At 44.6% G+C, this 115,343-nt stretch carries 109 protein-coding genes (2 of these 109 cut by a window edge); 21 read left to right on the forward strand and 88 right to left on the reverse strand.

Annotated elements, in window-relative coordinates; genetic code table 11:
* The 13 genes from HT574_RS06355 to HT574_RS06415 form a co-directional block, all read right to left on the reverse strand.
* On the reverse strand, positions 1–361 hold the 5' end (the start) of the coding sequence (locus tag HT574_RS06355; protein ID WP_175243920.1) for a gluconeogenesis factor YvcK family protein. The gene continues 611 nt to the left of window position 1, outside the view; the window shows 361 of its 972 coding nt (coding positions 1–361); its start codon is at positions 359–361; its stop codon lies beyond the left edge, outside the window.
* Positions 358–1,254, reverse strand: a complete 897-nt coding sequence (rapZ, locus tag HT574_RS06360; protein ID WP_017435704.1) for an RNase adapter RapZ — start codon at positions 1,252–1,254, stop codon at positions 358–360. The genes HT574_RS06355 and rapZ overlap by 4 nt, the downstream gene beginning before the upstream one ends.
* Positions 1,255–1,274: 20 nt before the next feature.
* Positions 1,275–1,733 (reverse strand): NUDIX hydrolase, encoded by a 459-nt coding sequence (locus tag HT574_RS06365; protein WP_175243921.1) that lies wholly within the window; start codon positions 1,731–1,733, stop codon positions 1,275–1,277.
* A gap of 365 nt (positions 1,734–2,098) precedes the next feature.
* Positions 2,099–3,046: a thioredoxin-disulfide reductase gene (gene trxB / locus HT574_RS06370; protein WP_061580142.1), complete on the reverse strand. Its 948-nt coding sequence runs from the start codon at positions 3,044–3,046 to the stop codon at positions 2,099–2,101.
* Between the two features lie 77 nt (positions 3,047–3,123).
* A complete protein-coding gene (locus HT574_RS06375) occupies positions 3,124–4,602 on the reverse strand; it encodes a tetratricopeptide repeat protein (protein WP_175243922.1) in 1,479 nt (492 codons plus the stop codon).
* Positions 4,603–4,751: 149 nt separating this feature from the next.
* The gene (gene hisIE, locus HT574_RS06380) at positions 4,752–5,384 is read right to left on the reverse strand and encodes a bifunctional phosphoribosyl-AMP cyclohydrolase/phosphoribosyl-ATP diphosphatase HisIE (protein ID WP_061580144.1); all 633 of its coding nucleotides are present in this window, start codon (positions 5,382–5,384) and stop codon (positions 4,752–4,754) included.
* On the reverse strand, positions 5,381–6,139 hold the full coding sequence (gene hisF / locus HT574_RS06385; RefSeq protein WP_017435698.1) for an imidazole glycerol phosphate synthase subunit HisF: 759 nt from the start codon (positions 6,137–6,139) through the stop codon (positions 5,381–5,383). The genes hisIE and hisF overlap by 4 nt, the downstream gene beginning before the upstream one ends.
* Positions 6,136–6,873, reverse strand: a complete 738-nt coding sequence (gene hisA / locus HT574_RS06390; RefSeq protein ID WP_042410572.1) for a 1-(5-phosphoribosyl)-5-[(5-phosphoribosylamino)methylideneamino]imidazole-4-carboxamide isomerase — start codon at positions 6,871–6,873, stop codon at positions 6,136–6,138. The genes hisF and hisA overlap by 4 nt, the downstream gene beginning before the upstream one ends.
* Positions 6,873–7,514, reverse strand: a complete 642-nt coding sequence (hisH, locus tag HT574_RS06395; RefSeq protein WP_175243923.1) for an imidazole glycerol phosphate synthase subunit HisH — start codon at positions 7,512–7,514, stop codon at positions 6,873–6,875. The genes hisA and hisH overlap by 1 nt, the downstream gene beginning before the upstream one ends.
* Positions 7,511–8,098, reverse strand: a complete 588-nt coding sequence (gene hisB / locus HT574_RS06400; protein WP_042410576.1) for an imidazoleglycerol-phosphate dehydratase HisB — start codon at positions 8,096–8,098, stop codon at positions 7,511–7,513. Before hisB ends, hisH begins: the two co-directional genes overlap by 4 nt.
* 13 nt (positions 8,099–8,111) lie before the next feature.
* Positions 8,112–9,380, reverse strand: a complete 1,269-nt coding sequence (gene hisD, locus HT574_RS06405; RefSeq protein ID WP_081160809.1) for a histidinol dehydrogenase — start codon at positions 9,378–9,380, stop codon at positions 8,112–8,114.
* A gap of 14 nt (positions 9,381–9,394) precedes the next feature.
* On the reverse strand, positions 9,395–10,015 hold the full coding sequence (hisG, locus tag HT574_RS06410) for an ATP phosphoribosyltransferase (RefSeq protein WP_175244193.1): 621 nt from the start codon (positions 10,013–10,015) through the stop codon (positions 9,395–9,397).
* A 263-nt stretch (positions 10,016–10,278) separates the two neighbouring features.
* A complete protein-coding gene (locus HT574_RS06415) occupies positions 10,279–11,457 on the reverse strand; it encodes an ATP phosphoribosyltransferase regulatory subunit (protein ID WP_175243924.1) in 1,179 nt (392 codons plus the stop codon).
* Positions 11,458–11,965: 508 nt separating this feature from the next.
* On the opposite strand from HT574_RS06415, the gene HT574_RS06420 reads away from it, so the two are divergent.
* Positions 11,966–12,421 carry a MarR family winged helix-turn-helix transcriptional regulator gene (locus HT574_RS06420; RefSeq protein ID WP_175243925.1) on the forward strand — a complete coding sequence of 152 codons (456 nt, stop codon included), beginning with the start codon at positions 11,966–11,968 and terminating at the stop codon, positions 12,419–12,421.
* A gap of 237 nt (positions 12,422–12,658) precedes the next feature.
* Here the strand turns inward: HT574_RS06420 and HT574_RS06425 are convergent, their stop codons facing one another.
* From HT574_RS06425 to HT574_RS06480, 12 genes are all read right to left on the reverse strand, one after another.
* Positions 12,659–13,177: an acyltransferase gene (locus tag HT574_RS06425; protein ID WP_175243926.1), complete on the reverse strand. Its 519-nt coding sequence runs from the start codon at positions 13,175–13,177 to the stop codon at positions 12,659–12,661.
* A gap of 3 nt (positions 13,178–13,180) precedes the next feature.
* Complete coding sequence (ppaX, locus tag HT574_RS06430) at positions 13,181–13,822, reverse strand: pyrophosphatase PpaX (protein WP_042411012.1); 642 nt, start codon at positions 13,820–13,822, stop codon at positions 13,181–13,183.
* Positions 13,822–14,757: a nucleoside recognition domain-containing protein gene (locus tag HT574_RS06435; RefSeq protein ID WP_175243927.1), complete on the reverse strand. Its 936-nt coding sequence runs from the start codon at positions 14,755–14,757 to the stop codon at positions 13,822–13,824. The genes ppaX and HT574_RS06435 overlap by 1 nt, the downstream gene beginning before the upstream one ends.
* 17 nt (positions 14,758–14,774) lie before the next feature.
* On the reverse strand, positions 14,775–15,584 hold the full coding sequence (gene lgt / locus HT574_RS06440; RefSeq protein ID WP_175243928.1) for a prolipoprotein diacylglyceryl transferase: 810 nt from the start codon (positions 15,582–15,584) through the stop codon (positions 14,775–14,777).
* 18 nt (positions 15,585–15,602) lie between these two features.
* Entirely contained in the window at positions 15,603–16,538 is a 936-nt protein-coding gene (gene hprK / locus HT574_RS06445; protein WP_175243929.1) for an HPr(Ser) kinase/phosphatase, read from the reverse strand.
* 123 nt (positions 16,539–16,661) lie between these two features.
* A complete protein-coding gene (locus tag HT574_RS06450) occupies positions 16,662–17,021 on the reverse strand; it encodes a phage holin family protein (RefSeq protein WP_175243930.1) in 360 nt (119 codons plus the stop codon).
* Between the two features lie 31 nt (positions 17,022–17,052).
* Complete coding sequence (locus tag HT574_RS06455) at positions 17,053–18,132, reverse strand: DUF4097 family beta strand repeat-containing protein (RefSeq protein WP_175243931.1); 1,080 nt, start codon at positions 18,130–18,132, stop codon at positions 17,053–17,055.
* A 21-nt stretch (positions 18,133–18,153) separates the two neighbouring features.
* Positions 18,154–18,480, reverse strand: a complete 327-nt coding sequence (locus HT574_RS06460; RefSeq protein WP_175243932.1) for a magnetosome magnetite crystal formation protein family — start codon at positions 18,478–18,480, stop codon at positions 18,154–18,156.
* Positions 18,481–18,571: 91 nt separating this feature from the next.
* Entirely contained in the window at positions 18,572–21,436 is a 2,865-nt protein-coding gene (uvrA, locus tag HT574_RS06465) for an excinuclease ABC subunit UvrA (protein ID WP_175243933.1), read from the reverse strand.
* 10 nt (positions 21,437–21,446) lie between these two features.
* Entirely contained in the window at positions 21,447–23,426 is a 1,980-nt protein-coding gene (gene uvrB, locus HT574_RS06470) for an excinuclease ABC subunit UvrB (RefSeq protein WP_017435681.1), read from the reverse strand.
* A 156-nt stretch (positions 23,427–23,582) separates the two neighbouring features.
* Positions 23,583–23,804 (reverse strand): CsbA family protein, encoded by a 222-nt coding sequence (locus HT574_RS06475; RefSeq protein WP_175243934.1) that lies wholly within the window; start codon positions 23,802–23,804, stop codon positions 23,583–23,585.
* 15 nt (positions 23,805–23,819) lie between these two features.
* Entirely contained in the window at positions 23,820–24,995 is a 1,176-nt protein-coding gene (locus HT574_RS06480) for a PDZ domain-containing protein (protein ID WP_175243935.1), read from the reverse strand.
* A 233-nt stretch (positions 24,996–25,228) separates the two neighbouring features.
* Between HT574_RS06480 and HT574_RS06485 the strand changes: the two genes are divergently transcribed.
* The 3 genes from HT574_RS06485 (at position 25,229) to HT574_RS06495 (ending at position 28,585) form a co-directional block, all read left to right on the forward strand.
* Positions 25,229–25,747: a MerR family transcriptional regulator gene (locus HT574_RS06485; protein ID WP_175244194.1), complete on the forward strand. Its 519-nt coding sequence runs from the start codon at positions 25,229–25,231 to the stop codon at positions 25,745–25,747.
* A gap of 159 nt (positions 25,748–25,906) precedes the next feature.
* Positions 25,907–27,577 carry a DUF6044 family protein gene (locus tag HT574_RS06490; protein WP_017435677.1) on the forward strand — a complete coding sequence of 557 codons (1,671 nt, stop codon included), beginning with the start codon at positions 25,907–25,909 and terminating at the stop codon, positions 27,575–27,577.
* 15 nt (positions 27,578–27,592) lie between these two features.
* Entirely contained in the window at positions 27,593–28,585 is a 993-nt protein-coding gene (locus HT574_RS06495) for a glycosyltransferase family 2 protein (RefSeq protein WP_175243936.1), read from the forward strand.
* A gap of 96 nt (positions 28,586–28,681) precedes the next feature.
* Here HT574_RS06495 and HT574_RS06500 read toward each other — a convergent pair whose 3' ends face one another.
* From HT574_RS06500 to hpf, 11 genes are all read right to left on the reverse strand, one after another.
* Positions 28,682–30,124, reverse strand: a complete 1,443-nt coding sequence (locus tag HT574_RS06500; RefSeq protein WP_175243937.1) for a S41 family peptidase — start codon at positions 30,122–30,124, stop codon at positions 28,682–28,684.
* 212 nt (positions 30,125–30,336) lie between these two features.
* Positions 30,337–31,041 carry a pirin family protein gene (locus tag HT574_RS06505; RefSeq protein WP_061578807.1) on the reverse strand — a complete coding sequence of 235 codons (705 nt, stop codon included), beginning with the start codon at positions 31,039–31,041 and terminating at the stop codon, positions 30,337–30,339.
* 23 nt (positions 31,042–31,064) lie between these two features.
* A complete protein-coding gene (locus HT574_RS06510) occupies positions 31,065–31,469 on the reverse strand; it encodes a DoxX family protein (protein ID WP_175244195.1) in 405 nt (134 codons plus the stop codon).
* A gap of 128 nt (positions 31,470–31,597) precedes the next feature.
* Positions 31,598–32,932, reverse strand: coding sequence for a murein hydrolase activator EnvC family protein (locus tag HT574_RS06515; protein WP_175243938.1), 1,335 nt, complete (start codon positions 32,930–32,932; stop codon positions 31,598–31,600).
* A 36-nt stretch (positions 32,933–32,968) separates the two neighbouring features.
* A complete protein-coding gene (gene ftsX, locus HT574_RS06520; RefSeq protein ID WP_175243939.1) occupies positions 32,969–33,862 on the reverse strand; it encodes a permease-like cell division protein FtsX in 894 nt (297 codons plus the stop codon).
* Positions 33,852–34,538: a cell division ATP-binding protein FtsE gene (gene ftsE, locus HT574_RS06525; RefSeq protein WP_175243940.1), complete on the reverse strand. Its 687-nt coding sequence runs from the start codon at positions 34,536–34,538 to the stop codon at positions 33,852–33,854. Before ftsE ends, ftsX begins: the two co-directional genes overlap by 11 nt.
* A gap of 192 nt (positions 34,539–34,730) precedes the next feature.
* Positions 34,731–35,063, reverse strand: a complete 333-nt coding sequence (gene cccB, locus HT574_RS06530) for a cytochrome c551 (protein WP_042411037.1) — start codon at positions 35,061–35,063, stop codon at positions 34,731–34,733.
* A gap of 60 nt (positions 35,064–35,123) precedes the next feature.
* A complete protein-coding gene (locus HT574_RS06535) occupies positions 35,124–35,984 on the reverse strand; it encodes a YitT family protein (RefSeq protein ID WP_061578811.1) in 861 nt (286 codons plus the stop codon).
* Positions 35,985–36,125: 141 nt separating this feature from the next.
* Positions 36,126–37,227 (reverse strand): peptide chain release factor 2 gene (gene prfB / locus HT574_RS06540; protein WP_155835584.1). Its coding sequence is split into 2 segments (ribosomal slippage): positions 36,126–37,154 and positions 37,156–37,227, totalling 1,101 coding nucleotides; the frame shifts between segments, so codons are not numbered across the junction.
* A gap of 119 nt (positions 37,228–37,346) precedes the next feature.
* The gene (secA, locus tag HT574_RS06545; protein ID WP_175243941.1) at positions 37,347–39,860 is read right to left on the reverse strand and encodes a preprotein translocase subunit SecA; all 2,514 of its coding nucleotides are present in this window, start codon (positions 39,858–39,860) and stop codon (positions 37,347–37,349) included.
* A 175-nt stretch (positions 39,861–40,035) separates the two neighbouring features.
* Positions 40,036–40,581 carry a ribosome hibernation-promoting factor, HPF/YfiA family gene (hpf, locus tag HT574_RS06550; protein WP_175243942.1) on the reverse strand — a complete coding sequence of 182 codons (546 nt, stop codon included), beginning with the start codon at positions 40,579–40,581 and terminating at the stop codon, positions 40,036–40,038.
* Between the two features lie 213 nt (positions 40,582–40,794).
* On the opposite strand from hpf, the gene HT574_RS06555 reads away from it, so the two are divergent.
* A complete protein-coding gene (locus HT574_RS06555) occupies positions 40,795–41,028 on the forward strand; it encodes a hypothetical protein (RefSeq protein WP_175243943.1) in 234 nt (77 codons plus the stop codon).
* A gap of 310 nt (positions 41,029–41,338) precedes the next feature.
* On the opposite strand, the gene HT574_RS06560 is transcribed toward HT574_RS06555, so the two are convergent.
* From HT574_RS06560 to HT574_RS06685, 26 genes are all read right to left on the reverse strand, one after another.
* On the reverse strand, positions 41,339–41,725 hold the full coding sequence (locus HT574_RS06560) for a DUF8042 domain-containing protein (protein ID WP_175243944.1): 387 nt from the start codon (positions 41,723–41,725) through the stop codon (positions 41,339–41,341).
* Positions 41,726–41,737: 12 nt separating this feature from the next.
* Positions 41,738–42,091, reverse strand: coding sequence for a flagellar protein FliT (fliT, locus tag HT574_RS06565; protein WP_175243945.1), 354 nt, complete (start codon positions 42,089–42,091; stop codon positions 41,738–41,740).
* Entirely contained in the window at positions 42,091–42,492 is a 402-nt protein-coding gene (gene fliS / locus HT574_RS06570; RefSeq protein ID WP_042411066.1) for a flagellar export chaperone FliS, read from the reverse strand. The genes fliT and fliS overlap by 1 nt, the downstream gene beginning before the upstream one ends.
* 88 nt (positions 42,493–42,580) lie before the next feature.
* Complete coding sequence (locus HT574_RS06575) at positions 42,581–44,149, reverse strand: flagellar hook-associated protein 2 (RefSeq protein WP_175243946.1); 1,569 nt, start codon at positions 44,147–44,149, stop codon at positions 42,581–42,583.
* A 15-nt stretch (positions 44,150–44,164) separates the two neighbouring features.
* Complete coding sequence (gene flaG, locus HT574_RS06580) at positions 44,165–44,524, reverse strand: flagellar protein FlaG (RefSeq protein WP_175243947.1); 360 nt, start codon at positions 44,522–44,524, stop codon at positions 44,165–44,167.
* A 219-nt stretch (positions 44,525–44,743) separates the two neighbouring features.
* A complete protein-coding gene (locus HT574_RS19830) occupies positions 44,744–44,902 on the reverse strand; it encodes a hypothetical protein (protein ID WP_254698607.1) in 159 nt (52 codons plus the stop codon).
* A 114-nt stretch (positions 44,903–45,016) separates the two neighbouring features.
* Positions 45,017–46,624, reverse strand: coding sequence for a DUF4046 domain-containing protein (locus HT574_RS06590; RefSeq protein ID WP_175243948.1), 1,608 nt, complete (start codon positions 46,622–46,624; stop codon positions 45,017–45,019).
* Positions 46,625–47,141: 517 nt separating this feature from the next.
* The gene (locus tag HT574_RS06595; protein ID WP_014196766.1) at positions 47,142–47,255 is read right to left on the reverse strand and encodes a flagellin; all 114 of its coding nucleotides are present in this window, start codon (positions 47,253–47,255) and stop codon (positions 47,142–47,144) included.
* Positions 47,256–47,603: 348 nt separating this feature from the next.
* Positions 47,604–48,773 carry a flagellin N-terminal helical domain-containing protein gene (locus HT574_RS06600; protein ID WP_175243949.1) on the reverse strand — a complete coding sequence of 390 codons (1,170 nt, stop codon included), beginning with the start codon at positions 48,771–48,773 and terminating at the stop codon, positions 47,604–47,606.
* Positions 48,763–48,954 (reverse strand): hypothetical protein, encoded by a 192-nt coding sequence (locus tag HT574_RS06605; RefSeq protein ID WP_175243950.1) that lies wholly within the window; start codon positions 48,952–48,954, stop codon positions 48,763–48,765. The genes HT574_RS06600 and HT574_RS06605 overlap by 11 nt, the downstream gene beginning before the upstream one ends.
* 24 nt (positions 48,955–48,978) lie before the next feature.
* Positions 48,979–49,212: a carbon storage regulator CsrA gene (gene csrA / locus HT574_RS06610; RefSeq protein ID WP_175243951.1), complete on the reverse strand. Its 234-nt coding sequence runs from the start codon at positions 49,210–49,212 to the stop codon at positions 48,979–48,981.
* Positions 49,213–49,232: 20 nt separating this feature from the next.
* A complete protein-coding gene (gene fliW, locus HT574_RS06615; protein WP_175243952.1) occupies positions 49,233–49,667 on the reverse strand; it encodes a flagellar assembly protein FliW in 435 nt (144 codons plus the stop codon).
* A gap of 17 nt (positions 49,668–49,684) precedes the next feature.
* Positions 49,685–50,275, reverse strand: a complete 591-nt coding sequence (locus tag HT574_RS06620) for a DUF6470 family protein (RefSeq protein ID WP_175243953.1) — start codon at positions 50,273–50,275, stop codon at positions 49,685–49,687.
* 48 nt (positions 50,276–50,323) lie between these two features.
* Positions 50,324–51,238 (reverse strand): flagellar hook-associated protein FlgL, encoded by a 915-nt coding sequence (gene flgL / locus HT574_RS06625; protein ID WP_175244197.1) that lies wholly within the window; start codon positions 51,236–51,238, stop codon positions 50,324–50,326.
* Between the two features lie 10 nt (positions 51,239–51,248).
* Positions 51,249–52,838, reverse strand: a complete 1,590-nt coding sequence (gene flgK, locus HT574_RS06630) for a flagellar hook-associated protein FlgK (protein ID WP_175243954.1) — start codon at positions 52,836–52,838, stop codon at positions 51,249–51,251.
* Between the two features lie 23 nt (positions 52,839–52,861).
* Positions 52,862–53,356, reverse strand: coding sequence for a flagellar protein FlgN (locus HT574_RS06635; RefSeq protein WP_175243955.1), 495 nt, complete (start codon positions 53,354–53,356; stop codon positions 52,862–52,864).
* A gap of 57 nt (positions 53,357–53,413) precedes the next feature.
* On the reverse strand, positions 53,414–53,683 hold the full coding sequence (flgM, locus tag HT574_RS06640; protein WP_175243956.1) for a flagellar biosynthesis anti-sigma factor FlgM: 270 nt from the start codon (positions 53,681–53,683) through the stop codon (positions 53,414–53,416).
* Positions 53,684–53,773: 90 nt separating this feature from the next.
* Positions 53,774–54,184, reverse strand: coding sequence for a TIGR03826 family flagellar region protein (locus HT574_RS06645; protein ID WP_175243957.1), 411 nt, complete (start codon positions 54,182–54,184; stop codon positions 53,774–53,776).
* A 50-nt stretch (positions 54,185–54,234) separates the two neighbouring features.
* Positions 54,235–54,672: a YaaR family protein gene (locus HT574_RS06650; RefSeq protein ID WP_175243958.1), complete on the reverse strand. Its 438-nt coding sequence runs from the start codon at positions 54,670–54,672 to the stop codon at positions 54,235–54,237.
* Positions 54,673–54,683: 11 nt separating this feature from the next.
* Positions 54,684–54,932 carry a flagellar biosynthesis protein FlhB gene (locus HT574_RS06655; protein ID WP_175243959.1) on the reverse strand — a complete coding sequence of 83 codons (249 nt, stop codon included), beginning with the start codon at positions 54,930–54,932 and terminating at the stop codon, positions 54,684–54,686.
* Complete coding sequence (locus tag HT574_RS06660) at positions 54,929–56,785, reverse strand: hypothetical protein (RefSeq protein WP_175243960.1); 1,857 nt, start codon at positions 56,783–56,785, stop codon at positions 54,929–54,931. The genes HT574_RS06655 and HT574_RS06660 overlap by 4 nt, the downstream gene beginning before the upstream one ends.
* Positions 56,786–56,844: 59 nt before the next feature.
* Entirely contained in the window at positions 56,845–57,552 is a 708-nt protein-coding gene (locus HT574_RS06665; RefSeq protein WP_175243961.1) for a ComF family protein, read from the reverse strand.
* Positions 57,549–59,048: an ATP-dependent helicase ComFA gene (locus HT574_RS06670; RefSeq protein WP_305798066.1), complete on the reverse strand. Its 1,500-nt coding sequence runs from the start codon at positions 59,046–59,048 to the stop codon at positions 57,549–57,551. Before HT574_RS06670 ends, HT574_RS06665 begins: the two co-directional genes overlap by 4 nt.
* Positions 59,049–59,116: 68 nt before the next feature.
* Positions 59,117–59,962, reverse strand: coding sequence for a DegV family protein (locus HT574_RS06675; protein WP_175243962.1), 846 nt, complete (start codon positions 59,960–59,962; stop codon positions 59,117–59,119).
* A gap of 153 nt (positions 59,963–60,115) precedes the next feature.
* Positions 60,116–60,793, reverse strand: coding sequence for a response regulator (locus tag HT574_RS06680; protein ID WP_017436409.1), 678 nt, complete (start codon positions 60,791–60,793; stop codon positions 60,116–60,118).
* The gene (locus HT574_RS06685) at positions 60,768–61,970 is read right to left on the reverse strand and encodes a sensor histidine kinase (protein ID WP_175243963.1); all 1,203 of its coding nucleotides are present in this window, start codon (positions 61,968–61,970) and stop codon (positions 60,768–60,770) included. The genes HT574_RS06680 and HT574_RS06685 overlap by 26 nt, the downstream gene beginning before the upstream one ends.
* Positions 61,971–62,188: 218 nt before the next feature.
* Between HT574_RS06685 and HT574_RS06690 the strand changes: the two genes are divergently transcribed.
* Together HT574_RS06690 and HT574_RS06695 are read left to right on the forward strand one after the other, a co-directional pair.
* Positions 62,189–62,824, forward strand: a complete 636-nt coding sequence (locus HT574_RS06690) for a YigZ family protein (protein WP_175243964.1) — start codon at positions 62,189–62,191, stop codon at positions 62,822–62,824.
* Between the two features lie 40 nt (positions 62,825–62,864).
* On the forward strand, positions 62,865–63,836 hold the full coding sequence (locus HT574_RS06695) for an LCP family protein (protein WP_175244199.1): 972 nt from the start codon (positions 62,865–62,867) through the stop codon (positions 63,834–63,836).
* A gap of 46 nt (positions 63,837–63,882) precedes the next feature.
* On the opposite strand, the gene HT574_RS06700 is transcribed toward HT574_RS06695, so the two are convergent.
* The 3 genes from HT574_RS06700 to secA2 all read right to left on the reverse strand — a co-directional run bounded on the left by HT574_RS06700 (position 63,883) and on the right by secA2 (position 68,880).
* On the reverse strand, positions 63,883–64,947 hold the full coding sequence (locus tag HT574_RS06700) for a glycosyltransferase family 4 protein (RefSeq protein WP_017436413.1): 1,065 nt from the start codon (positions 64,945–64,947) through the stop codon (positions 63,883–63,885).
* Between the two features lie 683 nt (positions 64,948–65,630).
* On the reverse strand, positions 65,631–66,503 hold the full coding sequence (locus tag HT574_RS06705; RefSeq protein WP_175243965.1) for an accessory Sec system S-layer assembly protein: 873 nt from the start codon (positions 66,501–66,503) through the stop codon (positions 65,631–65,633).
* A 13-nt stretch (positions 66,504–66,516) separates the two neighbouring features.
* Complete coding sequence (gene secA2 / locus HT574_RS06710; protein WP_175243966.1) at positions 66,517–68,880, reverse strand: accessory Sec system translocase SecA2; 2,364 nt, start codon at positions 68,878–68,880, stop codon at positions 66,517–66,519.
* Between the two features lie 506 nt (positions 68,881–69,386).
* Here secA2 and HT574_RS06715 point away from each other — a divergent pair.
* From HT574_RS06715 to HT574_RS06740, 6 genes are all read left to right on the forward strand, one after another.
* Positions 69,387–70,070 (forward strand): glycosyltransferase family 2 protein, encoded by a 684-nt coding sequence (locus HT574_RS06715; RefSeq protein WP_042408164.1) that lies wholly within the window; start codon positions 69,387–69,389, stop codon positions 70,068–70,070.
* A gap of 20 nt (positions 70,071–70,090) precedes the next feature.
* Positions 70,091–70,459, forward strand: coding sequence for a DUF2304 domain-containing protein (locus HT574_RS06720; protein WP_175243967.1), 369 nt, complete (start codon positions 70,091–70,093; stop codon positions 70,457–70,459).
* Positions 70,446–70,814: an EamA family transporter gene (locus HT574_RS06725; RefSeq protein WP_175243968.1), complete on the forward strand. Its 369-nt coding sequence runs from the start codon at positions 70,446–70,448 to the stop codon at positions 70,812–70,814. Before HT574_RS06720 ends, HT574_RS06725 begins: the two co-directional genes overlap by 14 nt.
* An 18-nt stretch (positions 70,815–70,832) precedes the next feature.
* Complete coding sequence (locus HT574_RS06730; RefSeq protein ID WP_175243969.1) at positions 70,833–72,092, forward strand: ArnT family glycosyltransferase; 1,260 nt, start codon at positions 70,833–70,835, stop codon at positions 72,090–72,092.
* 544 nt (positions 72,093–72,636) lie between these two features.
* The gene (locus HT574_RS06735) at positions 72,637–73,947 is read left to right on the forward strand and encodes a processed acidic surface protein (RefSeq protein ID WP_217499440.1); all 1,311 of its coding nucleotides are present in this window, start codon (positions 72,637–72,639) and stop codon (positions 73,945–73,947) included.
* A 1-nt stretch (position 73,948) separates the two neighbouring features.
* Positions 73,949–74,542 (forward strand): class D sortase, encoded by a 594-nt coding sequence (locus tag HT574_RS06740; RefSeq protein ID WP_175243970.1) that lies wholly within the window; start codon positions 73,949–73,951, stop codon positions 74,540–74,542.
* 68 nt (positions 74,543–74,610) lie between these two features.
* On the opposite strand, the gene HT574_RS06745 is transcribed toward HT574_RS06740, so the two are convergent.
* Both HT574_RS06745 and HT574_RS06750 read right to left on the reverse strand, forming a co-directional pair.
* Positions 74,611–74,844 carry a hypothetical protein gene (locus HT574_RS06745; protein WP_175243971.1) on the reverse strand — a complete coding sequence of 78 codons (234 nt, stop codon included), beginning with the start codon at positions 74,842–74,844 and terminating at the stop codon, positions 74,611–74,613.
* 90 nt (positions 74,845–74,934) lie between these two features.
* Positions 74,935–76,143, reverse strand: coding sequence for a polysaccharide deacetylase family protein (locus HT574_RS06750; RefSeq protein WP_175243972.1), 1,209 nt, complete (start codon positions 76,141–76,143; stop codon positions 74,935–74,937).
* A gap of 232 nt (positions 76,144–76,375) precedes the next feature.
* Between HT574_RS06750 and HT574_RS06755 the strand changes: the two genes are divergently transcribed.
* Both HT574_RS06755 and HT574_RS06760 read left to right on the forward strand, forming a co-directional pair.
* Positions 76,376–77,035: a hypothetical protein gene (locus tag HT574_RS06755; RefSeq protein WP_175243973.1), complete on the forward strand. Its 660-nt coding sequence runs from the start codon at positions 76,376–76,378 to the stop codon at positions 77,033–77,035.
* Positions 77,036–77,053: 18 nt separating this feature from the next.
* Positions 77,054–78,238, forward strand: a complete 1,185-nt coding sequence (locus tag HT574_RS06760) for an efflux RND transporter periplasmic adaptor subunit (protein ID WP_175243974.1) — start codon at positions 77,054–77,056, stop codon at positions 78,236–78,238.
* Between the two features lie 138 nt (positions 78,239–78,376).
* Here the strand turns inward: HT574_RS06760 and HT574_RS06765 are convergent, their stop codons facing one another.
* The 8 genes from HT574_RS06765 to HT574_RS06800 form a co-directional block, all read right to left on the reverse strand.
* Positions 78,377–78,628: an S-layer homology domain-containing protein gene (locus HT574_RS06765; protein WP_175243975.1), complete on the reverse strand. Its 252-nt coding sequence runs from the start codon at positions 78,626–78,628 to the stop codon at positions 78,377–78,379.
* A gap of 68 nt (positions 78,629–78,696) precedes the next feature.
* Complete coding sequence (locus tag HT574_RS06770; RefSeq protein WP_175243976.1) at positions 78,697–80,037, reverse strand: trypsin-like peptidase domain-containing protein; 1,341 nt, start codon at positions 80,035–80,037, stop codon at positions 78,697–78,699.
* 1,326 nt (positions 80,038–81,363) lie between these two features.
* Complete coding sequence (locus tag HT574_RS06775; protein WP_175243977.1) at positions 81,364–81,618, reverse strand: hypothetical protein; 255 nt, start codon at positions 81,616–81,618, stop codon at positions 81,364–81,366.
* Positions 81,619–82,498: 880 nt separating this feature from the next.
* Positions 82,499–85,804, reverse strand: a complete 3,306-nt coding sequence (locus HT574_RS06780; protein WP_175243978.1) for an S-layer homology domain-containing protein — start codon at positions 85,802–85,804, stop codon at positions 82,499–82,501.
* Positions 85,805–86,231: 427 nt separating this feature from the next.
* Complete coding sequence (locus HT574_RS06785; RefSeq protein WP_175243979.1) at positions 86,232–87,647, reverse strand: O-antigen ligase family protein; 1,416 nt, start codon at positions 87,645–87,647, stop codon at positions 86,232–86,234.
* 38 nt (positions 87,648–87,685) lie between these two features.
* Complete coding sequence (locus HT574_RS06790; RefSeq protein ID WP_175243980.1) at positions 87,686–88,795, reverse strand: glycosyltransferase family 4 protein; 1,110 nt, start codon at positions 88,793–88,795, stop codon at positions 87,686–87,688.
* A gap of 56 nt (positions 88,796–88,851) precedes the next feature.
* Entirely contained in the window at positions 88,852–89,577 is a 726-nt protein-coding gene (locus tag HT574_RS06795) for a WecB/TagA/CpsF family glycosyltransferase (protein WP_175244201.1), read from the reverse strand.
* 24 nt (positions 89,578–89,601) lie between these two features.
* Positions 89,602–90,876, reverse strand: coding sequence for a nucleotide sugar dehydrogenase (locus HT574_RS06800; RefSeq protein WP_175243981.1), 1,275 nt, complete (start codon positions 90,874–90,876; stop codon positions 89,602–89,604).
* A 224-nt stretch (positions 90,877–91,100) separates the two neighbouring features.
* On the opposite strand from HT574_RS06800, the gene csaB reads away from it, so the two are divergent.
* From csaB to murJ, 3 genes are all read left to right on the forward strand, one after another.
* Positions 91,101–92,213: a polysaccharide pyruvyl transferase CsaB gene (gene csaB / locus HT574_RS06805; RefSeq protein ID WP_175244202.1), complete on the forward strand. Its 1,113-nt coding sequence runs from the start codon at positions 91,101–91,103 to the stop codon at positions 92,211–92,213.
* Positions 92,214–92,236: 23 nt separating this feature from the next.
* The gene (locus tag HT574_RS06810; RefSeq protein WP_175243982.1) at positions 92,237–93,409 is read left to right on the forward strand and encodes a glycosyltransferase family 4 protein; all 1,173 of its coding nucleotides are present in this window, start codon (positions 92,237–92,239) and stop codon (positions 93,407–93,409) included.
* Positions 93,410–93,477: 68 nt separating this feature from the next.
* Complete coding sequence (murJ, locus tag HT574_RS06815) at positions 93,478–95,001, forward strand: murein biosynthesis integral membrane protein MurJ (protein ID WP_175243983.1); 1,524 nt, start codon at positions 93,478–93,480, stop codon at positions 94,999–95,001.
* A 34-nt stretch (positions 95,002–95,035) separates the two neighbouring features.
* Here murJ and HT574_RS06820 read toward each other — a convergent pair whose 3' ends face one another.
* The gene (locus tag HT574_RS06820; RefSeq protein ID WP_175243984.1) at positions 95,036–96,922 is read right to left on the reverse strand and encodes an S-layer homology domain-containing protein; all 1,887 of its coding nucleotides are present in this window, start codon (positions 96,920–96,922) and stop codon (positions 95,036–95,038) included.
* 291 nt (positions 96,923–97,213) lie between these two features.
* The gene (locus HT574_RS06825; RefSeq protein WP_175244203.1) at positions 97,214–98,218 is read right to left on the reverse strand and encodes a C40 family peptidase; all 1,005 of its coding nucleotides are present in this window, start codon (positions 98,216–98,218) and stop codon (positions 97,214–97,216) included.
* A gap of 208 nt (positions 98,219–98,426) precedes the next feature.
* Here HT574_RS06825 and HT574_RS06830 point away from each other — a divergent pair, with 208 nt between their 5' ends.
* Positions 98,427–102,092: a S8 family peptidase gene (locus HT574_RS06830; protein WP_175243985.1), complete on the forward strand. Its 3,666-nt coding sequence runs from the start codon at positions 98,427–98,429 to the stop codon at positions 102,090–102,092.
* A 40-nt stretch (positions 102,093–102,132) separates the two neighbouring features.
* Here the strand turns inward: HT574_RS06830 and HT574_RS06835 are convergent, their stop codons facing one another.
* The 7 genes from HT574_RS06835 to HT574_RS06865 form a co-directional block, all read right to left on the reverse strand.
* On the reverse strand, positions 102,133–104,052 hold the full coding sequence (locus HT574_RS06835; RefSeq protein WP_175243986.1) for a S8 family peptidase: 1,920 nt from the start codon (positions 104,050–104,052) through the stop codon (positions 102,133–102,135).
* A 131-nt stretch (positions 104,053–104,183) separates the two neighbouring features.
* Complete coding sequence (locus HT574_RS06840) at positions 104,184–105,590, reverse strand: N-acetylmuramoyl-L-alanine amidase (RefSeq protein WP_175243987.1); 1,407 nt, start codon at positions 105,588–105,590, stop codon at positions 104,184–104,186.
* Positions 105,591–105,910: 320 nt separating this feature from the next.
* Positions 105,911–106,060 carry a hypothetical protein gene (locus tag HT574_RS06845; protein ID WP_175243988.1) on the reverse strand — a complete coding sequence of 50 codons (150 nt, stop codon included), beginning with the start codon at positions 106,058–106,060 and terminating at the stop codon, positions 105,911–105,913.
* Between the two features lie 355 nt (positions 106,061–106,415).
* On the reverse strand, positions 106,416–106,739 hold the full coding sequence (locus HT574_RS06850) for a hypothetical protein (protein ID WP_254698608.1): 324 nt from the start codon (positions 106,737–106,739) through the stop codon (positions 106,416–106,418).
* A gap of 160 nt (positions 106,740–106,899) precedes the next feature.
* Complete coding sequence (gene wecB, locus HT574_RS06855; RefSeq protein WP_175243990.1) at positions 106,900–108,045, reverse strand: non-hydrolyzing UDP-N-acetylglucosamine 2-epimerase; 1,146 nt, start codon at positions 108,043–108,045, stop codon at positions 106,900–106,902.
* A gap of 422 nt (positions 108,046–108,467) precedes the next feature.
* A complete protein-coding gene (locus HT574_RS06860; protein WP_217499459.1) occupies positions 108,468–109,781 on the reverse strand; it encodes a C40 family peptidase in 1,314 nt (437 codons plus the stop codon).
* 499 nt (positions 109,782–110,280) lie between these two features.
* A complete protein-coding gene (locus HT574_RS06865) occupies positions 110,281–110,781 on the reverse strand; it encodes a hypothetical protein (RefSeq protein WP_175243992.1) in 501 nt (166 codons plus the stop codon).
* A gap of 210 nt (positions 110,782–110,991) precedes the next feature.
* Here HT574_RS06865 and HT574_RS06870 point away from each other — a divergent pair, with 210 nt between their 5' ends.
* Positions 110,992–111,402 carry a helix-turn-helix domain-containing protein gene (locus HT574_RS06870; RefSeq protein WP_175243993.1) on the forward strand — a complete coding sequence of 137 codons (411 nt, stop codon included), beginning with the start codon at positions 110,992–110,994 and terminating at the stop codon, positions 111,400–111,402.
* A 173-nt stretch (positions 111,403–111,575) separates the two neighbouring features.
* Here HT574_RS06870 and ssb read toward each other — a convergent pair whose 3' ends face one another.
* On the reverse strand, positions 111,576–111,923 hold the full coding sequence (gene ssb / locus HT574_RS06875; RefSeq protein ID WP_017436452.1) for a single-stranded DNA-binding protein: 348 nt from the start codon (positions 111,921–111,923) through the stop codon (positions 111,576–111,578).
* Positions 111,924–112,265: 342 nt separating this feature from the next.
* Here ssb and HT574_RS06880 point away from each other — a divergent pair, with 342 nt between their 5' ends.
* Positions 112,266–112,718, forward strand: a complete 453-nt coding sequence (locus tag HT574_RS06880) for a YwpF-like family protein (RefSeq protein ID WP_017436454.1) — start codon at positions 112,266–112,268, stop codon at positions 112,716–112,718.
* Positions 112,719–112,741: 23 nt separating this feature from the next.
* On the opposite strand, the gene HT574_RS06885 is transcribed toward HT574_RS06880, so the two are convergent.
* From HT574_RS06885 to HT574_RS06895, 3 genes are all read right to left on the reverse strand, one after another.
* Positions 112,742–113,272, reverse strand: coding sequence for a class D sortase (locus HT574_RS06885; RefSeq protein ID WP_254698620.1), 531 nt, complete (start codon positions 113,270–113,272; stop codon positions 112,742–112,744).
* A 63-nt stretch (positions 113,273–113,335) separates the two neighbouring features.
* The gene (locus tag HT574_RS06890) at positions 113,336–114,301 is read right to left on the reverse strand and encodes a processed acidic surface protein (protein WP_375154089.1); all 966 of its coding nucleotides are present in this window, start codon (positions 114,299–114,301) and stop codon (positions 113,336–113,338) included.
* Between the two features lie 133 nt (positions 114,302–114,434).
* Positions 114,435–115,343, reverse strand: the 3' portion of a protein-coding gene (locus HT574_RS06895) for an aspartate kinase (protein ID WP_175243996.1). It continues 471 nt past the right edge of the window; only the last 909 of its 1,380 coding nucleotides appear in the window; the start codon falls outside the window, past its right edge — the gene reads right to left on this strand; its stop codon occupies positions 114,435–114,437.

The raw sequence follows: 115,343 nt of genomic DNA on the forward strand, positions 1-115,343 counted from the left end.
CGTTCAACACCTTGCTCATCTCACGGATCGCCTTGACGAAATCTCCCGTAATCGACGTCAGCGCTGCCAAGATTAAATTTCCCAATGAATGACCTGACAATCCATTGCCGTTTTGAAAACGATGCTGGAACAATTCAACGATAAGCGGTTCGACATCTGACAGCGCCGCCAACACGTTGCGCACATCCCCTGGCGGCGGAATTCGCAATTCATCGCGCAATCTCCCTGAACTGCCCCCATCATCGGCGACAGTGACAATCGCCGTAATATCAATATCATGATACTTTAGCCCGCGCAATAATACAGGGAGCCCTGTGCCGCCGCCAATGATGACCATTTTTGGTTGCATTTTCTCTTTCATTTATGCTTTTCCTTTCTCCTCTCCATGTCACGGTGGGACACAATCGTTTTATAATCAGCGGAAAAATGACGAGCGATATATTCAGCGATCGCCACCGAACGGTGCTGTCCTCCCGTGCAACCGATGGCGATGACAAGCTGACTTTTACCCTCCCGTTTGTAATGCGGAAGCATAAAGGTCAATAAATCGATCAATTTTTCAAGAAATTTTTGCGTTTCTCCCCACTTTAGCACATACGAAGCCACTTCTTCATCCAATCCCGTTTTCGGCCGCATATGATCAATATAGTGCGGATTCGGCAAAAAGCGCACGTCAAACACTAAATCGGCGTCAATCGGAATGCCGTATTTAAAACCAAACGACATGACATTGACCGTAAATGTTTGTTGAGCGTGGGAAGAAAATTGCTGTAAAATTTTTTCGCGCAGCTCCCGCGGCTTTAAATCAGATGTATCATAAATAATTTGCGCACGCCCCTTCAGTTCCTCGAGCAATTCCCGCTCCAAGCGAATCCCTTCCAGCGGCAGGCCGTTTGGCGCGAGCGGATGCGTCCGTCTCGTTTCTTTATAGCGCGCCACCAGCGTCGAGTCTTTGGCGTCTAAAAATAAAATTTGCGGCGTCACCCATGATTGCTCGGCCAGCTCGTCTAGCGCCGTAAACAGGCTGTCGAAAAAGTCGCGGCTCCGCAAATCCATCACTAATGCTACTTTATTCATTTTATTCCCTGACTCTTTCATTAGCTCCAAAAATTTTGGAAGCAGCGTCGGCGGCAAATTATCGACACAAAAAAAACCTAAATCTTCAAAGCTTTGAATCGCAACCGTTTTCCCCGCTCCGGACATTCCGGTAATAATCACCATTTGAATTTGGTTATTTGCCGAACCTTGTTCCATCCTTTCCCCCCTCCTTTCTGTCAACTGGGATCTAACCGGTAGGAAAGCAGCTCGAAGTCTTCCGTATATATAAACGTCCCGTACATCACGCCCGATCCCTTTAAAGCATATTCTAAAATATGATAATCCCCCGGTGCCATCGGCAGTTCATGGATGGCTTCCACCGGGTGCCACTCTAGCTTGCCTTCTTCGCAATACGGAACGTTTTCCCCATCGAATTGTTCAGCAAAAAACGTAAACATCATCCATTCGGAGACGATTTGTTCCCCAGATTTCATCACAATCGTAAAAACCCCTTTAAGCTTTGGGTTTTTTAAGTAAATCCCCGTTTCTTCACGATATTCGCGAATACACGCTTCACGGACTGATTCTCCTTGTTCCATCTTTCCGCCCGGGGCTACCCACCATCCCCGCTTTGGCTTTTGCAATAACAGTACTTTTCCGTCTTTTAGCAAAACGCAGTTCGTTACGCGCTGCAACACGCTCACCTCAACATTGCTTCATGCAAAAGTTGTTGCAATTCCATCTATATTTATTATACTATTTCTCCCAATTCGCTACAATGAAGAAAAGCAGCGGGAGGGCACGCAGCCGAACGGTCCTTTTTGAGCTGCAGAAACTGCCTCTTTCCCATCCAAAGTTCTTTTGCCCCAAAAATTCATATATTTCCCAAACAAAGAGACGATCGTCCCATCTTCACGTATTACAAAAAAAAGAGCACGGGAAAGGGTACCCGTGCTAATGAAAAAAGATCTATATAAAAGGGGGTCAATTACTTACTTTTAGCATACAAAAAAAATGTTTCATATGTGTTACAGGCGGATTAAACATCCGTTACATTTGATTACTTTATGTTTAATCTTTCTTTTAGCTCTTCCACATAATGTTGTGCGCTTTGTGCGGCAATGCTTCCATCGCCGGTTGCCGTTACGATTTGCCGCAGCGATTTTTCACGGACATCGCCGGCGGCAAAAATGCCTGGTACTTTTGTTTCCATCCGTTCGTTGGTCTCAATATACCCGTTTTCGTTCGTAATACCAAGGTTTGCAAACGGCTTCGATAACGGAAGCATGCCGATGTAAATAAATACGCCGTCGCACGGAAACTCGCGCTCTTCTCCCGTCTGCGTATGAACGAGCGTCACACTGCCGACTTTCCCGTCTTTCTCATTAATACGCTTCACCGTATGATTCCAGATAAAGTCGATTTTTTCGTTCGCAAACGCGCGGTCTTGCAATATTTTTTGCGCACGCAGCTGATCGCGGCGGTGAACGATCGTCACTTTATTGGCAAAGCGGGTTAAATATACTCCTTCTTCAACCGCAGAATCGCCGCCGCCAACGACAACAAGATCTTTTCCTTTAAAGAACGCCCCATCACAGACAGCACAATAAGAAACACCGCGGCCGCCAAGCTCCGCTTCACCAGGTACGCCAAGCTTCTTATATTCCGCTCCGGTCGCAATGATGACCGCACGCGCTTTATATTGCTTATCGCCAACGACGACCGTTTTATATTCTTCGCCATCGATAATTTCTTTCACATCACCATACGCATATTCGGCGCCAAATTTTTTGGCGTGTTCAAACATTTTTGTCGCCAGTTCCGGACCTAAAATATTTTCAAATCCTGGATAGTTCTCGACATCTTCTGTATTGACCATTTGCCCGCCCGGAACACCGCGTTCAATCATCAGCGTTGACAAATTAGCGCGAGATGTATAGACAGCGGCAGTCATTCCTGCTGGTCCGGCCCCCGCGATAATGACGTCATAAATTTTTTCTTCTGACACGTTGTTTCCACTCCTTCATCGATTAATCTTTCCACCATTATCGTATAGAAGTTCTAAATTAGCGTCTATTGATTTGCTCAAGACAATAAGCTTCTCACTCTTTTTACATATTTTTGCACAGTTGACAGCGAAACATGATATTTTGCAGCTACCGATTTTTGCGTGACGCTCATTCCTTGCTGCTTGCGCCATACATATTCCATGGCTGCCGCCCAAGCCGGATGGTTCGTAAACGGCTCATTGTCTCTAATGGCGTTAATGGCTACAGAAAACCATGAAATATATAATGTTTCCTCCATTTCCTCATTGTTCGCCATGAGCGTCTTTACAATCCGGTCGATATTGGCGACATAAGGAGGCAACATTTCTTCCATACGAAATAGAAAATAATCAATAAATGGGCGAAGGAGCGGATGGGCAGGCAAATAGCGGCGAAGCACTAACGAAACCGCAATATCGCTTTTATACGGCGATTGACTAAACAAATACAGCCCATATAATATTTCAGCCGTGTTTTTGCGATAAAACCAGCGGATAATGCGTTGAAGTTCTTCATCAAGCGGCGGAGCGGAGAAAACCCACGGTTCCTCCCCTTGTTTATCCGGATTTAAAGTGACGACTTTTTCCCAAATGTGTTTTGCGAACGGCTCATGCCCAGTATAATAAGCGGCATGCGCAAGCCAATAATAAAAAGCTTCATCGCCGTCGTAACCGATTTTATATAAATGGTATAGCCAGCGAAACGCAAGATCAAAACGACCGACAAGGGCAAATGTCGCTCCAAGCTTATAGCGGTGTTCGATAAAAAATGGATATACGCGCGACAACGTTTCACAAAGCTCATTGACCTGGCGTCCATCACGCAAATAATAGTGGAAAGCCAGCTGATTGCAAAGTGCATGCAGATTGCCTGGATTGCGCTCCAGTACTTGTGTGACGATCTCCTGGGCTTTTTGTACATTTCCATTGTAAAAATAGGCGAGCGCTAAGTTGTTATAAGCGGACCAAAATTCAGGGTAGCTGTCGACCATCGTTTCTAATAAAACGATCGCTTCGTCAAATTTTTCTTTTTCCAATAAATAGCGAGCCCGTTCCTGCATGGCAATTAAATTTTCGTGTTCATCCGCCTCTTCTTCGCGGTCCATTTTTAACAATTCCAATAAATCGGCTAGATCTTCAGCAAAATCGCCGTTTGGTTCATGCTTTAAATATAGCTCTGCATATTTTATGGCTTCGCGGAATAAACCGAGATAGGCAAAGTTATTCGCTAAAAAATAAAAACATTCATACATCGTTTCGTCCAATTCATGGATAATTTTAAACAGCCATTGATTGGAGAACTGATACTCCCCAAGCTCCGCCAGCACCAAGGCAAGCTGCAGGGCAAAGGAAGCATCTTTTTCATCGTATTGGACGGCGCGTTCGAAATATTTTTTCGCTTTATATAAATCGCCGAGCTGATACGCCTTCATTCCTTTTTTAAAAAAGTATTCTCCGCTTTGGATAAATGGCACAATCGTTGCTTTTTGCCGCGTTGGCTTTAGTTGTTTTTTCATTGAACCCTCCATCTTTTGTTGAATTCACGAAAACATCTGCCGGAAGCCCACGGCTTTAGCCGTTGGGTAGTTGACCGAAAAAAGTATACCATATTCTTCGGGAAAACGGACAAAAAATAAGCGGGCGGCGCAAAAAAGCCAGCCCGTAATCATGATTTCGCGTCATGCCGCTCCGTCAGCACTTCCAGCACCGCATCAAGCGGCAGCTTTTGCTCGCGAAGCAGCACCAGCAAATGATACAATAAATCGGCCACTTCCCATTTCAACTCATCATGGCTGCGGTTTTTTGCGGCGATAATAACCTCCGCCGCTTCTTCTCCGACTTTCTTTAAAATTTTATCGATGCCTTTTTCGAACAAATACGTCGTATATGCACCCTCCGGACGTTCCGCATCCCTCTTGGCGATGATTTCCTCTAACTTATTAATAATCGCAAACCGATTTGGCGAAGCTTCATGTTTTTCTCCGTTCATACGGTTTGAAAAACACGAATAGCTTCCTGTATGGCAAGCGGGCCCGGCGGGCTCGACAAGCACCAAAAGCGCATCGCTGTCACAGTCATAGCGCATATCGACGATGCGCTGCGTATGGCCGGAAGTAGCGCCTTTATGCCAAAGCTCCTGGCGCGAGCGGCTGTAAAACCAGGTTTCCCCCGTTTCTAGCGATTTTTGTAGCGACTCTCTATTCATATAGGCCAGCATCAATACTTCTTTGCTTTGCGCATCTTGGACAATCGCGGGAACGAGCCCTTTTTCATCAAAACGGATATTTGCGAGGTTCATCGTACATTTACCCCTCTTTCTTTTAAATACGCTTTTACTTCTTTCACCGATGTTTCTTTATAGTGGAAAATCGAAGCGGCAAGCGCGGCGTCTGCTTTCCCTTTTTCAAATACTTCAAGGAAATGCTCCGCCTTCCCGGCCCCGCCGGAAGCAATGACCGGAACCGACACCGCTTCGCTTACTTTCCTCGTCAATTCGATATCAAATCCATTTTTTTCGCCATCGCAATCCATGCTGGTCAACAAAATTTCTCCCGCGCCGCGGCGGACCGCTTCTTTTGCCCATTCGACAACTTCAAAATCAGTTGCGTTGCGCCCGCCATGCGTATAAACGCGCCACGAACCGATCGCTTCGTCGTATTTCGCATCAATCGCCACGACGATGCATTGCGAACCAAAAAAGTCCGCGCCTTCCGTAATCAGCTGCGGATTGCGGACGGCGGCCGTATTCAGCGACACTTTATCGGCACCAGCGCGCAAGATCGTTTTCATATCCTCCAACGAATGAATGCCGCCGCCGACCGTAAACGGAATCGCCAATTGTGCAGCAACTTTCTCGACAACTTCGACCATCGTTTTCCGTCCCTCGTGCGAAGCGGAAATATCTAAAAAGACAAGCTCATCCGCTCCTTGTTCATCATAAAACTTCGCCAGTTCGACTGGATCGCCGGCGTCGCGAAGCTGAACGAACTGCACGCCTTTCACAACGCGCCCGTCTTTGACATCCAAGCAGGGAATAATCCGTTTCGTAATCATTCGTCTTTCACCGCCTCAAGCGCCTCAGCGACGGTAAATTGCTTCGTATAGAGCGCTTTGCCGACAATCGCACCGGCCACGCCTTCCTTGGCGTATTTTCGCAGCGCTAAAAGATCGGCGAGCGAGCTGACGCCACCGGAAGCAATGACTTGTTTTCCGGTTGCCCGCGCCATTTCAACGACTGCCGCGACATTTGGGCCTGACAGCGTTCCGTCGGTGGCGATATCGGTAAAAATAAACGTTTGCGCCCCGGCTGCAGCGAGCTCTTTTCCAAGGTCTTCCGCTTTGACATTGGAAGTGTGAAGCCATCCTTCCGTCGCGACAAACCCGTCTCTCGCATCAATGCCGATGGCAATACGCTCGCCGTATTTTTTCAACATTTCTTTGACAAACGGCGGATCAGCAATGGCAGCGCTCCCTAAAATGACGCGCGCCACACCGTTTTCTAAATAATACACAATATCCTCTTCCGTCCGGATGCCGCCGCCAATTTGCACTTTCACCGGCAGCTGTTTTGCCACTTCGACGACGAAACGATCATTGACACGCTTTCCTTCTTTTGCGCCGTCAAGATCGACCATATGAATCCATTCGGCGCCTTGCGCGGCGAACAACGCCGCCATTTCAACCGGCGAATCACCGTATACCGTCTCTTTTCCATAATCGCCTTGCAGCAGGCGGACGCATTTGCCGCCGCGCATATCAACCGCTGGATAAACCGTAAACCCCGCCATCATCCGTTCCCCTTTCCTTCTACGATCGCCAAATAGTTTTGCAATATTTTCATGCCCACCTCGCCGCTTTTTTCCGGATGAAACTGGGTGCCGAATACGTTTTCTTTGCCGACCACGGCCGGTACTTCGACATTATACGAACTGCTTGCCAGCACCGTCTTTGCATCGTCTGTCACGACATAGTAGGAATGAACAAAATAAACATGCCCTTCTTCTATATTGTCAAGCAGCGGCGAAGGATGATGAAACTTTAGCCGGTTCCAGCCCATATGCGGCACTTTATAGCGTTCGCCGCTTGCCGCCTCCTCAGGGATGCGGACGACGCGGCCAGACAACAGTCCCAATCCTTTTGTTAATCCGTTTTCTTCGCTCTCTTCAAACAGCAGCTGCATGCCAAGGCAAATGCCAAGCAGCGGGGTGCCGTTCTCCGCAGCAGTGCGGATGAAGCCGGCCAAACCGGTTTCCTGCAAAATATGCATCGCGTCTTTAAACGAACCGACACCTGGCAAAATGAGCCCCCGCGCCTGTTTTAATTCATTCGGATGACCAGAAATCATATACGGATAATCAAGACGCTCCAGCGCTTTGCTGACGCTGTATAAGTTTCCCATTCCATAGTCAATAATGCCAATCATCGTCACAACATCCCTTTCGTTGATGGAACGCCTTTGACGCGCGGGTCGATCATCGTTGCTTCATCGAGCGCGCGCCCTAACGCTTTAAATACCGCTTCAATCATATGATGCGTGTTGCGCCCGTAATGGACGATAACATGCAAATTCATGCGCGCTTCAAGCGCCAATTTCCATAAAAATTCATGCACGAGTTCGACATCAAACGTTCCGACTTTTTGGCTTGGAAACTGTCCGCGGAACTCAAAATGCGGACGGTTGCTTAAATCGACAACGACTTGGGCAAGCGCCTCGTCCATCGGGACAAACGCGTTTCCGTAACGTTTAATCCCTTTTTTATCGCCAAGGGCCTCGCGCAGCGCTTGCCCGAGGCAAATCCCAATATCTTCGGTCGTATGATGGTCATCCACTTCCGTGTCGCCTTTCGCCTTGACCGTTAAATTAAAATGTCCGTGCTTCGTAAATAAATCAAGCATATGGGTCAAAAACGGCACGCCCGTATCCAATTCCGCCTTTCCTTCCCCGTCAATGACAAACTCCAGCTGAATATCCGTCTCCTTTGTCGTTCGCAAAATCGATGCATGTCTTGCCATGACCAGATCCTCCTTATTTTTTGAAACGCGCCTCTACCGCGCGCGCATGCGCTTCGAGCCCTTCGAGGCGGGCAAACGCAGCAATTTTTTCAGCATTTTGTTTCAACGCCGTTTCGCTGTAAACAATGATGCTCGATTTTTTCACAAACTCGTCGACGCTTAGCCCGCTCGAAAACCGCGCCGTGCCATTGGTCGGCAGCACGTGGTTTGGGCCGGCGAAATAATCGCCGACCGGCTCCGAGCTAAACCGGCCTAAAAAAATCGCTCCTGCGTGACGGATTTGGCCAAGGAGTTGCAGCGGCTCAGCCGTCATCACTTCCAAATGTTCCGGCGCCAATTCATTGACGACTCTCACTGCTTCGTCCAGCGTTTCCGTCACGTAAATCGCTCCATAGTTTTCCAGAGACGAAGCGGCAATCGCTTTGCGCGGCAGCGTTTCAAGCTGTTTTTCGACTTCGCTGGCAACGGCAAGCGCCAATTTCATCGATGGCGTGACGAGAATCGCGGAAGCGCGCTCATCGTGCTCGGCTTGTGACAACAAATCAGCGGCAATTTCATCCGCATTGGCTGTTTCATCGGCCAGCACAACGATTTCGCTCGGCCCGGCAATCATGTCAATCGCCACTTGTCCAAACACTTCGCGTTTAGCAAGCGCTACATAAATATTGCCTGGCCCGAAAATTTTATCGACGGGCCGAATCGTCTCCGTTCCGTACGCCAGCGCGGCAATCGCCTGTGCGCCGCCGACTTTATAGATTTCGCTTACCCCTAATTCGTTCGCCGCCACTAACACGCCTGCCGGAAGCGTCCCGTCTTGATTTGGTGGAGATACGATCACAATTCGCTTCACCCCTGCGACTTGAGCAGGAATGACGTTCATCAATACGGAGGATGGGTAGGCGGCTGTCCCTCCAGGAACATAAAGCCCGACCGCATCGAGCGGCGTTATTTTTTGACCGAGGATCGTACCATCCTCTTTGGCGGTAATCCACGATTCCCGCTTTTGCCGTTCATGATAATCGCGAATGTTTGCCGCCGCTTCGCGGATAATCGCCAGCATCTCTGCGCTGACTTGTTGATACGCCTGTTCCATTTCCTTTTCTGTTATACGCAGCGACGCAAGGCGCACCTGATCAAATTTTTCCGTATACTCTTTCAGCGCTTCGTCACCGCGTGTGCGCACATCGGCGATGATTTCTAGCACCGCCCGGCGCTGCTCTTCCGTTCCCGATTCAATCGTGCGGCGCAGCGACAAGTGTTTTGTCACTCGTTCGATTTTCACATCGGCTCTCCCCTTTATTGTGGAATGACTGCGGATAATCGCTCGACAAGGCGATCAATCGCTTCATCTTTCATGCGGTAGCTGACCGGGTTGACGATTAAACGCGACGTTACATCCGCAATTTTCTCGAATTCCACCAATCCGTTTTCTTTCAGCGTCCGTCCGGTCGAAACAATATCGACAATACGGTCCGCAAGCCCGATTAACGGCGCCAGCTCGATGGAGCCGTTAAGCCGGATGATCTCGACTTGCTCGCCTTGTTCGCGAAAATAGCTCGAGGCAATATTCGGGTATTTCGTCGCCACGCGCGGGGCGATTTGGTTCATGCGCACACCCGGCAGCCCTGCCACCGCTAAATGGCATTTGCTGATCTTTAAATCTAGCAGCTCGTACACATCGCGCTCTTCTTCCATCATCACGTCTTTGCCGGCAATGCCTAAATCCGCCACCCCGTGCTCGACGTAGGTGACGACATCCATCGGCTTGGCGAGAATAAAACGCATCTGCTCTTCCGGCACCTCAATCACGAGCTTTCTTGACTCGGCAAATTCCGGCGGGAGCGTGTAGTCCGCTTTACGTAGCAACTCGACCGCTTCTTCAAAAATACGCCCTTTCGGCATCGCAACAGTGAGCATCATTTGTCACTCCTCATGAGTGTTGATTGAAAGTGTAACAATAAAATCTCTGTAGCCAACAAAAACAAAGAATGAACCCGGCTTTTCTGCCGGAGTCGGCAAGCCAATGCTTGCCGACTGGGCATGCGTGGCATGCCCGTCCCCAACGACGAACGCTTTGCGGACAAATCAAATTTGTCCGCCAGCATTCCCGTTTGGGGATTACGGCAGAAAAGCCATGTATAAACAAATAGTAATTTTTTTTCGTAAATCATCGCGCTTGATCAATCTTTTTCCTTGCTGCCAAGCAAATACGTCATCGATGGATACCGTTTGCTGTAGGCATCAATATCCCGAATCCCGGAAATGTGCTGCAAAACGACGCGTTTTCCCTCACGGCGCTTGGCGTCAGCCAATTCAATCGCCTCAGCAAACCGCTCCTGGCTAAATACAATGCACTCGATGTTCGGCTCCGCTTCTGATTCCCCAAGTGCTTCGATTAGTCGATCGACGCGAATGCCGAATCCAGTCGCCGGAGCTTTGCGGGCAAACTTCTCCAACAGGTCGTCATAGCGGCCGCCATTTCCGATCGGAAAGCCGACCTGTTCGGCGTACACTTCAAATAAAATACCCGTGTAATAGCTCATATGGCTGACGAGCGTCAAATCGAATTTCACCACATCGGCGACTCTGTACATGTCCAGCGCGCGAAGCAGCGCAGCGAGCTCTTCGGCGGCACGCTTCCCTTCTTCGCAATGGATCACTTCTTTCGCCTCTTCCAGCATCATGCCGCTGCCACGCAGCGAAAGAAGCTGAAGCAGGCGTTTTTGATCAATCGAGGAAAGCGGCAGTGATTGGACGTGTTCGCGATAGCCAACATAATTTTTTTCATATAAAAAGCGTCGTAATACGCTAGCCCGCTCTTCATTTCCTAAAATCTCTAAAAATAAAGCGTTGACATAGCCAATATGGCCGATCGTAACCGTAAAGTGCTGTAGCCCAGCCCGCTTCAGCATGGCAATCATTAAGCTAATCACTTCCGCATCGGCCGCGATCGTCCCGTCCCCGATACATTCGATGCCGATTTGTTCAAACTCCGCCGGACGCCCTCCCTCGTGCTGCTGGGCGCGGAACACGTTGGCGTTATACGCAAGGCGGAGTGGATTGCCATCTTTGTAAAGCCGGGAAGCGGCCAGCCTTGCGATCGGCGCCGTCATATCCGGGCGAAGCACAAGCGTATGCCCTTGCTGATCGAGCAGTTTAAACAGCCGATGGTCCGCGATCGCCGAAGCCGAACCGACCGTTTCATAATACTCCAGCGTCGGCGTTTCAATAAACTCATAGCCCCATTTTTCCATTTCATCCGCCATCACTTGACGGACGCGTTTTTTTATTTCATATAAAAACGGCAACGTATCACGCATGCCTAACGGTTTTTCGAACATAAACAGCTTTTTGGTCATGTCCACACGTCCTTTATGATAAATACTTTAGTTTGCTAATATGGTAGAGAAGTGAAGTTACTAGTAGTTTACTCCTCATTTGTCCGTGCGTCAACTATTAAATACATTTTAAATGAAAGCGACGTACAAAATGCCGCAAATAAATACGTTTTCGTACGGAACGAAAAGAATTTAGAAAACAATAAAACGAGCAGGATGGCGCATCATCCTGCTCGTTTTAAACCAGACGAAATCATGACTTCCTTATTTTTGAGCAATCATGCGACCGGCATGATGTTGTCTGCTTGCCTTGGCAACGAATGAAATTGCATTATGATTGGCATCAAGATAAACTAACTTTAGTAAACAAATATGTTCTATAAACCAAAAAATATTTAATAAGTATTTACTTTTATCTCCGGAAAATTAATAAAAAAAGTCAAAAATAAACCACCTAAAACTCAAATGAATGACAAATAATTATTTACTAAATACCAATACGTTTTTAAAAAAGAAAGGATGCATGCCAATGACGCGGATTCAAAAAATCGCTGAAAGCTTTGCTCAACTTCTTCCTCTGTTTGATAACAAAGTTTTCAAACCGATCATCCAGGCTACCCCGATTCCGAAAAAAAAATCGGATTTAACTCATTTGCAATTTCACATTTTGGAAGCTTTGTTCCATGCAAAGACAGGAATCTCGATGACGGAGTTGGCCCAACACTTGAGAATTTCCAAACAGCAGTTGACCCCTCTAATTCGGAAATTGGAGGAAAAAGATTATGTGGTAAAAATGCAAGATTCTACTGATCGGCGAGTTGTTATACTCATGCTGACGGAAAAAGGGAAAGACATCGTAAAAAAACGTTGGGAAGAAATTTATCATCTATTTTGTGACAAGTTAGGGAAACTCAGCGAGGATGACTTGATAGACTTGGACTATGCGATCACCAAAATGATTCGAATTATGGGCAAGCTGGAATAAGTCTCATTTCCGAACAGCGTATGTACAGAAACAGCGGAAGCCAAAACGTACAAATCTATCTCAAAAAAGAGATTAGAGTTCCTTTGCAAATTGGACGAAAGTGAGAAAGGAATGGATGTGAAGAAGGAATCTGAATGCTAAAAATCTGCCAAATGAACCTTGGGAACTGCCAAGCTCGCTGGATGAAGGAGAAACCGATCTCCCACCTCGACATGAATGGAAGTGGGAGAATCCATTCTATTCATGGGAATGATCTTTTCTTCGCTCCATCTCTTCTTTCGTGTAAATAATTTGCATCGGATTGCCGGCGACAAACGCTCCGGCCGGCACATCTTTATGGACGACCGTGCCGGCGGCGACGACGGCGCGGTCGCCAATGACCACTCCGGGAAGAACCGTCGAGTTGGCGCCAATCATCACTTCATCTCCGATCATCACATCGCCAAGGCGGTATTCATCAATTAAGTATTCATGCGCCAAAATCGTCGTATTGTAGCCAATGATGCAATTGCGGCCGATTTGAATTTTTTCCGGAAACATAATATCCGGCATGACCATAAAGGCAAGCGCCGTTTTTTCGCCGATTTTCATTCGCAAAAACGTGCGGTACAGCCAGTTTTTCACCGCTAAAAACGGCGTGTAGCGGCCGATTTGAATGACGATCACGTTTTTGAGCACTTTCCAAAACGACACGGTTTTATAAATTTGCCATAGAGAATTTGCTCCTGATACCGGATATTTCGTCGTCCGTCTCACCTATTATTCCACTCCTACAATCGCCAATAAGTCGCTCATTTTTTCCAGCATAAAATCCGGTTCATATTGTTCCAAATACTCCCGACCTTTAATCGTCCACGCTACTCCCGCTGTTTTTGTGCCAGCGTTTTTTCCTGCCAAAATATCGTGATAATTATCACCGACCATTAACGCTTCATCCGGCGTTGATTGCAGCAAGTCCAGCGCTTTATAAATCGGCTCCGGATCCGGTTTCGGGCGCTTGACATCATCGAGGCCGATGACGCAATCAAAAAACGGCGCAAGCCGCGTTTTTTGCAGTCCCATCACTGCCGTCTGATGAATTTTTGTCGTCACGACGCCGAGACGGAACCCGTGCTGGTGCAACGTTTCGATCGTTTCATACACCGTTTCAAATTCGCGGATGAGCGCGTCATGATGCGCAAGATTGAATGAGCGATACGTATCAACCATTTCTTGCGTGCGCAACGGATCCAATGCGCTGAACGTTTCATGCAGCGATGGGCCGATAAATGGCAATACATCCTCACGTTTGTATTTGCCGGGATAGTAGATTTCCAACGTATGCAAAAAGGATTGAATAATAAGTTCATTCGTATCAATTAAGGTTCCATCGAGATCAAATAAAATGGTGCGAATCGTCATTATGCGGCTTCCTTTCTTTTTGTTTCTCCAACACGATTCCAAATAAAACTGATAAGCATGGTTAATAAAATAGCGGTGGCCAGCCGGATGACAAGCAGCGGCCATACCGGAATTCCAAGTGGAACAAATACGAGCGTATCTTCCACAACGGCGTGACATGACACAAGGAAAATAAAGGCCAATGTTAAATCACGTTTCGATACGCCGTCTTCTTTTACCGCCTGAATCATCACCCCCGCGCCGTACGCTAAACCGAACACGAGCCCAGCTGCCAATGTCAAAGAGGTGTTTTCTTTCATGCCAAGCACTTTTATCACCGGCGCCATCCAACGCGAAAAAATATGGATCCATTTTAACTCTTTTAATATTTGAATTCCAAGCATAAGTGGAATCACGATCACCGCCAACTGCACGATCCCAAGGCACGCTTTTTTCACCCCGTCAAACAAAATCGCGCCCCAGCTTGTCAACTGCTCTGGAGAATTCGAAACAAAACCGTATTGTGCTGTTTCGCTCCCCCCATGCCAAAGATAATGAATCAATAGAGCGGAAACAAGCGCGAGCCCGATGCGAACAATAATCATTAGCGCAATGCTCATGCCGGTGCGCGACGCGACGGTCGACTCGATGAGCAAGTTATGAGAAAACGAAAGCATGATCGCCAAAATTAATACTTCTTTTACCGTTAAGTCCAATGTTAAAATCGCGCCAATTCCGGCGTACAAGTTTAATAAGTTGCCAAGCACAAGCGGTATCGCCGCGTCCCCCGGCAAGCCAATCCATTTCATGAACGGAGTGACAAGCTGAATAACCCATTGCAATACCGGTGTATGCTGCAAAATCGATACGATTAACGTAATCGGAAAAATCACTTTTCCAAGCGTCCACGTCGTTTGCAAACCGACGAAAAACCCGCGCCGCAATATGCCAGCCATCTCTCTTCTCTCCTTTGCTAATCTCGATAACGTTCCTTGGCTAACCCTTTCATTCTGCGGTATACCCATAAACATACCGAAAGTATAATGAGCGCAACGGAAACGACTTGCGCGATGCGAAGATGACTTGTCAGCATCAAACTATCGGTGCGCATCCCTTCAATGTAAAACCGGCCGATCGAATACCAAATCAAATAGCTGAGAAACAGTTCCCCACGCCGCAGATTGACGCGCCGCAACCACAGCAGCAGCAAAAAGCCCACAAAATCCCACAGCGACTCATATAAAAACGTCGGATGGTAATATTGGCCGTTAATATACATTTGGTTGATAATAAAATCCGGCAAGTGCAAGCTTTCGAGAAACTCCCGCGTCACTGGGCCACCATGCGCTTCTTGGTTCATAAAATTGCCCCAGCGTCCGATCGCCTGCCCTAAAATAATGCTTGGCGCCGCGATATCGGCCAGCTTCCAAAACGAAAGCCCCCGCGCCTTCGCAAAGACGATCCCTGTCGCGACTGCGCCGATCAATCCTCCGTGAATGGCAAGGCCGCCTTCCCAAATTTTCGGGATTTCCGATATATGTTTCGAATAATAATTCCACTCAAAAATCACGTAATAGGCGCGCGCGCACAAAATCGCAATGGGCACGGCGAACAAAACAAGATCGACAAACGTTTCTTTCGGCAGTCCTCGCCGTACTCCTTCTCTTGTCGCAAGCCATAGCCCGATTAATACTCCCGTTCCGATAATCACCCCGTACCAGTAAATGGTGATCGGACCAAGATGCAAAAAGACACGGTCTAGCGGCTGAATCGTCGACTCCATCCATTCTCCTCCTAACTATTATTCGTAATCGCGCTCCCCGTCTTCAATTGCATCGGTCAAACGCGCGGAAAACTCCTCTGCGGCGTTGACTCCCATCCTCTTCAAACGAAAATTCATCGCAGCGACCTCGACAATGACGGCAAGGTTTCTTCCCGGACGAACCGGTATTGTCAATTTCGGCAATTCCGTATCCAAAATTTTTACTTTTTCTTCTTCGAGGCCAAGACGATCATATTGTTTATTCGGATCCCAAAGTTCCAAATCAATCACTAGTGAAATGCGTTTATGCGTCCGCACCGCACCGGCGCCAAATAATGTCATCATATTAATAATGCCTAACCCGCGAATCTCCAGCAAATGCTCAATTAACTCCGGCGCGCTGCCAACCAACATATCTTCATCTTCCTGGCGGATTTCGACACAGTCGTCCGCGACAAGGCGATGACCGCGCTTGACTAGTTCCAGAGCCGTTTCACTTTTGCCGACCCCGCTTTTCCCAGTAATTAATACCCCGACACCGTAAACGTCGACCAACACGCCGTGCACCGCCGTTGTCGGGGCGAGTTTGCTCTCCAAATAATTCGTCAACCGGCTCGAAAGACGGGTCGTTTTCATTGTCGAACGCATCACCGGCACCGACTGCCGCTCGGAAGCTTCGATCAGTTCCGGCGGCACTTCCAATCCGCGGGAAATAATAATTCCAGGAGTAATATCGGTGCAAAGTCTCTCCATTCTCGTTCTTTTCTCTTCCGGACTTAACGTTTCATAAAATGACAGTTCTGTTTTGCCCAATAACTGAATGCGCTCAGCCGGATAATAAGCAAAATAGCCTGCCATTTCAATGCCAGGACGGGATAGGTCACTTGTCGTAATCGGGCGGTAAATGCCTTCCGCACCGCTGACTAACTCTAACTGGAATTTTTCGATAATGTCTTTTGTACGCACTTTCGGCATGTCGGCACTTCTCCCCTTTCTTTGTCTTTTTCCATTTTAGCACTTTTCTTAATTTCATTGAATGAAAAACATCGCTGCAAACAAAAAGAGGCGGAAACCTCTCTTTGTTCCGCCCCTAATCGCCTATTTTTGCCGCAGCGGCTCAATAATCGCTTTTTGAATAAGCAAATGGAAAAAGGAAAGAACGATCGAAGCCAACAGCGCGGTACCAAACCCGTTGATTTCAAACGCATCTCCCATCAGCGCCGCGGTCATCTTCAATGTAATCGCATTAATCACGAACAAAAATAATCCGAGCGTTAAAATCGTCACCGGCAGCGTAAGCAAAATTAAAATAGGACGCACGATCACATTTAGAATGGCTAAAATCATGCTGGCGATAAAAGCGGCGCCAATGCCGCTGAATCGAATGGAATCAAAATATCCATCAATCGCCACCAATAATACCGTATTCACAAATACGCCAATTAACCAGTTGAGCATCTTATCACCATCTTTTTATGATCACTTTCGGCTACTTGTCACCGTCTTCAGCCACATGTAGGGAAACGGAGCCCGCTTTGGAATCCACATAAATATGAAACGGCGGCTTTGCGCTATTTTGACATTGAAAACGAATTGCTTTTTGCGCGGTTTCTTGCTTTTCTTCCACTAAAAATGCATTCGGATGACGGTACACTAATCCACCTAGGTTCGTTCTCATTTCCCCTTCCAAGCATATATCGCGCGGCAAAAGCAACGTAATGTTTCCCGTCACCGTTTTTCCCGTCACGACTCCATCTTCTCTTTCCGTCGCGTACGTAATTCCGCCGCTAAACGTCCGCAGCCGCGCATAACGATAATGGCCATCGAGCTTGATTTCTCCATGAATCGTTTCCGCTTCGACTTCCTCGAATGTGCTGTGTTCAAGCACGATCGACCCATTGGCCGTTTCCAACTCCGCCTCTTTACCGACAAGACGGTGCAGCATCATACTCCCATTCACGTTTTTAATGTGCAGCTTATCCATGTGGACGTCTTCTATATTTATATTGCCATTAAGCAAGCGAAATTTTGCGTCTTGAAGCGATGTTTTCGGAATATAAATAACGGCATCGGTTTTCATAAACGGCTTGGAAACGGAAAAGTGCAAACAACCATCCCGCGCGGAAAATACCGCCTCTTCGGTAAAGGCGCGGCGCGCTGCATCCGCCGATTCCGAACGGTACACTTTTGCTTCGCATTCAATGCGGACATCCGCTTGGTCCCATGGTATCATCTTTATATTTCCATTGGCAATATATACATCCATTTCTTGCAGCTTTGCATCGCTTTGATGGAAAACATGTTTTATTTCAAATGCGTTGGCAAATTGGAAATCAAATTCTTTTACCTTTTTGACAGCCATATCGAAAAAGTCCACCAGTTTTTCTTTGAGAGAGGCCATTTTGACCGAATGCTGCTTGGCGTCCGCATACGGTCCGGACGCATAAGACGATGATGAAAAACCGTTATCGCTCTTTTTTTGGTCTAACTGTTCCAGTAGCATCAACGCTTCTTCCACCGTCAGTTTTCCTTCTTTGACCATGTTAAGTATGCGCTTTTTTTCCTCCATGGGGCGCTCTCCTTTCATTATTTATTTTAACACTTGAATCCCCCTAATAATATTCCAAATGACCACAACCAAATTGACGATCCCTGCCGCAATAAAACCAATCCATACTAGGCCGCCGCCAACCCAAAATGACACGTCGCTGCCTCTCCCTGTCCATCCAGCAAAAATAGCGCTGACGATAAACAACAAAATGGTCAGAGCTGGAATCAAATGGGAAAGCAACGCTTTTTTTGCATGGCGTTTTACTTCCGGATGATCGGTGACAAAGTAAACGACAATCGGAAAGATGAATCCAGCAAAGAAAATGCTGAAGTAACATAAGGATGCAAGCACTTTATTGGAATTCACCAACAAATTCCTCCTTTTGTTCTATATAATTTATATACGGCAGCCATGCAGAAAAGTTTCGCCGGGCATACGGTAAAAAAACGGCAAAGGCTTATGCCCTTGCCGTTTCATACAGCGCCCGCATACGCTCGCGGTCGCGTTCCAATATCGGTTTTAAATAGCGGCCGGTGTAGGAGCTTTCTGCTTCTGCCACCTCTTCCGGCGTTCCCGTTGCAACAATCTGCCCGCCATGCTCGCCGCCTTCCGGGCCAAGGTCGATAATGTAGTCCGCTGTTTTAATGACATCGAGATTGTGTTCAATGACAAGAACGGTATCTCCGTTATCAACCAAACGCTGCAATACTTTCAATAAACGGGCAATGTCATCGACGTGAAGGCCGGTCGTCGGCTCGTCCAAAATATAAAGCGTGCGCCCGTTCGAGCGGCGATGCAGCTCCGCCGCCAATTTGACGCGCTGCGCTTCCCCGCCGGATAATGTCGTCGCCGGCTGTCCAAGTTTCATATATCCGAGCCCGACATCATAGAGCGTCTGCAGTTTCCGTTTAATTCTCGGGATATTGGCGAAAAACTCGAGCGCATCTTCCACCGTCATCTCCAGCACTTCGGCAATATTTTTGCCTTTGTACGTTACTTCAAGCGTTTCGCGATTGTACCGCTTGCCATGGCATACTTCGCACGGGACGTACACATCCGGCAGAAAGTGCATTTCAATTTTAATAATGCCGTCGCCATGGCACGCTTCACATCGCCCGCCTTTCACGTTAAAGCTGAAGCGGCCTTTTTTGTAGCCGCGCACTTTTGCTTCGTTCGTGGCGGCAAATACTTCGCGGATATCGTCAAACACGCCGGTATAGGTCGCCGGGTTCGAGCGCGGCGTCCGTCCGATCGGCGACTGGTCGATGTCGATCACTTTTTCTAAATGCTCCAGTCCTTTGATCGCTTTATGTTCACCCGGTTTTGCTTTGGCGCGCTGCAGTTTTTGCGCCAGCGCCTTGTACAAAATTTCGTTGACGAGCGTGCTTTTTCCCGAACCGGACACGCCGGTGACCGCGACAAACGTGCCAAGCGGAATTTTCACCGACACGTTTTTTAAATTATTTTCTTTCGCGCCGACAATCTCTAACCATCGTCCATCCGGCTTGCGCCGTTCGGTCGGAACCGGAATAAACTTTTTCCCTGACAAATATTGTCCGGTCAGCGAATTTGGATTATTCATCACCTCTTGCGGCGTCCCGGCGGCGACGACTTTGCCGCCGTGAATGCCCGCGCCCGGCCCGATATCGATTAAATAATCGGCAGCCAGCATCGTATCTTCGTCATGCTCGACGACAATCAGCGTATTGCCAAGATCGCGCATGCTTTTGAGCGTCGCGATCAGGCGGTCGTTGTCGCGCTGATGCAGGCCGATTGACGGTTCGTCCAACACATACAGCACCCCTGTTAGCCGCGAGCCGATCTGCGTCGCCAAGCGAATGCGCTGCGCCTCTCCACCGGAAAGCGTCCCGGCGGAACGATTCAGCGTCAAGTAATCGAGGCCGACGTTTTTTAAAAAGCCGAGCCGCTCGGTAATTTCGCGCAAAATGAGATGGGCGATTTTTTGTTCTTTTTCGCTCAGCTTCAAATTAGCGAAAAACTCGAGCGCCTCCGTAACCGACAACGCCGTCACTTCGCCGATATGTTTGCCGCCAACGAGCACGGCGAGGCTTTCTTTTTTCAAGCGGTTGCCTTTGCACGTCGGGCATGGCTGCTGTGCCATATATTTTTCCATTTGCTCGCGGATGTAATCGGAGCTTGTTTCGCGGTAACGGCGCTCAATGTTCGGAATAACGCCTTCAAAAACGATATATTGCTCACGGATTTGCCCGAAATCGGTCTGGTAGCGGAAGTAGATCGTCTCGCCGTCGCTTCCGTATAAAATTTTATCAAGCTGCTCTTTCGGCAAATCTTTTACCGGCACATCCATGTCAATGCCGTAATGGCGGCACACCGCCTCTAACAGCTGCGGATAATATTGCGAGCTTTGCGGCTCCCACGGGGCAATCGCATGTTCACGCAGCGTCAATTCGTCATTAGGGATGACCAAATCCGGGTCAACTTCAAGTTTGGCACCGAGACCGTCACAGTCTGGACAGGCGCCATACGGACTGTTAAACGAAAACAGGCGCGGCTCGAGTTCGCCAATCGAAAAACCGCAGTATGGGCAGGCGTGTTTTTCGCTAAATAGCAGTTCCTCCTGCCCAATGACATCGATCAGCACCTTTCCATCAGCCAGCTTTAGCGCAGTCTCCAACGAATCGGCCAGCCGCGAAGCAATGCCTTCTTTCATCACGATGCGGTCCACTACCACTTCAATCGAATGCTTTTTGTTTTTTTCCAACTCAATGTTTTCGGTCAGCTCCCGCATTTCTCCGTCGACGCGCACGCGTACATATCCTTGTTTGCGGATATCTTCCAGCGTTTTAGCGTGCGTCCCTTTGCGTCCGGAAACAATCGGAGCGAGAATTTGCATTTTTGTCCGCTCCGGATAGGCAAGAAGGCGGTCGACCATCTGTTCGATCGTTTGTGACGTAATTTCAATGCCGTGCTCCGGACAAACCGGGCGGCCGATGCGGGCAAACAAAAGCCGCAAATAATCGTAAATTTCCGTCACTGTTCCGACAGTCGAACGCGGATTGCGGCTTGTCGTTTTCTGGTCGATCGAAATCGCCGGCGACAGCCCTTCAATCGCGTCAACATCCGGCTTATCCATTTGCCCTAAAAATTGCCGGGCATACGCCGACAGCGATTCGACATAGCGCCGCTGGCCTTCCGCGTAAATCGTATCAAAGGCAAGCGACGATTTCCCCGAACCGGAAAGCCCCGTCAAAACGACGAGCTTGTCACGGGGAATTTCGACGTCAATATTTTTTAAATTATGAGCTCTTGCTCCTTTGACGATGATTTTATCGGTTGCCATAGACAGATAATCATCCTTCCGCTTTTAACTCGAAAATAATGTCGCGAAGTTGGGCAGCCCGTTCGAAATCCAACGCTTTGGCCGCCTCTTTCATTTCTTTCTCCAAATCGGCAATCAGTTTTTCCCGCTCTTTCTTCGTCATCTTGCTGTAAGACGGTTTCGCGTCGTATGTTTCTTTTTCTTCCGCAGCGTATGTCGCGCGGATGACATCGCGAATTTCTTTCTTCACCGTCTGCGGTACGATGCCGTGCTCACGGTTATACGCCTCTTGAATCGCACGGCGCCGTTTGGTTTCATTAATCGCAATTTCCATCGATTTCGTAATCGTATCGGCGTACATAATAACATGGCCATTCGCGTTTCTTGCCGCGCGGCCAATCGTTTGGATCAGCGAACGTTCGGAGCGCAAAAAGCCTTCTTTGTCCGCATCCAAAATGGCGACAAGCGATACTTCCGGAATATCCAGCCCTTCTCTTAACAAGTTAATTCCAACAAGCACATCATATTTGCCGAGCCGCAAATCACGAATGATTTCAATGCGCTCGAGCGTTTTAATTTCCGAATGCAAATACGCCACCTTAATGCCGACTTCTTTCAAGTAATCTGTTAAATCTTCGGCCATTTTTTTCGTCAGCGTCGTCACAAGCGTCCGTTCATTTCGCTTCACGCGCTCCTGAATTTCACCGATTAAATCGTCGATTTGCCCTTTGATCGGGCGGACGTCAATTGTCGGATCCAAAAGCCCGGTCGGGCGAATAATTTGCTCGACGACTTCCGGGCTATGTTCGAGCTCATACGGACCAGGAGTGGCGGAAACATAAATAATTTGATTGATTTTTTGTTCAAACTCCTCAAACGTTAACGGGCGGTTATCGAGCGCAGACGGCAGACGAAAGCCGTGGTCGACAAGCACTTGCTTGCGCGCCCGGTCCCCGTTATACATGCCGCGGAGTTGCGGCAAGGTCACATGGGACTCATCCACAATAATCAAAAAATCGTCAGGAAAGTAATCAAGCAGCGTATACGGCGTCGAACCTGGCGGACGGAGCGCCAAATGGCGGGAGTAGTTTTCAATTCCTGAGCAAAAGCCCATTTCCCGCATCATTTCCAAATCATAGCGCGTCCGCTGCTCGAGCCGCTGCGCTTCCAGCAATTTCCCCTGCTCTCTCAATTCGCGCAGCCGTTCTTCTAACTCTTTTTCAATATTTTCAATGGCAATACGCATTTTTTCTTCCCGTGTGACGAAGTGGGATGCCGGAAAAATCGCGACATGCTCCCTCTCGGCGATCACTTCGCCTGTTAGGGCGTCCACCTCGCGAATGCGGTCAATTTCATCGCCAAAAAACTCGACACGGATGCAATGCTCGTCCCGTGAAGCTGGAAAAATTTCGACGACATCGCCGCGGACGCGGAACGTTCCGCGTTGAAAATCAATGTCGTTTCGCTCATATTGGATGTCGACTAAGCGGCGCAGCAAAGCATTTCGCTCGATTTCCATGCCGACGCGCAGCGATACGACAAGCTCGCGGTATTCTTCCGGCGAACCTAGGCCGTAAATGCATGACACGCTGGCGACAATAATAACGTCGCGCCGCTCAAACAGCGCCGATGTGGCCGAGTGCCGCAATTTATCAATTTCATCATTAATCTTCGCGTCTTTTTCAATATACGTATCCGTCTGCGGCACATACGCTTCCGGCTGATAATAATCATAATAGCTGACAAAATATTCAACGGCGTTGTTCGGGAAAAACTCCTTCAACTCGCTGTACAATTGCCCTGCCAGCGTTTTATTATGGGCAATGACAAGCGTCGGTTTGTTTACCTCTTTAATCACGTTCGAAATCGTAAACGTCTTTCCCGTTCCCGTTGCCCCTAACAGCGTTTGGTGCTTTACTCCTTTGCGAATGCCTTCGACCAGTTTGGCAATCGCCTGCGGCTGATCTCCTTGCGGCTGATATGCTGATACCAACTCAAAACGGTCTCCCACCGACTAGACCTCCTGTTTCTTTCATCTTATTCCATTGTAGCATATTGCCAACAAAGATGCATAAAAAATACGAACCTATATTCGTTCCAAAAAAACAAACCATTTCCAACAGAAAATGGCGAACAGCACTAATGCCATTCGCCATCTCTCTTATGCCTATTTTTTTAACCGTTTCGCCATTTTCTCCGCGTATAAAAAACCAACCGTCGTTGAAACAATATCGGCTAAAATTTCATGCAGCTCATCGGTATACCCTTTAAAATAGGAGGCAACAAGCAGGGCGACGGTCAATAACGTTCCAATATAATGGTTGTACGTCACGCGGGTGAATAATAAGACAAGTAAACATGGTACGATTAACGCGACAATAAACCACATATGAAGAACCCCTTATTAGACGGCTTTCGATGCCCGATTTTCTCGTTCTTTCACAAACAGCAAGCCAAGTTCATGATGTTCATCCTCATAGAGCGCTCCTTGGACGAAGCGGACTTCTCCCTCTTCATCGGCTACTTCTAATTTACAAAACGCGCGGTTTCGTTGCACCGCTTCGTAAAACTCGTTTTCTGTTTTTACCGGTATTCCATTTGCTTTCACAATCACTTCACCGATTTGCAGCCCCATTTTTTCGGCCTTCGATTGCGGAAGAATACCTAAAATGACAAGCCCTTGTTCCCGTTTCGCAAAATATGGAGGCTGCGAACGGTCTTGGCGGTGCTGGAGAAACGCCAGCCATTCTCTTCCCAGCAACGCAAGCGCAGCCGCTATCCAAGAAAACGGTGCATACCAGCAGCTAATGATGGCCAATACACCAACCACAGCAGCCAAAAGCAGCACCCTCTGCCCGGCCAGGCGCACCGACACATGCGGCAGCAGCCCTTGCATGCGCTGGGAAAATCCTAGCAAAAACGGAACAAGCATGAACGAATAAGCATCATCTCCTGCTGGAAACAACGGCCACCAGGAAAGCGGAGACGGAAGCTCCCCCGTCACCGGCAGCAGCACCGGAACGAACCAAAGCCGCTGAGCCCAATGTTCTCCAACCACTAACCCGCGTTTGCTTGTCGCCAGCTGAGGCGACGTTTTCGCAGCACCGTTGCGTAAAATAAGCCATCCCTCTACCAACAGCAATAACGCAAGCAAAATCACAAGCGCCGCCATATTTGTCCGGCCTAGCTCCGGAAAAAACCGCTGTAAAGTGGAATGATGGCCAAACAGGCTGATGATGAAAAAGGAAATCCCGATCGTATACGCCGGGGAAAGCAGCCGCATTTGCATCGTCAAGCCAATGACGATCGTCACAAGCGCAACGAGCAAAATCGTGTCGCGCGGAACCGCCATGCCGGCTATCACTGCTGCCAGCGACAACACCGCTCCGGCGGCGGGACCGTTTCGCCAAAAAAATTTGCTTTCCTGAAACATGTCATAGACGCGAATATAAAAATGGCTTCTTTCCCGTTTTACTCGACGCCATCCGACAACAAGCGCCAGCGCGATCCCGTAGTAAAACAACGGCTGCATCAATAGACTCCCAATGCCGCGGAGCGCCTCCCATGCCCATACTGACATGCCGCCATCACCTCGCTATGCTCGCAATTCTTTTATCTACTATTCTACCAAATCGCCTGGATAAATCCTATGCTGACATGCATATTTTTTTCAATATCTTTTGCCGACCACTGGCGGATTCTTCCGTATAACCACTTTCTTTGCCGAATCGACACTAGTTTTGTCAAGGAGAAAGGAATTTGTTTTGCGATGGAAAAAATATATAACAAGACAAAAAAGGAGGAATCGTGAAAATGGAATTAAAAACAAGTAGCGTCGCCGCACGTCTTGGCGTATCTCCGAAAACGATTCAGCGCTGGGTCCGTAAATATAATGTTCCATACCGCAAAAATGAATCAGGCCATTACGTCTTCGATGCTGAAGCCATCGCCTTGCTCGAACAGATTAAATTTGAACAAAGTGCAACACTAGAAGCGGGTGCTCGACGTGAACAAAACGAAAAGCCGCAAAATAATGAGTTCTCCGCCGACGCGTTGTTTCAAGCATATGTCGAACCGCATCTTGACCAGTTCGCCTCCCGCCTCCAAAAAATCGAGAACAAACTCGACCAAAAAGCCGACGATATCGTTTCCGTGCAGCTTTTGCATCATCGCCGAGAAATTGAAGAACTAGTCACCCATCTTCGCTCACTCGAACAACGCATTGCCCGCTTAGAGGAAAGAGCGAATAAGGAACAAGCGAGTAAAACGGAAAATGCAACGCAAAAAAAGAAACGCCGTGGTCTCAGCCGCATTATGAGCCTATTTGCATGATCCCCCTCCTTCTCTCTTTTCCCTTTTCCAAGTAAAAAGAGAGAAGGAGCTTTTTTTTGAAAAAACTTCCTTAACATCTTCTTCACTTGTTTTTTATTATTTTTTAATGATAGTGATTTATAATGAACGATGCTTTATATCAAAAAGGAGCGGAAGAACATGGAGAGGAACGAGCGAGTTGCTATAGGAATTGCTATGCTTCTTTTAGCTATTTACCTTTCCCCGCTTTATGTGCTAGGAGAAAATGCGCATATCCGAGTTCATGACAACATGGATTCGAACATCGCCTGGTATAAAGTACTGACGCGAAGCGGAGAGCTGTTCGGCCCGATTAACGCAACCATTCCTCAAGTGATTAACGGCCTTCCGCGCAACGCGTTTGGCACCGAATTCAGCGGCATCGTTTGGCTTCATGCGCTGTTTCCTTCGATGGTAGCGTATGCGCTTAGCCAGACGATTACCCGCGTTTTTGCTTTCATTGGCATGTATTTATTGTTAAAGAGGCATTTCCTGCCTGCGAAAGAGTCCTATCTTATTCGCGTCGGTGCATCATTGACATTCGCGCTCACTCCGTTTTGGCCGTCCGGAATGTTAAGCACTCTTGGCATGCCGCTGGCGCTATGGGCATTTTTAACGATCCGCAAAGGCGAAGCGACATGGAAAGAATGGCTTGTCCTTGTGCTCTTGCCGTTTTACGCGAGTTTCGTGCTTGGCTTTTTCTTTTTCCTTACCGCCATGGCGCTGCTGTGGTTGCGTGACGTTCTCGTCCGCAAACAATGGAACTGGCCGTTTTTTGGCGCGATCGCATTGATGACAAGCATCTTCTTGGCGATTGAATACCGGCTCGTTTACTCGCTTGTATTTGGCGAAGAACCAACAAGCCGAAACGAATTTCTTTCTTCGAGGCTGAGTTTCTTCCATTGCGTGCGGCTGACGTTCAAAAACTACTTGCTTGGCCATACGCATGTGATGACCGTTCATACCTTTGTCATTCTGCCTATCTTATGGATCGCTTTCTTTTTTGCTTTGGCTAAACGAAACGAAACGCTGGAAAAACGATTTCTTTTCCTATTCGTGCTCAATTTTGTCTTGTCGACATGGTATGCGTTTTGGTTTTACAAAGGATGGCAGCCGCTAAAAGAGCGCTTTTCTCTATTAAATACGTTTAATTTCGCCCGGTTTCACTTTTTGCGGCCAATGGTGATCTATTTAGATTTTGCGTTAGCGCTGCAAATTCTTTGGCAGCGGGGAATAAAGTGGCGGCGCGTTGTCCCCGTCGCCCTGGCGCTGCAGTTATTGATTCTTGGCGGTTTTAACGAAGAGATTCGCTACCGCCTCATTGGGACACCGTCGTTTAAAGAATTTTACGCGGAACATTTGTTTCAACAAATCAAAGACTATATCGGGAAACCGCCGTCGTCCTACCGTGTCGCCAGTGTCGGACTTCATCCGGCGATCGCGCAATATAACGGGTTTTACACGCTCGATACGTATAACAATTTTTATCCGTTATCTTACAAATATCAATTTCGTAAAATCATCGCCAAAGAGCTCGATAAAAGTCCTGTCCTAAAAGATTACTTTGACCATTGGGGCAACCGCGTCTATCTGTTTTCTGCGGAACTTGGGAAACATTATATGTTCCGCAAAACGTCTCATAAAAAAATTCATCATTTCGATATCAATACGAAAGTGTTTAAGCAGATGGGAGGACGCTATATTTTCTCTTCCGTCCCGATCATGAACGCGAAACAAATTCATCTTCGTTTATTAAAAACGTTTAGCGACAAACAATCCGCTTGGAAAATTTATTTATACGAAGTGGAATGAAAGGAGGAAGAGACGATGAACAAGCCGATTTTGACGATTGTCGTTCCTTGTTATAACGAAGAAGAGGTCTTGCCGGAAACGGCAAAAGAGTTGACAAACGTGCTGGAAAATTTATTGGAAGACGAGTTAATCGCACTCGGAAGCAAAATCATGTTTGTCGATGATGGCAGCAGTGACCGTACGTGGGAGTTGATTGAACAAGAAAGCAAACGGAACCCGTTTGTCACCGGCATTAAGCTGTCGCGCAACTTTGGCCATCAAAAAGCGCTGCTCGCCGGACTGGAAACAGCAAAACAAGACTCCGACTGCGTCATTTCCATCGACGCCGATCTGCAAGATGATATTTCCGTCATTCGCGAATTTGTTATAAAATACCAAGAAGGATATGACATCGTTTACGGTGTGCGGCGCAGCCGAGATACCGATACATGGTTTAAACGGGCAACCGCACAATGGTTTTATCGCTTCATGCAAAAGTTAGGCGTCCAGCTAGTATACAACCATGCGGATTTCCGCTTAATGAGCAAGCGGGCGCTCGAAGAATTAAGCCGCTATACGGAAGTTAATATTTTCTTGCGCGGAATGGTGCCGATGCTTGGTTTTCGGTCGACGCAAGTATTTTATAACCGTAAAAAACGTTTTGCGGGAAAATCGAAATATCCATTAAAGAAAATGCTGGCGTTTGCTTTTGATGGCATTACGTCATTTAGCATTGCGCCGATTCGCTGGATCACGTTCATCGGTTTTCTCTCCTTCCTTCTCAGCAGCGCCGCCGGCATATACGCGCTCATCGTGAAGTTGCTCGGCCATGCTGAATTGGGCTGGACGTCGCTGATGATTTCCGTTTGGTTTATCGGAGGCTTGCTGCTGATCGGAATCGGTCTCATCGGGGAGTATATCGGCAAAATTTATCAAGAAGTAAAGCGGCGGCCGCGGTTTACGATTGAAAAAGTGTTGCGCTCCCCGTCAGTTTCGACGCTACCGAAAAAAGAAAAGGTGCAGTTATAAACCGACTTTTCCTTATCGGTTGCCTAGTACGGAATTTTATATGGTGTTTCATGAAAAAGCAAAGCGGGCAGCGCCCTTGGCGTTGCCCGCTTTGTTTTATTGAAATAACACTTTCATCGCCGTTTTTAATTGTACATCATGATCTTTGTTGCGGATGGCATCCATTATTTTGGCTTGCAGCACTTCGGCGGTGTTTTTATCGATTTTTCCGGTTTGTGGAAGTTTATTCGCTTTTTGGAACGCTTTGACTGCCGCCTCTGTTTTTTTGCTGAAATACCCGTCCGTGCGGCCTGGATCAAAGCCAAGCCCTTTTAACATTTGCTGGGCATTTTTGATTTGTTCATTGTTCATATCAAACGCCAGCGTTTTTTCAATATGAAGCGGACTGACATGGAAATAATCTGGCTGCTTGACTTCAACATCCGGCTTAATTCCTTTTTTATGAATCCAGTGGCCATCTGGCGTCAGCCATTTATACAGCGTTAATTTAATGTTGCTGCCATCGCCCATTGGAATCGCCTGCTGCACCGTTCCTTTCCCGAATGATGTTTCGCCGACGAGCTTATATCCTCCCGCTTCTTTCATGGCGCCGGCTAAAATTTCCGAGGCGGAGGCGCTGCCTTTATCAATTAACACAGTGATAGGATACGGTTTTTTCTTGGTTAAATCGGAATAAAAACGCTGCTTATCGCCGTTGCGTTCTTCAATTTGCACATATGGTTTATCTTTCGGGATGAATTGTTTTAAAATTTCCTCCACGCTTTGCAAATAGCCGCCCGGATTGCCGCGCACATCAATAATTAATCCATCAATATGCTCCGCTTCTAATTTCGACAATTTCTTTTTAAAATCTTGCGCCGTATTTTCGGAGAACGACGTTACTTCCAAATAGCCGACTTTTTTGCCGTTATACGTTTCAACAGAATCATACACCGTTTCAATCGGAATTTCGTCGCGGACCACTTTCACTTTAATCACTTCTTTTACGCCGGGACGAAGAATATCCAATTGTACGGTCGTTCCTTTTTTGCCGCGGATTTTCAGCACGGCTTCATATAAATCAAGCCCCTCTAAACTTTCTCCATTTACTTTTAAAATTTGATCATTTGGCTTTAATCCTGCCTTTTCCGCTGGCGAGTTTTTAATCGGTGCGACAATCGTCACTTTCCCATCAATCATGCTGACTTCGGCGCCGATTCCTTCAAACGAAGAGTCAAGCGACTGCGTAAATTGCTGGCTTGTTTCTTCGTCCATATAGACGGAATACGGGTCGTTTAGGGTGCTAATCATTCCTTGAATCGCGCCTTCAATTAATTTATCGTCATCGACTTTTTCAACGTAGCGGCTTTTAATGAGCTCATACGCTTGCTGCACTTTTTTCATCTCTTCGTCGCTTGCAGACGCTGTGTCTTTATTAGGAATCACGAGAGAAACATCGCTTTTTGCATCCGGCTGGGCAAGCTGCATCCCCGCGTATGTTCCGCCAGCACCAACCAGCATTGATAAAACCATCAATATTGCCGTTGTTTGTTTCTTCACATTGTCTCCTCCTCACCCTATGCCATACAGGAAAGGCACCACACAGTAGGCCGTGCGATGCCTTTTATTTTCATCATATGACAGGCTTGTACCTAGTATGATTATATTTGCGTTCTCTGCTACTAGTTTACACGCTCACCGCCATTTTCTCAACTCATATGGGTGCAGAAAAACAGGCACCACCCGCCAAATGGCAGGTGATGCCTGTTGAATCACGGCAAATCAATCAGCATAAAACGCGTTCCTTGCTTGGACGCGATGCCAAGGGTAGGAGTTTCGGTAATGCGCGCGGAATCGCGCCGATGCAATGTTGTTTCCCCGTTCAATGTCAGCTCGCCTTCAATGACAAATAGAAAAATTCTTCTCCCTTCCGGCTGTGTAAATGTAATCTCTTTTCCTGCTTCCAAGTCAGAAAGGTAAATCGTTAAATCTTGATGGATATGGGCAATTTCCCGTGAAGAAGGGCGGTTTGCCACAATCGGAAGCAGCGCGTTTTTCATTTTCGCCACATCAAATGTCGTCCGCTCATAAGAAGGGGTTAACCCGTTTACCTCCGGCAAAAACCAAAGCTGCAAAAAGTTCACCTCTTCTGTTGCCGACGGATTCACTTCCGAATGAATAATGCCCGTGCCCGCCGACATCCGCTGCACGCCGCCAAACGTTGTCGTCGCAGTATGTCCTGCGCTGTCTTCATGTTTCAAATGTCCTTTCAGTACAATCGAAACAATTTCCATTTCCTGATGAGGGTGCGCACCAAATCCGCGCAGCGGCGCTACAAAGTCGTCATTTAAGACACGCAATGGCCCAAACTGAATATTGTTTGGATCGTAATATTCACCAAAAGAAAAGCTATGATACGTTTTTAGCCACCCGTAATCGGCATGATAACGGGATTCGGCAGGATAAACCTTGATCATTCAGCCATCTCTCCTTTCATGGATCATTTACCGAAAAGGATGGCATCTAGCGCATATTGTCCTGGACCGATCAGCGCAACGCCAATAGCCACCGCAATAATGGCAAGATTATACTCATAGCCATTTTGGGCCATCCAATATCCGTTTGGACCATGCACTTTGGCAATAGCCACCATCATCGGCACAACCATGAATAAAGCAGCAAGCGGAGTCCATAAACCAAGGGCAAATAAAATACCGCCGACTAATTCGCTTGCCCCTGCCGCAAATGCCATTGCCTTTCCTGGTTTTAATCCGATGGATTCCATCCATCCTGCCGTTCCTTGCAGCCCATGTCCGCCAAACCAGCCAAACAGCTTCTGTGCTCCGTGTCCGGCAAACGTCAAGCCAAATACTAAACGGATTAATAATAATCCGATACTTGCCATCATAACAAATACTCCTTTCCTATTTATCCTTATTTAATAATTCTCGAATTCGAGATAATTATAAAATAGAGTTGTGTATATTGTCAACAAAAAAACCGAGCAGTGTTTCACTGCTCGGCGTATAACCATTAATTAATATAATTAAGCGGATTAACCGCATTGGATTTTGCCGGATTCCATTGTCCACGATGCAGTTCGAAGTGAAGGTGCGGTCCTGTCGACTCACCAGTATTGCCCATATAGCCGATGACTTGTCCTTTATGAACACGCTGCCCTTCACCGACGAGGCGCGCGTCGAGGTGCGCATATACCGTTGTGTATACTTGGCCGTTGATGACATGCGTAATGAAAATCACATTTCCGTAGCTGCTAGAGAGATAGGAACGGAACACATATCCGTCTGCCGCCGCCACCACAGGGACGACAGAGCCGCGCTTGCCGATGTCGATTCCCGGATGGAACTCGTTATCAAAACTACGATAACCGAATCCGGATGTAATCGGACCGTTTGCCGGTCTCATAAACGCACCACTTGTAACTGCCGGGACGTTCGAACTAGCGGAATCACCGCCATCATCATGCGCACTTTCGACAGATGCAGGGGCAGAATATGTATGTTGTGGCTGAGATGTACGTTTTGACTGAACGGCTGCTCTTCGTCTCGCTTCTTCTTCAGCACGTTTTTGCTCCTCCAGCTGCTGGAGCTGCATTTTTACGGCCGCTTCCTGCTTTTTCAACAATTCCTGTTCTTCTTTGAGCGCCATTTTGTGACTATGATGTTCTTCTTCTTTTTGCTTCAAATTAGCCATTAAGCGGTTTTTTTCATCCATCTGTTTATTTAATTGTTGTTGCAGCTGTTTTAATTCTTCTAAATTTTTTTGCAGACGATTCCGTTTTTCCGTAAGTTCGTTCTCTTTTTTCTCTTTTAACGCTTTATCCGCCTGTTGTTCGCGAATAATTTGCTTATCGGCTTCGAAAAGCGTCGTCACCGCGCTCATGCGGTCAATAAAATCGCTGAAGCTTTGCGATCCAAGCAACACTTCTAAATAGCTGATCACTCCGCCGCTTTCCTGCAAAGAGCGGACGCGTTCTTTTAAAATCTCATTTCGTTTTTCAATACGCGCCTCTACTTCGGCAATCTCCTTTTTCAACTGCTTGATATCTTGTTCCGTTTGGTCAATATCCGCTGTTACATTGCGGATTTTCCCGCTCGTTTCTTCGACCGCTAAATCCAGCTTTTTAATTTCTTCGGAAAGCTCTTTTTGTTGGGATTGCAGTTTTTTAATTGCTTGATCGGCATGATTGATTTTTTCTTGAACGGTAGACTGCTTTGCACGAATGTCGTAGATCTCATTCCGTTTTTCTTGAATAGCGCGGTCGCTTACGGCGCCTGCAAAATGCGGAAAAGCACTGAAACTCAGCGCCGTTGCCGCAACAAGCGCCAGCACTTTCTTGTTTTTCATTAATTCATTCCCCTCTCCCTTAAATCCTTTTTTCTATTAGATTTTCAAAAACTTGCGGACCGACATCATGCTTCCCCAAACGCCGATGCATGCCCCAATAAGCAATAAAAGCAAACTAATCTGCCACATAAACGGGTTAAACGGAAGAAGCTCGAAAAATGGAATCGTAATTTTCGGCTCAAAAAATTTGTAAATATTATAATAAACGACAGAAACGGCAGCGATCGGAAAAATCGCACCGATGACCCCAAGCCATAGCCCTTCCAAAAAGAATGGCCAGCGGATAAATCCGTTCGTCGCTCCTACTAATCTCATAATCTCAATCTCGCGCCGCCGCGCAAAAATCGTGATTTTAATGGTATTGGAAATGAGAAACATCGCGGTAAACAACAGTCCGATGATCAGCACAAGCCCAATATTGCGCGCTATCTTCAACGTACTGAATAATTTTTCCACTTGGCCTTGGCCGTAATTCACTTTATGGACAAACGGAAGTTTTTCAATTTTCTTCGCTACTTTGATCGTATCGACCGGATTTGCCGTTTTCACTACATATACGTCGCTTAACGGATTGTCCTGCTCAAACAAACGGAATGAGGATCCTTCCTCACCGAAGCTTTTAATTAATCGTTTCAGTTCTTCGTCCTTCGAGGAATAACGGATTTCCTTCACTTGAGGAATCTTCTCGATCTGCGCGCGAAGCGCTTGTTTATCTTGATTGTTCGCCGTGACATCAATATGAACGCGGATTTCGACATCGTTTTCGATTTTTTTCGCAAAATGATTCATGTTAAACATGACTACTAAAAACACACCGACTAGCAATAGTGTGACCGTTACCGCACTGATGGAAGCAAACGTCATCCAGCCATTGCGGCCAAGGCTTTTCACACTCTCGCGCATATGACGCTGCAGGGTACTAAGCCTCATAGCCGTATTCCCCTTTCGCCTCGTCACGGACAATTTTTCCATTTTCCATCGCGATAACACGTCGGCGAATCGTATTCACAATTTCGCGATTGTGCGTCGCCATAACGATCGTCGTGCCGCGACTGTTAATTTTCTCGAATAGTTCCATAATCCCCCATGATGTTTCTGGGTCTAAATTCCCAGTTGGCTCATCGGCAATGACAATTTTCGGCGAGTTGACAATCGAGCGAGCGATAGAAACGCGCTGCTGCTCCCCGCCGGAAAGCTCGCTTGGATAGGAGCGGACTTTATGCTTTAAGCCGACTAATTCCAGTACTTCCATCACTTTTTGGCGGATCACTTTCGGCGGCTCCTCAATTACTTCCAAAGCGAACGCTACATTTTCATATACCGTTAGCTTAGGAAGCAATTTGAAGTCCTGGAAAACAACGCCAATGTTCCGGCGCAATAATGGAACTTTGCTGTCTTTTAATCTTTCCAGATTAACCCCATGGACCATAATCGTGCCGCTTGTCGGTTTTTCTTCGCGGTACATCATTTTGATAAACGTTGATTTCCCAGCGCCGCTAGGTCCAACGACATAGACAAATTCCCCCTGTTTTATGCGGACACTAACGTCATTTAGGGCTACTACCCCATTCGGATATGTTTTACATACATTCTGCATTTCGATCATTTTTAATCACCTAGTCTCATTGTCTTTGTTGCCATGCCTCGAGGTGTTTCGTGCCAATTCGAACATATTATACAAAATTCTGCAAGGTTTATTATAACATTATTTCGAAAGCTGTAATTTTACATTTATATTTCAAATACATTACACAAACTAAAGCCCGGCCCCGACAGGGAACCGGACTTTGGTCATTAATTATTTTTTGGACGCAAGCCATTCTGCGACTTTGTCTGCATCTTCGCCTTTAATCACGCCAGCTGGCATGCCACCGCGTCCGTTTTCAATAATCTTTTTAATCTCATCTTTCGAATATTTGCTTCCGACTTTTTGCAAGTTTGGGCCGACGCCGCCTGATAAATCTTTTCCGTGACAAGAAGAGCAGTTTTGTTGGAAAATTTGCTCTGCTGCTGCGGCAGTATCCCCTCCACCATTATTGCCATTGTTGTTATCCGTTGCATTGTTGTTGCCGCCACAGGCCGCAAGCGCTAACGAAGCGCCAAGAAATACAGTAGCGAGTTTCCATTTCATTGATGAACTCCCCCCTATTGAAAAATAATGCATGTTTATTATAACCGATTTGACCAAAAATTATGTACGCCTAAATCCCTCGCCAAGTACTTCCGATGCATTCGTCACCACGACAAACGCTGATGGATCAATGCTTTTGACCAATTGTTTCAATTTTGTGAACTCCGATTGCTGCACGACGCACATCAGCATCGGGCGCTCGTGATCCGTATAGCCTCCATAGGCCGGCAGCTTTGTCACCCCGCGGTCAATTTCATGTAAAATCGCCTGGCGCACCTTTTCTTCCTCGTTCGTAATAATCAGCGCCATTTTTGAATAGCCGAGGCCGACTTGGACCAAATCGATCGTTTTGCTTGTCACATAAAGACCGATGAGTGCATAAAGCGCCCGTTCAATATCAAACACAAACGCCGCCGTTAAAACGATCAGCCCATCAATCAAAATGACGCACATTCCAAGCGACAGCCCTGTATATTTATGGATAATTTGCGCCGCTAAATCCGTTCCGCCTGTCGATGCCCGGCCGCGAAAGACAATGCCAAGACCAAGGCCAACGCCAATGCCGCCAAACAGCGCGCCCAATAACGGGTTATGAGTGGCTGGTTCAATTCCTTTCGTTACATACACGACAAATGGCAAAAACACCGTTCCGACAAGCGTTTTGATGCCAAACTGCCGACCCAGCAGCACGACGCCGGCAATAAATAACGGAATGTTGAGCGCCCACTGGACATACGCCGGCTGCCAGCCAAACAGTGCATACATGATCGTGCTAATGCCGCTTACCCCGCCAGAAGCGACGCGGTTTGGCAATAAAAAGACGTTGAACGCTACCGCGACGATGGCAGAGCCAATTAATATGTACACATATTCCATGACAAGTTCTATTTTTGGATGTCTAGACCGATTTCTTCTCCCCATTCGCCAAACCTCCCATGAGAGTATAGCACGACCATTCCTGCAAGTAAATGACAGCGAAATAAAGCAGTAACGCAGTAAAGTTAGTTTGCACAAAAAAAAGGCATCTACTATCGAACGAGCGATAATAGATGCCTTTTTATCTTATTTTAGTTTCGAACGCAAATACGCATCAATAAAGATATCGATCTCTCCATCCATCACCGCTTGCACGTTTCCGACCTCGACGTTGGTGCGATGGTCTTTGACCAGCGAGTAAGGATGGAACACATACGAACGAATTTGGTTCCCCCAGCCGATTTCTTTTTGTTCGCCGCGAATTTCGGCAAGCTCGGCTTGCTGTTCTTCGAGTTTCTTCTGATAAAGCTTCGCTTTTAGCATGTTCATCGCTTTTTCGCGGTTTTTAATTTGTGAGCGCTCCGATTGACATGTCACGACAATGCCGGTCGGAAGGTGGGTGATGCGCACCGCCGAATCGGTCGTATTGACGTGCTGCCCTCCGGCGCCGCTGGAGCGGTACGTGTCGACTTTAATCTCTTCCGGTCGGATTTCAATTTCAATATCATCATCCAACTCCGGCATGACTTCACAAGAAACGAACGACGTGTGGCGGCGCCCCGACGCGTCAAACGGCGAAATCCGCACGAGCCGGTGCACGCCTTTTTCCGCTTTTAAATAGCCGTAGGCGTTATGCCCTTTAATTAAAAGCGTGACGCTTTTAATGCCTGCTTCTTCCCCAGGCAAGTAGTCCAGCGTTTCGACTTTAAACCCTTTTTTCTCCGCCCAGCGCGTATACATTCTCAGCAGCATCGAAGCCCAGTCTTGCGATTCCGTACCGCCTGCGCCCGGATGGAGCTCTAAAATCGCATTGTTTTTATCATACGGCTCATTTAATAAGAGCTGGAGTTCAAATTCGCTAAAGTCTTTCGTCAATTTTTTCGCTTCCGCGACCAGCTCCTCCTGCAAATCTTCATCCGGTTCTTCTTTGATTAATTCATACGTCACTTCTAAATTTTCAAAGCGCTCTTGCAATGCTTCAAATTCGCTCACTAAGTCTTTCAGCGCATTGGCCTCCGAAATCACCGTTTGCGCTGCTTTTTGATCGTCCCAGAAGTTTGGCGCGGCCATTTGTTCTTCTAGCTCACGAATGCGCGCCTGCTTTGCTTCGAGGTCAAAGAGACCCCCTTATTTCCGCTAATCGCTTAGCCATTTTTTCCAGTTCGTGTTTAATTTCAATTAAATCAATCATGATGCCTTCACCTCGTTACTTTATTGTACTGAAATTTTTCATCTTCGCCAATGGGGTCATGCCCCGTTTTCTCGCAAAACAAAGTGAGAGGAAATCCCCCCACTTTGCCATTTCAATTATGCGTTTTTCCCGCAGCAATGCTTATACTTCTTGCCGCTGCCGCAAATGCAAGGGTCGTTGCGGCCGATGCGCACTGCCTTGCGGTACGGTTTGCGCTTCGTCTCCCCTTCTCCTTCTTTCGGATGAACCGCTTCGCCTTTCGCCACTTCCTGGCGTTCGAGATTGCTATGGATTTCCGCTTTCATAATATATCTTGCCACTTCTTCTTCAATGGAAGCAATCATGTTTTCAAACATCACATATCCTTCCATTTGATATTCGCGAAGCGGATCGATTTGTCCGTACGCGCGCAAATGGATGCCCTGGCGCAGCTGCTCCATCGCATCGATATGATCCATCCATTTCATATCGACGGCGCGAAGGACGATGACGCGCTCAAATTCGCGCATGTGTTCCGGCGGAATTTGCTGTTCTTTTTCATCATAGCGCGCTTTGACTTTTTCCCAAATGAGCTCGATCATTTCTTCCGGCTCTTTTCCGCGCAGATCGTTAACGGTCACATCGCCTTCCGGAAGCAGGTTTGCGTTCACGTAATCGATAATTCCTTTTAAGTTCCACTCTTCCGGAAGTTCCTCTTTCGGCGTATGCGTGTTCACCACGCGCTCAATGACCGACTGAATCATTTTTTCGATAATGCCACGGAGGTTTTCGGAATCGAGCACTTCATAACGCTGGCGATAAATAATTTCGCGCTGCTCGCGCAATACATCATCATATTGAAGCAGCTGTTTGCGCGCATCGAAGTTGTTGCCTTCGACCCGTTTTTGCGCCGATTCCACCGCTTTTGTCACCATTTTGCTTTGGATCGGCTGCGAGTCATCCATGCCTAAGCGGTCCATCATCGCCATTAAGCTTTCCGAACCAAAGCGGCGCATGAGTTCGTCTTCAAGCGACAGATAAAATTGCGATACCCCCGGGTCACCTTGACGTCCGGCACGGCCGCGCAGCTGGTTATCGATCCGCCGGCTTTCATGGCGCTCCGTACCAATGACCGCCAACCCGCCGAGCTCTTTCACTCCTTCACCGAGCTTAATGTCGGTACCGCGCCCAGCCATGTTCGTTGCGATCGTAACGGCGCCTTTTTGGCCGGCTTGGGCGATGATTTCCGCTTCTTTCGCATGGTTTTTCGCGTTCAATACATTATGCGGAATGCCCCGTTTTTTCAACATGTCCGAAAGCAATTCCGACGTTTCAATCGCCACCGTACCAACGAGCACCGGCTGCCCTTTTGCATGGCGCTGGGCGATATCTTCCACCACGGCGCGGAATTTTCCTTCCATCGTCCGGAAAATCAAGTCTGGACGGTCTTCGCGGATCACCGGCTTGTTGGTCGGAATGACGACGACTTGCATGTTATAAATATTGCGGAATTCTTCTTCTTCCGTTTTCGCCGTCCCTGTCATTCCCGCCAGCTTTTCGTACATGCGGAAATAGTTTTGGAACGTGATCGTCGCGAGCGTCATCGATTCGTTTTGAATTTCCAGTCCTTCTTTTGCCTCGATCGCCTGATGCAGCCCGTCGCTGTAGCGGCGTCCATGCATTAAGCGGCCGGTAAACGGGTCGACGATAATGACTTTGCCGTCTTCGACGACATAATCGACATCGCGATGCATCGTGACATGCGCTCTTAGCGCCAAGTTAATATGATGGTTTAGCGTCACGTGCTTTAAGTCGAACAGGTTATCAATGCCAAACGCTTTTTCCGCTTTGTTAATGCCTTCTTCGGTCAGCTGCACGCTTTTCGTTTTTTCATCGTACGTATAGTCGACATCTTTTTTCAGCGTGCGCACAAACGCATTGGCCTGAATATACAGCTTCGTCGATTTTTTCGCCGTACCGGAAATAATCAGCGGCGTCCGCGCTTCGTCAATCAAAATCGAGTCAACCTCGTCAATGATTGCGTAGTGAAGCGGCCGCTGCACAATGTGCTCTTTATAAAGCACCATGTTATCACGCAAATAGTCAAAGCCAAATTCGTTGTTGGTTCCATACGTAATATCGGCATTATACGCCGCCTGCTTTTCTTCGCGCGACATGCCGCTTAAGTTCAAACCGACGGTCAATCCTAAAAACTCGTACAGCTTGCCCATCTCCGTGGCGTCGCGGGTCGCCAAATATTCGTTGACTGTCACCACATGCACGCCCCGCCCCGTCAAGGCGTTTAAATAAACCGGCATCGTCGCCGTCAGCGTTTTCCCTTCCCCTGTTTTCATTTCGGCGATATTTCCTTCATGGAGGACAATACCGCCCATGATTTGCACTTTATATGGATATAAGCCAAGGACGCGCTTCGCCCCTTCGCGCACGACGGCAAACGCCTCAACAAGAAGATCATCGAGCGACTCTCCTTGTTGATAGCGGGCTTTAAACTCTTCGGTTTTTTGCCGCAGCTGCTCATCCGACAATTTTGCCATCTCCGGGCCGAGCGCATCGACTTGATCGGCGATTTTTTCTAAACGATTCAGTTGGCGTTTGTTTGGATCAAACACCTTTTTTAATACTCCAAGCATAGAAAAACGCTCCTTATTCGATAGAGTCACTAATTTACATCATATCATGTACACGAATGGGTGACAACTAAGACGCGGGGAAAGCGGACAGGGAAACCGAGGAAACAGAAACATGAAATCAAACTATGTCGTTAGCGGATGGAACATCCCCTGCCAAAATTTGGCAGGGGAGGGGTCAGTTCGCTTCAATTAAGCCGTATTTCCCGTCTTTGCGGCGATACACGATGTTCGTGCGGTTTGTTTCCGCATTTGTAAAGATGAAGAAGTTATGCCCAAGCAAGTTCATTTGCAAAATCGCTTCTTCGCTGTTCATTGGTTTTAAGCTGAAATGTTTGGTGCGGACAATTTCAAATTCTTCTTCATTCTCCGCAGCCGCATGGTTAGGCGCGGCAACTGCTTGTTTTGTCTCTTTATCGCGATCGCGCAATTTGCGGTTTACTTTCGTTTTATGCTTGCGGATTTGTCTTTCCAATTTATCGGCAACTAAATCAATGGCCGCATACATATCGTCATGGCGTTCTTCCGCCCGCAATAACAAATTCGGCATTGGAATCGTCACTTCAATTTTTCCTTGTTTATCATTATATACTTTTAAATTCACATGGACATGTACATCTTCCGTGTGATCTAAATATCTTTCCAATTTCCCGATTTTTTTCTCTACATACTCACGCAATGCCGGAGTTACTTCGATGTTTTCCCCGCGAACGTTATAGATCATTGCTGATCCCCCTTTAAATTAAACTATAGTTTCTATATTCTACAATACCCATAAAACCCCTGCCTGAATCGGCAAAATGTTTTTTTGAAAATTTTGTGAAAGGGCAAAGAAAAGCATCAAAGAAATATGGTAATATTTACACAGGAAATACATCCTTATTTTTACAAATTTGTTTTTCTAGTAAATCGAAATTGTTAATAGGAGTGTGGCAGTATGCGAAAAATACATATTTCGGAAGCGAAAAGCGGCGACATTCTTGCTGCCGATATCTTCGGCGGCAACGGCGCGATTCTGCTGCCAAAAGGAGCGGCGCTAACCAACCAATACATCCGCTCGCTGCAACTGAAAGGGGTTCAATATATTTGCATTCACGATGAACAGACGGATGATATCGCCTCGCGTCCGCATTCGAGCGGCCCGGCAACCAACAATGAACAAAGTCTATGAAGCGATGACAGCATTGGTCGAACAACAAAACTAGCAAGCTGCGTTTTTTCACTAGACCTAGGGATGGGATATCAAAAAGGGTTTAAAGAAATGCTAGACTACTGGTTAAGCAAAGAAAATGGCTTATTTCGATTTAGTCGGCTCTAACGGCTGCTTTTTCTACCATACCGTCCGCTCAGACCGATCGTGCGCATCGGCAAAAACCTGTACAGTGAAAAAGGGAGAAGCCCATACGAAATCGATTTGCATAAAGAAATGAACGCAACGATCGTAAAAAACACCGGGCTCCACGCCATGGAGCCCGGTGTTTTCATTGCTCCACATACCGTTTTAACAGCTGGGTGGTGGTCATCTTCCACGCTTGAAACACGGGGGAAAGATGCTGCTCGATAATACGCTGCTTGATGTTCGTATCGCCAAAATTTCCATCTAATTGATACGCTTCTTCCAGCACATCGGAAAACAGCCGCAAGTGATAGACGATGTCCGTTTCCTCAGCAAACAGCTGGCATAAATGGACGTTCGTTTTGCCAATCTGGGCAAACGCCGCAAAAATATCGGCTAGCACCTCGTCCCCTTGCGTCCGCTCGTAATTGACAAAGCTTTCTTCGACATAGGCAAACCCTTCCTCGATCGTATCGAGAAGCTCCACGTATCGCTGCACCATTTCGAGTTGTGGAGTCGTTAACATCGTCATACATATCACAACCTATCGTTTTTTATCGTAAAACATGCCGTCTATTGCTAAAGACTGCTCATATGGATTTATGTAATGATGATTCGCTATTTTCTTCTGACGCATCATTGTTAAATCACGCTGAATTTGCCGCTTCAGCTCCCGCAATTGCGCATCAATCTCTTGATTCCACTGTACGATTTGCCGGCCAAGCCGTTGTTCTTCCTCGCTATACGGCGGACGAAGCTCGGCCATGAGCTTTTCCCGCTCGGCAAGCAGCCGCTCGATGGCGGCGATCTTTTCGTCGCGCGCTTCCGCTGTTATCGGCATAGCGACAAGGTCCCGCAGCTCTTTCGTCACCGCCCATATCTCGCGAACGACTCTCATTACGCCTGCCCGCCTTGCGCGTACTGCCGCTGCCGGTTGATTTGGATTACTTGCTTCCACGTATCGCGAAACTCGGTCACATACCCTTCGACTTCATCCAAAATCGCCGCATCGTTTTTCACGTTCGCCTCGACAAGGCGGCGGTAAATGTAATCGTACATCGTCATCATCGACTTCGCTACGTCATACTCCATATTCAACGTCACCATCAGCTCGCGAATAATGTTTTGCGCCTTGATCAAGTTTTCATTTCGCGCTGGGATATTGTTTTCTTCGATCGCCTTGCGCGCCAGTTTAATAAACTTTAAGCAGCCGTTATACAGCATCAGCGTCAGCTCGCCTGGCGACGCCGTCTGCACGGCGTTCACCTGATAGTTTTGATACGGATTGTTCATGGTCATCTCGGTCACTCCTTTTTCGGTCATGATGGAATCACACGCTTCACGAAGCGAGGCATTACGCAGCGCAAGCATTCATCCAGCTTTTTTGTTATCCCTGCATTCCCCCGCCAAAGGCGTTCATTAAGTACATGCTTTGCTGATTGGCGCGCTGGATCGCTTCTTCCATCGCCGTAAACTGCCGCCAATAGCGGTCTTCGATTTGTTTGAGGCGGTCTTCAAACCGATCGATCTGCTCGTTAATTTGGATTAAATCGCGGCCGATCGCAAACTGCTGGTTCGTCCAAATTGTTTTCCCCGCCTTCTGCTCGATTTTGCCGATCGTATCTTTAATCGTATCTCTTAAGCGGCGGGCAATGCCTTTTTCGGAGTAATTGGTGCTATCATTATTAAATAAGCGGTAAACCGCGTCCGGATTTTCTTGGATTTTCTCGCGAAGCTTCGTTTCGTCAATAATGAGTTTGCCGCTATCCAGGTAGTTAGACGAAGTGGTAATGCCGATTTCGGCAAGCTGGGAAAAACCGCTCGTAATATTAGAGCCCTCTACTTTTGTATAAAGGTCCATCCGCATCTTGCTTAAACCGCTTGACAAAATCGAATCGCCGCGCAGCATCCCGCTTCGCGCCTTTTCTTCCCAAAGCTCAATTTGCTTTTCCGTCATTGCTTCTTTTTGTTCGTCTGTAAGTGGCGGATAATCGCGGTAGCGTTCTTCTTTCAGCTCGGCGTTGATTTTGTCGATGGTTTCGTTGTATTTGTCGACGAATGCTTTAATGGCATTGAAAATCGAATCCGTATCTGTTGCGGTAGAAATCGTTACCGTTCCCGTTGGCTTGACGTTTTTTAACGTATACGTCATGCCGTTGATCGTAAACGTGTTCGTCGTACGTTCTGTCTCTAGCCCGTTAATTGTAAATTTTGCGTTTGTCCCTGAACCAGGGTCTTGCTGAAGCATGTTGGTGCCGCTATCGATCGCAAAACCAAGCTCCTTAAGCAGGTCGCCGCCAGATACGACTTCAATAGACGCCCCGCTTCCTGTCTCATTTTTCGTCATGACCATTTTTTTCGTAAACTCATCATAAAACACGCTGACTCCTAGATTCGTGTTTTGATTCAGCTTTGTAATAATGGAATTTAAACTGTCATTTTGCGGATCAATCGAAATGTCTACCGTTTCCGCTGTCGTGCTTCCCGGCTTTGTCACATTTAATGTTAACGTAATAGGACTGGTAAATTGAAAATTTCCGCCACCAGTCGTAAACGTTACATCTTGTAACTTTGCGTTTGGATCGACGCTGCCGCTAGTCGTAGTAATCGTTGCTGACGTCCAACGTGCCGCCGACGCCAACTGAGTAATATTTCCAATTTCGACGGTTTGGTTCGCTGTCACACTCGTCGCAACAGCGGTCACTACACTTTCGTCCGAACTCGTCACCGTTTTTTTCATAAAAGTGCTTTGACGATAGATTCCATCGAAAACAAGCGTATCAAGATCTTGCAGTAATTTGTTCATCTCGCGGTAATCATCGCGCTGCCATTCTAATATTTGTTTCTTTTGCTTTAACTTATCCAGCGGCATCCGTTCCACTTTCATTAAGTCCTTAACGATCTGATCGATATCCATCCCGCTCGCCAGTCCGCCAATGCGCATCGTACTTGCCATTTTCACTCACCACCATTAAATTTTTTTATCAACAATTAAGCCGACAAATTCCATCATTGCCGCGTACATATCCAACAGCTTTTTCGGCGGAATTTCGCGAATCACTTCATGTGTCCGCTCATCGACAATTTGCACGTAATACTCCTTCAGCTCGTCATGCAGCTCAAACTTAATGGACGTATGGCTTGGCTGCAGGAATTCGTTTAAGCCTTTCACGACTTCTTCCAGTTTTTCTTTCGGGAGGTCTTGCTGCGGAGTTTCTGAAGCGCTCGCATGGTTGTGCTTTTGCGACTCTATCACACTGGTTTCCTTTTCATTGCGAATACGTTCATAGAAATAAGATAGAGAATGTGAAGAAACCCGTTCCACCGACATAAACGCCCGCTCCTTTGCATGAACACTATCTATTGTTTATATCGGATGGAGATGGGGAGTTGTGAAGGGGGAGGGGAAAATAAAAGAACAGGGGATTATTTCTTGTGTACAATATATTCATACTCTCCCCGGAATCCTTATAAAATATTGTTCTTCTACCTCTATTTGCTTCTTGCTTGTGTGAAAAATATATAATTCCTTCTCCGGAAAAGTTTTATGCTACTGCTTATAACCATTCCATGCATCGGACGCACTATGATACCGATTGATCACTGTCATTTCCTCAATGATACGTTTGTCATTTTGCGAATAAGCCGAAACAGCCTCTACCAAAACAAATTGATTCGGATATTGCTTACGTCTCTCTGACCATTTCATTTGTTGGTCTCCATTTCTTTTTATTTATTTTATCGCTAATCACCTTACACACATATAAAAAACAACATCTTTAATTTAAACGATGACAGTTTTAACCCTAAAAGTTCCTCTCCTTTAGTAACAATGAGAACAATGAACATTAAGCTGCACCCCATTACTAATCAAAAGGGATACAATTTTGCGAAACCCTTTTTCACGAAAATCATCAGGCATGATCACAATCAACGTGTAATCGGCGAGCGAATGGTAAAACTGCATTTTTCGGCCCGCCTTCTCCGCATACCACTTGTAACGCGTCGAACCATATAGTCCGAAATATTCGGCAATCCACTTTCTGCCGTTTTGTTCGATCACCCAGTCAGGGATGTATACTTCGTCATATTCGTGGTTCACAAAACGACATCCTTCTCTTTCCACTTTCCCATCAACGACCGCGCGAATCAAAAAGTTATGGATTTCTAGTTCTTCTTTTGAATCGCACAATTGCCCGTCCACGCCTACAAGTAAGCGAAACTCCTCGGGGGAAAATGTGTATTCCGGGTAGGATTCCATAATCCAACGGTAAAATTTGCTGTCGTAATGGCGATCGACCATGCTGATAAACCGCGGGAAATGCTTGCGAAAATACGCCCGGTTTAACCGCGGCAACTCCTCACGGCCGATCCCCCGCTTAGCACAAAACGTCCGCAGCGCCTGCACCCGGTTTTGCGGCGAATGCCAATGTTGGTTTGGCACACGCTGAAACTCTGTCACATCATACTTACCCGGAAACACCGCCTCTATAATCTCAATCGGCGAACCGTGATATTCATGCAACAGACCAGTCAACCCTTCCTCCATCAGCCGCTGTTTCGTCATAAAACGCGGGACATCCTGTTCGGCTATTTTCTCCCTGTCAATCAAATCCATAATTGCCCGTTTTACATTGTCGATATCTTTCCAATAGCCATTTGGTTTTGTGTGAAAATCATCGAGTGAAAATTGGTTGGGGAAAAGATACTGGATGAACGCTGAAGGAGATCCGCGGTGATGTTTTAACGCTGCACTAAAACGATATTGCAAAAGCATTTGTTGCGTCACTTTCTTCGGCACGTCTTCGAACCGAATCTTTTCTTGACGAAGCATGTCCATAAACTGCTCTCTCAAAAATTCGCGGTTTGTTGCATAACCTTGAGGAATTTTTTTAAAATCCGTTTCTTTAAAACGGCCGGGGTATAGGGCGTTCATAAGGCGAAATGGAGAATAACCGTACCGCTTTAAAGGATTGGAAAATCCCCATTCGACAAGCACATATCGATTTACTTTTTGAGGGATCTCCTCAATCTTGATTCCCTCTTTATCCAAATACCACTCCAAACGTTTACGTATATTTTCAACATTACGCCAATAATCAACTGGGACACGGTAGAAGTCGAATTCATTATATTGGTTAGGGTAAACAAACTTAATGAGCCGACGGGGAGATTTAAACCGATTCAAAACTCCCCAAAGTTTTTGTTCTCCAATAATCTTTTTATTTATCTTCGGAATTTGTTCCCTTGATAAACCAAGTTGTACTTCTAGCACATAGCGTACCAAGATAATGACATTTTCGTCCTTTTCCCATGTCCCTGCCGGAAGCGCCTTTCTCTTTCCAGCTAGCAATTCTTTGTACACACCTACAATCGGGAATTGCTCCAATTCGTAACAAGGAATTGTCCGATATTCATTTGTATCCGTCACTTGAATCACCCCTTACGATTATAGCATATATACAAACATACGTTCTATATAATTTTAAAATTTTTTGTCTTATCATCCTAACAAAAGAAATACCGAGGAATCCAAATGTCCCTCGGTATGTTTTCTCGTTTTAACGAAGCAATTGCAATACTCCTTGTGGTTGTTGGTTGGCTTGCCATGCCTCAACGTCTTTCGAACGTTGTGTAGACTACATCTTCACCTTTCCAGCTTGCCGCTGGCGAAGGGCTGGGCGCTTCGGTTCGGCTATCTTGCCTCCCCTACGGACTTCATCACCATAGCGTTTCGCCTTAGGTGGTATGTCCTAGTCGTTGAACCTTCTCCACCCTTTCGGGACAGGAGCTTGGCTGCTGGTTGCCCATTGTTGCATCTTTCTTTTTTCCAGCCGTCACACCTGCCGTTTCCAGCTACGTTGTGGCAAGGAAAGTTTTAGGGCTTCCCAGCAATTCACCCAGTGATTCTCTTAGCCGTTTCCAGCTAAGACGCCCTGCGAACCGGATTACCGAAGCAGCTGCAACACAGCCTGCGGCAGTTGGTTTGATTGAGCCAACATCGCTTGTGCGGCTTGCGCCAAGATGTTGTTTTTCGTAAACTCCATCATTTCTTTGGCCATCGTGCCACCCGCCCTTTCGGTACGGGACAAGACTACATCTTCACCCTCAGCTTTACCTGTTAGGGGCCGGGCGCTTCGGATGAACGAGGACGATGGAAAATCCTCTTCACCCTACGGACTTCATCACCATAGCGTTTCGCCTTAGGTGGTATGTCCTAGTCGTTGAACCTTCTCCACCCTTTCGGGACAGGAGCTTGGCTGCTGGTTGCCCAATCCTTTGACTTTTCAAGCCATCACGCCTGCCGTTTCCAGCTACGTTGTGGCGTCAAAGGCTCTAAGGGGTTTCCAGCAATTCACCCGGTGATGCTCCTAGCCGTTTCCAGCTAGGACGACTCTGCCTGTCGCTGCTTAGGCAGCTAAGGCATAATCAACGTCACGGATGCGAGACTCAGCGGCTGTTAAGTTTTCTGCAGCTGTACCTAAGTTATTGATTGTGTGCTCTAAACGGTTTTGGTATGCACCAAGCTTAGAACGCTCAGCTGATACATTTTTGATTGCATCATCAATAACATCGATTGCAGCTGTAGCGTTAGCATTAGTAGAAACATCTAGAGCCTTAAACTGTCCAGTGCTTGTAGTTCCATCAGTAACATCAGTAGCTGTTGTATAAGTAGCTACTTTACCTGATGAAGCAGTTACAGTTGTTCCTGTAGCAGTTGCTACTTTTAACAAAGTAGACGTTGCACGCATATCACTAATATTTATCCCAATGCTTTGACCACCATTTGCACCAATTTGGAATGTTAACCCATCGGTTGCTGGAGTCGGGTTTGTTGTTCCAGCTGTTAAACCAATCGCTGATAAGTTACCAGAAGTTGCAGCATTTATTGTAATTGAATCAGTAGTGTTAGTAGCAGTGATTTCGATTTTGCCACTATTGTTAGTGACAGTTACACCTGGACCTAAGGCTGTCTGTAAATCATTAACTAAGTCAGCCATTGTCTTAGTTGTACCATCATAGTCCTGGTTTAATGTAACAGTTTTAGTAGTGGTGCCAATATCTACAGTAAATACTAAGTTTGCACTGCTAAAATTCGTACCTGCCCCAAGAGTAACTGCACTTCCAGTTACCTTTGCAGCTGCAGCAGGTGAACCAGCTTTTGTTCCATCAAGTAATTTTTGAGTGTTAAACTCTGTAGTATTCCCAATACGGTTAATTTCCGATGTTAATTGGTTAATCTCTTTTTGAATTTCCCCACGATCAGTAGTAGTATTTGTATCGTTTGCTGCTTGAACGGCTAACTCACGCATACGTTGAAGGATAGAGTGAACTTCGTTTAAAGCCCCTTCTGCTGTCTGGAGGAGTGAGATTCCGTCCTGTGCATTGCGTGACGCTTGCTCTAACCCACGAATTTGCCCGCGCATTTTTTCAGAGATGGCAAGACCCGCCGCATCATCACCAGCGCGGTTAATGCGAAGACCAGAAGATAGTTTTTCCATGTTTTTCGCTGCTGCGCTTTGACCGATCGTCAACTGACGGTACGTATTCAATGCGGCAATGTTGTGGTTAATTCTCATCTTCTTTTCCTCCTTGAAATTTTTTTATTCCACGTCCTTGTGGAATGATAGATTCGCAGATAGATAGAAAGTCGGCCGCCTTCGTCTCTATCCTGCTTTCACTTTTATTATCGTCAGCAAGTTTTCCTTGTTTAATACTTTTATAGACTTTTTTTATAAAAAATCGGTCATTTTTGAACAAAAGTAAAAATCCCCCTAATGCCATTTAGAGGGATCGTTTTATTTGTTCATTTAATTTTTGTAATAAATCTTTGGAGACGAGAGACGCTTCGCTATTTTCTTTTTGGATGGCGAGATAGATTTCTTTCCGATGAACTTCAACATGTTTCGGCGCGTTGATACCAAGCTTCACTTGATCTCCTTGGATGGCGAGAACAGTGATTTCGATGTCATCGCCGATTTGAATCGCTTCTTTCAGTTTGCGTGTTAACACAAGCATCTGCTCCCGCCTCCTTTATTTCACTTCATCTTTTTTTCAGGGAATAGCCGATGTTTCGTTTTATACGGTGTATTCGTTAAAATTACTTGTTTGCCGAGCTTCTTTTCATAGTTCAGCACAATCGGCGCTTGCAAATTGGCAGTCGTGTTGTCAAACGGGTCAGCAACCGTGAGAATGACATATACTGCCACTTCTTTTTCTGAAGAAAGTTCGAGCTGCGTTACCGTTTGTTCATCAAGTTCGATATCGTAATCCGGAAAATACCCTAACGGATCAATCATCGCAAATCCGAGTGCTGGCGTTTTAACCGATTGTAAAATAACAAACGGGGTATCCTCAAGCGGCAATAAAACGAATTGTTTTTCGTCTAAAAAACCTGGAATACCGCACTCGAAATGAAAAATATCCTTTTCATTAATTTCAATTTCACCATGATATTTTGTACGAAGTTTCATCGTTTCACACCTTTTTACTAAATGGAAATTTCAAAATTAGTACCAACAAACCGTAAGTTGACGAAATCGATTTTTAAAGAATTGCGCTGCGCAAGATCTATCGTCACTTTTCCCGGCGTATAGTGAATCATCGGCTTGTTTATTTTGGCGCGAATAATCGGTTGATGGACTTTTACATCTATGTGCACTTTTGCTGGTTCAAAGTTCGTTTTTACACTAAAGAGAGAAGGAATCCAGCCAATATTGAAGTCGTATATCGGATCCTCGCTGTTTTCTTTTGCCTGCTCGGCGATCGGATTACCCCCGTCTTCAATTCTCATTAATTCATCTCCTTGTCTAGAGACTCGAGCAATGCCTTCCAACCAGTCTTCATAACCTTTTTCGGCAAATTCTTCAATGAGTCGGAAAATACTCTTCAAATTCATATCTTCCCATGCTTTTGTTTGGTCAATGGTTAGTTTGGCTGGTGTCGTTTCAATCTTCATTTCTGCCGGAGGTTGCTGCAGATCAAGCTCTGCTGGCGGCTGTTTAATTTCCTGCACAGGCGGAGTTGTCTTGATCGCGATTTTCGCAAAGGTAGATTGTAAACGAATTTGCGGCAGTTTCATATTTCATTCCCTCCTAGAGGAAAAGCTATCTTGTCCTCACAAGATAGCTTAACGTAAAAAGTCAAGGAGCGTCGGCTGAATAATGCGGGCACCAACACCTAGCGCGGCGCGATGTACACTTTCTTGTGTTTTTAAATCAGTGATGACACGTTCTATATCGGCATCCTCATTATCTGATAACATGCGGTTGGCGATAATTTCTTGTTGATCAACTCGGTTTTCCATCAATTCGATTCGATTCATGCGCGCCCCCAATTCCGCGCGAGCGTTTAGGAAATTGTTAATATGCTTATCAATATAACTAAGGTATTGATTTAAATCCTTTCCTGATTTTGTTGGATTATTCAAATCTTGATTCAATAACTCTAAATCACTGAACAACCCATTTCCCGGTTGTGGGGGAGTATTCGCGCTGTCGTAACTAAACACTTTTGTTGGATCAACGTTGACTGGAATATAAATCCCTTTCGATAATTCGATTTTGACTTCATTTTGGTTCGTCGACACTGGCGGCGTTCGGTTTAAATCCACTGGCTGCTGCAATGTATTGGTACCATTAAAAATATATTTATCTCCGACCTTCGTATTCGCAATCGTAACAAGATGGTCTGTCAGCTGCTGAACTTCTTGCGCAATCGCTGCACGTTGGCTTGCTTCATATGTATCATTGCTCGCTTGCACCACAAGCTCGCGAATTCGCTGCAATACTTGTGTTGCCTCATCAAGCGCCGCGTCCGAGTTTTCAATCCAATTGTATGCTTCGGAAAAGTTCCGCTTAAATTGCTCGACTTCCGTTAAATTCGTGCGATACGCCATTCCTTTCATTGCAACAACCGGATCATCAGAAGGACGATTAATTTTTTTCCCTGTTGACAGTTGATCTTGATATTTGCCAAGTCTCGCATAACTAGTACTCAAATTTCTAAGCATATTCTCTGCCAACATTCCTTGCGTTACGCGCATTTTCATTCACCTACCTTCCTACAATGCCCATGCCGTTAATAATTTTATCGAGCATTTGATCGATGACGGTAATTTGACGTGCCGCTGCATTGTAAGCGTGCTGAAATTTAATCATATTTGTCATTTCTTCATCTAACGACACAGAGCTGACCGACTGGCGACGCTCTTCGACTGATTGCCGCAACACTTCGCTGTTATTTTTCATCCGCTCCGCTTGTTGGCCGTCAACGCCGAGCTTTCCAATCCAACCCTCGTAGTTAGATTTAATTGTACCGCTTGTTAAAGGAAGAGGGGGATTAAGATTTGATAAATTTACATTTATATTGTCTATTAGGCTTACACCTGAAGATGATACAGAAGATAAAAGTATTTGTCCGACACTGGCTAGGTTAAGAGCATTGTTTCCATTCCCCGGTTTACCATCCGTTGATGCTGCAATTTTCGAAAGATCATCAATTGCCGCCGATAACTTAATGTCCTTAGCAGCTCCCTGAACGTTCAATATGTCATCAAAAAATTTCACATCACTTGTATTGTTAAGTCCGCGTCCCTGTTCATGAATAGCGTTAAATACTTTTACAAACGTATACGCTAGTTTATCCAAATTATCCATCATCTCTGGATAAATGCCTTTTACATTTCCTGAAGAGTCTTGATAACCGAATGATTCTATCAATCCGAGTAACTTCCCAGATGTTGAAATGGAAACTCCGCCTACCTGCACGCCGCTGACAAAATCCTTTCCGTTATTTCCATTAATACTTCCGTATGAAACAGAAAGTGTATTCACCGTACTTCCATCAACTAAGTAAATTGGTTTGTTGTTACTGTCTAAAATTGGATTTCCATTACTATCTACTAGATAAATTTTATATACGCCTTCCGCAATCTTTAACGCATTTCCGCCGCTTGGCACCTTTTCGACCCGCACATTAATAAGTTGTGAAAGTTGATCGACAAGGCGGTCACGTTCATCATATAAGTCGTTTGGCAAATAGCCGTTCGGCTCGATTTCGCTGATTTGCTGGTTGATTTGACTAATTTGCTGGGCCAACGAATTAATCTGTGTGATCGTAACATCAATTTGGCTCCCCAAATCTTGTTTAATTTGTGATAACGAATCATACAAATAATGAAATGTATCAACTACTGCTTGTCCGCGTTGACGAACGACCGAACGCGCCCCTTCATTTTCCGGATTGACGCTTAAATCTTGCAGCGACTGCCAAAACTGATCCATCGTTTTCGCTAAACCGCTGTCTGATGGCTCGTTCATGATATCTTCCATTTTTTTTAGGGCGTCTGCCCGTGCTTCCCAGTAGCCAAGTTTGTTATTTTCCCCGCGGTATTGCAGGTCTAAAAAGCTGTCACGCACCCGCTCAATGGAACCCGCTTCGACCCCCGTCCCCATCTGTCCCGGAATTTGCAGGCGGTTCATCGAAGCTGGCGGATATGGTTCCGTTTCGACAAAATTAACGCGTTGGCGTGAATAACCTGGTGTATTTGCATTAGCAATATTATTACTGGTTACATATAAAGCCGATTGCTGAGTAAACAGCCCTCTTTTCGCTATTTCTAAGCCTTGAAACGTGGAGCCCATTATATTTCCCCCAATGCTTAAAATTATGCCTTTGAATCAAATAACGATGGACTGCTTTCATATGAAGCTGTAGACATATTCGGTTTTTTATAATTCACTTCTGGCGGCTGCGACATGATCATACCTAGCATCATATGGACAAACTGCAACGATTGCTGGAGAAGCTGTTGGTTTAATTCATTAATGTTTCTAAGCTCTGCAACGACCGCCACCAAATTGTTTCGCAATCTTTCTAAAGCTCGGCGCTCCGGTTCTTCCACTAGTTCCATACATGCCGTTAATGTCGGCTCTGCCTGCGTATGGCCTAATGCGCTGATGATCTTTTCTACAGCAAGAATCCGTTCCTTCTCGATTTGTTTCATTGCGGCAATATACTTTTGTTCCTCTTTCATCATTTCGCTGAGGGCTTCCATATCGCCTTTCTTTAACACTTCTGTTTTTTTGTTTGCTAACTCCAGCAAGCCTTTATGCAGTTTCACATACTTTTCTAGCAACTCTATTAATTGTTTGGCAGACAATCCAATCTCTCCCTAAAAAGTGCATAAAAATTAAATCAGTATGGTGTGAATATTGATTTAATTTTTAAAGTAAAATTTGTATATACTTTTCGCGATGGCCTTCGCATCAATTTGATAGGTTCCGTTTTGCACTTGTTCCTTTAACTTGCGCACTTTCTCTTGATGCTCGACCATCGACTGAGAAATTTGCTGCAACTCTTTCGCCGCCGCGGAAATTTCCACTTTATCTTGATCTTGCTTAGCTACAGGCTTTTTCGCCTGCATCTCTTTATCGAATTGACGTCTGTAAGGATTAACACCCGTCAAGCCGAAATGGTTAATTCTCATGAAAATCCCCACCTTTTGTCTCTATGCCGTTTCCGTATCTCCTATCTATATTATCGGCAACCGAAAAAGATTGTTTACAAAAAATCGAAATTAATTCTCAGCACTCTCTTTCGTATAATAAACGTTCTTCACTTGACGGTGCTTTTTCATTTCTTCTTCCTTTTGCAGCATTTCTAATTGTTTATTCAAGTCTTTTGAACAGTTTGCGCACATTCTTCCTTCACGAATCAGCCTGCCGCAGCGGTCGCAAGGATATCCTAAATTCGGGAATTGAGCGAGTTGTAGACGTCTACTTTTAATAAATTTCATCAGCAGCGACTCCTTCACTCCTGTTGCGTCTACAATTTGCGCCATTGTCGCCATGCGATTTTCCCTTTTGCGCAAAAAGCGGTAAACTTTCTCGAAAGCCTCTTCTTCTTCTCTATAACAGCTCTCGCAAATATCGCGAAACGGATTTTTTACAAATAGGTTTCCGCAGTTTGGGCAATTTGCTAAATTCATTGTTTCCCCTCCCAATATTCTTCCTTCATTATAAGACAAATAAAAAACGCTTACGTATAAATATTGATAATTAATCCTTGAATTTCCCCGATGGTGCTTAAAAGGTCAATTCCTTGTTTTTCTTTTTGCAATACGGCATTCGTTAAATCAATCAACTTTTTGTCCACTTCTCTCACTATTTTGTACAAGCGCGAACGCCCGCTCCAATTGAAACCGTGTTGCTCGGATAATTGCAAACCGTTTTTTACCACGTCATCGAGCAACTTTTTCACAAGCTTTTTATATTTTCGCCAATCTTCCACCGAACGCGATTCTGCCAGAATTTTTCCTTGTTCTTCGATTTCTTTCACAAGTTGCTGAAACCGTTCGAACGCGAGTTCTTCCTTTTGCTTGGCCACGACTTCTGCAAACGATACGGACGCTGAGGCTGTTGCTTCCTTTTTACTTACATTCATCATGTTTGCTTTTGTGACTTTTTGAATTTCCACATAAATCTCCCCTATTGTTGTTCAATGCACTTAATTAATTTTAAAATTTCTCCAATGACTGCATAAAGCTGCGAAGGAACGCGATTTTCCGGGTCAGCTAAATGCTTGACAAGCGATGAATCGGTTTGGATGGGAATGTTTTGTTGTTGCGCCTGCTTGATGATTTCGTTTACCGTATTGGTTTTAGACTCTGACAGTTGATCGGCTCCTTTTTGGTAACTTGTCAACGCGGAAAAATAATGTGGATAACCGTTTTTCATACCCTTAAATCATAACCTTTCTCTTTGTTTGTTTCTTTCGCTTGCGTTGTTTCTGCCCCTATTGTTTGTTCTTCTTGTTCATTCATTTTCGTAAAAGCAATTCCTTTTACACTGTAGCCGATCGCTTCCAAGTTCTCTTTCGCCATCTCTGTCAACGATTTTAAGGCTTCGGCAAGTTTTTCATTGTCCGTTTTAATGGTCAGCGTTAAATTTCGTTCCAATGCCTGAAGCAAAATTCCGATTTTCCCGTATTTTTCTGTATCCAGTAAAAAGTATAAGCTGCAGTTTTGCCAATCAAGCTTCTCTCCATCATTTCGAGAGTTTAAATAAATATGGACCGTTTCCATTTGATCGCGCAATAATATCGGCAATTGATAAAACATCGTTTGCATATGATTGTTCGCATCAAATTTGCTTAACAGCTGCTGGCCTGTCATATTCGCTAAAGCGTGCTCGGCTTGCGATACAATCATGCCAGGTTCTCCCTGGCTTAATTTCATCAACAGCGCCTTTATATTTTGCGGTTCAATGGCTGGCTGCTTCAACAATAAGGCACGGGAAACATCTTGTTCATGCTGAAAACCTAATTGCCGAAATTGCTCAAACATATTCCGCGCTGAAACTTCCTCGCCTAGCGGAAGCTTTAATGTTCTTGCTAGTTGCGAAAAAAGCTGCTGCTTCGGCATCGCTTCTTGCTCATTGAAATGAAAAGCGGAAACAAAATGCTTTATTTTTACATCCGCCGGCTGAAAGCGAAGTCCTCCAAGCAAATCCTTGACTTCATTCACGATTGTTAAAGCATCGCTCTGCTTTCCCTCCATAAGCAGCTGCTTTGCTTCCGCCAATTTCGCGCTCGCCTGAAGCATTTGCTTCTCCGTTTTCATGTCGGTAAAAAGCATAAATTCTCCTTGCAAAATAGCGCGGTCTAGCGTATGAATCACGGCTTCGACGAATTGTTTTGCCTGCTGGCGCGCCAATGTTTGCCCACTGTTCAACAAAAATGCTGCGTTTTCCAGCTTCTTGTTCATCTCTATTTGCAGCTTTTTAAAATCCAGCGCCGCTTGCGAGAGTTTTTCTGTAATCGTTTTAACGATCATATCTTTTGTTTGGACGGGAATGGTTTGAAACCATTCCTCATTCCAATATGGCAGTTCCGTTTGTTGTCCGTTCGTTTCTTCTCCTCCTGCAGAAATGCGTTTTTTTGACGAGTTTTTTTGATCTTCTAATAAGTCAGTTTTCGTTTGAGAATCGAAAATCTCCTCTCCGCTGTTAACAGCCTTCCTGTTGTCCTCCTTCGAATATGGCAAATGTGGCAAAAGATCGAGATGATCTGCCAACTGTCTTAATATCTGGCCGAATGGCTCGCCATGCAGCGCTTCGTGGATGGACTGCAAATGCAATTTGGTTACTTCAAGCTTTTTATTCGCAAGCGTCTGTATCGTTTCCAGTTTTTCATTCAGCGTCCCCTCTGCTTTTTCGAAAAAACGCCTTAATATCGCTTTCTCTTCCTTAGATAGATGAATTCCTTGCGACAGCAAGATTTGTTCCGCTTTCTCTAATTCACTAACAGGGAGCAACCCATCGGCTGTGTCATTCGTTTCCGCTGTTTTCAGTACCGCTTGCACTTGCAAAACATGGTCTTTTATGCCGATAATTTGCACAGCAAATTTATCTTCATTCGGGATTTCGCCTTGAAAACGAACGTGCACATCCTGTCCTTTAACAGTGATAATCGCTTCATTGTTGCTTAATTTTTCCTTCATCGTCGCGAAAAATGTTTCTCCCTCTTTCAAGGGAAACGGAAAGAGAGTTGCCATTGGCTCGTTCATGATTAAATCGCTGCGAATTTGCATTCATTTCACGCTCCGCTCTATCCTTGCTATTTTTTATATCGGCATGTTTGCCCTCGATATTAACCTCTTGCCAATGTGAACGAAGAAACAGAAGCGGCGCCAGCCTTAAGCAACACCTTCGCCGCATGCCTTAACGTTGTCCCTGTCGTATAAATATCATCGATTAACACAATATGCTTGTCCTGTAAAGGCATTTTTCCTGAAAACTGAAAGACGTTTTCCGTCTGCAATCGCTCACGGCGCGATTTTTTGGATTGTTTTTCAAGGTGATGGCGTGTGAGGATATCGTGGATGGGGAGAGCGAGTAGTTCGGCAAGCGCCTTTGCCTGGTTAAAGCCGCGTTCGTACAGGCGCTCGGCACTGAGGGGAATCGGAACGATCAGAAAGGTATGGTCAAAATGACGATAAAATTCACGGCAAAACTCTTCTTCAAATGCTTGGATAATCACGTAGTCGCCGCGAAATTTCCAAAGCGCAACCACTTCTTTCATAAATTCATTGTACATATACACCGACCGATTTTTCGTTAACACGTCTTTCCACTCGCCGTCCGCTTGCCAACGAACACAATCCGTACATAATCGTCCTTGACGATGGGATGGTTCCAAGCCGGCAAACGGACGGCCGCACATATCGCAAATTTCTCCGTTAATCCTCATAAACGCATGGCGGCATTTCGGACAAAGACAATCCACTTTTGCTAATGTCAGCAAATGCCGCCAACTCAGCATCGGATTGTACGGCGTATGGCAAATTAAGCAATTCATTGCGCTTTCAACAGCCCCCTTTCCGCCGCCTCCTTATTCATTCTCTCCATCTGCCGTTTCGCCGCGATCATTTGCCGCGTCTTTCCGTAATGGAAAAAGCGGATGTCGCCGCTCGGATATTGGGCGCTTCGGCCGACGCGGCCGGCGATTTGCACGAGCGCGCTTTCCGTAAAAATGTCGTCTTCGGCACCAAGCACGGCGACATCGATGTTTGGAACGGTCACGCCGCGTTCCAAAATCGTCGTAGTGACAAGAAGCGGAATGCGTCCGTCGCGAAACGCCTGCACTTTCCCGGCGCGCTGCGGATCTTCCGCGTGAACGCCTTCGATCCGCTGATCCCATTGCTTGAGGATGCAAACAACTTGCTCGAGCACATCAATATGGGGGACAAACAAAAACGCTTGTTTTGCCGTGTTGAGGCGGGATTGGACCCAGGCGAGGACATTGCGGGGAAGGCGTCTATGCTTTAACTGCCTGCGCCAGTTGCCGCACCATTCGAAAGATGGAACAGGAAGGGGAAAACCGTGGTAGCGGGCGGGAATGGTAACCGCTTTTCGTTTGCCGCGCTTGATTTCCTTTTGCCAGGCTGGATGAGGAGTGGCGGTTAAATAAATCAGGCTCGATGCCTCTTTGCGCGCTTTGGCGGCGGCATATTCCAGCATCGGCTCGACCGAATACGGGAAGGCGTCGACTTCGTCAATCACCATCACATCAAAAGCGCGGGAAAACCGTAAAAGCTGATGGGTGGTGGAAAGGACAAGCGGGGCGAATTTGCCGCGGTCGTCGCTACCACCGTACAAGACGATCAATGGGACACTTGGAAATGCTTGTTTCAAGCGAGGGGCAAGCTCGCGCACGACGTCGGTTCTTGGTGTGGCGATGCATACGCGCTTTCCCATTTCTAGCGCCCGCGCGATACCCGGAAACAGTACCTCCGTTTTGCCGGCGCCGCACACCGCCCATACGAGCAATTCGCCATTGTGCACGATCGCTTCCGTTACCGCATCGGCGGCCCGCTGCTGGCCTTGGGATAACGTTCCATTCCAAGAGAGCGGGGAAAGATAGCGATCCTGTGGGAAAGAAAAGCGGGATACGACAAGCGGGGTGCATGCGCTGACACGTCCCATCATGATGCATTTGCGGCAATACGTACAAACGGTTTGGCAGCGGGCGCAAGGAAACGATGCGAAAAAATGATGCTCCTCGTTTCCGCACCTCATGCAGCGCCATCCATGCTTTGTTTTCATCATCCCTTTTTCGTAAGAAAGATAGCCGTGTTCGTAGTGAGCTTGAATGAGATCGAGAGGAAATGGAAGTTCCTCAAGGAGAAGCTGTTTTCCCTCAAGAAAAGAAAGGAGTTCTGGGGAGTTATGAAACTCGGGGTGCAGCGGGATAGAAGGCATGGAATCGATATGGCTAATCGGTTTAGCAGCTGGATCATTGGCTTTTGCCAATACTTCGGGGATCAATCTTCCTTCACTCACGATAAAACGCATACGTTCCCTCCATTTTCAGATGGTCCATCCCTATGCCGCATAAGGCTTGCGGCATAGGGAAAGCAACACTACGGCTGATACCATGTTAGTCCTAACGCGCCTTCGCCAAGATGGGTGCCGATGACAGGGCCGAAGTAGCTGATCATAAAATCGACATGCGGATACTTGCTTGCTAGCTCTTGTTTCCACTGTTTGGCATCATCAGGGCGGTTGGCGTGAATAATCGCCGCTTTGAGCGGCACTCCTTTGGCAGCGTCTTCGGCAAACAATTCTTCAATGCGTTTTACTGCTTTTTTGCGCGTGCGAATTTTTTCAAACGGAACAATCACTTTGTTTTCAAAGCAAAGCAATGGCTTAATTTGCAAAAGTCCGCCGATGAACGCCTGCGCTCCCGTCAGCCTGCCGCCGCGCTGCAAATGCGATAAATCGTCCACCATAAAGTAAGCGCGCAGCGTTTTTTTCATTTCATCCATTCGTGCGATGATCTCTTCCGGCGTCTTCCCATCAAGCGCCATTTCTGCCGCTTCGATCGTGTAAAAACCTTGGGCCATGCAGCTGATTTCCGAATCGTACGCGTACACCTTCAGGCCATCGACCATATTCGCCGCCGTCAGCGCTCCTTGATACGTGCCGCTAATACCGCTTGAGAGATGGATGCTTACGACCGCGTCGTAGCCTTCATCACGGAGTGATGTAAATAATTCGACAAACTCGCCAACCGGAGGCTGGGACGTGGTCGGCAGTTCTTTTTGTTGCCTCACTTCTTCGTAAAACTGCTCGGCCGTAATATCGATTTCCTCGCGGTACGTCTCTGCGCCAAAAGTAACGCTGAGCGGAATCATATGAATCTTGTACCTATCTCGTACTTCTTTCGGAATATAAGCCGTGCTATCGGTGACAACAGCAGTTTTCATTCGTTCCTACCTTCCTCGCCTATATAGTCTTTAATACCTATTATAGCGAAAAGTGGAACGAATTTCATTAATTGTTTGGCAACAAATATAAGACCATCTTTGCCGAATGCTCACCAAATCTGACAGGTGCCAACAATGTCAAAAACGAATGTATTAGCGCACTTCGACCCATCCATTTTTAATCGCTACGACAACCGCTTGCGTACGATCGTTGACATTTAGTTTTTGCAAAATATTGCTTACATGATTTTTTACCGTTTTTTCGCTGATGTACAGCGCTTCGCCAATTCCACGGTTGCTTTTTCCATCCGCCAGCAGCTGCAATACCTCGCATTCGCGGCGCGTTAACAGATGGAGCGGCCGGCGCACTTCCTGTTTTCTGATTTTGCTTTCGTCTTTGCCCGAGGCCAAACGGCGGTATTCGCGAATTAAATTATGGGCCACTTTCGGATGCAAGTACGACCCGCCTTCTGCGACGACTTTTACCGCTTCAATTAATGTATCGGCGTCCATCTCTTTTAATAAATAGCCTGTCGCCCCTGTTTGCAGCGCGCGCATCACATAATTTTCATCGTCATGAATGGAAAGCACGACAACTTTCGTCTCAGGATACGTTTCCACCAACTGTTTCGTTGCCTCGACCCCGTTTATGTTTGGCATGTTAATATCCATCAAAACGATGTCTGGCCGATATTGTTCGACAATGGAAAGCACTTCACTGCCATCCGCGCCATCGGCGACGACTTCAAATTCTTCCTCAAATTCTAAAATGCGTTTAATCCCTTCCCGAAATAGTTGATGATCATCAATGATTGCAATGCGAGTTTTCATTTATGCCTCTCCTCCCTTTTTCATCCTGCATTGGAATGTTCAGTGGAATGCGAATAAACACCGCCGTACCGAATCCCACTTTGGAACGAATCGTTAACGTTCCTTCCAGTAATTCGACTCGTTCTTTCATGCCGATCAGCCCAAAGGCATTTTCTTTTTTGACATTGGTGTCAAATCCTTTACCGTTATCTTTTACCATCACAAGCAGCTGATCGCTATTGATCTCCATCTTTACTTCAATGTGCGTCGCTTCCGCGTGTTTAAGGGCATTTTGTACTGATTCTTGAACGAGTCGAAATACGGCTACTTCCATACGGGACGGCAGTCTCATTTCTTCGCCGACGTGCACAAAGGAGACGGTAACCCCTTTACTATAGTCTTCGATGGTTTGTAGGTATTTTTTAAGTGTAGGCACTAAACCTAAATCGTCAAGAGCCATTGGTCTTAAATCATAAATAATCCTGCGCACTTCGGAAAGGGCGGAACGAACCATTTTTTTAAAATCGCGGATTTCGGCAATCGCTGCGTCGATGCCGCGGTCTTTTAATACTTTCTCTAGCAGGTCGGAACGAATCATGACATGGGCCAGCGTTTGTGCAGGACCGTCATGAATCTCGCGCGACAATCGTTTTCGCTCCTCTTCTTGCGCTTCAATAATTTTAAGACCGAACTCTTGCTTTTGTTTCGCTCCTTCAATAAATTCTCCAACTTGGCGGAAATCGCTGTCCAAGTAATGAAGCACAACGGTAATTTGCCCGACTAAATGCTCCGCGCGTTCAATGATCTCTTTCAATCCGGCTAAGCGCCGCTCAAGCTCATCGCGCCGCAGCCGCAGCTGTTTTTCCCGTTCGCGAACCATCGCCAATTCCATGTGCAATGCATGCGCCTTTTCGTATGCCTCGCGAATCTGTTCTTCGGAATGGGAGGAAAAATTTTGGCTCACTTCGGAAAGGTGGCGGCGGGAAAGGCGCGCTTTTACTTCAAGCTCGTCCGCTTCGTCAATCGTCTGCTTCGTCAGCCGTTTAATTTCGATAAGCTCCCGCAGCAACCGCTCGTGTTCCTGGCGCGATTGTTCGCCAATTTGGAAAATTTCATTCTTGCTATGTTGAACCGTGTTGATCATTTTTTCGACAATTTGATCCAATTGTTTTGTATCGAAATGTTTGTCTGCAGACATGCCAAATCCCCCGTAAACTCCTAGTTCTGTCGCTGCCAGGTTTTATATTCCAGCGCCAAAAAAATTTATTTGAAGGAAAAATGTTGTCGATTTATAATAAGAAAAGCATCTACTTTATCAATCTATTTAAAATTAGTATAACATGTTTTTGTTAGAAATTAGGCAAACTTTTATCGAAAATTACAGCTCTTTTCTCTTCCAGCGAGGTGATTTTTGTTTTGTTACAAAAGTATTATACCGTAAAGGGGTACGGAGAAAACGAGATTATTATCGAAAAATCCCGTTTTATCTGTTATATCAATAGAGCCACAACGGAAGAAGAGGCCGTTCAGTTTATTCAAAAAATCAAAAAGAAGCATTGGGATGCGACCCACAACTGTTCCGCTTATATCATCGGCGAGCACGATCAAATTCAAAAAGCAAACGATGACGGCGAACCGAGCGGAACGGCAGGCATTCCTATGCTCGAGGTGCTGAAGAAAAAAGGGCTAAAAGACACGGTTGCCGTCGTCACCCGCTATTTTGGCGGCATTAAGCTTGGCGCTGGCGGTCTTGTCCGCGCTTATGGCAAAGCGGTATCCGAAGGGTTGAAAGCCGCAGGCATTGTCGAACGCCGCCTTGCGCGCGTCATGCATGTTACCATTGACTACACATGGCTTGGAAAAGTCGAAAATGAGTTACGCTCTTCGATATATATGATTAGGGACATCCATTATTCAGAAAATGTCAAGCTGGAAATTTTCGTTGATGAAACAAAAAAACAAACATTCATCGAATGGATGACGGAACTTACCAATGGAAGGGCGGAAATCGCCGAAGGGGAAACGGAATATCTCGAAACGGACGTCTCTTAAAGCGGGCGCACAGTCAAAACGATGAAAAGGAGTTTTTATGATGGTAAATGAAAGAAAACGGCTTAAAAAGATAAAAAAGAAAAAACGAAGAAGACGCATATTATTTGGGCTATTTGTTTTCAGTTTATTATTGTTAGTTAGCTGCTTAGGATATGCTTCATTTTTAATGCATAAAGCCGAATCGGTGATTAACAAATCGTATGAAGAGATCAGAAACGATAATGGAAAGCATCTGGACCCAAAAAAAGATAATTTCTCTGTACTGTTTATCGGCATTGACGATAGCAAGTCCCGCAATTTTAAAAGCGATACCCGATCCGATGCGCTTCTCCTTGCCACGTTTAACGCGAAAGACAAGTCGGTGAAAATGGTGAGCATTCCGCGGGATTCGTACGTATATATTCCGTGCAAAGACAAATACGATAAAATTACACACGCACATGCTTATGGAGGCGTAAAATGTACGGTCGAATCCATTGAAGATTTGTTTGATATTCATATCGATTATTACGTCAAAATGAATTTCTATGCCTTCATGGATGTGGTGGATGCACTAGGGGGAATCAAGGTCGAAGTGCCTTATGACATTAAGGAAAAAGATTCCGAAGACCACCGTAACGCGATTGTACTGAAAAAAGGAGTGCATACGTTAAACGGCGAAGAAGCGCTCGCCCTTGCGAGGACCCGAAAAAAAGATAACGATATCGAGCGCGGGAAACGCCAGCAAGAAATTTTAAAAGCCATTTTGAAAAAAGCAAGCAAGGCCAGTTCCATTACAAAATACGACGATGTCATCGAAGCGGTTGGAAACAATATGAAAACAAACCTCACATTTGATGACATTAAGTCATTAATTTATTATGTCACAAGCAGAAAAAATATCCATATCGAATCACTCCAACTCAAAGGGACAGACCAAAATGACGGGGTTTATTACTACCAGTTAGATGAGGAGTCTGTGCAAGAAGTAGCAGATACGCTTCGAAAACAGTTAGGGTCATCGGATGAATAGCGGATGGATAAAAAAGGTCATCTCGATACAGACGAGATGACCTTTTTTATTTCATTTTCTCATTTGCATAGCGAATGCCTCGCACAATTTTTAAAATTGGACGGTAGTTGTGACCAACTAATCCGATTTTTTCAGCGACTAACTCCAGCGCGAGCACGACAATGGCCAATATAACCATAGATACCCATGCGGCAGCTTTGGACAAAATGATGGCCACCAGTCCAAACAAAGCGCTCATGCCGTAAATAATGAGAACGGTTTGGCGATGGCTATATCCAAGCCGAAGCAAACAATGGTGCAGATGCGACTTATCTGGCGCTGACAATGGCTGTCTTTTAAGAAGACGGCGAATAATCGCAAAAAATGTATCTGAAATTGGCACACCCAAAATAATAACAGGAATAATAAACGAAATCGCTGTGACGTTTTTAAACCCAAGCAAGGAGAGAACAGAAATCATATATCCTAAAAACAGAGCTCCTGTATCTCCCATGAAAATTTTAGCAGGATGAAAATTATAAATCAAAAACCCTAAAATGCTGCCGAGCAAAATAAAACCCATGCCTGTGACAAACATGTCACCTTTTAAAATGGCCATCCAGGAAATAGTTACTAGCGCAATGGCAGAAACTCCAGCAGCTAGCCCATCCAGCCCGTCAATCAAATTAATGGCATTGGTAATCCCTACAATCCAAAGAATCGTTAATGGAATGCTTAAAAAGCCGAAATGCAATTGCGAGCCAAACGGCAAATTAATGTATTCCACTTGCACTCCACCAAATACAACAACGACAAAGGCAGCTAACAGCTGTCCCGCTAATTTCACTTTTGGAGAAAGTTCAAATAAATCATCCAAAAATCCGGTAATAATAATGATGACGCTTCCTAATAAAATCGGGACCTCAAACACATTATCCGGATCTAAAAACACAACTCCTACCATAAACGCGATATATATCGCCAATCCGCCTAAACGCGGCATTATTTTCTGATGCACTTTCCGTTGATTTGGACGATCAGTTGCGCCAATTTTAAACGCCAACTTTTTGACAAGCGGTGTTATAAGCACGGAGGTCATAAAGCAAATCAACAAGGTAATAAAATAAGCCATAAAAAATCCTCCTTAACTTTATCATAACCACTCATTCTTTTTTCTTGTCATCATGATTTTGCATTCCCATCAAAATATTGGGAAAAATAACACGAAATCACTATGTATCATTGGTGTCAATCCGGACATAGTATAAAAAAAGACATTTTGACTACCAATGAGGATTATAACATAGACATACAAACTATTAAACAATTAATTTCACACACTACTTGTTTCATAAACTTGCTTCTTTATATATCATTCGAAAAAAGTAATTCCTATAAGGGTAATGAGGACAAAAATGGTTTAGAAGTAATCAGAACAACGCTATCGTTTATACTAGTCTTTTACTTTGCATAAACGGATAGATATGTTGAAAAAATGTTTGCTATGGATGGATGTCAAATTTTCGAGGTAGGTAATGGTTATGTAGTATAATTCATGCATTTTGTATAATATTTTCACATTTTTGCTTGTCTACCATGTGGGTTATGGTACAATAAAAGTGAGGACCGTCTTCCGTTTTGTATCAGGATATAGATCGAGAGTGCGATGGACGGGTTGAGGCCACGAAAGATATCCCACGAATAGGTGGATATCTTTTTTTTATTTAAAAAAGCTAATATTCAACGTTGTTGAAACGTTGAATATTAGCTTAAACAGACAGACGGTCTATGATGATTTTAACAGTGAATATTTTCTTATTTTACAGTGGATATCTTCCATTTACTCAAATCTGGCGCAGACTTTTGGATGAGCTCTTTCGGAAAAATAAATGTCCACGGTTTTGTCGTGTTTGCTTTTACTTCCAAACGGTCAAGGACGAATCCTCCGCGTGCGACCACCTCACCTGCCGCGTCTTCTACTTGAAGCGGAAGCTGCTCAAGATAAATAGTTTGGTCGCTGCCGTTACGAATTAACACGGTGATGTGCAATCCATGTTCCTCCGTTAGCTTTGCCTGAAGGCCAAAGAAATTGACTTCCCCTGGCTTTGGCGGCTCAAGTTGATCCACGAATTGCCGTAATTTTTCCTTTTCTTCTTCAGGAAGCGCTTTTTCCCAGCTTTCCTCCAATTCCAAGCGATGCTTTGATTTTAATTCGAAAGCAAGCTTCCATCCTTCGCTTGGAATATCATCCATTTTTAATGTCGCATTTTCGAAAAGAAAGTGCCATGGCCGGCTGCTTTTTGCCGGAAGTTCCCCCATCTCCTCTAAATCGAACTCTTTCCGCGCAATGATCCCATCGTCTGCGCTTAACAATAAAAGCGTTGCTTTTCCAATTTGAATCGGCTTGGATAAACTATGGCGCACGAACGCGGATACAACCACGCCATCAGCTTCCCTTCTTAAACTAATGCCAGATAGGGAAATTTGGTTTGGTTTTAACGGCGGTAGTTCATTGTTTAAAAAGCGCAGCACATATTGCTCTTCAAGCGGCAAATTCCACGATGGATGCAAGGAAAGCTCTGTATAAACATCTTCGTCGCCGGCATCATCCGTTTCTTGAATGACATCTTGCGCAGAAACGGCGGTATCTCCGCCGCTTTTTTTCTTTTTCTTTAAAAAGGGAAACAACGTTTATTCCTCCTTATTCGTCCGAAGTATGTTGGAATGATTGCAACAACTGGGAAAGATGCAAACTCATTTCTTTTTCGATCGCTGCGTACATCATCGTGAATAATTCGAATCCGTCCTTTTGATATAATCGCATTGGGTCTTCTTGCTGGTAATGGCGCAGCCCGATTCCTTCTTTTAAAAGCGCCATATTTTCTAAATGCTTCATCCAATTTTGATCAATCACCGTTAACATGATATTTTTTAATGCTGTCTGAAGCGATAGGTTGTTTTTCCATGTTTCAAGATACTGAATATAGGAATCTACCGCTTCCTTCACTTTCTGTTTCACATCTTCCATATCTTCTAATGAATGTTCAAAGGAAACTTGCTGCGGGTAGAGAAGACGGTTTAACTCCTCGGTCATCGTTTTAACATCCCATTCTTCTGGAATAAGCTCTGGCAGACAGTATTTTTCGACAATGTTGCTGCACGCGGATTGAACCATCGGAACGATAAGAGAAATCCTGTCTTCTACTTTTAATACTTTATCACGTATATGGTAAACAACGTTTCGCTGCTCATTAATGACGTCATCCAGCTTTAAATTGTATTCCCTAATCGAGAAATTAATGCCTTCTATAATTCGTTGTACTTTATCCACAAACTCATGAATGTTGCTGTTTATAATTCGTCCAGTTTCATCTGTTTTTAGTTTCGGTTTTAATTTTTCCGTTTCTTCCTTCGCAAAGCGGCGAAACATATCATCTTCAAGGGAAATGAAAAACTGACTCGAACCCGGATCCCCTTGGCGACCCGCTCTTCCTTTCAGCTGGTTGTCAATTCTTCGGCTTTCATGCCGCTCTGTTCCGATGACGTGCAAACCGCCAAGCTCAGCAACTCCTTCGCCTAACAAAATGTCTGTTCCCCGGCCGGCAATATTCGTAGCAATCGTGATGCGGCCGCGCTGCCCAGCTTTGGCAATGACCTCCGCTTCCTGCTCGACCGTTTTCGCGTTCAACAGCTCATACGGCAAATTTTCTTTATCTAAATATTTAGCTACCTCCTCTGACTGCAAAATCGAAGTCGTCCCTATTAAAACCGGCTGTCCTTTTTCATGACGGCGTTTTACTTCTTTCGCAACTGCCACATATTTGTCATGTCTTGTCATGTACACGTTATCCGGCATATCCACGCGAATTTTCGGCCGGTTCGTCGGAATCGGGATGACATCCATTCCGTAAACGTGCTGGAATTCTTTTTCTTCCGTTTTCGCTGTTCCTGTCATCCCTGATAAAATCGGATACATACGGAAATAGTTTTGAATCGTAATAGAAGCTTGCGTTTTGTTTTCTTCGGTAATTTCCAAACCCTCTTTCGCTTCAATGGCTTGATGAAGCCCATCGCTTAACGAACGCCCTTCCATTACGCGGCCTGTAAACATATCGACCAGCATTACTTTTCCGTCCCGGACGATGTAATCAACATCTCTCTTGAAAATCACATGCGCCCGCAACGCCTGAATGACGTAATGGTATAAAATTTGGTGCTGCAAGTCATATAAGTTGTCAATGCCGAACGCTTTTTCCACTTTTTCGATTCCTTTTTCCGTTAAATTCGTTGTTTTCATTTCTTCATCATATATATAGTCAACGTCACGCTCAAACCTCTTGACTAAACGTGCCGCGATATAATGAAGTTCCGAGCTTGATCTCGTTTTTCCCGCAATAATGAGAGGCGTTTTCGCTTCATCGATTAAGACGCTGTCGATTTCATCGATAATGGCGTAATGATAAGGGCGTTGCACTTTATCGGAAAGATCGTACACCATGTTATCCCGTAAATAATCGAATCCAAACTCTGTGCCAATTCCGTATGTAATATCGGCTTGATACGCTTTTTTCTTTTCCGAAGGAGACATCATTGGAAGATTCAAGCCGACGGTAAGACCAAGAAATTCATGAATTTGGCCGATTAAATTTCTGTCGCGTTTTGCTAAGTAGTCATTGACCGTGATCACATGCACGCCTTTTCCTTCCAGCGCGCGCAAATAGCTTGGAAGCGACGCGACAAGCGTTTTCCCTTCCCCAGTGGCCATTTCAGCGATATTTCCTTCAGCAAGGACAAGCCCGCCCATAAGCTGGACGTCGAAATGCCGCATGCCAAGCACCCGTTTCGCTGCTTCTCTCACCACCGCGAACGCTTCCACCTTAATATCGCCAACGGACTTTCCCGAAGCCAATTGTTCTTTAAAATATTCTGTTTTTGCCCGCAGTTCCTCATTCGTGAGCTTTTCCATTTGTGGTTCAAGCTGATTGATTTGTTCAACCAGCTGTCTATATTTTCTTAACCGCCGTTCACTGGCATCTCCAATTGTTTTTTTTAAGAGTGAAAGCATTCCGAATTACGCTCCTTTATGACTAATTCTAATATAGTATACCAAATTAACCATTGTTATGAAATATGAATCTATTATAGGATGTTTTGTTATTTTTTTGAAGTCGTCCCTTGCTTAACTCCTATTTCAAATATGACACTTTATGTGAAAAAATTACTTGTCGACAAACTTTGCCGAATATTATAGAATGACATCGATAGGATTTAGGTTGATAAGCCAGTCCACGGTTTCCGTGGCTGGCGCTTTTTTTTGTCTGCAGAAACTATTGAAAAAGAAACATGATGCCACCTCTTGATGGCACCATGCTTTCTTACTCATGCAGATGGGACCAAATATTTGTATCAACAGAACTTCTGCATCGTTACCGCCATCACATCTTCGAAATCCATCTCCACAGGGATGTAATCCATAGCCAACAAAGTGACATCACTTGGGAAAAGTGCTATACTAACCATTTGAAAGACATTTCATTTTTAGGATGGAGCATTATCAAGGGAGGATCGGTAGTGGATATTCTCGTTATTATCCCTGCTTATAATGAAGAAGCGACCATAAAAAAGACGGTCATGAATTTAATCCAAACGTGTCCATATGATTATATTGTGATCAACGATGGCTCCACCGACCGAACATTGGATATTTTAAAAGAGAACCGATTTCATTATTTAGATTTACCGGTTAATTTAGGAATCGGTGGCGCGATGCAGACGGGCTATCGTTACGCACTTAGAAAGGGATATCAATACGCGATTCAATTAGACGCGGACGGTCAGCACGATCCAAAAGACCTAGAAAAGCTTGTTGCGGAAATCAAACAATCTGGCTGCGATATGGTCATTGGCTCTCGATTCGTAGAGAAAACGAATTACAAAGGCAGCCCTTTTCGAAGAATGGGGATTCTTTATTTTTACTATCTGCTCTATTTTCTTTCTGGAGTGAAAATCACCGATCCGACCTCGGGATACCGCATCGTAAACAGAAACGTGATGCGCGAATTCGCGAATTATTACCCTGTCGATTATCCTGAAGTCGAAGTCATCGCGAAATTAGCGAAAAAAGGGTATAAAATTAAAGAAATCAAGGTGGAAATGAACGCAAGACAAGGTGGAAGATCATCGATCACCCCGTTAAAATCGCTATACTATATGACCAAAGTAACCTTCACTTCTTTGATTCGGTCTATTTTTTAAAAAGGGGCGAAAGGGTTCGGATGAACAAAGTACAGCTAATAACCATTATGTTCGCTTCTCTTTTCCTCATCCAAGTCATTTATTATTCGACTCGCAATAAATTGAGGGACAAGCAGGCATTTCTTTGGTTTTTGCTGGCGGTAATCGGTCTTTTTATCGCCATCTTTCTCGAACCGCTGAATAAAATTGCCGCGGTGCTTGGTGTTTCTTACATGCCTACCCTCATCTTTACCATCGCGTTTTTAGTCGTCCTAAACGCGCTCATTTACCAATCGATTACGCTTTCCGATCACCAAGAAAAAATAAAAACGCTCGTCCAAGAAATCGCTTATATCAAACATGAATTACAAAATGATCAACGTAAGGAAGAGAAAGATGAGTCTTGTTAATTTTGTATTGATTTTATTAAATACGGTCATTCTCGTCGCAGGTCAGTTTTTGTGGAAATATGGCATGATGAAAACAACGTTTAAACTGGATCCTCTTTCTATTATCAAAATATTGTTTTCACCGTTCATTTTTTCCGGATTAGTGATGTACGGTTTCGCCACCATTTTATGGCTTTTTATTTTATCGCGCGTTCCATTAAGCATCGCCTATCCTGTGCAAAGCATTGCGTATGTGCTCGCCGTATTTGGCGCCTATTTTGTCTTTCATGAGCCCCTTTCTCCGACAAAAATCATCGGGGTCATTCTCATTATATTGGGTGTTTCCCTCATCGGAATATCACCTAATACTCAATAAAATACTGGAGTGAATATCATGGTGCTGTCCAATAAAAGGAGAAACATCATCATTGCCAGCATGCTGTTAACCGCGCTTGTCTTTCGCCTTTTTGTTTTATGGAAATACGGATTGTCCCTTACCCTGCACAGTGATGATATGGGATATGTAAGAAGCGGCAAAATTCTTTTAGAGAAAGGCATGCTCATTTACCATAGTATGAATGAACCGACCGTTCATATCATGCCTGGGATGCCGATATTGCTGGCAGCTGTTTTTTTTATTTTTGGCACCGGTAGCGTCGGATTGTACGCCGCAAAAGTGGTGATGATTTTATTCGGCACAGCCAGCGTCTATCTCATCTATGTAATCGGGAAAGATATCAACCAAGAATGGGCTGGCATCATCGCTGGATTTTTCACTGCGCTATTTGTTCCGCTTATCGAAACGGACAATTTAACGTTAACCGAACCGCCTTTTCTATTCGGATTTCTTCTTTTCATTCATTTCGCGATCCAACTTGGACGAAATCATAACATGTCTACTTTCTATTGGTTGATGTTTTCCTACTTGTTCTGCCTGTTGTTTCGAGCTACCTTCGCGTTGATTCCATTCGCGCTTCTTGGCTACTTGCTGCTTATCCAATATCCGCTTCGCCTCGCATGGAAGCAACTAGGAGTAGCTGTCCTGCTCGTGCTGATCGTACTTGGACCATGGTGGGTGCGCAACTATGTTCACTATAAAGAATTTATTCCATTAACCGGCGGTTCCGGTGATCCGCTTCTGTTAGGCACTTATCAAGGATATGGATACCGATATGGCGAGCCTTATAAAGAAGTCATCCAAAAAATCAATGAACAGTACCCACATATAAGCAATTACGAAAAACAAAAACTGGAAAAACAAATAGCGATCGAGCGAATAAAAAAATGGTATCATGTAAATCCGAAACAATTCATCGAAAGCTACACAACAAAAAAGGCAAAAGCACAATGGGAACAACCTTTTTACTGGATTGAAATCCTAGGCGTACCGAAAGCCGCCGTGGTTTCCTTACACCAATGGATCGTATCACTGGCGTTTGCATCCGTGGCGCTCACCTTGTTTTTGTTCAAGCGCCACCGAAAAGAACTGTTGTTTTTTATTTTCATCATCGCGTACTTTACCATTTTAAACAACGTGTTTTTTGCCTACCCGAGATACAACCTTCCGTTAATGCCGCTTTTGTTTTTATATATCGGCCTGCTCGTTTCAGCTATTGCACGCATGTTTTTCCGCAAAAAAGCAACCTCCTCTTAAACCTCATTGTTTAAGGGGAGGTTTTGTCCTTATTTTGTCCTGGTGTTCATTATGGTTGAAACATCCGCAACGTCATGCTAGAGTACACCGATTGCCGCTTTAACTCCAACCGTAGATCACTTGTTTTCAGGCAAATTTCTAGTTGTCGAATCCGCGATTAAAGCTACGGAATCTGTTTCTCTTGCTCTTCGATTCGGCAACATCATATTTCCACTAATGGATGAACAGCGTCCGAACCTTGATGGGATGCAGCGAGAATTTGATTTCGATTCGCCGCCTTCCCCTCCTGTCTAAATTGGTGTTTTTCTTTGCGGCCGGCTAATTTTTTGATCGTTCTCCACTTTGATTCCTTCCCAAATCTAGAAATACTTTTTCCGCCTCAATGATCTTTTGGAAGAAATGTCTACTTTGTTCCCAATGTTCCTCTTTCACTTTTATTATACTAATTCCATAAATTTAGTATTTTCTTTATCTTTCATTTTGATTTATACTAAACAAGTATAAACAAGTATTATTTTACTATGGAGGTTATTTTATAAAAAAATTGATTATTTTTACTATCACGGCATCTCTTGCAATCGCAACATTGCCTGCTTCTGCTTTTGCGATTAGTCCTAATGATCCTGAGCTTCAAACCTACTTAAATGGGATCGGTATGACACAAGAAGAACTAGAAGAATATTTAAGCTACGATGGCTACACATTAGAAGATTTTAAAGATGTCAACGATCTTCGCAACGAGCTTGGCGATGTATTGACAGAAGAAAATTTAGAACAATTGCTTGAAGATTACGGATTAACGAAAGAGGAATTAAAACAACTTCTTATCGATAACGGTGAACTAGAACCAAACGAAGAAATTACGGAAGCGTTTAAGTTTTATAACGACTTAGAAGAGTTCCTCCTTTTTGAACAATCCTATTCAACACCGATTACCGAAGAAACGCTTGCCGATTTCTTGCAACAGCGGAATATGACGAAAGAACAATTACTTATGCTCCTTAGCAGTCATCATGAATCATTAAAAGATTACAGCTCCATCGGCGAATTGGCTGATGCGATTGATTATTATCAAAGCTTAACTCCGCTTACGGAAGAAACATTGAACGAACTTTTAGACACACTCGGACTTACACGACAACAATTGGAAGAGTTGCTTGCGGCAAACCACGATTCGTTACATAACTATACGACAGTGGAAGAACTATCAGAAGCCATTGTCGATTATATGCTTCCTGATTTAGAAGAGCTTGGTCTGACGAACGCTGAACTCGAAAAATTGTATCATCACTTCCAATCACTGAATATGGAAGATCCGCAATTTGCGAGCCAAATGGAAGAAATCGGCCGGCGGCTGGAAGCCATTAGCTCGTACGATTTTGAAGGGGTAACAGAGTTGTCCCCGGCGCAAATAGCGGAAATTGCCGATGTGATACACGACATGCTTGACATTTTCCAATTGGATGTGAAATTTTATTTGACGAAAAACGGGGAGAAAAAGCCATTAAGCCTAGCGACGCTGCTAACGATGGAATCCACCAACGGCTATGACCTCTTGATCGAAATTTATAACAAACAAGGCGAACTGCTTGCCGACTTCATATTGACAGCGGACATGTTCAACTCTGATTTATTTGAAAACGTAGGCAAAGATTTAGAGAAAGCTGGAAAAGTCGCAAAGATAGAGAAAAAGATTGAGAAAAAGGTAAAACTAAAACCGGTAAAAAGAACGGTAAAAGGAGCAAAACTTCCAAAAACAGCTTCCCCATATGTATCGAATGTGCTTATAGGCGTTGTATTCATCGCTTTGGGAGCGTTCCTATTCCGTGTGCGAAAAGGATTAGGAGCAAAATAAAATGCAAAAACAACGAATCGTTCGCTTTCTTGGCATTAGCTTGATGGTGGTTGGCTTCGCTCTCGTCTTGCTCAACGGCTACCAATACGCAAAGGGGATCAACGCCGCAAAACCGGCGCCAACGGAAACAGCAACGAAAGCAGCCTCTACACCGCCAAAAACTGCAGCAACGATTTACCCGCGCCAACCAAAAGTGGGCGAAAATATTGGGGAGCTCATCATTCCGAAACTGAACGCCAGTCTTCCGATTTATCATGGCACCAATGAAGAGGAGTTAGAAAAAGGAGTCGGTCATTACGCTGGAAGCGTCCTGCCAGGAGAGTCAGATAACTGCGTCCTTGCAGGACATCGCGACACCGTCTTTCGCAGACTGGGCGAGGTGGGAAAAGGAGACTTGCTGATTGTCAAAACGATCGCTGGAGAGTTTACCTATAAAGTCCGCAAAGTGCGAATTGTAGATGCCGATGACAGAACCGTGATTGTGCCCAAGCCAAAAGCTACATTAACCGTCTCCACCTGCTATCCGTTTCACTACATCGGCGCGGCACCAAAGCGGTATATCCTCGTCGCTAACTTAGTGGCGACAAGACATTGATGCCTGCTTTATCCCTTCACTCTCTATAAATTTCATAAAAACACCGTTGTGTCAGTCACCAATCCTTTTTATACACCCCCCACGGAGTTTCCGTGGGGGTTTTGTGATTCGCTCTTGGCTTGCGAAACACTTTTTTCACCAACATGAACGGCATCCATATAATACGTTGCTTGCGTGTAGTAAAGCGTGACAGGCACAAAATGAAAGAGAACTGCCATCATCATGCCGTAAATAGAATTTTTTTTAAACATTGTATTCCCAAGAAAAATAGTTATTTCCCTAGCGCAACTGTAAAAAGGCAAAATGAAATTGCCTGCCTCCTGTTGAGTTTCGGAAATAGGCAATGTCCCAAATCAATGAGTCAATCCAAACATGAAAAGAGATGTTTTGTATTATGGAGTCAATAACTGCTCAAACTGCTGCAATGTAATGTGAGGATATACCCACTGCCGTTTTAACTCAAAAACGGGATCACCTGGATAAACCGTGCCTTTTTTCGTCGTAAACGCCATCGTAAACCCCGCATCTTTCACGATTTGAATCGTCCGTTTGTCGTACGCACCGAACGGATACGCGATAGCCGTCGCATTTACTTTGGCGATGCTCGCTTTTAAATCGTCCATAATTTCATGATACGGTTTAAACAATAAATAAGGCCCGTTCTTTTTATCAAATAAATGAAAATGATTCGTGTGGCTTTCAAATGTAAACACATCCTGCATTTTTGCTACTTCCTGCTTGCTTAAAAACTGCAAGCCGCTCGGGTCAAACGGCTGCGGAGCCGGTCGCATCCGCCCTGTAATCATAAAGATCGTCGCTTTAAAATTCAACCGTTTCAATAACGGATACGCGTACACATCATTCGATTTCAACCCATCATCAAATGTAATCAATACCGATTTTGGCGGAAGCAGCTGCTCCTTCTTGACATACGCCAACAGTTGCTGCGGAGTAATCGTCGTATAATGCTGCTCCTTTAAGTAATTCATTTCATTCGTAAATTGGCTTAACGGGACGGTTGTCGTAGCCCGGAAAATCCGCTCATCTTTATCTTCCAAAATATGATGATATAACAAAACCGGAACTCCTGGGTCTTTCTCCGTTATATGTTTATAAATATACCCGTCTCGTCCTCCCAACTCCACAACATAAAACTGTTTCGTCTCCTCCTTCACTGGATAACGAACGCCCGCATGAATCTCCCCAATCGACTGTTTATTTCCATTTTGGAACATATACACTTGCAAATCTTTCGTTCCAATCACGCTTCTTTTTAAGCGGTCTGCTAGTTTCGTAAACTCCGCCGGCTTTCCAAGTCTTACGTCTTGCTTTTTCACCATCCCTTTTACAAAGCCGTAGTGAATGAAATAATAGGTTTCGTTTTCTCCGACTACTTCAAAGGCTTGTCCATGATATATTTTTCCCACTTCCTGAAGCTCATCTGCCACATATGCATACACGGGGGCCGATGGACCGATGGTTTGAATAGATGGACCGGTGGTTCGAATAAATATTTTTTGATTCACGGAAGCCTGCTTTTCATAAGGCAATAAAAACAGAAGAACCAACATCATCATGATGCCTAGTACCCTGCTGCGCAACGGATTCCCTCCCTGTATCATCGATTCTATTTTATTAGCATTATTTAGTTTACCATGATTTTTGTACCATTTCCTCTTAAACATAAACATTACTTTCGAATGATAACATAATGTGATCGTAACAGGTAAAAATTTGCCTCTTTGTAAAAGAAATACTCGATTGATGACAAATTCTGCACATTTGTATTACAATATGCTTATGCCTATATTGATACATATGGGGGACTAGTCTATGATGTATAAAAGCAATCCGCTAAAGGAAATTCTTCATCCGAAAATCGCATTTGCCCAGCTTAGAGAAGCGGAACGGGTGAAAAATGTAATATTGGTCGCCCTTCTTCTCTTGCTTATGAACGTCATCCTTTCGTTGCTGCGGGCTTATTTTGGCATTGGCACGGAAGAACTGACCAAGCATCTCGACCGGTACACCGGCGAACAATTTGCTTTCTTGCAGCTTTTATTCGCGTTCAGCCATGCCTTGGGCGGTCTGTGCGTTCCACTATTATTTTTATTCATATCCTCTATCATTTATTATTTGCTTTTTGATATAGATTTTGTGAAACTATTAACAATTCAACTGCCGATTTTGCTCATTTTCTTACTCGAAGATTTGTTTCTCTTTCCATTCCAACTATTTTTCGGCGTAAAGGATCTCTTTTCCCCATTTTCCCTTGGTGTGTGGGGGCCTTACATAACGAAACATGCCTTTATATGGGCGCTGTTGCGAACCGTTTCACTCTTTTCCATCTGGGCCATATCGATACAAATCATTGCTCTTCGCTCCTTGACGGAAAAATCGGTTCAACGCATCGCGATGATCGTTATCGCCGTCTACCTCTTTTTCGCTTTATTAGCAGCAGCAGGCACAGAATTTCCGTTTAATGGATTTTAATGAAAGGTAGGAATACCAATGAAACGATGGAAACGATACATATTCATCGTCATCGTGCTATGTATATGCGCAAACTTTTACATCTTGTTTCATGCCCAAAGCAAAATTCCAAAATCGGTCTATGTGAACGAACGGGCAAAACCAGAAAAAACAAATATCAAAGAAACCGTCCATACTACCGGCATGACCGTGCCAACAGAGCGAAAATTCATTTACTATAATCCGCAGCTTGGCGCCATCGATGAAATCCTTGTCACAAAGGGACAAGAAATACAAGTCGGCACACCACTGATACGCTACGTGGATGAAGAAATCGACCGGGAGATTCATCGAATCGCACGAAAAAAAGAACAATTAAACGCGCAAATCGAGCAGCTTTCTAAAGATATCGATGATTACACAGCCATGTCCTCTTCTGCCAAAGAAGATAGCATAGAGAAGATGCAATGGGAGGAAAAAGCAAGGGAAGCGAAGCGAGAAAAAACGCTGCTCGAATGGCAAATGAAGGAATATGAGGAACAACAACATGAACTCACAGAGAAAAAAGACGAACTGATCGTGGAAAGCAACACAGCTGGCGTGGTCGAAGAAATCAGCTATAACAAGTCCAAACCGCTGATCACCATCGCTTCCCCTTCCGCTATCGTTCGCGGAAAAGTGAAGGAAGAAACCATTGGAAAACTCGCTGTCGGACAGACAGCGACCGTCAACGTTCCGAACGAACATGAGTCATTTGCCGGTACGATTGCCGATATCGGCAAATTTCCAATCAAAGAAGCGAGCTTTCAAGAAAAAAGCGAATATCCGTTTACTGTGCAACTCAACGAACAACCGAAACAACTTCCTTTCGGGTATCATGTAAACATCACCGTAGTGACAAAAGAAAAAAACGGCGTGATTACCGTTCCTGCCGAAGCGGTGTGGCATGAAAAAACGAAAGCATTTGTCTATGTCATTCATAACGGCAAACTCGAAAAACGAAACGTAATACTAGGAATCAAACATGGAAAGAAACAAGAAATCGAGCAAGGCCTGCGCCAAAACGAATATATTGTGTCCCATCCGACAAAACAGATGAAACACGGAATGGACGTCATCGTTCCGCTTGAGGTGGAAAAACCAAGAAAAGAAACAATCAAGCAATTATCGAAATGGGACATCGTCAAACACTTCCTCGACGGATTTTTCCGTTCCTTCTATTGATAAGGGTTTTCTAAAGAAAAACTGGCCTTTTCCTAATACATGCAGGAAAGGCCAGTTTTTTCTTCCTTCGCGGCGAAAAAGCCTTACAAAGACTTTTCTCCGCAGGGCTTTCGGGCTTTTTCAGAAAGTGAAAGGCGTTTACATCAACTTCGCGGATACTAAAAATGCCAATAATACTTTCGCCATTTGATCGCGTTTGATATAGCTGTTTGGTTCAAAGCGCCCATTTGCTCCCATGGAAAATACCGCTTGATATACTTTTTCAACGGCTTTCCGCGAGGAAGCACCAATTTGTTTTACGTCCTCAAAATCTGTTACTTTTCTGTTTTTGTTCAGTTTGGTAAAGTCATCGTTTAAGAAAGAGAGATTCATCACTCGTTCGATCATCATAGCCGCTTGCGCTCTCATCGCATTACGGGTGGGTGACAGGCACGCATCCCAATGGGGAGAGGATTGTATTAATTCATCGGTTGATCTGTTGTTTGATCTGTTGATGGATCCGTTGATTGGTCCTGCGGTGATTCATCCGTTGTTCCTTCATCCCATTCACCTTCGTAACTTTCACTCTCATTTAATTCATGATCTTCAACCGTTTCCTCTCCATCAGACGGCTCTTCTTCTAGATCTGTTTTTTCATCCGTTGGTTCGTCGTTTATTTCTTCCTCATGCCAGCTTTCCTCTTCAGAGATATTGCTTCCATCAATGGAATCGTCCATCTCCACATTTTCTTCTATCGCATCGCTTTCATCGTCGTTTTCATATTCACTATCCGTTTCGGACTCTTGTTCATCATAGTTCCAAACATCGTATGTATCATATGCTTCGCTGTAATCTCCGCCCTCGAAATACCCTTCACCTTCGAGGCTCTGATAAAAATACATTCCTTCATTGTTGTAAAACATTGCATAAATCTCATCTTCCGCAAGCGGTGAGGAAATCCACTTCTGTATAAGGCTATATATTTTAAAAATTGGGATACTAAAACCGATATTCGCCTCTGTTGCATGGCGCGCCGAATTAATCGCTAGCACTTTTCCTGTTTTTCGTTCCAATAACGGTCCGCCACTGTTTCCAGGCGCCATCGGGGCAGAGATTTGGTAAACATCTTCATATATATGCGGTTCGATCACGAAATTACGGTCTACGCCGCTAATATACCCAAATGTCGCTGTATTTTCCAATCCCATCGGACTTCCGAGCGTAATGACTTCTTCGCCAACTTGCGCTTTTCTTGTTGTTTCCAAAAGAAGCGGGCTTTTATTTTTCAGCGCAGGAACGCGCACAACGGCAACATCGATGTCGTTGCTGTAACCGATTACTTTTCCTTGAAATTCTTCTCCGTTTCTGTCACGAACCATGACGTCAATCGACCCTTCGACCACATGCGCGTTCGTTAACACATCTCCTTGTTTGTTGATTAAGAAACCGGATCCTTGCGAATAGCCAGTATAAATGGTAAATACTTTTTCTTGCGCTTCGGCAATAATTTTCGTTACGTCTTTGTTCGTATTCGCCGCTGTTGCTTTGGCGGCAGGTGCGGTCTGGCTTTTCACTTTTTCCACAGGTGTTTTTCTTTCTTTTTTTACCTGCTCGATTGGCTTGCTGGCGACTTCCTCTGTTTTTTTCTCATCATATCGCCATTGATGGACAAGTGCCGTCCAAATACTAACACAAACGACAAACATGAATATAGCCGTCATCACTAATAGCTTATTAGACTGAGGCCGCACAGAAGCACCACAGTTGCTGCAAAATTTTGCCCCAGACTCTGTTTTGTTTCCACATTTAGCGCAATACACGCGAAAAACCCCCACCCTTTGATCATTTTATATACTTCTATCATACTAGTAAAATATACCTATTTCAACAAAATATCTACAATAATGGGTGATTTTCTGCGATAAACAAACTATTGTCAACAACGATTTAAAATTAGTTCTTACGCTAATTTGGGGAGATAACTTTCTATTAACTACATGGATATAATAGATATCAATAAAAATAAAGGGGCTCGTAACGATGATTAACCTTTCTTGGTCTCCTCTTGATTCAACTATCAAGTTACTAGATGTGTCTGATGTTGATGATAGTTTATGTTTAACGGTAAAAAGCAACCGAGAGTCTTCTCCCTGTCCTGCCTGTCATCATGTTTCCTCCCGCCCGCATAGTCGGTATACACGTGTGATTCAAGATCTTCCTATCGGCCTGTTCGACTCCTGCTTATTTCTCGAAAATGGTTTTGCGATGATCCTTCCTGTTCCGTTAAAGTGTTTACTAAGCGTTATGACTGGCTGGCGCCGCATGGTCGTCGTACCCTTCGGGCAGGACACACTTTGCGACAAATTGCCTTTTCCACGAGTTGTTTAGCAGTTGAAAAGATTGCACAAGCGATTCATCTGCCTATCAGCCATGATTCATTGTTAACGATGATTTATAAAACTCCTATTCCTGTGGAGGTGTCTCCCATTCCTCGAAATCGATGATTTGGCTTTTCGAAAAGTCCATACGTATGGAATGATGATTTGTGATCTTCGCAGTCATCACCTGTTGCTCTCTTGCCAAATCGGCTGCCGCAAACACTTGCCGAATGGCTGAAAACATATTCCCATGCACAAGTGATGAGCAGGGATGGATTTACAGGATTCCGTCAAGTGATTCTAATGCCAATCCTTCCATCCTTCATGTGTACGATCGATGGCATTTTATCGGGAGTGCGAAGAAGAGACTAGATTTCCTTCTTTTATCCCTCGTTCCTTCTGTGATGACATGGAGTGAATCGAACACATCTGTTCATGAAATCGAAGTGACAAAGCAAAAAAGAGGAAAAAGCAGCGCCAGGAACAAAAATGGACACTCATTCAAGAAATCTAAATGGCTCATGAGACGAATCATCATGACAAATGAACGTAACGATGAGGTGTTTCCAAATGTTGAACACAGGAGGGAGAATAGCGCCTGCTGATCTTCAGAAAAGAACATGCAGGATGAAATGCGATTCCTTGTTTACAAATGATCGTGCTGACAGAAAAATGGATCCATCGCTCACAAAGATCCATCTAACCACAAAGGTCTTGTATGAAATTCGTTTGTAAGAGAAAAAGTAGACAAAAATCGATCCTACATGATTACTCTAACTTGCCTATTGCCCCCCTTTTTAACCCTTCACTTCGAACTTCTTCCTGTAAAATAACAAATCTACTTAACTTTTTTTGATTCGTTGAGCGGATTTTGTCTGTTATGGTGAAGATTTCCCCTATAATCAATAGCGGCCGCGTCATTCTCTCCATCCCTCCGTCATCGATGATTTGGACATATCCCTCTTCCCTCTCGCTTTTATTTTTTGTCTGACATAAAATATCCATAAGCATAGGCTTGACCATTGGCCAGCCTCATCCACCCTCAGTCATTACCGCCTTCCTTTTTCACAATATGGTTGAACATCATCACTTGAAAAGAGATTTGGAGGCTTTGTGTATCGGCTTTACACCCCATGTCCTACGATATGAAAGAGGCCATTTTACGAATTTATTTCTCCCCGTTTCCTTCGCCCGATATAAGGCTTGATCGGCTTTCTCCAGAAAACCGCTTATCGATCGTATCCCAAGAGTTATGGTATCCTTATCACAAAGGTAAAAATCAAGGCAGCTAAAATAAATCCAAAGCCCAATCGAAAGGAGCAACCAAAGCATGGACGAGAACAAAGAATTCTGCCCATACTGCGGCGCTGATTTGCAGGGAGATCCGATTCCAAAAGAATGACAGCGTCATTACGGCAATGCTACCCATTTTAGCAGAAAAATTGGCATATCAAGTCTAGAGAAAGATCGAGTAATGAAATGGCAATGTCCTGACTGTGGGAAGGAATGGGAGCGGGAGAAATAAACAGAAGGACGGAGCGGTTTGTGGTGTGGCATAAGCATAGCAGCATATAAGAGAATAAAAATTCCCTCTGCAGGACTTTGGACATTTTCAGAGTAGTGGTGACAAGCACCGAACTAACTAGAGTCTAGCTAGGAAATAGAGGTTAAAAGTGGACAAGCTAAAATTGTTGACTCTTGACTGGTCCGTATTTTGACAAACAAAATAAGACAGAAACGAGAAGAGGTGTTAATTAAGATTCTAGGTTACTACTAGGTCGTCCATTTTAAGAGAAAGCCAAGGTTGCTTCGTCTTTTTTCATTTTAGATTGAAGAAAGAAAAGCCCCGCAGAGATTTCTCTCCACAGAGCTTTTCTATATTATTCAAACTTTAGTTGTGCAATTAAGGTAATAAGAATTCAACGTCAGCAGATGCAGTGTTGCCAACTACATCTTCAACTTTATTAGCAGTTACAACAAGTTTATCACCTGAAGCAACGACAGGAGAACCTTTAAGTGTAATGACAAAAGTTGTTGCATAACCGTTGCTGTCAGCATCTGCAGCTGCGATAGTAGAAGCATCTAAAGTTGCACCTGTACCACCTTGAATTAAGATATTTTGAGGTGCACCATTAGTACCAACAAGGTTAGCCACTTTTACTTTTTCACTGAATTTGATTGTAATTGTATCATTAGCTGCGTAAGTTCCAGTTGTAGCTTGTTTTACAGAAACTGCACCTGTCGCAGCAGCTGTTGGAAGTACACCATCAGCAACTGTGAATGTTACAAAGTCTGTTTGTCCGTTAGCTTGAGCAATCAAACGGAAAGCAGCATTGTTTACAGTGAATACTGTATCAGCTGAGCCACTTGGATTATCTTCGATTGTAATAACACCAGTATCTGGGTCCACATCTACAGTATCATTAGCTATTCCATCTACACCTTTTACATTAGCTAAGCTAAATCTTACTGTATCAGCAGCTGCCGCATAACCACCAAATTGGTCTTTAGCCCATACATATACAGTTTTATTACCAGCATCTGCATAATCTGCAGCATTAGCAAGTTCAAATGCAGTTACATCAGTAGCTTTATCAGCCTCTGGATCATTATAAGGTTTATCCTTGAAAGCGATAGATTGAACTTTTGCATCATCTTTAGATACTGTGAATGATTGAGTTACAACTTTTACAGTATCGTCAGCGTTAATTGTAAAGCTGATAGTACCTGTTAAGTCTGTAGTTGTTCCATCGGCTTTTTTAAAGTCATCAGCAGCAAAATCAGTTTGAGTATATAAGTAGTATTTACCATCGTATTCAAAGATACCAATTTTATCACTCACATCATTACCTTGTGCATCTTTCAAAGTAATTGATGGAGTACCTACTACTGCAGAAGTAGGAACAAGTGTTACATTACCACTTGCATCTGTTGCGTTAATCGCAACTTCTTCTGCATAGCCACTATCAACTGCAGCTTTTTTCTCAGTATCATCTGATGGAGTTGTTACCACAGCTTTTTTATAAATTGGAGCAATAGCTGGAATGCTGTAAGAAACTTTAGTAGAGTCATTAGCAATAACTTGAATTGTTAATGCTTTTTCAGCAACTACTACTCCATTTTTGTCTTTTAGTTGAGCTTTAATAGTAACTGTACCTGCTTTTAGTGCTTTTACAACTACAGATGGATCTGCTTCATCAGCAGATGGATTGCTTAGCGCAAGTACAGTATCATCACTTGTTGTGTAAGCTACAGTATAGTCACTAGTTCCATCAAATAGATTGCCATATTGATCATTTACATCAAATTTTAAAGTTTTTTGTGCACCAGCAAGTAAAGCCGTAGGAACATTGAAATCTTTTTCTACTACAATGCTAGTTGGAGTTGCTGCTTCGCCGATAGTAATATTTGCAGTAGCTTTTTGTCCTGTGCTGTTTACTGTTACAGTAACTGTTGCACTTGTTTTAGGAGCATTAGCTGGTATAGTTAATTCAATTTGACCTTGATGTTCTCCTGCTTCTGTTACTAATTTAGCATCAGAAACTACTGATTTATTACTTACAGCAATAGTGTAGTCTTCTGCTTTTAAGTCTTTAGCAGTAATAACTGTGCCATATTGGTCTTTTACAGTTGGAGTTAGATATACTTTTTTCTCAGCAGTAGGTTGGGCTACAGTTAAGTCTGTTTTGTCTAACTCTACTGAGTAAGGTTTGCCAGCATCTTCTTTAACTTCAATTGTTAATTGAGAAGTTTGACCTGTCGCAGTAGATAAAACAGTTAAAGTAACAGTGCCTGCCTTACCAAATTTCGCGATTTTAATTTTGTTATCATCAGTAATAGAAATATCACTTACATTTAATACTTCAGAATCAGAAGAGAAGAATTTAATTGCTCCATTTGCAACATCATTAGCAGTTAAATCATACTTTTCACCATAAATATCTTGAGCAGTGTATTTAATTTCTACATCTTTAGTTCCAGATGGAGTGAAGAATGTTTTACCAGTTGGTAATACTGCTTCAGTAAGAGTTACGCTACCTACAGTAGCTGGGTTAACAACAGTTAGAGTTTTAGTAACTGTAAGCCCTTTGTAGTATACAGTAACTTGAACTTCGTCTTTTACTTCAGCAGCTGATGCATTTAATTGGAATTTTCCGTTTACTGGTGTAACAGCACGAGCGCTATTTGTTTTGTTATAAGCAGTAATTGTTACATCGCTAGGAGAAACTGTTGCTTCTTCACCATATTGGTTAATGAATTTAACATTTAATGGTGCATTAGATGATTTTTGTAATTGAGTATTTACAATTTCAATTGATTTCACTACTTCTGCTTCTACTTTTACAGTATTAGTAGCATTTTCAAGACCTTCAATACCTGAAACCGTTACAGTGTATTCAGCAGGTGTGAAGTTACCAGCTGTTTTTTCAAGTACAGCTTCAGTTTTAGCTTCATTCCAAGTTACTTTTACATCTTCAGTAACTGTACCGCGCTTAACTTCAAATTTAGCTTTTGTAGTGTCAACTGCTTTGTTGAATGTTACTTTAATTTTATTAACGTTAATCGCACTTACTGAAACTACTTGTGGAGCTTCAGGTTCTACATCAACATTCGCCGCTCTATATACAAATACCGCAAAATCACCGCGAGTGATGTTTTGGTATGCACCGAAGCTTGTTTCTGTTTTACCTTTTGTTACTCCATTTTTATAAAGTGCTTTTACGAACGGTGCCCATGTATCGTTTACATCCGTGAATGGAAGTGTTACATCATCGCCTTTTAAGTTATAAGCGTTCGCGATGATTTTTGCCATTTCCACGCGAGTCAATTTGTCGTATGCACCGAATTTGCCAGGCGCTTTGCCGCTTAATACGCCAGCATCTACAAGCGCGTTGACGTATTTCGCACGGTCTTTTGGCACATCTGTGAACCCTGCGTCTTTTGCGTTGTCAACGTCCAGTTTTAATACTTTTGCAAGGATCACTGCTGCATCCAGACGAGTGATTTCATCGTAAACGCCGAATTTTGTGTCTGTTTTGCCGTTTGTTGCACCTGTAGAAACTAAGAAATCGATCGCATCTTTATATTGCGGTGCAACATCTGTGAAGCCTGCTGCAGCGGATACTACAGGAGCTACCGCAGATGCGACCATGGCAGCTGTTGCAGTTGTTGCAACAAACTTGCGATAGGACTTAGGTTGATAAGCCATGAATGATTTCCTCCCCGTTTTGTGTATATTTTTATGATGAATCGAAGGTATCATAAATACCATCGATCAGTTACCGAGATTAGGAGCTGCAAAAGCCTTTCTATGATTCATTTCATAGTAGAAAAGGCATAAATAATAAACATAAAAGCTCCAAAACTCCCAAACTCTATTACTATTCTACCAAAGACATAGGATTTTTCAACTGTTTTTTTACAAAATTCTCATCACATGCGTTTTTTATGTAACAAATGCTTTATTTGGTTAATAAACGTTAATTTCCCATAACAGGCATTATACATAAATAGAAAAATTATAAATTACTTTTCTTGAAAATAACAGATCCATGCGTGGTTAGGGCTATTTTCATGCCTGGCGGGGAGTAAAATTTACTCATGGATGTTTTTTGTAAAAAAAAAAAGCATGCAGCTTATTCCTGCATGCTTGCTGGTTTTTCTTTATTTTGATGCACAAAGGCGATGGCCAGTCCCGACACAAGCCAAAAGATCGTGTTCAACTGCGGGATGAAAATGAGATTGTTAGACAAGTTTTGCACCATGAACGTAGCGCTTCCGGCGATCAACCCGATGACAACGATCTTGCTTAACCGGTTGGCGGCGGAAAAATAAAGGCGGAGCAAGTACACGTAATAGATGACATAGATGGCCAAAAATGCGGCTAGCCCAATAAATCCTGTTTCCGCGCCGACCTTTAAATAGGAGTTGTGCACGGAATACTGATCATGCCCGATATACAGTTCTGGATATTTTGTAACATAGTCTTTGTATCTCACCAGATAATTTCCGATGCCAACACCAAGGATAGGGTTTTCTTTCATCATCACCCATCCCGTTTTCCATAGCGTGACGCGGGAGACAACAGCGCGGCTCGTCGTTGCTTCGTCCTGTACTTTTTCCTCGTCCCCCGGCTCTTCCGCAAAAAATCCGCCGTCTTTTCCTTGCGAAACGTCCCCGTTAGCAATATGGTCAGTAATATTCATTGGAAGGTGGCGGATGACAATCTTCTGCATCGCGTACAGCGCCGAATACGTACGGGACTGGACGTCCGGCATGAAGTAGACAACCGTAAGCAAGACGACGAAAGAGAGAAGTATATGCGGACGAACGGCGTTTTTGATGAAATCTTTCGGAATGAGCAAGACCATTAATACGAAACCGCCGATCATCGCCACCCAAGCCGCGCGCGTATAGGTGAGCACCAAATTAATTACGTAAATGCCATACAGCGCGAACATCAATAGCTGCGCTTTTTTATCTTTGAAATATACAACCGCTAGTAACACTAAAGTCGGAATGACAAAATTAAGAAAAGAGGCATAATAATTGGGATTCACCAGCGTTGAGTCTACGCGTCCCTTCGCTTCCTTTAGGGCATACAACCCGGCGGTATTCAAAGAAATGCCGAAAATGTATTGCACAATTCCGTAAACACCGATGATCAAGACGGATAGGCCAAACACTTTTGCAAAGTGGATATATTGTTCGCGCGTAAAGCGAACTTTCACGACAATCAGAAACAAGACAACGTACGAAAGATAGCGGGCAAGCTCCATTGCGGCTGGAGCAAGGCTGACCGCTTGCGTTAACGAAATAACCGCAATGATGAAATATAACAGAAACGCCGCTGCGATCGGCTTTATGTTGAAATCATTCAACGCGATTCTTTTCTGCGCATAATCTACGATAGCGGCGATTGTTAACAACGGAATCATCACGACTTCCGCTGACAGCGGCAAAGGGCCGATATACGTTTTATAAGAAACAAGCGGAACGAGAAACAGAGATAAAATCACAGCATAATAAGTAAACGGTTGTTGAAGACGCATCGCTTAAACTCCTTTTTACTCACTTCGATTTGCGAAAATCATTTTTGATGATGTTTCTCCAGCACATTTTGGTAAGTAGTGATTGTTTCTTTGTACAAGCGATGTAACGAAAAATGGGAAGAGGCATATTCGTACAACGTCTGCCCCATTTGTTTTAATTGTTGCTTTTTTTCGCGCGCTTCTTGGATTGCCCCAGCCAGCGCCGCGCTGTCGCCGACAGGAACGATCCATCCCATCTCCTTAGAGGCAATGAGCTGTCTAACTCCGCCAACATCGGTGGAAATGACGGGAATACGTTCGTTGGCCGCTTCGAGCAAGGCTAACGGAAAGCTTTCGCTGTAAGAAGCCATGAGCGCGACGTCAGAGAGGGAATAAATGGCGGCGATATCGCGACGAAACCCAAGAAATTTCACTTGATTTTCGATTTGCAGATTCGCCGCCTTTTCTTTCAGCTCCTCTTCCAGCGGACCGTCTCCGACGACTAGCAGCTTGATGTCACGATACGGCAGCGATTGGAGCGCTTCGAATACAAGCGCATGACCTTTAATGGGATGCAGTCTTGCGACCATAGCGATGACAAAGTCGTCTTCGTTCACGCCAACATGGGTTCGTTGCAGCAGATGGTCAGGAGATGTTTCGTTGAAGTCGATGCCGTTGTAAATCGTCTTGATCCGCTCTTTCGGAATGCCAAAGGCGACGAGATTGTCTTTAAACCGCTCGGACACGGCAAAGAAATAATCGACTTTTTTTAGCGCCCATAAATTTAAGCGGGTAAAAAGGAAGCCTTTTAATCCCGATTTCATAAAATCAAGGCGCGGGTCGCTATGAATCGTCGTCATCCACGGAATCCCGATTTTCCGCTTGATCAGCGCGCCATATAAATTGGCTCTCGGACCATGCGTATGCAACAAATCATAGCGCTCGTGCTGAATAAGCTCCACGAGCTTATGCAAGACAGACAAATCATAGCGGGACGATTGCGGAAGGAGGCGGACATCAATATGATGTTCCCGCGCTTCTTTCGCGAGCGGCCCTTCTTGAAACACCACGAGCGTTGCCGTCTCCTTCGGGAATTTGGATAACAGGGTGACGACGTGTTTGCGCGACCCTCCCGTTTCCCCGCCGCTAATGACGTGCAATACTTTCAACCGAATCTCCCCTTGCTGTTGGAATGAACGAGACACGACTTATTGGCCCAAACCGGTCATTCCATCGATGGTTTTTCCCATAATACTTTCCATAAAAACTTTGGCAATGCAAGCTGCCGTTTGAACCGTTTCGGGTCTGTCACAAGGCGGTAAAACCATTCTAACCCAAGATTGCGGAACAGTTTTGGCGCCCGTTTGACATGCCCCGCGAACACGTCGAAACTTCCGCCGACGCCTTGCAGCACTTTCACGTTCAAATCGTTCATATATGTTTTGATCCACAGCTCTTGCCGAGGGCTTCCGAGCGCCACAAATAAAATATCGGCATTCGACTCATTAATTTTTTGGATAAGCGAATCGTAATCATTGACGTAGCCGTTGGAGTAACCGACGATTTGCAATCCAGGATATTTTGCTTCGAGATTTTCCTTCGCTTTTTTGACGACTTCTTCTTTCGCGCCAAATAAGAACACGCGATACCCTTTTTTTGCGGAAAGCTCAATTAACCGCTCCATCATATCAATCCCCGTCACGCGCGAGGTGATGCGTCCGCCTTTCAGCTTTGATGCGAGCACGACCCCAATGCCGTCGGGAATTTGATACGTCGCCGAGTTAATGAGCTGTTTGACGTTTTCGTCTTTACTGGCGGCAATGAGCTTTTCCGGATTCACCGCAACAATGGTTGATTTTTCTCCTGCTGCCATTCTCTTTTCGATATCGGCAAGAATTTCGTCGTAATTTAGCGTGGAAACATACACGTCTAAATATTTTTCTTTCCCCATCACCGATCATACTCTCTTTGGCTGTTATTCTTGGATTGCTTTAACAGAATATAAATTTCCTATTTTATATACCGTTATGCTTTCATCGTTAAGATGCACGCAGTTTTTCGTATCGAAAATGACCTTTGTTTTCATCGCTGCAAAATCTTCCGCTTTCATGTTTTTAAATTCGTTATGGTCAGCGAGAACGACAACTAAGTGCGCGCCATGAACGGCTTCTTCCAACGTAGAAAGCGGAAAAGATACTTGCTCTTGTTTGACATGCGGATCGTACGCGCGCACTTCGAACCGGCTGTGCTGCTTTAATAATTCATAGATTTTAATCGCCGGGCTTTCCCGCACGTCATCCGTATTTCCTTTATACGTCAAGCCAAAAATCGCCACTTTTGGGGACGCAAGTTCGGCGGTCATGCGTTGAATTTGTTCCACGACAAAATACGGCATGGAATTATTAATGCGTCGAGCCGTTTGGATTAACGGTGATTCTTCTTTCGCTTTTTCGATAATAAAATAAGGGTCAACGGCCAAACAGTGGCCTCCGACGCCAGGGCCCGGCAAATGGATGTTGACACGAGGATGTTTGTTTGCCAGTTCAATGACTTTGTGCGCATTCACGCCAATCCGTTGCGAAATTTTAACCAGTTCATTGGCAAGTGCGATATTGACATCCCTAAACGTATTTTCCATTAACTTCGACATTTCGGCGGTGACGGCTTCTGTTTCGATCACTTCGCCTTTGACGATGGCGCGGTATACGTCAGCCGCTTTTTTCGCCGCTTCTTTCGTGACACCGCCGACAATTCTTGTATTTTCAACAAGTTCAATTAAAATACGACCTGGCAATACCCGTTCAGGACAATGCGCCAAATAAATGTCTTTTTCTGGATCTAACCCGTGTTCGCGAATAATCGGCGCGACGACATCATCCATCGTGCGAGGCGGAATCGTCGATTCCACAATAACGATATTTCCTTTTTCTAAATAAGGAACGATCGATTTCGTCGCGTCCACGACATAATCAATATTTGCTGTATAGTCTTCGTGAATCGGTGTTGGAACGGCGATAATAAACACATCTGCCTTTTCGGGAACAAGTGAAGCTCTGAACTTGCCTTCTTGCACTACTTTTTTGAAAAGTTCAGGCAACCCGTTTTCTTCAATATGTATTTCGCCTGTGTTCAATGTTTGTACGACTTTTTCGTTTACATCCACACCGACGACTTCAAAGCCAGCATTTGCGAAAATCGCTGATGTCGGCAGTCCAATATATCCTAGTCCAACTACACAAACTTTTTTCATCGCAAAAAAACCTCGCTTTGGTTTAGAAATTGGCAAATGTACTTGCCACGCTTCATTATGCTCACTGCAAGCCGTTTTTGTCAATCATGATATAGTATATCAAATTACGACATATTTTGCATCATTGAATATAGAATAGGCAAATGCTACAATTAAGGTTGATTTTTGTGGCAGAAATTATTTTTAAGAAAAAACGATATTGGATAGAGGGAGGAAACGTTTCTTTGAAAATCGTTATTTCAGGTTTTTACGGTCTTGGAAATACTGGAGATGAAGCGATTCTGGAAGCGATTATCGACAATCTTCGCGCAGAATTGGATCATCCGGAAATCACCGTATTTTCTCTTTCTCCAGAAAAAACGGCAAAAACGCATAACGTGAAAAGTGTTTACCGCGGATGGCGTCATGATAATAGAAAAAAAATCAAAGCATTACGCGAAGCGGATTTGCTCATTAGCGGAGGAGGAGGATTGCTGCAAGATACATATCCGACGAGATTTCTATTCGGACCTCTTCCTTATTATTTATTAATTGTCTTTCTTGCAAAGCTTTGTGGAACGAAAGTAATGTTTTTCTCGCAAGGCATCGGTCCTGTAAATACGACATGGGGAAAAATATTAATGAAAGTTTTCGCCAATATGGCGGACTTTATTACCGTACGTGACCAATATTCGAAAGAATTGCTGCATAAACTCGGAGTCACCAAACCAGAGACAGTTGTCACAGCGGATATCGTCTTTGCGTTTAAACATAAAGTGGATGATGCCTGCTTTGATAGCCTTCCGTTAAAAGGAGACGAAAAGCTCGTTGCTGTTTCCGTCCGGCCATGGTTTCACCATGAGGAATATTATTCACAGTTGGCGGAAGCGCTCGATCGCTTAATAGAGGAAGAAACTATTACCCCTGTTTTCGTGCCGATGGAAGGTCATCATGACGTGAGAGCCTCCAAACAAGTAATAGAAAAAATGAAGCGGAAAGGCGCATGTCATCTTCTTGGTCCGGACTTTACTCCAAACCAATATTTGCACTTTATTAGCCGCTGCCGGATGACAATCGGCATGCGACTGCATTCACTCATTTTCTCCGCACTTACTGGAGTCCCGCACATCGGCATCAGCTATGATAAAAAAGTGGAAAGTTTATTGAAACGCTCGGGAATGTGGGAATATTCTTTCCGCTTAGGAGAAATCGACGTGGAACGTTTGATTGCGAACGCCAAATACGTGCTCAGCCATCGCGACCAATTAAGCGAAATCGTGCAGAAAAACGCCGAATCCATGCGCAAAGATGCGATGGAAAACATTCGGTTGTTAAAGGAAAAATTTCTCGTACATTAATTCTCTTAAGGAGAAGATGAAAGATGAAAATATTATTAGCTACCGTCTTCGATTATCCTCACGCTGGAGGATTATCGACCCATGTCACCACATTAAAAGCCGGATTAGAAGCGAGAGGACATGAAGTCGATGTTCTCTCGTTTAGCGATATTAGCCCTGTAAGCCAAAATCTACTCGCAAAAGGGCCAAGCTTTATTTTGAACAAACTATCGAAAGGCAGCGGAATTATTTGGAGCCATCTCGTCCGGCAAAAAATGCTTTATCGCTTGATCGAACAGCATAAATCGAAAGGATACGACATCATTAACGCCCAAGAAGTATTCGCAACGCTTGCGGCGGTAGAAACGGGAATTCCAACCGTCACGACCGTGCATGGATATATGACATATGAAGCAATCAGCCGCGGCTCTGTTGTGGAAGGAAGCCGGCAAGCCCGTTATTTATTGCAAAAAGAAGTCGAAGCCTATACAAAAACAAGAAAAATTGTTACGGTCGACCAGCGCATCAAAAATTATGTTTTTGAGAAAGCAGGCGTAGAGGCGACAGCGATTCGCAACTTTATTGACATTAACAGTTTTAAGCCAGATAAAGAAAATCGTCTTGCTTACCGCCGCAAACACGGCTTTGCCGAAGATACGAACATTATTTTTGTTCCAAGGCGTCTGACGAAGAAAAACGGCGTCATTTATCCTGTGCTCGCGCTTCCGCAAGTGCTCGAAAAATATCCGAATACGATGCTCGTCTATGCCGGCATGGGCGAAGCCTTTCAAGAATTAAAATCACTGATTCACGAAAAAGGATTAGAAGAGAAAACAAAGTTGCTAGGAGCGATTCCGCATGAAGCGATTAAAGAATATTATGCGCTATCGGATATCGTTCTTGTGCCAAGCGTTCATTCAGCGGGCGTAGAGGAAGCGACGTCCATTTCCGCTCTCGAAGCGATGGGATCTGGCTCCCCGCTCATCGCTTCCGCCGTCGGCGGTCTAAAAGAAATTGTCCGCCATGAGCAAGATGGTCTTCTGGTAGAAGAGAAAAACGTCGATCAGCTTGCCCAAGCTATCATTTACTTGCTTGATCATCCGGAAATCGGACAAAGGCTTGCGAAAGAAGCAAGACGAAAAATTGAAGAGGAATATTCCCACTTGGCTGCAGCGAAAAAGTATGAAGAAATCTATGCAGCAGCGTTACAGCAATAAAAATGCGGCTGTCTCGTAGCCCTTTAGAGACAGCCTTTTTTCGATTTTTTTATAAGGAAGTGAGACAGATGTCATCATTAAAACGAACAGCGCTTTGGATTACGTTGCTTGCGTTGCTCGTCAAATTATCCGGTTTTCTTCGCGAGAGCATTATTGCCAAACAGTTTGGGGCAAATGAATACACAGACGGCTATTTATTGGCATTTTCGTTTATTACGCTCGTGTTGGCGATCATTTCCGGCGGATTTAATAACGTGTTTCTTCCTTTATATATACAGAAGAAAAAAAAGGATCCTGAAGCAGCGGAACAAAACGCCAACGGCATTATGAACGCAACAGTGTCAATTTTCCTTCTCGTTACGGTCATTGGGTATTTCTTCGTTCCTTCGTTCGTCCCGATTATTTTTGGCAATATGACGCCGACGACAGAAAAAGTCGCTGTCGAGATTACCCAAATCTTTTTCCTATTCATGAGCGCTATTGCCTTAAACGGAATTCTTGATTCCTATTTGCAAGGACGGCGCATTTTCGTACCATCGCAAATTTCGAAACTGCTTGCCACCTTAATGGGAGCGGTGTTTGCTCTTCTTTTTTCGGATGTGTGGGGAATATACAGCCTTGCTTACGGGTTTGTGTTTGGCATTATATTAGGCATTGTGCTGATGTTTTTCTACTTACAAAAAAGCGGCTATCGCTGGTCGCCGACATTTGCAGTGGATAAAGAATTTCGCCAAACGTTTCTCGTCTTGCTTGTACCGTCATTATTAAACGCGTTTGTTGGACAAATGAACATGTTTATCGATAAAATGTTTGCTTCTGGAACCATAGAAGGGGCAGTGACATATTTAAATAACGCATCATTGTTAGTCAGCATTCCCCATACCATTTACGGTACGACCATCGCCGCCATTTTGTTTACACTGTTATCCGAGCAGGTAGACGATCAACGTAAGTTTCAACAAACGTTCTTTACGGGAATGGAATTGTCTCTCATGACACTCATGCCGATTGCGGCAGGATTGCTGTTTGTAGGTGACACCGCCATTTCCTTTGTCTACGAACGAGGCAGATTTACAGCGGAAGACACCCATAACACGTACATCGCTTTGCTGTTTTATTTGCCTCTTATTGTTACGCAAGGGCTGCAATATATTGTTTCAAAATCGATGTACGCGAAGGGAAAAACGGCGATTGTCCTGCGAATTAGCGTCACGACCATCGTATTAAACACATTATTAGATTATTTATTGGTGAAACCGCTTGGCTACCCTGGACTAGCTTTATCTAGTTCGCTTGTTTCCTTCTATTATTTAACGGCGTGCACCATTTCCGTATATAAAGAGTTTGAACAGGGGGAAACAAAAAAACTATTTTGGTTGATTGCCCGCGTCAGTCTGCCAACTGCTATCATGGCCGTTTCATTATATGTGGTAAAATACTGGACACCCGTTGGACATTGGTACTCCCTTCTTCAACTTGCCGTTCTGGTGCCGATTGGAGTCGTGTTCTATATGGTTGGCACCTACTTCTTTTATCGCGATGGTTTTTACCGTCTTCTCCGTATGGTCAAAACCAAACAGAGGGTAGTATAACAAAAAAACGAGGCAAGCTGCTTGCTTGCCTCGTTTATTTTGCGATTAGCAGCGGTTCTAATAAGTCGCTGCGGATATATGCGTCCTCACCAGTAGGCAAATCGGTGTGGATTTTATACCAAACGTAGCCGTCTGGCTGTTTCGCTGTTTCCCCCAGCTTAATAACCGGAGTGTTATTCAACTTATATGTGTACAATGGAGACTCATTCGTATTCGGTTCACGACGAACTTTGACTCCTTCTGTTGTCGTTCCCATAATGGTATATTTACCCCAGTCCTTCCAGCCTAAAAATTTGTCAGCCTGATACATAAGTCCAGCAATTTTTTGCCCCCAATATGGGTCAGACGCGTAAAAAACGTTAAAACCAATCGTCTTATCACCAAGAACCGCTCCATTATACTTCCAGCTCTTTGGGTTGGCATATCCATTCGATATCATCGTCTGTGCCATATAGTTGATGCAATCTTCAAAGGAATTAAATGTCATAGCACTGTTGAGCGGATCGCTATCAACCGCCTGAATGCCGAATAAGTTTTTCTTCTCTTTCGCAATTTGGCTAGTTCCCCCATCGCTCTCAAGAATCGCATGCGCCAACAAATAAAGCGCATTGACGTTGTATGTTTTCTCTGCTTTTTTAAACGCCTCTCCTAACGTCTTCAGCGGACTGTCGGAGCGATTCGCGGCGGCAAACTTATTCAATTCTTCAGCTGTATAATTTGTTTTCGTACGAATTGGCAGGACGTTAAAGTATTGATATGCCGTGCCGACGAGCTTGCCTGCCTCGTTATAAAACGTTTCGCCGTCCCAACTGTAATACTTTTGCCCATCTTGCATAAACGACGGGGCTTTTCCGTACAGATAGGGTACTGCGTATTTGTTGCTTGTCGTTTTGTAAATGTAATGATACAATTCCCCTTTTTTCGCCATATAATACGACCGGCCTTGCAGCAACGCCGTTGGCACAAGCATCACTTCCGACTGTTTCACATACCCAATCGTATTGGCGATTTGCACTTTTACTTTTTCTTCGTCCGCGCCTAAATATTTCATTTCCGTATTTGGCGCAACATACGTAAGGGACTTGCTTAAAGTAGATTCATAGATTATTGTGGTTGATTTTCCAGGAGACGGTTGGGCAATGACGTTTCCGCTAGCCATTTTAACAATTTTGGTGCCTTGCATAATCACTTGCGAAGCCCAATTCGTAACGGCTGCTTCCGCCTGCGCAAACGTAGCGTAGCGCTTTGGCAGCGGCGTTAATTGCCCGTTTTGAATGGCAGCGACTTGATACGCCATTTCCGGCGCCTGCTCCGCCCACACTTCAAGCAAACGATAAAGAAAAGCAGCGGCGTGCGCTCTTGTCGCATACGCTTTCGGGTCAAAGCGGAACGTTTTTCCATCCGTGTTTGGAATTCCACGAATAATGCCATAATACACATTATGAGAGATTGCAATTTTTGAAGTCGAATAGAGCCCATTCACATCAGTAAAATGGTCGAGCAATGCCTGCTTTTTCTCTATTCCTAAATAATCTAGCGCGCGGTCAATCATTACCGCCATTTCTTCTCTTGTAATTTTATTGTACACGCCAAACGTGCCGTTCGAATATCCTTGAACGATTCCCGCCGCGCTCGCTTTGTAAATGCCATCGGCTAATTTTGAAGATGGCGACACGTCGGAAAAGTGTCCCGATCCTTCCCGAAGCTGTAACGCTCTGGCAACAAATGTAGCAAACTGGCCGCGAGTGACAGGGTCGTTAGGACGATAATGGCCATCAGGATATCCTTCAACGATTCCTTGGTTCACCATCGCACGCATTTCTTCTTCAAGCGCAATTCCTGTAATATCATCTGCGAACGAAACGGAAATATTAGTAAACAATAAACTAAAAACTAAAAAAAGACTGGCAAGTAACCTCAATGTTTCTACTCCTTCCTGCTATGTTTTAGTAGATTTCGATAAATATGTACTATGAAAGAAATTGATTCCTAATTCCTACATCATTCTATTTTATTCTATCAAATATGACAAAAATATGTAAGAATCGAAATTTAAATATTTCCTGTACGACCTATTTTTTCTGTTAAATCCATCATCATCATCTGGATTTTCTATCCTTTTGCATGATTGCTATGGTGTCATTCATAAGTGACAAATGGACAAAAAAAAACGGCACGAAGTGAACCCACATGAAGCTCCGTGCCGTTTTGCTTATTTTTGAGAGGCCTGAATCGCGCTGTAAACCGCCGATGCAAAGGCCATTCTTGTTGCATCCATGCCGCCGTGGAAGCTGGAGCTGTTAAATACCCCCGTACGATCGACCGCTTTGATCGCAATAATCGACGAATATGCCCAAAAGCTTGGATGTACATCATTATATTTAACCGCCGCTCCGGCAATGGCTGGACTTTGACTAAGTCGAAACGCGCGGTCGATAATGACAGCCATTTGCGTTCTTGTAATATTTTCATAAGGGCGGAACGTACCATCTTTATAGCCGAATATAATTCCCGCTTCTTTCATGGCGGCAATGTCTTTTGCGAAGGACATTCCTAACGAAACATCGGAAAACGATTTTGTCGAAGGGGCAGGTAGTTTTAAATAGCGATTTAATATCGCAGCTGCTTGTCCTCTTGTAACGGGAAGGTCCGGTTTGAAATAAGAACCTTCAAATCCATGGATGATTCCGGCTTTGCCTAGCTCACTGATCGCTTGATATGCCGGATGATCCGGACTGACATCATAAAATTGCCCAGGTGGAAGCGGCTCTTTAATGACGCGTCTACCGCCGGCAAACTTTGGCCCCCAATACGGGTTGTTTATGGATGCTCTGGAGACGCCCTGGCTCGTTGTTGCGCTGATGAATTCATCGTTTCCTATATATATGCCTGAATGAGAAATTCCGGACTTATATGTATTCTTAAAAAATACTAAATCACCAGGCAGCAAATCTTCCTTGTTTACGGCAACTCCCGTTTCATATTGTTCACTGGTTGTTCTCGGCAGCGCAATTCCGACTGCATCAAATACATATTGAACAAATCCGGAGCAATCAAATCCGCTTGGGGTAGTACCACCGAATCGATAAGGAGCGCCAAGCTGTTCTTTTGCCATTTTTACAACTTCATCGCGGGTGTTTTCCGCGTAAGCTCTCGGAAGGCCACTAATGAGGAATGTAAGCATCAGCAAAAAAGAAAGCGCTTTTTTCACCATCATCACCTGCCTATTCTCGACGATTTTTCTCAAACTTTAACAATTATAAAGAAATTTTAACAAATTTTAGCGAATTACTGTTTTACATATGTATTACAAATATATTACTCAAAATGAATTCTTTGAAAAAATGGAGGGATTTTCTTCAAAAATATGATAATATTACGAAAAAGTGATAATCTTTAAATTAAATTAGAAGGGAGAAATTTTTTTGAAGAAGAGAAACCAATCTAAAAAACTACTTACCTTAGGAATGGCTTTATCTTTAGCATTTGTGGGAATTCTCCCTTACACGAACGTCTCTGTCTCTGCCGCGGAAATAAAACAACAAGAAACCGCTAACCAACTGTTGAATCGATTTGGCCTTTATCATTCCACAAACGAAGTAAAAGCAAGCACGGTGCAAAAGGATAAGGAAAAACAGTTGTTTAGCGAAACTGTGCTGATTGTCAAGTATAAAAATGTACTTTCATCAACAGAACACCAAAAAGCTGGAACAAAACTTGTCAGACGAATTTCTTCTTTGCATTATGATGTCGTGCAAATAACGGGAAAGAAAAAGTTAGAAGATGTCGTTAGCGCCTATGCAAAAAATCCAAATGTCATTTCTGTATCACGCAGCGCATATTTTTCGAGAGCCGCTGTCGATGATGCAAAAAGCTACGACATGTATCATCTTACAACATTGCAAGTAAACAAAGCTCTTGCACTAGCCGGCAAGCATCCTGTCAAAGTAGCAGTCGTCGACACCGGAATCGACGTCCATCACCCTGAATTAAAGAATAAAATTATTTCAAACTATAATGTTATGAATCCTATGCAAAAAGGAGCCGTTGATGTTCACGGCACGCACGTTGCCGGAATCATCGCAGGAGAGAAAGGAAACGGGATCGGTGGATATGGCGTGTTCCCAAATGCGCAAATTATCTCGATCGACGTGTTTAACCGTTCCTTTTTCAGTTCCGATTACATTGTGGCAGAAGGAATTTTAGAAGCGATTCGCCAAAAGGCACAAGTGATCAATTTAAGCTTAGGTTCCCCTGTCCCTTCTCCTATTGTCGAAGAAGCGATTAAAAAGGCCGTTGCCGCAAACATTACCGTTGTCGCCGCAGCTGGCAACTCCGGGATCAATACATATGAATACCCAGCTGCTTTTGAAGGTGTAATCGGAGTGGGAGCAACCAATGCAAAGAATGAACTCGCTGATTTCTCTACTTATGGCCCTGCTGTCGATGTCGTCGCCCCTGGGGAAGATATTTACAGTTCCATTTACGATATCGACAAAAAATCAACGTTTGCAAAACTAAGCGGAACGTCCATGGCAACGCCAATGGTGACGGCAACAGTAGCGATGCTGCTGTCGAAAAATCCAAAGCTGACACCATATGAAATTAATTATATTTTAAATAAGACGGCGAAAGATTTGGGGGAAAAAGGATACGACCTCAAATACGGTTATGGCTTAGTCAATCCGGTTGCGGCGCTGCAGTTTAATCCCAAAAACATCCCAGCCAATCCGAATATTGCGGAAAAAGATTTGTTAAAGAAGGCAAAAAACATCAACGTAACGTCCTATTCTGTACAAACTGGCACCATTAAGAAGTTGAATCAAACGGACTGGTATCAATTGAAAGTTCAAAAAGGAGATTACATTCAAACAAAATTGAAAGGATCCGCCGACTACGACTATAAATTGGACATCTTATTCTTCCCTGCCGGCAAAACAGCACCGTCTACAAAAGTGCCAGTGAATGATACATTGCAAGGTAAAGAAGAAGGCTACTTATTTGAAGCCCCGCAAGATGGAACGCTGGTGATCGGTGTAAAAGACGCGCTCGGCAACTATAACGAAAGCGGGAAATCGCGCTATACCCTTTCCATTGACCGAACAAAGAACAAACTCGACGATGGCAACAATGCAAAAAATCCTTTCGTTATTCAATCATTGCCATATCATTCGCAACGCGAACATGGACCACTTTTCTTTACAAACGAGCTGACAGACCCGGAAGCCCCAACAGATGAAAGTATAAAAACGGAAGAGCCTGCGAAAGAAGAAGCTCCGAAAGATACAGAACAGGAAGAAGAAACAAAACCGCTGCCGGGAGACAGCGATTACTTCCGTTTTACAGTACCAGAATCGGAGGATGGAACGGAGCAAACGGTTCATGTTTCGCTAACAGGAGTGCCTGGAATTGATTCCACCATCAACTTATATGCCATCGAAAAGCTGGAAGAAGAACCAAGCTCTGACGGAGAAACGGAGCAAACGCCTGAAGAACAACCCGAAGAACAGCCTGAAGAACAACCTGGTGAACAGCCGGCGGAAAATCAATTTATGATTGATTCCGTCAACATGAAAGGGTACGGCGAAGGGGAGGAACTCACATTTAATGCGGTGCCGGGCATGGAATATATGATTGAGGTTACGAATAAACCAACCCTTGATCCATTGGTGACGTCCCTTTTTGGAGAGCCGGAAATGGATTTAACAAGAAACTTCTCTTCTCACTTGCCTTACCAGTTAACGATTGATGCAACCACTTTGCCAGCAGATGAGGATGGTTTGCCAATGGAAGAGGAAATGCCGGAAGAAGAGCTAACGAAAGGAAACATCGAAGCATATTTAGCGAAAAAAGAAGCATTAAAAGAGAAACGAAGCGCAGTTATCTCGGATCCAGGGATGTTCTCTAGCGAGGACGATGGGATCGAAAACGTTCTTAACGCGGCACAACCTTATGATTTAAGCCAAACGGTAAACGGATATTTTCAATACAGCGGAGATGAAGATTGGTTCGCCTTTACGCCTAAGCAAAACGGAATTTACGAGTTCCGCTTTGCCGCAGATGAAAACCATGAGGTTCCAAGCATGAGCATATTCGTTTATAACGAAAAACAAAAAGAATTCTCCCATCTCGGTTCTAACCTTTCTGATTACGGCTTTGAACCAAAAGATCGCTATCAAATCGGTCTAAAAGGCGGGAAAACTTACTATATTCAACTATCGGAAAAAATGTATCGTCCATCCGTGAAAGCCTATACGTTTACGTCGACGCTGCTGGCAAGCAATACAGCAGATAAATTCGAGAATAACGATGACTTTGAAAAAGCAACAAACATCAGACTAAAAGCAATTACAGGAAACTTTGCTTCCGCCCAAGATATAGATATTTACTACTTCAAACCAGACCAAAACGGGCTTTACGGATTTGCGGTGACTCCGCTAAGCGTTCCTGCGAAATACGCCAAACTGCCAAAAAAACTGTTAACGCCGATTGACCCGGTAGTGATTGTCATCGAAGATACGAATGGCAACAAAAAATTAGACAAGGAAGAGGAAGGAAAAGAATGGATAACCGACCGCGGCCTTTCCAATGAAGCAGAGCGTGGTGCCTTTAAAGCGGCGAAACCGAAAGGATACTTTATCGTTACTCTGAATTATTTCGGAGATACTTCGCTAATGCCATACCAATTTACATTGGCAAAAGCTTCCTTGCAAGATGAAGACAAAAATTCGACGGTGAAAAATAACATTCCATCAAAACCGCTTCCATTGAAAAAACCGAATAAAAACACATTCTATAATACCGGTTATATGAATGTTACCAACAATAACGGCGATGTTGATTACTATGTGTTTACGGCGAATGAAGAACGAGCATATAAATTTAAGCTCGAACTGCCTTCCGACCTTGATGGGGTGATCAGCGTTTATGATGCAAAAGGCAAACAAGTTGGAAAAGCAGATTACTATATCAGCGGGGACGCCGAATATTTGAAATTAAAATTAAAGAAAGGAAAATACTTTATCAAAGTGGAAGATGCATTTGGCAATGCAAGCATTAACCCATATAAACTCATTGTGCGAAAAGAATAACAAAGCCAAGAAGGCTGCCGTCCATTAGGGAGGCAGCCTTCTATTTGAATATGTCATTTTCAGCGCGGGCGATGAAAACGAAAAGCTCTAGCCGCTTCACAAGCTGATAAGGTCTAAACGTACCATCGGGATACCCTTTTGTAATGTTTGCTGCAGCCATTTTATAAATTTCCGCATGCCCCGTCACCTTGTTGGTAACGTCTTTAAACGTAATGGAAGAAGCGCTAGGGAGTTGGTACGCCTTCGCTAACAGCATTGCTGTTTCCGCGCGGGTGATAGGCTGTTGCGGACGAAACGTACCATCTGGAAACCCATTTACCAACCCTCGCTCATATGCAGATTGAATATATCCAGACGCGGAATTAGCAGAGCCCACATCTTTAAAAACGGTAGACCGTTTTGTCGAATCCAAATGCAACATCCGTCCTAACATCGTTACCGCTTCGGCACGCGTTACAAAATCATTAGGCTTGATCGTACCGTTATTATATCCAGTAACAATTCCCTTGCTGAATAAATAAACAATGTGAGGCGTGTACCAAATATTGTTTGTCAAATCTTTGTAATCTGGTTCTGAAAGGGTTACGGTGATCGGATTAGACAATGCTGATTCTGTTCCATCGCTATATACAGAAGAAAACTGATAGTGGTAAGTTCCTTTGAGCACGTAGTCTGTAAATGACGAACTAGACTGCAGCTTTTTTATTTGCTTTCCATCGCGATACACATTATATCCTTGAATACTGTCAGCAAGCGGCGTAACAGAAAAGTTTACTACTCCCGCTGCATTGGATTGCAGCTTCACTTTCAGCTGCGGCGGTTTATTTTGCTCTGCCTGTGCTAATCCATAGCCGTACCAATCATCTTTTCCAGGCTTGCCTAAATCCATCGCATTTGCCCTTAACATTTGGCGAAGTTCGACATTGGTTTTATTCGGATACTGCTGCTTATATAAGGCTAATATACCGCTGACAAATGGAGCTGCCATGGACGTCCCCGCCATCCATGTATATCCATCCGGATTGCCGTCCAAATCATAGGCAACAGGAACGGTGCTGTAAATGTTTTCTCCAGGCGCTGCAACTTCGACTGCTGGGCCTGTTGCAGAATAAGCAACGCGAACGTTTTGGTTGTTGATGGCCGCAACGGCGATCGCACTGTCATATTTCGCAGGATATTCGACGGTATCTCCTGTTCCTTTTTCGTTGCCGTTGTTTCCAGCCGCCGCGACCACCAAAATTCCTTTCTGATATGCTTTATCAATGGCTTCTTTTAGCACAGGGGAACTTTCTGAAGCAGCAAAACTCAAGTTAATAATATCCATATGGTTTTGTATCGCCCATTCAATCCCTGCTAAAACAGTCGATATCGTTCCTTCGCCGAAGCGGTCCAATACTTTCACCGCATAGATGCTTGCCTCCGGAGCTACTCCAAGCACCCCAATATGATTATTTTTCGCCGCGATAATACCTGCCACATGGGTGCCGTGTCCGTTATCATCATTATAAGCATTAGGGCAATAGGATAACATGCACGCACCGCCCGATACATGTAAATCGGGATGATTCGTATCAATTCCTGTATCTAAAACGGCGATCTTCACGCCTTTACCCGTAACGCCACGGACGTGCATGCCGGTTGCTTTTGTTTTCGTTATGCCCCAGTCTACCACCTGTCCGTCAATCGTAATGGTTTCATCCTGCTGAATGTATTCTACTCCCGGTAATTGCCCTAAAAGATCCATAGAAGCCAACGGCACATTGGCAGATAAAGCTGGAAGCACGTCAAACCGCTGATACACTTTTCCTTGCAGCTGTTCCACTGCTTTTTCGTCAACATGCTTTTTAAAAAGAATAATCACATTGATCCGCTTTGTTTCAGATGCAAAAGTGGAAGCAGCGGGCAGAAAACTCATCATCACGAGAACAGCACTAAAAAAAACGAGACGCCATTTTTTCATATGAAATAACCTCTCATGCAAGAAAATCTGCTATTATTCTCTATTTTACTATTTCCATGCAAGAAAATCTGCTATTATTCTCTATTTTACTATTTCTTTACTATTTCATTGAACACGGCGTTATAAATATTTTACTGAACACGGTCGTATAAAGGCTGAAAGTTCAATCCTGATTCGGATGCGTAATAGTCTAATATTCCGAGATAAATAGCTTTCGCTGCTTCTCCCTGCCAGTATGAAGAGCCTAACTTTTTGGCATCTTCTTTACGATCAATAAAACCTAACTCCACTAAAACCGCAGGCATATTATTTTCCCGAAGAACGTGCAAATCTCCTTTTTTCACTCCACGGTCCGCTGCATTCCACGCTTCGACTAACCGTTTTTGGATACATTGAGCGAGCTTTTTGCTTTTTTCTACATATGGATTTGTCGCTGCCGCGCTATAATAGTACGTTTCCGTGCCCGTTCCGCCGCCTGAATTCGTATGGATGCTGACAAATATATCTCCATTCATCTTTTTCGCAAAATCAACCCTGCCGCTTAACGGAACAAATACATCTTTTTCGCGTGTTAAAGCAATATTAAATCCTGTACCTTCAAATAATGACTTTACTTTTAAAGCGACGCTGAGATTAATATCCTTTTCTTTTAATCCATTTGCCACTGCTCCAGGGTCATGGTCACCATGTCCGGGATCGATGATAATAGTTTGCGTTTTTACATATTGCAACAGCCGGTCCGTTGGATTAGATGTACTCATTCCACTAAGGTAAGCAGTATGTACAAAACCTTCTATTCCCGAAGCGCGAACATATGCCCAATTACCGATAATATGTAAGATCTCTACTTTTTCTCCTTTTTTCAATACAGACAAAGTGTCAAAGTTGGTGGATGGTCCTTGACGGACATTCAAAGTTGACGCATTTACCGTTGCTTGTTGAATAGCTGTGAATTGATAATCGACCCGGAATTTTGGATTAATGGCTCTTGCAATAAACACCGCAAAATCGGCACGTATAATCGGTTGATCTTCACCAAAAGTCCCATCTGCAAGCCCTTGGGCAATCCCTTTCGCCATTAGTTGCTGGATCGCTGTCGATATCGTGTTTCCGCCAAACGAATAAGCGCGGTTGATAAGCAGCGCCATTTCTCCCCGCGTAACAAACTGATCAGGACGAAAAGTACCATCTTTGTAACCGCTAATAATGTTTTTTTCAACTGCTTCTTGTATGTATCCCGAAGCAAAATTTCCTTTTCCTACATCTTTAAATTTCGTTGCTCTCTGCGTTCCATCGAAATTAAGCGTTCTTCCGATAATGGCCGCAGCCTCTGCCCTTGTCACATTTTTAGATGGATAAAAATATCCAGATAAACTGCCTTGAACCATTTTCCCTTGCGCTAAATAATAAATTTCTTTTGCAGCACGATGAGTCGTGCCAACATCACGAAAATATGGAGCAGCGCTAGTATGACCAACAGGACTGATGAGTACTGCGGCCAACAACAGACAAAAAGCGACAAATACTCCTTTTCTCATACATCCTTTCTCCCTTTTTTGATATATTTTTCTACTATTCTACCACAAAATTCATGTTTTCTAAATAAAAAATGGTTCCTTTTCCTTATCATAGATTTTGGGTCATATTTCTCACATTTCGTATGGAAGTACTTTTTCATCTTGTAGGGATAACCATCAGCATGTCCTTGTTGGATGGCTTGGTGCGCGAGGTTCTTGCGAAGAGGCATTCGTGGCAGACCACTTGAATCGATTGGCTGTAAAGGGGGAATCTTTCCTTTTGTTTGCTTTTGCAGTTCGCTTTTAGTGTCCAGCAGCCGCATTAGAGAAGAGATGTTCCTTTACTCATCAAAGACATTCATCCAAACACAGGCAGACTTGTGATGCGGGCACACCATCGATCCGAATCCGTTTTGGCCGCAAAACAGGAAAACTTTTCCTTCCCCCGCCTGATAGGATAGCCAGATATAGAACATATGTTCGCTTTTCATAAATAAAAATCTCCCGATTCATCTCCCCTTCCCTTTGATTAGAAGAGGAAGACTTCTCGGGAAAAATATGAAAAAAACCCCCTAAACTGAACTTTTGCACCATTCAAGTCAGCAGGTTCTGGCATACTAGGGAGTTTTTCCTACACCTGCGTGCAGTCATTCACTCTTGTTCCGTTAAATATCATGGACAAACACCGCATTGGCGCTTAGCTCCCTGTCGGCTTGGGTCAAAACCGTTTTCCGCTTCATCCCAATCACTTCAGCCACAGACTTCGTGGCTAATACTTTTGCAAACCGCCAGCTTTTTCTGTCTACTTCAAGGGAGCCTGTTCATGATATGTTCATTCCTTGAGAATTACGATTGCGATGTTAATTTTTCCTTCAGCCGTTCGATATGGTACTTTGCTTCCATTCTACACGTATAGTCAATATCATCCATCCCCAATTGAGCAATAAGACTGTCCAGCGCCTTCATTTCCTGTTCTGTCGGTGGTTCTGTCAATACCTTTTCAATCACTTCGTTTATTTTTGCAGCCAACTCTTCGTGAAAATCTGGGTTAGACTTGATCTCATCATCTATTTTCTTGAACCAAGAAGCATTTTTTTGCGCATAATCCCGCCAGTACGCAATAAAGTCCTCTAAATTATATTTTTTTTCATCCCATTGAATCATCTCCATATATTTCTCAAAGGCGGCCGAAATAGACCTCGTAATGCTTATTTTTATTCCGTTCGGAAGGCTCTTGAACATAATAGTGATATATTACCTCCTAAAGTGATGATTCATTTTCCTAATATTCGATACAACGTTTATTTTCCATTACTGATCCATATTTTGTCTAAATAGTAAAAGGAGCTGGAGCAGATTCTGCCTTGCCAAAATAATAAAGAATGGCCTGCACGATGCGTTTGGAAGCTTGCCCATCTCCGTATGGATTCGAAGCTTTCGCCATTTTTTCATATTCGTTTCGATTATTCAACAGCTCGCGGGCCATGCGGTATATCGTTTCCTCGTTGGTTCCCGCTAATTTCAGCGTTCCCGCTTCGATGCCTTCGGGCCGTTCCGTCGTATCGCGAAGCACTAATACCGGAACCCCCAACGAAGGCGCTTCTTCCTGCACGCCGCCGGAATCCGTCAAAATAAGAAACGCTCTCGCGGCAAGATTATGAAAATCAAATACATCTAAAGGTTCGATTAAATGAATGCGCGGATCATGGCCAAGAATTTCATCGGCTACTTCACGTACCGCCGGATTCAAATGAACGGGATAAACGACTTGCACATCTTCATGCTCTTGAACAATGCGCTTAATCGCGCGGAACATGTTGCGCATGGATTCGCCAAGGTTTTCCCTGCGATGGGCAGTTAATAAAATCATGCGGTCGTTGCCGATTTTCGTTAAAATATCATGCTGATAATCTTCGGTCACTGTCGTTTTTAACGCGTCGATGGCCGTGTTTCCCGTAATAAAAATCGAATCTGGTTTTTTATTCTCACGGATTAAGTTTTCGTACGCTTTTTTCGTTGGCGCAAAATGAAGATCGGCAATCACACCGGTAAGCTGACGGTTCATTTCTTCAGGAAATGGTGAATATTTATTCCACGTGCGCAACCCGGCTTCAACATGCCCGACAGCGATTTGATTGTAAAACGCCGCGAGGCTGGCGACAAACGTCGTTGTCGTATCCCCGTGCACCAGCACTAAATCCGGCTTCACCTTTTTCATCACGTCATCGAGACCTTCTAAAGCACGGACGGTAATATCCGTCAACGTTTGGCGGTCTTTCATAATATTTAAGTCATAATCGGGCTTTATATGGAAAATTTCTAGCACCTGGTCCAGCATTTGCCGATGCTGCGCCGTTACGGTGACAATCGGTTCAATCAGTTCCGAATGTTTTTTCAGCTCCAATACAAGCGGTGCCATTTTAATTGCTTCCGGTCTTGTGCCGAAAATAGCCATTACTTTAATTTTATCTGCCATTACTTTCACCTACAATATGAAATGTTAGATCCGGTGCAAACTTCATTCCCTACATTATCATAACCTTTCTATTTTCTCAACCATTAGCGCATTCGTTCTCCATAAACTTGAATGCTTCCCAATAGAAAAATTGGTTCTTCTTTACTAATTAGATAGCTATGAGGGGGACTTGAGTCGGAGAAAGCAAGTTTTTTGGTAAAATTTAGGGGGTGGGGTTGGTGCGATCGCGACAACTCCTAAGGCCGAAAGCTTTCCATCATGCTCGAAAAATGATTCATATCCATAGCTTAGCATTCTAGATGGCAAACATGCATTGCTATGCGTATATTTAGAAACGAACAACGCTTCGTAAAAAAAGGACAGCTCCGGAAAACCCCAAGCCATCCCTTTTCATTGAATAAAACGTCCATCATTTTTTCCCATTAGTATCGTTTTGCGCCCAAGTAACACGCTTTCCAATAAGAATTATTCAGGCTGCTGATGGTAACGCCAGTGGAAGAGCCGCTATGAATAAATTGTTTATTACCGATATAAATGCCCGCGTGGGACGGACCGGATTGGCTGGTGTTAAAAAAGACAATGTCGCCAACCGAAGGAGAGGAAACCGGCGTACCGACGTTCCAAATCGTCGCTACCGTGCGCGGCAAAGAAATGCCTTGCTTTTTAAACAAATATACAATCAACCCGCTGCAGTCAAAGCCCACCTCCGGCGTTTGGCCGCCCCAAACGTACGGCTTGCCGAGAAGCTCGGACGCATCGGCGACAAGCTCGATGACATCCAGTTTCCGCTGCGGCGCCTGCCCCGTCAATCGCTCATATGTTTCCGCATCGACAACGCCGGTCGCTTTGAGGCCGGCGCTATTCTGGAATCGCTTCACCGCGTCCGCCGTAATCGCCCCGTAATACCCGGTAATTTCCGGATAGGTAAAATAACCGAGCTGTTTCAATTTCACTTGCACCTGTTTGACCTGATCGCCTGCCGAACCGATCGTTAGATAGATGGTCCCTTGCGAAGCAGGCGGATGGGATGGAGCTTGTTTTTTCAGCGCCTCATTGATCTTCGCGATTGTCGCGCCATCAGCCGCGCCGGTCACTGGCAGCTGATATTGTTTTTGAAACTGCCGGACCGCGGTGGCCGTCACCGTTCCGTAATAACCGGTGATCTTTGGATATGTAAAATAGCCGAGCTGTTTTAAGTTTTGCTGCAGTTTGCTTACTTCCGCCCCCCGCGAGCCGATTTTCAGCACATTGGCTTGAGGCGGTTTGACCGATGTGGCAGACAGATGGCGCATGGCGTTTTGAATCAGCTGCAACGTGCGGGCATCGGCCACCCCGGTTGCGGAAAGCCCGTTTGCCTGCTGGAACCGTTTCACCGCGTCTTGGGTGATTACGCCAAAATAGCCGGTAATCTCCGGGTACTTAAAATAACCAAGAAGTTTTAAGTTTTGCTGCAGCACTTTTACCTCGTTTCCACGCGAGCCGATTTTCATGGCCGCATTGACGGCGAGGCTTCCTTTCAATTTCGCATATGTAGCATCATCGACAATGCCGGTCGCCGGCAGGCGGACAGATGCTTGAAACGCTTTAACGGCCTGCTCGGTAATCGGTCCAAAATATCCCGTCGCAGTCGGATATGTGAAAAATCCTTTTTCTTTCAAGAGCTGCTGCAGCTCTTTCACTTGCGGCGAACTCATCCCAACCTTCCATTCTGCTGCTTTCCCGTCATCTGGCATCATAAACAACGCCGAAACGAAAGCGGTCGTTAACACAACATCTCTTGGCCTGATACTCACAGCGATCCCCCTCTTCCTTTCCTGCTTTCATCCCTCGCATCTTTTCTTGAACATTCACAACATCAAACGTCCACGCGCCGATTTCGCTTTACCTCTTTTGCTTTCACGCGGTAAGTAGAATTCGCCATGGTGATCATGTCGAAAAAAAGGAATTGATGTAAAACCAGGCTCCTATATCATACAAAAGAATGACAACCTTCGTAGCTATATTACCTTTTTCGACACGCATAAAGACTAAAAATTGACTATGCATATTATTCATCTATAATTCTTATTTACTAGTATAACGGAAATTCCTTCCTAATAGAAAGAGTTTTTTTAATTTCGGAAGAGCAGCTGTAACACCTACGGGACAAAGCAACGAAACAGGGTGATGCTGACGAAATTATCGCCATGCCATGGAAAATGCGTGCCATCAGGGAAAACATTTGGGGCAGCCCAACTACAGCATTTTGTTGTTTTTTCTCGCCGGACACGTATACAAGTAGGAAATGCGCTTATGATCAAAAATATAAATAGACTGCAAGATTTCATAAATCAGCTTTCTTTCCATCGCCAATAGTTCATTGGTATGAACGCGGAGATATTTTTGCTGCAGCTGGTTCCACTCGTAGAGGGTGATTTCAAACTTTTTCCTTTGCAAATCCAGCTTTACGATAAACATATATAATTGATTGACACATTTAAACACAAAATATAATTGAGCATCACTGGAACATATAATCGTACGGAACAGCGTATCCTCTCCTAAAAAGCGATCACGGTTTTCCTCGCTTTTTAAAAACCGCAGCGAATCGGTAAAATTCGTCGGTGCAATCGTTTTCAACCGAATCGAAAACGGATTTTTCATCTCTTTAATAAATATGCGATACGTTTCCTTTTTCCGTTTCGAGCCTTTCCGTTCACGAACCATTAAATCAGCGAGATAAATATTCACCATCATCCCCCTTTTTTCTAATTATAGTAAATATTTACTCATTTTTACTTATTATACCATGTAACTAGTGAATGAAAAAGTGTCGAACCTTGGGGTAAAGAATGGTTTTGTTCTTTATCGGAACAAATCAGAAAATGGTTATAAACAGAACACAAGTCTCCGCCACGCTTTTCTACCTTTAAGTTATTGATGGATTTTCTGATAGCGTGGTGAATAATGATGGATTTAGGCGAAAGGCTAAAATATTTGCGCAAACAGCAGCACTGGACGCAGGAACAATTAGCGCAATACTTGAATATATCGCGCTCGCAAATTAGCAAATGGGAAAATGGCGACTTGCTTCCCGATGTGCAGTCCCTGCAAAAACTAAGCAACTTGTACAACGTGAGCATCGACTTTTTAATCGGCAGGGATTCTTCCAAAAAGGAGCTGTTGCGCGAGGTAAGACAATGGTACCAAACGGACGATATTGGCGAAAAAACGCTCGATATTATCAATTATTTGAAGCAAAACCCCAACATCGAAGAAGCAATTTATTCGCTGGCACAATCGCCAAACAAAAAACGAAAACATGCTGAAGTAATGATTTCCACCATCATCAAAGAGTTTTCCAACGCCATCAAATAAAGAAGGGCGTTCCCATATCATTTTTTCTGGCCGCGCATTGCTATGTCCGCAGAAAAAAAGCGCTAACATAATCGTGCTAGCGCCATCGTTGGGGACTTTTTGGGGAAAATATATTCTTTTTCTCTTGGGGACAATGATTTGGAAAGGAAAACATGGGGAAATACAGAGGAAATTCAGGCATGCTCGAACCATTCATTCACTTTGCTGGTGCCGATAAAGCGGACAGATTCCGCTACTACCTCAGTGACATAGACACGCTGTCCGTCTTTGTTTTCATAGTTTCGCGTTTGGACCCGTCCCGTCACCGCAATCATCGAGCCTTTTCGGCAATAATTGGCCGTGTTTTCTGCTGTCTTTCGCCAAAGGACGCACGGGACGAAATCAGTATCTACCCTCCCTTCTGCATTGCGGAAATTTCTTGCTACTGCTAACGTAATGTTAGCGACTGCTGCTCCATCGGCGGTATAGCGAAGTTCCGGATCTTTCGTTAACCGGCCGACGAGCACCACTTGATTAATCATGTTTCTCCACATCTCCCCCTTCGTTTCCTTGCATTTTCATCATAAATGACATCGATTCCATCGTAAAATGGCGATTTTTGAATTTTTACATGATATTTATTGGTACAATAATGACTAGCATCTGTACAAAGAAAAGAAACCGGCCAGCAAAATTAAATTTTGGCATGCTTTCATGAAAAATGGCAGTGGTGATATTTTTGTTCATGACACCATTTTATGGACATAACCCATTTCATTTTCCTGTATAAAATAATAAATGGAGGACAGACATACGATCCGTTTTCCTTTTGCGATGGGAATATGCTATAATTTCTACAAGACAATGCTGACGAGGTGGATGGAATGAAAACCTTCAAGCTTGTGGGGCTCTCGGTCGTTCATGACGATTCGGACCCGCAGGATATTCCGTTTATTGATGGCCTCATTATTAATAAAGAAGACGGAAAAAACCGCTGGCTCGTGGAGGCCTATTTAGACCAACAGTATGAACCCATTTTTGCGGATTTGCAGCACAAAGAGGATGAATTTCGTCTGCAAGTGACGATTACCAATCGCAGCAATGATCCGGCCAATATGCTCGTCACTGTTCGTTCCATCACAAGAATGAACAACCATATCAGCGTGCTGATGGAAGGATTCATCGTTCCAAGCAGAACGCACTTGGCGGAAGTCGTACTAGCAGGTCTTGTCAAAAAGGGGCTGCAAGGCGAGGCGTTATTGAAAGAATTTAAACATCAGCTAGACGAACGTCGCGGGATCAAAAGTAAAAATAATGAAGAAACAGTAAAGGGCTAGAAAAACGCTTCTAGCCCTTTTCTTTATTGCACGGAAACGAGCCGGGCGATCAACACATAGCGCTGCTTTGCCTTTCCGAAAAAATGAAATGGATAGCAGGTCGTCACCGTTAACGTTGGGCGCGGTTTTTCGACCAAGACCGTCCGGTCATGTTGATCAACAATGCGCACTTTCGTTACGCGATAAATAAATTGTTTGCTTGCTGTCTTCACCATTAATTCGTCACCAATGCCGATTTGCCCTAACTGCCGAAATACGGTATCGCGATGGCCCGATAGAACCATATTGTGCGGTTCCCCCGGCAGAGCGCTTTTTGGATAGTGGCCGATACCTTTTCGCAGCTGCTGTTCCGTCACCCCATGGTAAATCGGGATCGATACGCTCAGTTTCGGAATAAACAGCGTGCCGATTTGCTCTCCGATCTTCGGCTTTGCCGGCAGCGCCGCCTGCTGTAGCCGGGACGCCTGCCGGAACGCTGGTTTTTTACCTTCCGCTTCTACATTTTGTACGGCATGATACCCCACCCAGTAGCAATAACCGTTCCAAAGCGCCATCCCCAAGCCGGCCACGATACATACAGCTGCAACGTACGTCTTCGCGCGACGAAACACTCGTTTTCACTCCGCCAATTTCTTTTTGCTGCTCCAATAAACGTAAAAGCCAAACAAAGCGAGGAGAACACCGGAAAGCGTACGGGCAAGATACGGAGAAGCGGTATCCGGCATTTTTTCGCCATACATCGTTTCTTTCATTTCACTTGCTAATTCCCCTGCTGCGATCCATCTTTCCCCCGCCCGCACGACATAGCCGGAAGTGAACATTTCTTTCGACAACCGCACATCAGCAAGCAATTCCCCCGCTTGGTTATATAACTTGACCAATAGCTCGCGTCCATCAGGCATGTTTCCCTCTGCTAGCTCGTGGTAAGAGATTTTCTGTCTTTTCCCGTTTTCCCCCAAGTAAAATGCAGCTTTCATTTGCAAAGTAGACAATACGTCTTCCCAAATGGAAAGCAGCTGCCGGCGCTGCGTTTCTGTCAGCTGTGTCACGTCTTCTACTTGCAGAAACGGTTGCAGACGGCGGTCTAGTTCGGCTAATTGCTGTCCTACATGCGGATTTGGCAGCGAGGCAATATGTTCAAACAGGCGTTTTGCTTCGCTTTCAGTAAAACCAATCGCGCCAAGCATATCGTTAATTTGCTGCATCTTTTCATTATGGCGCAAATAAAAACGGACCGCTGTATCCAAATCTTCGATAAACGTATAATCTTGCATCGTTTCCCCAAACTGCCCGAGCAGCGCCTCCAGCTCTTCTTGCGTCAGTTGGTGCTTCTTGAGCAAGCGTTGCATGTTTTCTTCCGTAATCGGCGTGCCAAGCCATTGTTTTAATTCCTCCATGCTTTGAAAATCAGCCACCGTCATCTTGTACTTGTCCAAATAATGTAGCAAATCACTCATCGACCAGCCTATGCTTTCGATGTACTGTTCCAGTTCTTGTTTTTGAATTTGGGCAAATGCGCGCGTCCCATTGGAGGCAATGATAAACAGAGAACAAACAATCATGGCGGACAACCAGCGCTTCAATGCCATTTCCTCCCTTCCATTGCATCGAGTAAGATACATTGGTAGTATTTTCCGAAGGACGGCGTCTTATGTATAAAAAAGAAGCGGAAACGAATCTGTTTTGTTCGTTTCCGCTTCCTATGTATTCTGCTTCTTATTTGACGCTGTTTCCGACGGGTAATTCCTGAAAATACGCCTCATACAGCGCACGCACCGCATTGGTAACGACTTCCTCTTTGACGCCAAACATCATGCTTACTTCCGATGAGCCTTGGTTAATCATCTCTAAGTTAATGTTGGCCTTCGCCAGCGCCGTCGTCGCTTTTGCTGCCATTCCAACGGTGCGCTCCATACCTTCGCCGACCACCATAATAAGCGCAAGCCCATATTCCACATTTACTTCATCGACTTCCAATTCCGTTTGAATGCGGTCTAAAATACGCTTTTCTTTCTCCCCTTCCAGTTGGCTGGCGCGTAAAATCACCGACATATTGTCGATGCCGGAAGGAGTATGTTCGTAGGAGATTCCTTCATCCTCTAAAATCTGCAGCACCCGGCGGCCAAATCCGATTTCCCGGTTCATTAAATATTTGCTAATGTTAATGCTGCAAAATCCCGTATCGCTGGCAATGCCGGCAATCGGCTCTTCCTGATGGTTGCGTTTGGCGACAATCCAAGTGCCTGGGGCCGCAGGATTATTCGTATTTTTGACGCAAACCGGAATTCCCGCGCGGTACACCGGCTCCAGCGCTTCATCATGAAACACGGAAAACCCAGAGTAGGAAAGTTCGCGCATTTCACGATAGGTAATTTCTTTCAACTTGCGCGGATTGGCAATAATCGAAGGGTTGACGCAATAAATCGAATCGACGTCGGTAAAATTTTCATACACATCCGCTTTTACCCCTGCTGCGACAATCGAGCCGCTAATATCGGAGCCGCCGCGCGGAAATGTCACGATATGCCCGTCAAGCGAGTAACCAAAAAACCCTGGGATCACTAACACCCCGCGCCGGTTGCGCAACTGATACAACTTTTCATATGACTCCGGCAAAATTTGCGC

The organism is Parageobacillus sp. VR-IP, from assembly GCF_013357975.1.
Classification (GTDB): Bacteria; Bacillota; Bacilli; order Bacillales; family Anoxybacillaceae; genus Saccharococcus; species Saccharococcus caldoxylosilyticus.

Coding starts and splice junctions, on each gene's coding strand:
- rapZ (WP_017435704.1), bottom strand. CDS start 1,254: ATGGAACAAGGTTCGGCAAATAACCAAATTCAAATGGTGATTATTACC.
- HT574_RS06375 (WP_175243922.1), bottom strand. CDS start 4,602: ATGAAAAAACAACTAAAGCCAACGCGGCAAAAAGCAACGATTGTGCCA.
- hisIE (WP_061580144.1), bottom strand. CDS start 5,384: ATGAACCTCGCAAATATCCGTTTTGATGAAAAAGGGCTCGTTCCCGCG.
- hisF (WP_017435698.1), bottom strand. CDS start 6,139: ATGATTACGAAACGGATTATTCCCTGCTTGGATGTCAAAGACGGGCGC.
- hisA (WP_042410572.1), bottom strand. CDS start 6,873: ATGGCGGGGTTTACGGTTTATCCAGCGGTTGATATGCGCGGCGGCAAA.
- hisB (WP_042410576.1), bottom strand. CDS start 8,098: ATGGCAAGACATGCATCGATTTTGCGAACGACAAAGGAGACGGATATT.
- hisG (WP_175244193.1), bottom strand. CDS start 10,015: ATGCTCACTGTTGCGATGCCGAAAGGGCGTATTTTTGAAGAAGCGGTC.
- HT574_RS06415 (WP_175243924.1), bottom strand. CDS start 11,457: ATGACCAAAAAGCTGTTTATGTTCGAAAAACCGTTAGGCATGCGTGAT.
- HT574_RS06420 (WP_175243925.1), top strand. CDS start 11,966: ATGACGCGGATTCAAAAAATCGCTGAAAGCTTTGCTCAACTTCTTCCT.
- ppaX (WP_042411012.1), bottom strand. CDS start 13,822: ATGACGATTCGCACCATTTTATTTGATCTCGATGGAACCTTAATTGAT.
- HT574_RS06435 (WP_175243927.1), bottom strand. CDS start 14,757: ATGGCTGGCATATTGCGGCGCGGGTTTTTCGTCGGTTTGCAAACGACG.
- lgt (WP_175243928.1), bottom strand. CDS start 15,584: ATGGAGTCGACGATTCAGCCGCTAGACCGTGTCTTTTTGCATCTTGGT.
- hprK (WP_175243929.1), bottom strand. CDS start 16,538: ATGCCGAAAGTGCGTACAAAAGACATTATCGAAAAATTCCAGTTAGAG.
- HT574_RS06450 (WP_175243930.1), bottom strand. CDS start 17,021: ATGCTCAACTGGTTAATTGGCGTATTTGTGAATACGGTATTATTGGTG.
- HT574_RS06455 (WP_175243931.1), bottom strand. CDS start 18,132: ATGGAGGAAAAAAAGCGCATACTTAACATGGTCAAAGAAGGAAAACTG.
- uvrA (WP_175243933.1), bottom strand. CDS start 21,436: ATGGCAACCGATAAAATCATCGTCAAAGGAGCAAGAGCTCATAATTTA.
- HT574_RS06475 (WP_175243934.1), bottom strand. CDS start 23,804: ATGTGGTTTATTGTCGCGTTAATCGTACCATGTTTACTTGTCTTATTA.
- HT574_RS06480 (WP_175243935.1), bottom strand. CDS start 24,995: ATGTCAGTATGGGCATGGGAGGCGCTCCGCGGCATTGGGAGTCTATTG.
- HT574_RS06485 (WP_175244194.1), top strand. CDS start 25,229: ATGGAATTAAAAACAAGTAGCGTCGCCGCACGTCTTGGCGTATCTCCG.
- HT574_RS06490 (WP_017435677.1), top strand. CDS start 25,907: ATGGAGAGGAACGAGCGAGTTGCTATAGGAATTGCTATGCTTCTTTTA.
- HT574_RS06495 (WP_175243936.1), top strand. CDS start 27,593: ATGAACAAGCCGATTTTGACGATTGTCGTTCCTTGTTATAACGAAGAA.
- HT574_RS06505 (WP_061578807.1), bottom strand. CDS start 31,041: ATGATCAAGGTTTATCCTGCCGAATCCCGTTATCATGCCGATTACGGG.
- HT574_RS06510 (WP_175244195.1), bottom strand. CDS start 31,469: ATGGCAAGTATCGGATTATTATTAATCCGTTTAGTATTTGGCTTGACG.
- HT574_RS06515 (WP_175243938.1), bottom strand. CDS start 32,932: ATGAAAAACAAGAAAGTGCTGGCGCTTGTTGCGGCAACGGCGCTGAGT.
- ftsX (WP_175243939.1), bottom strand. CDS start 33,862: ATGAGGCTTAGTACCCTGCAGCGTCATATGCGCGAGAGTGTGAAAAGC.
- ftsE (WP_175243940.1), bottom strand. CDS start 34,538: ATGATCGAAATGCAGAATGTATGTAAAACATATCCGAATGGGGTAGTA.
- cccB (WP_042411037.1), bottom strand. CDS start 35,063: ATGAAATGGAAACTCGCTACTGTATTTCTTGGCGCTTCGTTAGCGCTT.
- HT574_RS06535 (WP_061578811.1), bottom strand. CDS start 35,984: ATGGGGAGAAGAAATCGGTCTAGACATCCAAAAATAGAACTTGTCATG.
- secA (WP_175243941.1), bottom strand. CDS start 39,860: ATGCTTGGAGTATTAAAAAAGGTGTTTGATCCAAACAAACGCCAACTG.
- hpf (WP_175243942.1), bottom strand. CDS start 40,581: ATGATCTATAACGTTCGCGGGGAAAACATCGAAGTAACTCCGGCATTG.
- HT574_RS06555 (WP_175243943.1), top strand. CDS start 40,795: ATGCGAAAAATACATATTTCGGAAGCGAAAAGCGGCGACATTCTTGCT.
- HT574_RS06560 (WP_175243944.1), bottom strand. CDS start 41,725: ATGACGATGTTAACGACTCCACAACTCGAAATGGTGCAGCGATACGTG.
- fliT (WP_175243945.1), bottom strand. CDS start 42,091: ATGAGAGTCGTTCGCGAGATATGGGCGGTGACGAAAGAGCTGCGGGAC.
- fliS (WP_042411066.1), bottom strand. CDS start 42,492: ATGACCATGAACAATCCGTATCAAAACTATCAGGTGAACGCCGTGCAG.
- HT574_RS06575 (WP_175243946.1), bottom strand. CDS start 44,149: ATGGCAAGTACGATGCGCATTGGCGGACTGGCGAGCGGGATGGATATC.
- flaG (WP_175243947.1), bottom strand. CDS start 44,524: ATGTCGGTGGAACGGGTTTCTTCACATTCTCTATCTTATTTCTATGAA.
- HT574_RS19830 (WP_254698607.1), bottom strand. CDS start 44,902: ATGAAATGGTCAGAGAGACGTAAGCAATATCCGAATCAATTTGTTTTG.
- HT574_RS06595 (WP_014196766.1), bottom strand. CDS start 47,255: ATGGCCAAAGAAATGATGGAGTTTACGAAAAACAACATCTTGGCGCAA.
- HT574_RS06600 (WP_175243949.1), bottom strand. CDS start 48,773: ATGAGAATTAACCACAACATTGCCGCATTGAATACGTACCGTCAGTTG.
- csrA (WP_175243951.1), bottom strand. CDS start 49,212: ATGCTTGTGTTAACACGCAAACTGAAAGAAGCGATTCAAATCGGCGAT.
- fliW (WP_175243952.1), bottom strand. CDS start 49,667: ATGAAACTTCGTACAAAATATCATGGTGAAATTGAAATTAATGAAAAG.
- HT574_RS06620 (WP_175243953.1), bottom strand. CDS start 50,275: ATGAAACTGCCGCAAATTCGTTTACAATCTACCTTTGCGAAAATCGCG.
- flgL (WP_175244197.1), bottom strand. CDS start 51,238: ATGCGCGTAACGCAAGGAATGTTGGCAGAGAATATGCTTAGAAATTTG.
- flgK (WP_175243954.1), bottom strand. CDS start 52,838: ATGGGCTCCACGTTTCAAGGCTTAGAAATAGCGAAAAGAGGGCTGTTT.
- flgM (WP_175243956.1), bottom strand. CDS start 53,683: ATGAGAATTAACCATTTCGGCTTGACGGGTGTTAATCCTTACAGACGT.
- HT574_RS06645 (WP_175243957.1), bottom strand. CDS start 54,184: ATGAATTTAGCAAATTGCCCAAACTGCGGAAACCTATTTGTAAAAAAT.
- HT574_RS06655 (WP_175243959.1), bottom strand. CDS start 54,932: ATGAAAAACGGTTATCCACATTATTTTTCCGCGTTGACAAGTTACCAA.
- HT574_RS06660 (WP_175243960.1), bottom strand. CDS start 56,785: ATGCAAATTCGCAGCGATTTAATCATGAACGAGCCAATGGCAACTCTC.
- HT574_RS06665 (WP_175243961.1), bottom strand. CDS start 57,552: ATGAATTGCTTAATTTGCCATACGCCGTACAATCCGATGCTGAGTTGG.
- HT574_RS06670 (WP_305798066.1), bottom strand. CDS start 59,048: ATGCGTTTTATCGTGAGTGAAGGAAGATTGATCCCCGAAGTATTGGCA.
- HT574_RS06675 (WP_175243962.1), bottom strand. CDS start 59,962: ATGAAAACTGCTGTTGTCACCGATAGCACGGCTTATATTCCGAAAGAA.
- HT574_RS06680 (WP_017436409.1), bottom strand. CDS start 60,793: ATGAAAACTCGCATTGCAATCATTGATGATCATCAACTATTTCGGGAA.
- HT574_RS06685 (WP_175243963.1), bottom strand. CDS start 61,970: ATGTCTGCAGACAAACATTTCGATACAAAACAATTGGATCAAATTGTC.
- HT574_RS06695 (WP_175244199.1), top strand. CDS start 62,865: ATGGTAAATGAAAGAAAACGGCTTAAAAAGATAAAAAAGAAAAAACGA.
- HT574_RS06700 (WP_017436413.1), bottom strand. CDS start 64,947: ATGGCTTATTTTATTACCTTGTTGATTTGCTTTATGACCTCCGTGCTT.
- secA2 (WP_175243966.1), bottom strand. CDS start 68,880: ATGCTTTCACTCTTAAAAAAAACAATTGGAGATGCCAGTGAACGGCGG.
- HT574_RS06720 (WP_175243967.1), top strand. CDS start 70,091: ATGAACAAAGTACAGCTAATAACCATTATGTTCGCTTCTCTTTTCCTC.
- HT574_RS06725 (WP_175243968.1), top strand. CDS start 70,446: ATGAGTCTTGTTAATTTTGTATTGATTTTATTAAATACGGTCATTCTC.
- HT574_RS06730 (WP_175243969.1), top strand. CDS start 70,833: ATGGTGCTGTCCAATAAAAGGAGAAACATCATCATTGCCAGCATGCTG.
- HT574_RS06740 (WP_175243970.1), top strand. CDS start 73,949: ATGCAAAAACAACGAATCGTTCGCTTTCTTGGCATTAGCTTGATGGTG.
- HT574_RS06755 (WP_175243973.1), top strand. CDS start 76,376: ATGATGTATAAAAGCAATCCGCTAAAGGAAATTCTTCATCCGAAAATC.
- HT574_RS06760 (WP_175243974.1), top strand. CDS start 77,054: ATGAAACGATGGAAACGATACATATTCATCGTCATCGTGCTATGTATA.
- HT574_RS06765 (WP_175243975.1), bottom strand. CDS start 78,628: ATGATGATCGAACGAGTGATGAATCTCTCTTTCTTAAACGATGACTTT.
- HT574_RS06775 (WP_175243977.1), bottom strand. CDS start 81,618: ATGGTCAAGCCTATGCTTATGGATATTTTATGTCAGACAAAAAATAAA.
- HT574_RS06780 (WP_175243978.1), bottom strand. CDS start 85,804: ATGGCTTATCAACCTAAGTCCTATCGCAAGTTTGTTGCAACAACTGCA.
- HT574_RS06785 (WP_175243979.1), bottom strand. CDS start 87,647: ATGCGTCTTCAACAACCGTTTACTTATTATGCTGTGATTTTATCTCTG.
- HT574_RS06795 (WP_175244201.1), bottom strand. CDS start 89,577: ATGGGGAAAGAAAAATATTTAGACGTGTATGTTTCCACGCTAAATTAC.
- HT574_RS06800 (WP_175243981.1), bottom strand. CDS start 90,876: ATGAAAAAAGTTTGTGTAGTTGGACTAGGATATATTGGACTGCCGACA.
- HT574_RS06810 (WP_175243982.1), top strand. CDS start 92,237: ATGAAAATATTATTAGCTACCGTCTTCGATTATCCTCACGCTGGAGGA.
- murJ (WP_175243983.1), top strand. CDS start 93,478: ATGTCATCATTAAAACGAACAGCGCTTTGGATTACGTTGCTTGCGTTG.
- HT574_RS06825 (WP_175244203.1), bottom strand. CDS start 98,218: ATGATGGTGAAAAAAGCGCTTTCTTTTTTGCTGATGCTTACATTCCTC.
- HT574_RS06835 (WP_175243986.1), bottom strand. CDS start 104,052: ATGAAAAAATGGCGTCTCGTTTTTTTTAGTGCTGTTCTCGTGATGATG.
- HT574_RS06840 (WP_175243987.1), bottom strand. CDS start 105,590: ATGAGAAAAGGAGTATTTGTCGCTTTTTGTCTGTTGTTGGCCGCAGTA.
- HT574_RS06845 (WP_175243988.1), bottom strand. CDS start 106,060: ATGAAAAGCGAACATATGTTCTATATCTGGCTATCCTATCAGGCGGGG.
- HT574_RS06850 (WP_254698608.1), bottom strand. CDS start 106,739: ATGGAGATGATTCAATGGGATGAAAAAAAATATAATTTAGAGGACTTT.
- wecB (WP_175243990.1), bottom strand. CDS start 108,045: ATGGCAGATAAAATTAAAGTAATGGCTATTTTCGGCACAAGACCGGAA.
- HT574_RS06860 (WP_217499459.1), bottom strand. CDS start 109,781: ATGATGCCAGATGACGGGAAAGCAGCAGAATGGAAGGTTGGGATGAGT.
- HT574_RS06865 (WP_175243992.1), bottom strand. CDS start 110,781: ATGATGGTGAATATTTATCTCGCTGATTTAATGGTTCGTGAACGGAAA.
- HT574_RS06870 (WP_175243993.1), top strand. CDS start 110,992: ATGATGGATTTAGGCGAAAGGCTAAAATATTTGCGCAAACAGCAGCAC.
- ssb (WP_017436452.1), bottom strand. CDS start 111,923: ATGATTAATCAAGTGGTGCTCGTCGGCCGGTTAACGAAAGATCCGGAA.
- HT574_RS06880 (WP_017436454.1), top strand. CDS start 112,266: ATGAAAACCTTCAAGCTTGTGGGGCTCTCGGTCGTTCATGACGATTCG.
- HT574_RS06885 (WP_254698620.1), bottom strand. CDS start 113,272: ATGGCGCTTTGGAACGGTTATTGCTACTGGGTGGGGTATCATGCCGTA.